At 71.5% G+C, this 111,154-nt stretch carries 110 protein-coding genes and 1 pseudogene (1 of these 111 cut by a window edge); 59 read left to right on the top strand and 52 right to left on the bottom strand.

Going from position 1 to position 111,154, the window contains the following annotated elements:
* Positions 1–361: the 3' portion of a GbsR/MarR family transcriptional regulator gene (locus ACFWTE_RS03195; RefSeq protein WP_378777469.1), read on the top strand. 116 nt of this gene lie to the left of the window's left edge; only the last 361 of its 477 coding nucleotides appear in the window; its start codon lies beyond the left edge, outside the window; it ends in the stop codon at positions 359–361.
* Positions 358–1,227, top strand: coding sequence for an alpha/beta fold hydrolase (locus ACFWTE_RS03190; protein ID WP_378777467.1), 870 nt, complete (start codon positions 358–360; stop codon positions 1,225–1,227). Before ACFWTE_RS03195 ends, ACFWTE_RS03190 begins: the two co-directional genes overlap by 4 nt.
* 105 nt (positions 1,228–1,332) lie before the next feature.
* On the opposite strand, the gene ACFWTE_RS03185 is transcribed toward ACFWTE_RS03190, so the two are convergent.
* Positions 1,333–1,977, bottom strand: coding sequence for a response regulator (locus ACFWTE_RS03185; RefSeq protein WP_378777466.1), 645 nt, complete (start codon positions 1,975–1,977; stop codon positions 1,333–1,335).
* A complete protein-coding gene (locus ACFWTE_RS03180) occupies positions 1,958–3,226 on the bottom strand; it encodes a sensor histidine kinase (RefSeq protein WP_378777464.1) in 1,269 nt (422 codons plus the stop codon). Before ACFWTE_RS03180 ends, ACFWTE_RS03185 begins: the two co-directional genes overlap by 20 nt.
* 304 nt (positions 3,227–3,530) lie before the next feature.
* Here ACFWTE_RS03180 and ACFWTE_RS03175 point away from each other — a divergent pair, with 304 nt between their 5' ends.
* From ACFWTE_RS03175 to ACFWTE_RS03165, 3 genes are read left to right on the top strand one after another with little or no spacing between them, the layout of a single operon-like run.
* Positions 3,531–3,956, top strand: coding sequence for a hypothetical protein (locus ACFWTE_RS03175; protein WP_378777462.1), 426 nt, complete (start codon positions 3,531–3,533; stop codon positions 3,954–3,956).
* Complete coding sequence (locus ACFWTE_RS03170; RefSeq protein WP_378777460.1) at positions 3,953–4,291, top strand: transcriptional regulator; 339 nt, start codon at positions 3,953–3,955, stop codon at positions 4,289–4,291. Before ACFWTE_RS03175 ends, ACFWTE_RS03170 begins: the two co-directional genes overlap by 4 nt.
* Positions 4,288–4,887, top strand: coding sequence for a GNAT family N-acetyltransferase (locus ACFWTE_RS03165; protein WP_378777458.1), 600 nt, complete (start codon positions 4,288–4,290; stop codon positions 4,885–4,887). Before ACFWTE_RS03170 ends, ACFWTE_RS03165 begins: the two co-directional genes overlap by 4 nt.
* Positions 4,888–5,139: 252 nt before the next feature.
* Here ACFWTE_RS03165 and ACFWTE_RS03160 read toward each other — a convergent pair whose 3' ends face one another.
* The gene (locus ACFWTE_RS03160) at positions 5,140–5,526 is read right to left on the bottom strand and encodes a VOC family protein (RefSeq protein WP_378777456.1); all 387 of its coding nucleotides are present in this window, start codon (positions 5,524–5,526) and stop codon (positions 5,140–5,142) included.
* Positions 5,527–5,780: 254 nt separating this feature from the next.
* Between ACFWTE_RS03160 and ACFWTE_RS03155 the strand changes: the two genes are divergently transcribed.
* From ACFWTE_RS03155 to ACFWTE_RS03130, 6 genes are all read left to right on the top strand, one after another.
* Positions 5,781–6,200 (top strand): MarR family winged helix-turn-helix transcriptional regulator, encoded by a 420-nt coding sequence (locus ACFWTE_RS03155; protein WP_378777454.1) that lies wholly within the window; start codon positions 5,781–5,783, stop codon positions 6,198–6,200.
* A gap of 21 nt (positions 6,201–6,221) precedes the next feature.
* Complete coding sequence (locus tag ACFWTE_RS03150; protein WP_378777452.1) at positions 6,222–6,677, top strand: hypothetical protein; 456 nt, start codon at positions 6,222–6,224, stop codon at positions 6,675–6,677.
* Entirely contained in the window at positions 6,674–6,940 is a 267-nt protein-coding gene (locus tag ACFWTE_RS03145) for a hypothetical protein (RefSeq protein ID WP_378777450.1), read from the top strand. Before ACFWTE_RS03150 ends, ACFWTE_RS03145 begins: the two co-directional genes overlap by 4 nt.
* On the top strand, positions 6,937–7,269 hold the full coding sequence (locus tag ACFWTE_RS03140; protein WP_378777448.1) for a rhodanese-like domain-containing protein: 333 nt from the start codon (positions 6,937–6,939) through the stop codon (positions 7,267–7,269). The genes ACFWTE_RS03145 and ACFWTE_RS03140 overlap by 4 nt, the downstream gene beginning before the upstream one ends.
* A gap of 220 nt (positions 7,270–7,489) precedes the next feature.
* Positions 7,490–8,818, top strand: a complete 1,329-nt coding sequence (thrS, locus tag ACFWTE_RS03135) for a threonine--tRNA ligase (protein ID WP_378777563.1) — start codon at positions 7,490–7,492, stop codon at positions 8,816–8,818.
* Positions 8,819–8,968: 150 nt separating this feature from the next.
* Positions 8,969–9,979, top strand: coding sequence for an exonuclease domain-containing protein (locus tag ACFWTE_RS03130; RefSeq protein WP_378777446.1), 1,011 nt, complete (start codon positions 8,969–8,971; stop codon positions 9,977–9,979).
* Between the two features lie 91 nt (positions 9,980–10,070).
* On the opposite strand, the gene ACFWTE_RS03125 is transcribed toward ACFWTE_RS03130, so the two are convergent.
* Positions 10,071–11,207, bottom strand: a complete 1,137-nt coding sequence (locus ACFWTE_RS03125) for a hypothetical protein (protein WP_378777561.1) — start codon at positions 11,205–11,207, stop codon at positions 10,071–10,073.
* 259 nt (positions 11,208–11,466) lie between these two features.
* Here ACFWTE_RS03125 and ACFWTE_RS03120 point away from each other — a divergent pair, with 259 nt between their 5' ends.
* On the top strand, positions 11,467–12,342 hold the full coding sequence (locus ACFWTE_RS03120; RefSeq protein WP_378777444.1) for a GyrI-like domain-containing protein: 876 nt from the start codon (positions 11,467–11,469) through the stop codon (positions 12,340–12,342).
* Between the two features lie 108 nt (positions 12,343–12,450).
* Here ACFWTE_RS03120 and ACFWTE_RS03115 read toward each other — a convergent pair whose 3' ends face one another.
* Positions 12,451–12,819 (bottom strand): MerR family transcriptional regulator, encoded by a 369-nt coding sequence (locus ACFWTE_RS03115; RefSeq protein WP_378777442.1) that lies wholly within the window; start codon positions 12,817–12,819, stop codon positions 12,451–12,453.
* Positions 12,820–12,880: 61 nt separating this feature from the next.
* Here ACFWTE_RS03115 and ACFWTE_RS03110 point away from each other — a divergent pair, with 61 nt between their 5' ends.
* On the top strand, positions 12,881–13,984 hold the full coding sequence (locus tag ACFWTE_RS03110) for an alkene reductase (RefSeq protein ID WP_378777440.1): 1,104 nt from the start codon (positions 12,881–12,883) through the stop codon (positions 13,982–13,984).
* A 95-nt stretch (positions 13,985–14,079) separates the two neighbouring features.
* Here the strand turns inward: ACFWTE_RS03110 and ACFWTE_RS03105 are convergent, their stop codons facing one another.
* From ACFWTE_RS03105 to ACFWTE_RS03095, 3 genes are all read right to left on the bottom strand, one after another.
* Positions 14,080–14,925, bottom strand: a complete 846-nt coding sequence (locus tag ACFWTE_RS03105) for an alpha/beta fold hydrolase (protein WP_378777438.1) — start codon at positions 14,923–14,925, stop codon at positions 14,080–14,082.
* A 347-nt stretch (positions 14,926–15,272) separates the two neighbouring features.
* Positions 15,273–16,562: an MFS transporter gene (locus tag ACFWTE_RS03100; RefSeq protein ID WP_378777437.1), complete on the bottom strand. Its 1,290-nt coding sequence runs from the start codon at positions 16,560–16,562 to the stop codon at positions 15,273–15,275.
* A 428-nt stretch (positions 16,563–16,990) separates the two neighbouring features.
* On the bottom strand, positions 16,991–19,018 hold the full coding sequence (locus ACFWTE_RS03095) for a GTP-binding protein (RefSeq protein ID WP_378777435.1): 2,028 nt from the start codon (positions 19,016–19,018) through the stop codon (positions 16,991–16,993).
* Between the two features lie 591 nt (positions 19,019–19,609).
* Here ACFWTE_RS03095 and ACFWTE_RS03090 point away from each other — a divergent pair.
* Positions 19,610–21,268: an alkaline phosphatase D family protein gene (locus ACFWTE_RS03090; RefSeq protein WP_378777433.1), complete on the top strand. Its 1,659-nt coding sequence runs from the start codon at positions 19,610–19,612 to the stop codon at positions 21,266–21,268.
* Positions 21,269–21,535: 267 nt separating this feature from the next.
* Here ACFWTE_RS03090 and ACFWTE_RS03085 read toward each other — a convergent pair whose 3' ends face one another.
* The 3 genes from ACFWTE_RS03085 to ACFWTE_RS03075 all read right to left on the bottom strand — a co-directional run bounded on the left by ACFWTE_RS03085 (position 21,536) and on the right by ACFWTE_RS03075 (position 26,390).
* Positions 21,536–23,308 carry an ABC transporter ATP-binding protein gene (locus ACFWTE_RS03085; RefSeq protein WP_378777431.1) on the bottom strand — a complete coding sequence of 591 codons (1,773 nt, stop codon included), beginning with the start codon at positions 23,306–23,308 and terminating at the stop codon, positions 21,536–21,538.
* Positions 23,305–25,140 (bottom strand): ABC transporter ATP-binding protein, encoded by a 1,836-nt coding sequence (locus tag ACFWTE_RS03080; RefSeq protein WP_378777429.1) that lies wholly within the window; start codon positions 25,138–25,140, stop codon positions 23,305–23,307. Before ACFWTE_RS03080 ends, ACFWTE_RS03085 begins: the two co-directional genes overlap by 4 nt.
* A 473-nt stretch (positions 25,141–25,613) precedes the next feature.
* A complete protein-coding gene (locus ACFWTE_RS03075; RefSeq protein WP_378777427.1) occupies positions 25,614–26,390 on the bottom strand; it encodes a tyrosine-protein phosphatase in 777 nt (258 codons plus the stop codon).
* 384 nt (positions 26,391–26,774) lie between these two features.
* Between ACFWTE_RS03075 and ACFWTE_RS03070 the strand changes: the two genes are divergently transcribed.
* A complete protein-coding gene (locus tag ACFWTE_RS03070; RefSeq protein ID WP_378777425.1) occupies positions 26,775–27,365 on the top strand; it encodes a hypothetical protein in 591 nt (196 codons plus the stop codon).
* Between the two features lie 247 nt (positions 27,366–27,612).
* Here ACFWTE_RS03070 and ACFWTE_RS03065 read toward each other — a convergent pair whose 3' ends face one another.
* Complete coding sequence (locus ACFWTE_RS03065) at positions 27,613–27,771, bottom strand: hypothetical protein (protein ID WP_378777423.1); 159 nt, start codon at positions 27,769–27,771, stop codon at positions 27,613–27,615.
* Between the two features lie 271 nt (positions 27,772–28,042).
* On the opposite strand from ACFWTE_RS03065, the gene ACFWTE_RS03060 reads away from it, so the two are divergent.
* The 3 genes from ACFWTE_RS03060 (at position 28,043) to ACFWTE_RS03050 (ending at position 30,358) form a co-directional block, all read left to right on the top strand.
* Positions 28,043–28,378 (top strand): PadR family transcriptional regulator, encoded by a 336-nt coding sequence (locus ACFWTE_RS03060; protein ID WP_378777421.1) that lies wholly within the window; start codon positions 28,043–28,045, stop codon positions 28,376–28,378.
* Positions 28,379–28,381: 3 nt separating this feature from the next.
* Positions 28,382–28,936, top strand: coding sequence for a hypothetical protein (locus ACFWTE_RS03055; RefSeq protein WP_378777419.1), 555 nt, complete (start codon positions 28,382–28,384; stop codon positions 28,934–28,936).
* A gap of 432 nt (positions 28,937–29,368) precedes the next feature.
* The gene (locus ACFWTE_RS03050) at positions 29,369–30,358 is read left to right on the top strand and encodes an aminoglycoside phosphotransferase family protein (protein ID WP_378777417.1); all 990 of its coding nucleotides are present in this window, start codon (positions 29,369–29,371) and stop codon (positions 30,356–30,358) included.
* 113 nt (positions 30,359–30,471) lie between these two features.
* Here the strand turns inward: ACFWTE_RS03050 and ACFWTE_RS03045 are convergent, their stop codons facing one another.
* From ACFWTE_RS03045 to ACFWTE_RS03035, 3 genes are all read right to left on the bottom strand, one after another.
* A complete protein-coding gene (locus ACFWTE_RS03045) occupies positions 30,472–32,370 on the bottom strand; it encodes a S9 family peptidase (RefSeq protein WP_378777415.1) in 1,899 nt (632 codons plus the stop codon).
* Between the two features lie 94 nt (positions 32,371–32,464).
* Entirely contained in the window at positions 32,465–33,166 is a 702-nt protein-coding gene (locus ACFWTE_RS03040; RefSeq protein WP_378777413.1) for a metal-dependent transcriptional regulator, read from the bottom strand.
* A 213-nt stretch (positions 33,167–33,379) separates the two neighbouring features.
* Positions 33,380–33,982: a TetR family transcriptional regulator C-terminal domain-containing protein gene (locus ACFWTE_RS03035; RefSeq protein ID WP_378777411.1), complete on the bottom strand. Its 603-nt coding sequence runs from the start codon at positions 33,980–33,982 to the stop codon at positions 33,380–33,382.
* A 92-nt stretch (positions 33,983–34,074) separates the two neighbouring features.
* Between ACFWTE_RS03035 and ACFWTE_RS03030 the strand changes: the two genes are divergently transcribed.
* Positions 34,075–34,857, top strand: coding sequence for an MBL fold metallo-hydrolase (locus ACFWTE_RS03030; RefSeq protein WP_378777409.1), 783 nt, complete (start codon positions 34,075–34,077; stop codon positions 34,855–34,857).
* Between the two features lie 134 nt (positions 34,858–34,991).
* On the opposite strand, the gene ACFWTE_RS03025 is transcribed toward ACFWTE_RS03030, so the two are convergent.
* Entirely contained in the window at positions 34,992–36,065 is a 1,074-nt protein-coding gene (locus tag ACFWTE_RS03025; protein ID WP_378777407.1) for an alkene reductase, read from the bottom strand.
* Between the two features lie 211 nt (positions 36,066–36,276).
* On the opposite strand from ACFWTE_RS03025, the gene ACFWTE_RS03020 reads away from it, so the two are divergent.
* On the top strand, positions 36,277–36,789 hold the full coding sequence (locus ACFWTE_RS03020; protein WP_378777405.1) for a MarR family winged helix-turn-helix transcriptional regulator: 513 nt from the start codon (positions 36,277–36,279) through the stop codon (positions 36,787–36,789).
* Between the two features lie 423 nt (positions 36,790–37,212).
* On the opposite strand, the gene helR is transcribed toward ACFWTE_RS03020, so the two are convergent.
* From helR to ACFWTE_RS03005, 3 genes are all read right to left on the bottom strand, one after another.
* Positions 37,213–39,363: an RNA polymerase recycling motor ATPase HelR gene (helR, locus tag ACFWTE_RS03015; protein WP_378777559.1), complete on the bottom strand. Its 2,151-nt coding sequence runs from the start codon at positions 39,361–39,363 to the stop codon at positions 37,213–37,215.
* Between the two features lie 162 nt (positions 39,364–39,525).
* On the bottom strand, positions 39,526–40,140 hold the full coding sequence (locus ACFWTE_RS03010) for a DUF4291 domain-containing protein (RefSeq protein ID WP_378777403.1): 615 nt from the start codon (positions 40,138–40,140) through the stop codon (positions 39,526–39,528).
* Between the two features lie 85 nt (positions 40,141–40,225).
* Positions 40,226–41,614, bottom strand: a complete 1,389-nt coding sequence (locus ACFWTE_RS03005; RefSeq protein WP_378777401.1) for a serine hydrolase domain-containing protein — start codon at positions 41,612–41,614, stop codon at positions 40,226–40,228.
* A gap of 126 nt (positions 41,615–41,740) precedes the next feature.
* Between ACFWTE_RS03005 and ACFWTE_RS03000 the strand changes: the two genes are divergently transcribed.
* The gene (locus tag ACFWTE_RS03000) at positions 41,741–42,484 is read left to right on the top strand and encodes a TetR/AcrR family transcriptional regulator (RefSeq protein ID WP_378777399.1); all 744 of its coding nucleotides are present in this window, start codon (positions 41,741–41,743) and stop codon (positions 42,482–42,484) included.
* Between the two features lie 55 nt (positions 42,485–42,539).
* Here the strand turns inward: ACFWTE_RS03000 and ACFWTE_RS02995 are convergent, their stop codons facing one another.
* The gene (locus ACFWTE_RS02995) at positions 42,540–43,514 is read right to left on the bottom strand and encodes a GntR family transcriptional regulator (RefSeq protein WP_378777397.1); all 975 of its coding nucleotides are present in this window, start codon (positions 43,512–43,514) and stop codon (positions 42,540–42,542) included.
* Between the two features lie 267 nt (positions 43,515–43,781).
* Between ACFWTE_RS02995 and ACFWTE_RS02990 the strand changes: the two genes are divergently transcribed.
* Positions 43,782–44,954, top strand: coding sequence for a DUF418 domain-containing protein (locus ACFWTE_RS02990; protein ID WP_378777395.1), 1,173 nt, complete (start codon positions 43,782–43,784; stop codon positions 44,952–44,954).
* A 27-nt stretch (positions 44,955–44,981) separates the two neighbouring features.
* Here ACFWTE_RS02990 and pabB read toward each other — a convergent pair whose 3' ends face one another.
* The gene (pabB, locus tag ACFWTE_RS02985; RefSeq protein ID WP_378777393.1) at positions 44,982–47,057 is read right to left on the bottom strand and encodes an aminodeoxychorismate synthase component I; all 2,076 of its coding nucleotides are present in this window, start codon (positions 47,055–47,057) and stop codon (positions 44,982–44,984) included.
* A 287-nt stretch (positions 47,058–47,344) separates the two neighbouring features.
* On the opposite strand from pabB, the gene ACFWTE_RS02980 reads away from it, so the two are divergent.
* Positions 47,345–47,593 (top strand): SHOCT domain-containing protein, encoded by a 249-nt coding sequence (locus tag ACFWTE_RS02980; protein ID WP_378777392.1) that lies wholly within the window; start codon positions 47,345–47,347, stop codon positions 47,591–47,593.
* A 33-nt stretch (positions 47,594–47,626) separates the two neighbouring features.
* Here the strand turns inward: ACFWTE_RS02980 and ACFWTE_RS02975 are convergent, their stop codons facing one another.
* Positions 47,627–49,054: a sugar porter family MFS transporter gene (locus ACFWTE_RS02975; RefSeq protein WP_378777390.1), complete on the bottom strand. Its 1,428-nt coding sequence runs from the start codon at positions 49,052–49,054 to the stop codon at positions 47,627–47,629.
* Positions 49,055–49,338: 284 nt separating this feature from the next.
* On the opposite strand from ACFWTE_RS02975, the gene bioB reads away from it, so the two are divergent.
* On the top strand, positions 49,339–50,400 hold the full coding sequence (bioB, locus tag ACFWTE_RS02970; RefSeq protein WP_378777388.1) for a biotin synthase BioB: 1,062 nt from the start codon (positions 49,339–49,341) through the stop codon (positions 50,398–50,400).
* 102 nt (positions 50,401–50,502) lie between these two features.
* Here the strand turns inward: bioB and ACFWTE_RS02965 are convergent, their stop codons facing one another.
* Positions 50,503–50,784: a YiaA/YiaB family inner membrane protein gene (locus tag ACFWTE_RS02965; RefSeq protein WP_378777386.1), complete on the bottom strand. Its 282-nt coding sequence runs from the start codon at positions 50,782–50,784 to the stop codon at positions 50,503–50,505.
* A 123-nt stretch (positions 50,785–50,907) separates the two neighbouring features.
* A complete protein-coding gene (locus ACFWTE_RS02960) occupies positions 50,908–52,026 on the bottom strand; it encodes an NAD(P)/FAD-dependent oxidoreductase (protein WP_378777384.1) in 1,119 nt (372 codons plus the stop codon).
* Between the two features lie 135 nt (positions 52,027–52,161).
* On the opposite strand from ACFWTE_RS02960, the gene ddaH reads away from it, so the two are divergent.
* Both ddaH and ACFWTE_RS02950 read left to right on the top strand, forming a co-directional pair.
* Complete coding sequence (gene ddaH / locus ACFWTE_RS02955; protein WP_378777382.1) at positions 52,162–52,953, top strand: dimethylargininase; 792 nt, start codon at positions 52,162–52,164, stop codon at positions 52,951–52,953.
* A gap of 202 nt (positions 52,954–53,155) precedes the next feature.
* Positions 53,156–53,560 (top strand): RidA family protein, encoded by a 405-nt coding sequence (locus ACFWTE_RS02950; RefSeq protein ID WP_378777380.1) that lies wholly within the window; start codon positions 53,156–53,158, stop codon positions 53,558–53,560.
* 134 nt (positions 53,561–53,694) lie between these two features.
* Here the strand turns inward: ACFWTE_RS02950 and ACFWTE_RS02945 are convergent, their stop codons facing one another.
* A complete protein-coding gene (locus ACFWTE_RS02945) occupies positions 53,695–55,257 on the bottom strand; it encodes an alpha/beta fold hydrolase (RefSeq protein ID WP_378777378.1) in 1,563 nt (520 codons plus the stop codon).
* A 171-nt stretch (positions 55,258–55,428) separates the two neighbouring features.
* On the opposite strand from ACFWTE_RS02945, the gene ACFWTE_RS02940 reads away from it, so the two are divergent.
* Together ACFWTE_RS02940 and ACFWTE_RS02935 are read left to right on the top strand one after the other, a co-directional pair.
* Entirely contained in the window at positions 55,429–56,385 is a 957-nt protein-coding gene (locus ACFWTE_RS02940) for a helix-turn-helix transcriptional regulator (RefSeq protein ID WP_378777376.1), read from the top strand.
* Between the two features lie 144 nt (positions 56,386–56,529).
* Entirely contained in the window at positions 56,530–57,450 is a 921-nt protein-coding gene (locus ACFWTE_RS02935; RefSeq protein WP_378777374.1) for a GNAT family N-acetyltransferase, read from the top strand.
* Here the strand turns inward: ACFWTE_RS02935 and ACFWTE_RS02930 are convergent.
* Positions 57,428–58,444 carry a Gfo/Idh/MocA family protein gene (locus ACFWTE_RS02930; protein ID WP_378777372.1) on the bottom strand — a complete coding sequence of 339 codons (1,017 nt, stop codon included), beginning with the start codon at positions 58,442–58,444 and terminating at the stop codon, positions 57,428–57,430. The two genes, ACFWTE_RS02935 and ACFWTE_RS02930, sit on opposite strands and share 23 nt — an antisense overlap.
* Positions 58,445–58,576: 132 nt before the next feature.
* Between ACFWTE_RS02930 and ACFWTE_RS02925 the strand changes: the two genes are divergently transcribed.
* Complete coding sequence (locus ACFWTE_RS02925) at positions 58,577–58,960, top strand: hypothetical protein (protein ID WP_378777370.1); 384 nt, start codon at positions 58,577–58,579, stop codon at positions 58,958–58,960.
* 19 nt (positions 58,961–58,979) lie between these two features.
* Here ACFWTE_RS02925 and ACFWTE_RS02920 read toward each other — a convergent pair whose 3' ends face one another.
* Genes ACFWTE_RS02920 through ACFWTE_RS02910 form a run of 3 tightly spaced genes read right to left on the bottom strand, consistent with a single transcriptional unit; the run spans position 58,980 to position 61,970 of the window.
* Positions 58,980–59,954, bottom strand: a complete 975-nt coding sequence (locus ACFWTE_RS02920; protein WP_378777368.1) for a DUF4097 domain-containing protein — start codon at positions 59,952–59,954, stop codon at positions 58,980–58,982.
* Positions 59,955–60,000: 46 nt separating this feature from the next.
* Complete coding sequence (locus tag ACFWTE_RS02915) at positions 60,001–60,711, bottom strand: response regulator (protein WP_378777366.1); 711 nt, start codon at positions 60,709–60,711, stop codon at positions 60,001–60,003.
* Positions 60,708–61,970 (bottom strand): histidine kinase, encoded by a 1,263-nt coding sequence (locus ACFWTE_RS02910; RefSeq protein ID WP_378777557.1) that lies wholly within the window; start codon positions 61,968–61,970, stop codon positions 60,708–60,710. The genes ACFWTE_RS02915 and ACFWTE_RS02910 overlap by 4 nt, the downstream gene beginning before the upstream one ends.
* A gap of 230 nt (positions 61,971–62,200) precedes the next feature.
* On the opposite strand from ACFWTE_RS02910, the gene ACFWTE_RS02905 reads away from it, so the two are divergent.
* The 3 genes from ACFWTE_RS02905 (at position 62,201) to ACFWTE_RS02895 (ending at position 64,437) form a co-directional block, all read left to right on the top strand.
* Positions 62,201–62,953 (top strand): (2Fe-2S)-binding protein, encoded by a 753-nt coding sequence (locus ACFWTE_RS02905; protein ID WP_378777364.1) that lies wholly within the window; start codon positions 62,201–62,203, stop codon positions 62,951–62,953.
* 98 nt (positions 62,954–63,051) lie between these two features.
* Positions 63,052–63,807 (top strand): SAM-dependent methyltransferase, encoded by a 756-nt coding sequence (locus tag ACFWTE_RS02900; protein ID WP_378777362.1) that lies wholly within the window; start codon positions 63,052–63,054, stop codon positions 63,805–63,807.
* Positions 63,808–64,128: 321 nt separating this feature from the next.
* The gene (locus ACFWTE_RS02895; protein WP_378777360.1) at positions 64,129–64,437 is read left to right on the top strand and encodes a hypothetical protein; all 309 of its coding nucleotides are present in this window, start codon (positions 64,129–64,131) and stop codon (positions 64,435–64,437) included.
* A 66-nt stretch (positions 64,438–64,503) separates the two neighbouring features.
* Here ACFWTE_RS02895 and ACFWTE_RS02890 read toward each other — a convergent pair whose 3' ends face one another.
* Positions 64,504–65,094 carry a helix-turn-helix domain-containing protein gene (locus tag ACFWTE_RS02890; protein WP_378777358.1) on the bottom strand — a complete coding sequence of 197 codons (591 nt, stop codon included), beginning with the start codon at positions 65,092–65,094 and terminating at the stop codon, positions 64,504–64,506.
* A gap of 87 nt (positions 65,095–65,181) precedes the next feature.
* On the opposite strand from ACFWTE_RS02890, the gene ACFWTE_RS02885 reads away from it, so the two are divergent.
* Both ACFWTE_RS02885 and ACFWTE_RS02880 read left to right on the top strand, forming a co-directional pair.
* Positions 65,182–65,808: an SAM-dependent methyltransferase gene (locus ACFWTE_RS02885; RefSeq protein ID WP_378777356.1), complete on the top strand. Its 627-nt coding sequence runs from the start codon at positions 65,182–65,184 to the stop codon at positions 65,806–65,808.
* Positions 65,809–65,847: 39 nt separating this feature from the next.
* Positions 65,848–66,339: a DinB family protein gene (locus ACFWTE_RS02880; protein WP_378777355.1), complete on the top strand. Its 492-nt coding sequence runs from the start codon at positions 65,848–65,850 to the stop codon at positions 66,337–66,339.
* 55 nt (positions 66,340–66,394) lie between these two features.
* On the opposite strand, the gene ACFWTE_RS02875 is transcribed toward ACFWTE_RS02880, so the two are convergent.
* A complete protein-coding gene (locus ACFWTE_RS02875) occupies positions 66,395–66,877 on the bottom strand; it encodes a VOC family protein (protein WP_378777354.1) in 483 nt (160 codons plus the stop codon).
* A 198-nt stretch (positions 66,878–67,075) separates the two neighbouring features.
* On the opposite strand from ACFWTE_RS02875, the gene ACFWTE_RS02870 reads away from it, so the two are divergent.
* From ACFWTE_RS02870 to ACFWTE_RS02855, 4 genes are all read left to right on the top strand, one after another.
* Complete coding sequence (locus ACFWTE_RS02870) at positions 67,076–67,519, top strand: helix-turn-helix domain-containing protein (protein ID WP_378777353.1); 444 nt, start codon at positions 67,076–67,078, stop codon at positions 67,517–67,519.
* Between the two features lie 8 nt (positions 67,520–67,527).
* Positions 67,528–67,926, top strand: coding sequence for a DUF4180 domain-containing protein (locus ACFWTE_RS02865; RefSeq protein ID WP_378777352.1), 399 nt, complete (start codon positions 67,528–67,530; stop codon positions 67,924–67,926).
* A gap of 75 nt (positions 67,927–68,001) precedes the next feature.
* Positions 68,002–68,799 (top strand): methyltransferase domain-containing protein, encoded by a 798-nt coding sequence (locus tag ACFWTE_RS02860; RefSeq protein ID WP_378777350.1) that lies wholly within the window; start codon positions 68,002–68,004, stop codon positions 68,797–68,799.
* 212 nt (positions 68,800–69,011) lie between these two features.
* Positions 69,012–69,419, top strand: coding sequence for a MarR family winged helix-turn-helix transcriptional regulator (locus ACFWTE_RS02855; protein WP_378777348.1), 408 nt, complete (start codon positions 69,012–69,014; stop codon positions 69,417–69,419).
* Between the two features lie 33 nt (positions 69,420–69,452).
* Here ACFWTE_RS02855 and ACFWTE_RS02850 read toward each other — a convergent pair whose 3' ends face one another.
* The gene (locus ACFWTE_RS02850; RefSeq protein WP_378777346.1) at positions 69,453–70,025 is read right to left on the bottom strand and encodes a GNAT family N-acetyltransferase; all 573 of its coding nucleotides are present in this window, start codon (positions 70,023–70,025) and stop codon (positions 69,453–69,455) included.
* 110 nt (positions 70,026–70,135) lie between these two features.
* Positions 70,136–70,765: a TetR/AcrR family transcriptional regulator gene (locus ACFWTE_RS02845; RefSeq protein WP_378777345.1), complete on the bottom strand. Its 630-nt coding sequence runs from the start codon at positions 70,763–70,765 to the stop codon at positions 70,136–70,138.
* Positions 70,766–70,836: 71 nt separating this feature from the next.
* Here ACFWTE_RS02845 and ACFWTE_RS02840 point away from each other — a divergent pair, with 71 nt between their 5' ends.
* On the top strand, positions 70,837–71,547 hold the full coding sequence (locus ACFWTE_RS02840) for a GAP family protein (protein ID WP_378777342.1): 711 nt from the start codon (positions 70,837–70,839) through the stop codon (positions 71,545–71,547).
* Between the two features lie 128 nt (positions 71,548–71,675).
* On the opposite strand, the gene ACFWTE_RS02835 is transcribed toward ACFWTE_RS02840, so the two are convergent.
* Entirely contained in the window at positions 71,676–72,632 is a 957-nt protein-coding gene (locus ACFWTE_RS02835; RefSeq protein ID WP_378777340.1) for a LysR family transcriptional regulator, read from the bottom strand.
* A 140-nt stretch (positions 72,633–72,772) separates the two neighbouring features.
* On the opposite strand from ACFWTE_RS02835, the gene ACFWTE_RS02830 reads away from it, so the two are divergent.
* A complete protein-coding gene (locus tag ACFWTE_RS02830) occupies positions 72,773–73,237 on the top strand; it encodes an ester cyclase (protein ID WP_378777338.1) in 465 nt (154 codons plus the stop codon).
* Between the two features lie 731 nt (positions 73,238–73,968).
* On the opposite strand, the gene ACFWTE_RS02825 is transcribed toward ACFWTE_RS02830, so the two are convergent.
* On the bottom strand, positions 73,969–74,454 hold the full coding sequence (locus ACFWTE_RS02825) for a GNAT family N-acetyltransferase (protein WP_378777336.1): 486 nt from the start codon (positions 74,452–74,454) through the stop codon (positions 73,969–73,971).
* Positions 74,455–74,860: 406 nt separating this feature from the next.
* Between ACFWTE_RS02825 and ACFWTE_RS02820 the strand changes: the two genes are divergently transcribed.
* Positions 74,861–75,514, top strand: a complete 654-nt coding sequence (locus tag ACFWTE_RS02820; protein WP_378777334.1) for a TetR/AcrR family transcriptional regulator — start codon at positions 74,861–74,863, stop codon at positions 75,512–75,514.
* Here the strand turns inward: ACFWTE_RS02820 and ACFWTE_RS02815 are convergent.
* A complete protein-coding gene (locus tag ACFWTE_RS02815) occupies positions 75,475–75,882 on the bottom strand; it encodes a RidA family protein (protein ID WP_378777333.1) in 408 nt (135 codons plus the stop codon). The two genes, ACFWTE_RS02820 and ACFWTE_RS02815, sit on opposite strands and share 40 nt — an antisense overlap.
* A gap of 257 nt (positions 75,883–76,139) precedes the next feature.
* On the opposite strand from ACFWTE_RS02815, the gene ACFWTE_RS02810 reads away from it, so the two are divergent.
* On the top strand, positions 76,140–78,029 hold the full coding sequence (locus ACFWTE_RS02810) for an ABC transporter ATP-binding protein (RefSeq protein WP_378777331.1): 1,890 nt from the start codon (positions 76,140–76,142) through the stop codon (positions 78,027–78,029).
* Between the two features lie 195 nt (positions 78,030–78,224).
* Here the strand turns inward: ACFWTE_RS02810 and ACFWTE_RS02805 are convergent, their stop codons facing one another.
* The 3 genes from ACFWTE_RS02805 to ACFWTE_RS02795 form a co-directional block, all read right to left on the bottom strand.
* Positions 78,225–78,767, bottom strand: coding sequence for a sugar O-acetyltransferase (locus ACFWTE_RS02805; protein ID WP_378777555.1), 543 nt, complete (start codon positions 78,765–78,767; stop codon positions 78,225–78,227).
* Between the two features lie 158 nt (positions 78,768–78,925).
* Positions 78,926–80,104, bottom strand: coding sequence for an acyltransferase (locus ACFWTE_RS02800; protein ID WP_378777328.1), 1,179 nt, complete (start codon positions 80,102–80,104; stop codon positions 78,926–78,928).
* A 29-nt stretch (positions 80,105–80,133) separates the two neighbouring features.
* The gene (locus tag ACFWTE_RS02795) at positions 80,134–80,754 is read right to left on the bottom strand and encodes a TetR/AcrR family transcriptional regulator (protein WP_378777327.1); all 621 of its coding nucleotides are present in this window, start codon (positions 80,752–80,754) and stop codon (positions 80,134–80,136) included.
* Positions 80,755–80,911: 157 nt separating this feature from the next.
* Here ACFWTE_RS02795 and ACFWTE_RS02790 point away from each other — a divergent pair, with 157 nt between their 5' ends.
* Together ACFWTE_RS02790 and ACFWTE_RS02785 are read left to right on the top strand one after the other, a co-directional pair.
* Positions 80,912–81,340 carry a fluoride efflux transporter FluC gene (locus ACFWTE_RS02790; RefSeq protein ID WP_378777325.1) on the top strand — a complete coding sequence of 143 codons (429 nt, stop codon included), beginning with the start codon at positions 80,912–80,914 and terminating at the stop codon, positions 81,338–81,340.
* Entirely contained in the window at positions 81,337–81,699 is a 363-nt protein-coding gene (locus ACFWTE_RS02785) for a fluoride efflux transporter FluC (RefSeq protein WP_378777323.1), read from the top strand. The genes ACFWTE_RS02790 and ACFWTE_RS02785 overlap by 4 nt, the downstream gene beginning before the upstream one ends.
* A 74-nt stretch (positions 81,700–81,773) precedes the next feature.
* Here the strand turns inward: ACFWTE_RS02785 and ACFWTE_RS02780 are convergent, their stop codons facing one another.
* Positions 81,774–84,047: an ATP-binding cassette domain-containing protein gene (locus ACFWTE_RS02780; protein ID WP_378777321.1), complete on the bottom strand. Its 2,274-nt coding sequence runs from the start codon at positions 84,045–84,047 to the stop codon at positions 81,774–81,776.
* A 73-nt stretch (positions 84,048–84,120) separates the two neighbouring features.
* On the opposite strand from ACFWTE_RS02780, the gene ACFWTE_RS02775 reads away from it, so the two are divergent.
* A complete protein-coding gene (locus ACFWTE_RS02775; RefSeq protein WP_378777553.1) occupies positions 84,121–84,939 on the top strand; it encodes a TetR/AcrR family transcriptional regulator in 819 nt (272 codons plus the stop codon).
* 98 nt (positions 84,940–85,037) lie between these two features.
* Entirely contained in the window at positions 85,038–86,015 is a 978-nt protein-coding gene (locus tag ACFWTE_RS02770; RefSeq protein WP_378777319.1) for an aldo/keto reductase, read from the top strand.
* A gap of 58 nt (positions 86,016–86,073) precedes the next feature.
* Here ACFWTE_RS02770 and ACFWTE_RS02765 read toward each other — a convergent pair whose 3' ends face one another.
* A complete protein-coding gene (locus tag ACFWTE_RS02765) occupies positions 86,074–87,075 on the bottom strand; it encodes a helix-turn-helix transcriptional regulator (protein ID WP_378777317.1) in 1,002 nt (333 codons plus the stop codon).
* Between the two features lie 261 nt (positions 87,076–87,336).
* On the opposite strand from ACFWTE_RS02765, the gene ACFWTE_RS02760 reads away from it, so the two are divergent.
* Positions 87,337–87,759 carry a VOC family protein gene (locus ACFWTE_RS02760; RefSeq protein ID WP_378777315.1) on the top strand — a complete coding sequence of 141 codons (423 nt, stop codon included), beginning with the start codon at positions 87,337–87,339 and terminating at the stop codon, positions 87,757–87,759.
* Between the two features lie 171 nt (positions 87,760–87,930).
* On the opposite strand, the gene gdhA is transcribed toward ACFWTE_RS02760, so the two are convergent.
* From gdhA to ACFWTE_RS02740, 4 genes are all read right to left on the bottom strand, one after another.
* Positions 87,931–89,295: an NADP-specific glutamate dehydrogenase gene (gene gdhA, locus ACFWTE_RS02755; RefSeq protein WP_378777313.1), complete on the bottom strand. Its 1,365-nt coding sequence runs from the start codon at positions 89,293–89,295 to the stop codon at positions 87,931–87,933.
* A 251-nt stretch (positions 89,296–89,546) separates the two neighbouring features.
* The gene (locus ACFWTE_RS02750; protein WP_378777311.1) at positions 89,547–90,728 is read right to left on the bottom strand and encodes a PP2C family protein-serine/threonine phosphatase; all 1,182 of its coding nucleotides are present in this window, start codon (positions 90,726–90,728) and stop codon (positions 89,547–89,549) included.
* 286 nt (positions 90,729–91,014) lie between these two features.
* On the bottom strand, positions 91,015–92,457 hold the full coding sequence (locus ACFWTE_RS02745; protein ID WP_378777309.1) for a hypothetical protein: 1,443 nt from the start codon (positions 92,455–92,457) through the stop codon (positions 91,015–91,017).
* A gap of 230 nt (positions 92,458–92,687) precedes the next feature.
* Positions 92,688–93,194 (bottom strand): hypothetical protein, encoded by a 507-nt coding sequence (locus tag ACFWTE_RS02740; protein ID WP_378777307.1) that lies wholly within the window; start codon positions 93,192–93,194, stop codon positions 92,688–92,690.
* Between the two features lie 81 nt (positions 93,195–93,275).
* Here ACFWTE_RS02740 and ACFWTE_RS02735 point away from each other — a divergent pair, with 81 nt between their 5' ends.
* Genes ACFWTE_RS02735 through ACFWTE_RS02725 form a run of 3 tightly spaced genes read left to right on the top strand, consistent with a single transcriptional unit; the run spans position 93,276 to position 95,250 of the window.
* Positions 93,276–93,542 (top strand): hypothetical protein, encoded by a 267-nt coding sequence (locus ACFWTE_RS02735; RefSeq protein ID WP_378777304.1) that lies wholly within the window; start codon positions 93,276–93,278, stop codon positions 93,540–93,542.
* Positions 93,535–94,368: an alpha/beta fold hydrolase gene (locus ACFWTE_RS02730; protein WP_378777303.1), complete on the top strand. Its 834-nt coding sequence runs from the start codon at positions 93,535–93,537 to the stop codon at positions 94,366–94,368. The genes ACFWTE_RS02735 and ACFWTE_RS02730 overlap by 8 nt, the downstream gene beginning before the upstream one ends.
* A 9-nt stretch (positions 94,369–94,377) precedes the next feature.
* A complete protein-coding gene (locus tag ACFWTE_RS02725) occupies positions 94,378–95,250 on the top strand; it encodes a helix-turn-helix domain-containing protein (protein ID WP_378777301.1) in 873 nt (290 codons plus the stop codon).
* A gap of 9 nt (positions 95,251–95,259) precedes the next feature.
* Here the strand turns inward: ACFWTE_RS02725 and ACFWTE_RS02720 are convergent, their stop codons facing one another.
* The gene (locus ACFWTE_RS02720) at positions 95,260–96,162 is read right to left on the bottom strand and encodes an NADP-dependent oxidoreductase (protein ID WP_378777299.1); all 903 of its coding nucleotides are present in this window, start codon (positions 96,160–96,162) and stop codon (positions 95,260–95,262) included.
* A gap of 184 nt (positions 96,163–96,346) precedes the next feature.
* Here ACFWTE_RS02720 and ACFWTE_RS02715 point away from each other — a divergent pair, with 184 nt between their 5' ends.
* On the top strand, positions 96,347–97,528 hold the full coding sequence (locus ACFWTE_RS02715; protein ID WP_378777298.1) for a LuxR C-terminal-related transcriptional regulator: 1,182 nt from the start codon (positions 96,347–96,349) through the stop codon (positions 97,526–97,528).
* Positions 97,529–97,727: 199 nt separating this feature from the next.
* On the opposite strand, the gene ACFWTE_RS02710 is transcribed toward ACFWTE_RS02715, so the two are convergent.
* A complete protein-coding gene (locus ACFWTE_RS02710) occupies positions 97,728–98,291 on the bottom strand; it encodes a helix-turn-helix domain-containing protein (protein ID WP_378777296.1) in 564 nt (187 codons plus the stop codon).
* A 40-nt stretch (positions 98,292–98,331) separates the two neighbouring features.
* Here ACFWTE_RS02710 and ACFWTE_RS02705 point away from each other — a divergent pair, with 40 nt between their 5' ends.
* Together ACFWTE_RS02705 and ACFWTE_RS02700 are read left to right on the top strand one after the other, a co-directional pair.
* A complete protein-coding gene (locus ACFWTE_RS02705) occupies positions 98,332–98,856 on the top strand; it encodes a GNAT family N-acetyltransferase (protein WP_378777294.1) in 525 nt (174 codons plus the stop codon).
* Between the two features lie 81 nt (positions 98,857–98,937).
* Positions 98,938–99,909, top strand: coding sequence for a DMT family transporter (locus tag ACFWTE_RS02700; RefSeq protein ID WP_378777292.1), 972 nt, complete (start codon positions 98,938–98,940; stop codon positions 99,907–99,909).
* A gap of 126 nt (positions 99,910–100,035) precedes the next feature.
* Here ACFWTE_RS02700 and ACFWTE_RS02695 read toward each other — a convergent pair whose 3' ends face one another.
* Genes ACFWTE_RS02695 through ACFWTE_RS02685 form a run of 3 tightly spaced genes read right to left on the bottom strand, consistent with a single transcriptional unit; the run spans position 100,036 to position 103,213 of the window.
* The gene (locus ACFWTE_RS02695) at positions 100,036–101,364 is read right to left on the bottom strand and encodes an ABC transporter substrate-binding protein (RefSeq protein ID WP_378777290.1); all 1,329 of its coding nucleotides are present in this window, start codon (positions 101,362–101,364) and stop codon (positions 100,036–100,038) included.
* Positions 101,365–101,382: 18 nt separating this feature from the next.
* On the bottom strand, positions 101,383–102,258 hold the full coding sequence (locus ACFWTE_RS02690) for a carbohydrate ABC transporter permease (RefSeq protein WP_378777288.1): 876 nt from the start codon (positions 102,256–102,258) through the stop codon (positions 101,383–101,385).
* Positions 102,248–103,213, bottom strand: a complete 966-nt coding sequence (locus ACFWTE_RS02685; protein ID WP_378777286.1) for a carbohydrate ABC transporter permease — start codon at positions 103,211–103,213, stop codon at positions 102,248–102,250. The genes ACFWTE_RS02690 and ACFWTE_RS02685 overlap by 11 nt, the downstream gene beginning before the upstream one ends.
* Before the next feature lie 426 nt (positions 103,214–103,639).
* Between ACFWTE_RS02685 and ACFWTE_RS02680 the strand changes: the two genes are divergently transcribed.
* The 5 genes from ACFWTE_RS02680 (at position 103,640) to ACFWTE_RS02660 (ending at position 109,473) form a co-directional block, all read left to right on the top strand.
* Entirely contained in the window at positions 103,640–104,959 is a 1,320-nt protein-coding gene (locus ACFWTE_RS02680; protein ID WP_378777284.1) for a Gfo/Idh/MocA family oxidoreductase, read from the top strand.
* Positions 104,956–106,152 (top strand): Gfo/Idh/MocA family protein, encoded by a 1,197-nt coding sequence (locus ACFWTE_RS02675; protein ID WP_378777282.1) that lies wholly within the window; start codon positions 104,956–104,958, stop codon positions 106,150–106,152. The genes ACFWTE_RS02680 and ACFWTE_RS02675 overlap by 4 nt, the downstream gene beginning before the upstream one ends.
* Positions 106,149–106,994: a PmoA family protein gene (locus ACFWTE_RS02670; protein WP_378777280.1), complete on the top strand. Its 846-nt coding sequence runs from the start codon at positions 106,149–106,151 to the stop codon at positions 106,992–106,994. Before ACFWTE_RS02675 ends, ACFWTE_RS02670 begins: the two co-directional genes overlap by 4 nt.
* A 438-nt stretch (positions 106,995–107,432) precedes the next feature.
* The gene (locus ACFWTE_RS02665) at positions 107,433–108,323 is read left to right on the top strand and encodes an NAD-dependent epimerase/dehydratase family protein (protein ID WP_378777278.1); all 891 of its coding nucleotides are present in this window, start codon (positions 107,433–107,435) and stop codon (positions 108,321–108,323) included.
* Between the two features lie 85 nt (positions 108,324–108,408).
* The gene (locus ACFWTE_RS02660) at positions 108,409–109,473 is read left to right on the top strand and encodes a LacI family DNA-binding transcriptional regulator (RefSeq protein ID WP_378777276.1); all 1,065 of its coding nucleotides are present in this window, start codon (positions 108,409–108,411) and stop codon (positions 109,471–109,473) included.
* Positions 109,474–109,662: 189 nt separating this feature from the next.
* Here ACFWTE_RS02660 and ACFWTE_RS02655 read toward each other — a convergent pair whose 3' ends face one another.
* The gene (locus ACFWTE_RS02655; protein WP_378777274.1) at positions 109,663–109,995 is read right to left on the bottom strand and encodes a MerR family transcriptional regulator; all 333 of its coding nucleotides are present in this window, start codon (positions 109,993–109,995) and stop codon (positions 109,663–109,665) included.
* A 166-nt stretch (positions 109,996–110,161) separates the two neighbouring features.
* Between ACFWTE_RS02655 and ACFWTE_RS02650 the strand changes: the two genes are divergently transcribed.
* Complete coding sequence (locus ACFWTE_RS02650; protein WP_378777272.1) at positions 110,162–110,872, top strand: nitroreductase; 711 nt, start codon at positions 110,162–110,164, stop codon at positions 110,870–110,872.
* Positions 110,873–110,925: 53 nt separating this feature from the next.
* On the opposite strand, the pseudogene ACFWTE_RS02645 reads toward ACFWTE_RS02650, so the two are convergent.
* Positions 110,926–111,154: pseudogene (locus ACFWTE_RS02645) on the bottom strand (NADP oxidoreductase); the annotation flags it as partial.

Genomic DNA, 111,154 nt, shown 5'->3' with positions numbered 1-111,154 from the left:
CCCGCCCGAGCAGAGCGCCGCCCAGATCGCCGAGGTCCTGCAGGTCAGCCGCAGCTCCATCAGCACCGCCACCCGCCTCCTCACCCCCAGCGGACTGGTCGAGGGGGTGCGCCGCCGCGGTGAGCGCCAGGAGTACTTCCGCATCGCGGCCGACGGCTGGAGCCGGATGCTGGAGCGCCGCTACGCCCAGGCAGCGGAATTTCGCGAGGTCACCGAGCGCGGGCTGAGGGGCCTGGAGGACGCCACCCCCCAGCGGCGCGAACGCCTGGTCGGTGTCAACCGGCTCTACGGTTTCTTGGAGACCGAACTCCCCGCCGTGCTCCAGCGCTGGCGGCACGGGCAGGAGGACCACGTCCGATGACCCACTCCGCGACCCCCTTCGAACGCACCGTCATCGACCGCCCCGAAGGGCGGCTGAGCGTGGTGACGGCGGGAGGGCAGGGCAGCCCCGTCGTCCTGCTGAGCGGCGGCGGGCAGGACAACGTCCTGCTCAGCTGGCGCCACCTCCTCCCCGTCCTGGCCGCCGAGCACCGCGTCTATGCGCCCGACTGGCCCAAACAGGGGCACAGCAGGCCGTGGAACGGCACCGCCGACCACGACGCCCTGACGGCCGTCATCACCCATGTGCTGGACCGCTTCGGCCTGGACCGGGTGGCGCTCGTGGGCCTGTCCCAGGGCGGGGCCATGGCCCTGTCCTACGCCATCGACCACCCCGAACGGGTGGAGCGGCTCGTGGCCCTGGCCCCCGCCGGCATGCTCGCCTTCCCGCCCGGGGTGCACCAGCTGCTGTGGCTGATCGCGCGGAGCAGGTTCCTCAACAGCACCCTGCCCGAGCGAATGTTCCGCACCCGCGAGGGGGTGGAGCGCTTCGTGCGGCGCGGCCTGTTCGCCGGTCCGGTCCCGGACCTGGACGCCGTGGTGGAGGAGGTCATGGAGGAGGTGCGCGGGAGCGGGGCCGGCTCCTCCGACTGGCAGAACGCCTCCATCGGCCCCTGGCGGATGAAGGTGGACCTGCGTCCGCGCCTGGGCGAGATCTCGTGTCCCACCCTGTTCATCCAGGGCGACAAGGACCTCGCTGTCCGTCCGGGAAGGACCGTCGAGGCGGCCCGTCGGGTGCCCGGGGCCCGCCTGGAACTCCTGGAGGACAACGGCCACTGGGTCAACCGGCAGTCCCCCGAGCGGGTCAACGCCCTGATCCGGGAGTTCCTGGCCGCACCCCCGGCCTGATCCCGGGGCGGGGGCGGCCTGCCCTCCCCCGCCGAACGGGGCGGCGGCGGGCGCCGCCCGTGGAGGCCAGGGCCCCGCGTGGGCAGGGCGGCCCGGCCCCCTCCCTCAGGAGCCCAGGTAGCGCAGCACCGCCAGCACCCGGCGACTGTACCCGGCGGTGTGACCCAGGTCCAGTTTGTCGAAGATCGCGTTCACGTGCTTCTCCACCGCGCTCAGCGACACGAACAGGCGCTCGGCGATGAGCGTGTTGCTCAACCCCTGGGCCATGAGCTCCAGGACGGCGCGCTCACGCGGGGTCAGCCGTGCCAGCGGATCGGCGTGGATCGTGCGGGCCAGCAGCTGGCGCACCACCTCGGGGTCGAACGCGGCCCCGCCGCCGCGCACCCGTTCCAGGGCGTCCAGGAACTCCCCCACGTCCGAGACCCGGTCCTTGAGCAGGTAGCCGACCCTGCCCGAGGCTCCGGCGAGCAGTTCGGCGGCGTAGCGCTGTTCCACGTACTGCGACAGCACCAGCACCGCCACCCCCTCGTGCTCGGCCCGGATGCGCAGGGCGGCGCGCAACCCCTCGTCGGTGTGGGTCGGCGGCATCCGCACGTCCACCACGGCCGCGTCCGGCGTGTGCTTGGCGACCTCCTCCAGCAACGCCTCGCCATCGCCCACGGCGGCCACCACCTGGTGGCCCTCCTCCTCCAGCAGCCGCACCAGGCCCTCCCGCAGGAGGACCGAGTCGTCAGCGATCACCAGGCGCATGGGGGCTCCGTATCCGTTGTTCGCCGGGGAGGGGCAGGGTGGCGCGCACCGTGGTCGGCCCGCCCTCGGGACTGTGTACCGACAGTGTCCCGTCCAGCGCCTGCACCCGTCGCGCCAGGCCGGTCAGCCCGCTCCCGGCCGGGTCCGCACCGCCCCGGCCGTCGTCGAGGACCCGCAGTTCCAACACCCCGCCGTGGCCGCCCAGGTGCACGATCACCTCCCCGGCACCGGCGTGCTTGACTGCGTTGGTGATGGACTCGCGCGCCACGAAGTACACGGCCGTGGCCAGCTCGCCCGGGGGCGGCGCGGGCAGGTCCGAGCGCACCGTCACCGGGAGCGGGCTACGACTGGCCACCTCGGTCAGAGCGGCCTCCAGCCCCAGGGTGTCCAGGGCGGTCGGGTAGACCCGCCAGGCCACGTCGCGCAGCTCGTCCAACAGCACCCGGGACTCGGTGTGCGCCTCGCGGACCAGCCGCGCCGTCCGTTCGGGGTCGGTGCCGCGCTGGGCCCGGCCCAGCAGCATCGCCAGTGCCACGACGCGCTGCTGCGCCCCGTCGTGCAGGTCGCGTTCGATCCGTCGGCGCTCCTCGTCCACGGCGCGGACGATCCCGGACCTGGTCTGGGTGAGCTCGTCGATCCGGCGGTTCAGCAGGTCCTCGCGACTGGGGCCCAGGAGGCTGCGGGCCAGTGCCCGGTCGACGGCGCCGGACAGGGCCACGACCAGCCACACCGCGGCGACAACGACCAGCCCCATGGTCAGGCCCAGGTTGATACTGGAGACGAACAGCCGGGCTCCGGGCAGGACCACCGGGACGGTGGTCCCCGTGCCCGTGGCGGCCTCCAGCACCGCCCCTCCCAGGAACACCGCCACCAGTACCGCCGTCGACGGCGCCAGGTAGCCGCACACCAGGGCCAGCGGCAGCCGCAGGAGCAGGTAGGCCACGCGGGAGGCGGTGCCGGGCCGCGGTTCGACCGCGCAGCCCGTCCAGCGCTCCAGTCGGATCAGGTCCAGATCGCACAGGCGTACCGCCCACCGGGAGAGGGCGGCCCGCGCCCGCCGGTGGGCGGAGGGCCTGACCAGCGTCGGCACCAGGAGCAGGACGGCCGCCGCGGCCCACACGAGGGTGAGGGCCGCGGTGAGCAGCCCCAGGGCCGTGCCCGTGAACTCCTCCGCCGCCCGCCTGAACGGCACGGCCACCGCCCGGGCACGCGGGCCTGCCGCCTCCCGTGCGTCGTCGGACTCGCCCATTCGTACTCCCCGCCCCCGTTCTCCGGGTCTCACACGTCCCTGCGCGTGAACACCAGCGCGCCTGCCGTCAAGGATGCAGCCGCCCAGAACAGGAGTACCACCGCCCCGGCCCGCACGGACCGCCGGAGAGTCCCGGCCACGGCCCCGTGCGGTCAGCGGTCCCGACCGGAACTTCCGTAGGTGAGGTGGCGCAGCAGCCTCCCGGCGGGCCCCCGGTGCCCCTTCCGCCGCTGACAGTCGGTCAGGGCGACAGATACGGGCCGTCCGCCCACCATCATAACTTTATGAGTGATAAAGTTATTTCATGGCAGAAAAGCACTTCACCTACGATGATGCGGCTTCCCGTGTGTCCACCAGCCAGGAGGTCGGTGCCCGCGCGCTGCGCGCAGTGCGCTGGTTCCGGTGGTTCGTGGCACTGCAGACCGTGTTCGCCCTGGCCTTCACACTCTCCATCGACGTGTTCGGGGCTCCGTACTGGATCGCGTTCGCCCTCCTACTGCTGGCCTCGGCCCCGGTCTGGGCGACTGCGTACCGCCACAGCCTGTCGGCACCGCGCCACGGCTTGCGCAACACGGGCATCGCCGTGGCAACGTGGTTCGCGCTCTACACCCTGATGCTCGACCCCGCCCTCCAGCTCGTGGGGGTCTCCTCGCCGTGGTGGTGGGTGCTGGCCGGCACCGTCGCGGCCAGCCCGATCGCGGCGTGCCTGTGGGCGAGTTCGCGTCGATGAGCCATCCGCGCAAGGACCTGGACACGCTCATCCACTCACCGGTGAGGTTCTCGCTCCTAGCCGCGCTGCGGAACCTGGAAGAGACCGACTTCCGTTTTCTCGCTGACCTCCTGGAGGTCAGCGACTCCACCCTGTCCCAGACCCTTACCGTGCTCCTGGAAGCAGGCCTGGTCGACGTCCGCAAGGAGGCCGCGGGCAGACGCACCCGTACATGGGTCAGCATCACCGACGCGGGCCGCGACGCGTTCAACCGGCACCTGACCACCCTGCGGGCAATCATCGACTCCGGCCCCGACCACCCATCCACCCACACTCCAGAAGAGGACCCTTCGTGACTTCGTTCCTGCGCCTCGGCGCACCCCAGGACCTGGACACGGTCGTCGACACCTTGGTCGCGGCCTTCGACGACTACCCGTGGACGCGCTATGTCATCCCCGAGGACGACTACACATCCCGGCTGCACGGGCTCCAGCACCTCTACCTGAACCACGCCTTGAACCACGGGATCGTTGCGGTCAGCGAGGACGGTGAGGGGGTGGTCGCGCTCCTGCCTCCGGACGCATCGGAGCCCGGCGAGGAGACCCTCGAGCGGATCATCACCCTGTACGGCGACCGGATCGACCGCCTGGCAGGCGCCGACCAGCGGTCCGTGGACCCCGACGACTGGAGTTTGGAAACCCTGGGAGTGCACCCAGACCACCAGGGCAAAGGGCTCGGGGGAGCCCTGATCGAGTTCGGCCTTGACGCAGCGGGACGGCAGGGCGCCCGAGCCGTGCGACTGGAGACCTCCGAGGAGCGCAACGTCAGCCTCTACCAGCGGTACGGCTTCCGCATCACCGATCGTTCCCAGCCTCCCGGTGGGCCGCCGGTATGGACGATGCGCACAGTGTTGGACACAACCGGTGCCGGCAACGAAACACGGTCCGCCTGAGGCGGGCAGGGACACGGGGGCTCCCAACCCGGAGTCCGGGGCCCGCCGCACTCAGGGTGCCGTTAACGAACGAGGCACCAGCCGCAAACGGCGGTGACGCCCCTGTTCAACCCGGCCAGGCGGGGTGAGAGCCACGTTCTCGACGCTCGTCAGTGTCGAGAAACGAACGTTTGTTGGACAGGTGGCTCTTGCGTGGAGGAGTTCCGGCGCACCGGCCCCCACCACTCGCGGGGAACCGGTGCGCGGTTCCGGTCAGGGGCGGCGGCCCGCCAGGACGCAGAACTCGTTCCCCTCCGGGTCGGTGAGTACGACCCAGCTCTCCTCGCCCTGGCCGACGTCGGCGCGTCGAGCGCCCAGGGCGAGCAGGCGGCGGACCTCCTGTTCCTGCTCCCTGTCGGTGGGGCTGACGTCGATGTGGAGCCTGTTCTTGACGGTCTTGCCCTCGGGCACGCGCGCGAACGTCAGCGTCGGTGGCACCGGGCCGGGACGGTTGCCGCCCTCGGACGCCGCAGGGGAGCCGATCGTGACGAGGTCCTCGTCCTCGTCATGCACCTCGTAGTCCAGGACCGAGCACCAGAACCGGGCGAGCCCGCCGGGGTCGGCGCAGTCGATCGCGAGCTCGGTGAACCTGCTGGCCATGTCAGGACCTCCCGGTCGGGTGGCGGGACCGCCGTGGGCCACACGGTGATCGCGGAGTTCGAGGGGGAAGCCTTCGCGGGTGCCTCGTCGAGGGCCTTGCGGGGCACGGACGGAACGGACCCTAACAAACGGGTCCTTCCCGCGAAACGGGTTTTCTGCACGGCGAGCCCGCCCTCTGGATGACCCGGAACCGCGCAGCGATGGCGGCCGCCGTCCCCCGCGAACCCCGGTCCTCGGGCGGGTAGCCTGACCCCATGTCCGAGCTTCCTCCCTTCAGCCCCACCGTCACGCTGCTCACGGTGGGCCGCGTGTGGGAGTCCGCTTTCAACGCGGCCCTGAAGCCCCTCGGGTTGACCATCCGCAAGTACGGCCTGCTGGGGCACGTGCGCGGTACCCCGGGCATCTCGTTCAGTGAGCTCGCCCGGCGCTCACGCATCACCGTGCAGAGCGCGCACACCGCGGTGGCGGCGTTCGTGGGGGCGGGTCTGGTCGACGACGGGACCGCGCACGCGGGGGCCGCGTCGAGCCTGAGGGTCACGGCCGAGGGCGAGGCGCTGCTGGCCCGGGCGGCCGAGGTGGTGGCCCGCCTCGACGCGGAGTTCGCCGCGCAGCACCCCGAGCTGACCGAGGCGCTGCGCGCCCACATGGCACGGGTGGTGTCGGGCACCGACTGACCTTCAGTTAGGCTGAAGGTCATGGAAGCCCTACTGCTGTCCGTCCATGTCGTGGCGGGCATCCTCTTCGTCGGCCCCGTCGCCGTGAGCACCAGCCTCTTTCCCCGGTACGCGCCGGTGACCGCCGCGCCCGCGGGCCCACAGCGGGTCGAGCGGAGCCCCGACACCGCCCGCCTGCTGCACCGCATCACCCGCGTCTACGGCCTCCTGGCGATCGTGGTCCCCGCCGTCGGCCTCATGCTCGCCCTCGTGCAGGGCCGCACGACCGAGGTCTGGGTCGTCGTCGCGATGGTGCTCACCGCCGTCGCGGGCGCCCTGCTCGCCCTGCAGATCACGCCGCGCCAGCGGGAGGCTCTCGCCGTCCCCGACGACGGTGCCCAGCTGCGACGCCTGGCCATGGTGGTCGGCGTCTTCAACCTGCTGTGGGCGGCCGTCGTCGTGCTCATGATCGTGCGCCCCGGATCGAGCTACTCATGAACGCACTGCTGCGCACGCTGTCCGTGCTCTCGGCCCTCGAACTCCTCAGCGTCCTCGTACTGCTGGTGAACCTCGCCACCGTGCACCACGACACGCTCACGGGACTCCTCGGCCCGACCCATGGCGCGCTCTACCTGGCCGTCGCCGTCACCGCACTCCTGGGCCGCGGCCTGACGGTGCGGACCCGCGTCGGCGCGCTCCTGCCCCTGCTGAGCGGTCCCCTCACGATGGTCAACGTGCGACGGGAGGCGCGGAGCGCATGAGCCTGCGGCACTACCTGCGACGACCACCGGCCGTCACCGCAGCCGAGGCGGTCCGCCTCATCGAAGAAGGCGCGCTGGTCGTCGACGTGCGCCGCGAGTTCGAATGGAAGCGGGCGCACATCCCGGGCGCCGTGCACGTGCCCCTGGAGGAACTGCCCGAACGCTGCCTGGAGTTTCCCGAGGACCGTCTGCTCATCACCTTCTGCACCGGCGGTCTCCGGTCCGCCGGTGCGGCGAACCTACTGGTGGAGTACGGCTTCGACGCGGTCAACATGAGCCGCGGCCTCGTGGACTGGCGCGCCGTCGGCGGGCCTCTCACCACCGGGTGACCGGTCACCGCCGCGGAAGTCCGGAAGCCGACGGGACCTGGGGAACGCCGCCCCGGCGGGGCTCTCCCGGCATCAGGGGGACACCGCACGGCGTGCCCTGACCCGCCTCCCACCGCCCTCCCCAAAGCCCCGGCCCGCCCGTGAGGAGTCTGCTAACCTCGGCCCCATGAAGCGCGCTGCCATGACGACGACGCCGGAGAGTGTCCCGGCGCGCTGACATCTGTCTTGTTCGAAGCCCCGGGGCGAGTGCCCCGGGGCTTCGCCGTACGGTCACTCGCTCCACCCACGCGAGGAGACCGCCATGTACGACCACCGCAGGCTCGGCCGTGAGCTGGAGCTGTTCGGCACCGACCCGCTGATCGGCGCGGGCCTCCCCTACTGGCTCCCGGACGGCGCGGTCGTCCGGCACGCGCTGGAGGAGTACATCCGCACCGCCGAGAGGCGGGCGGGCTACCAGCACGTTTACTCCCCCGTACTGGCCAAACGGGAGCTGTACGAGATCTCCGGGCACTGGTCCCACTACCGCGGCGACATGTTCCCGCCCATGGACCCGGGGGCGGAGGGGCCCGGCCGGGACGGCTCTGGGCAGATGGTCCTGCGGCCGAGTCTGTGCCCTCACCACGCGCTGATCTTCAGGTCCCGCTCCCGCAGCCACCGGGAGCTCCCCCTGCGCATGGCCGAGCTGGGCGGCATGTACAGGTCCGAGCCCTCGGGCGTGCTCGGCGGACTCACCCGTGTCCGCGCCATCCAGCTCAACGACGCGCACGTCTTCTGCACCCTGGACCAGGTCGCCGAGGAGGCCGGCGCGGCATTGGAGCTGATCAGCGGGGCCTACCGGGCGCTGGGGATCGTCCCGGCCCGGTACCGGCTCTCCCTGCCCGGTCCGGGCGGCAAGTACGTCGACTCCCCCGACCTGTGGCGGCGCTCCACCGCCCTGCTCACCGACGTCCTGGACCGTGCGGGACTGCCCTACGAGGCGGCCGAGGGGGAGGCCGCCTTCTACGGGCCCAAGATCGACGTCCAGGTCACCGACGGGGCGGGACGGGAGTCCACCCTGTCCACCGTCCAGGTCGACTTCCACCAGCCCGAGCGGTTCGACCTGCGCTACGTGGGCGCGGACGGCGCCGGGCACCGTCCGGTCATGGTCCACCGCAGCATCGTCGGCAGCGTGGAGCGGGCGGTGGCCCACCTGATCGAACAGCACGGAGGCGCGTTCCCCGCCTGGCTCGCCCCGACCCAGCTGGAGGTCCTGCCGATCAGCGGGGACCAGGTGTCCCACGCCGAGGAGTTCGCCCGCAGGTGCGCCGGACTGGACCTGAGGGCGCGGGTCAGCGGCCCCGGCAGGGGCAGCCTGGGGGCACGGATCCGCGCGGCCCGGCTCGTGCCCTACCAAGCGGTCATCGGGGCGAAGGAGGCCGTCGACGGTCGTGTGGCCCTGCGCCTGCGCGACGGTCGGCGCCTGGACCCGCTACCGGCGGGAGAGGTCCTGGAACGCGTGGGCGCGCTGGTCGGGGCGCACAGCACCGACCTGTGGGACGGGGCCGCCTGAGTGCGCCCACCGCCTCCCACCGCCCGGCCCCGCCGGGGCCGGGCGGGCCCACAGGCCCGGCGGTACCGGCCGGGGTGGGCGTTCGGTCCCCGGCGGGGCCTCGGCGCGGGTAACCTCGACCCGTTCCCCGTACGTTGCAGGAGGCACGTGGTGTCCCACACCTGGACCGCGATCGACTTCGAGACCGCCAACCACGACCGCGGCAGCGCGTGCGCGGTCGGCCTGGTGCGCGTCCGTGACGGCGCGGTCGTGGACCGGTTCACCACCCTCATCCGGCCACCCCGGCAGGTGGACTTCTTCTCCCGGCACAACATCGCCGTGCACGGCATCACCCCCGCCGACGTCGCCGACGCCCCCGCCTGGCCCGAGGCGCACGCCCGCATCGTGGAGTTCGCCGACGGGGACCCGCTGGTGGCGCACAACGCCGCCTTCGACATGGGCGTACTGCGCCAGGCCTGCGAGCACACCGGGCTGGCCCACCCGGCGTGGGAGTACACGTGCACCCTGGCGCTGTCTCGGCGCACCTGGACGGACCTGCCAGACCACAAGCTGCCCACCGTGTGCGCCCACATCGGCCACCTGGTGACCCATCACCACCGGGCCGACGCCGACGCGGAGGCCGCCGCGAGCATCATGATCGCGGCCATGACCCGCTACGGCACGTCCTCCCTCGCCGACCTGGCCCGTGCCGCCCGTCTGGACCTGCGACGGATGGAGGCGGCCCGCGCCCTCCCGGTCCAGGAGGCCCTGCCCGTGGCGGTGGGCCCGTCCGCCCCGGCCCGCACCACGGCCGCACCCTTCCCCGCTTCGGGGGAGGACCGTTTCAGCAGGTGGCAGCGGGTCGCCCAGACCCCGCTCCCCGAGCCCTCCCCCAACGCCGACCCCGCAGGGCCCCTGTACGGGCGTACCGTGTGCGTCTCCGGAGACCTGGCCTCCATGGACAAGCCCGAGGTGTGGCGGCGCGTGGCCGAGGCGGGCGCGCGTCCCGCCAAGAACGTCACCCGCAAGACCGACGTGCTCGTCCTCGGCGGCCACGACGGCACCGGCAAGACCTCCAAGCACCGCCAGGCCGAGACCTACCGCGAGCGCGGCCAGCGCATCGACCTGGTCACCGAAGCCGAACTCCTGGCCCTGCTGGGGATGACCACCCCCGGCCCCTGACCGGCGGTCGTGCTCCCAGGTACGGGTCCCCGGCAACGACGGAGCCGCCCGCACCCCCCGAGGGACGCGGACGGCTCTGCGCGGAGGCCGCCTACTGCTTCGGGAAGCGCAGGGTGGCCCCGCTCTCGGCACTGGTGCGGCCGTGGTCGAGGAGTTCGGTGAACGCCGCGTCCGCCATCACCGCCGAACGCAGCATGAGCGCACTGGCCGGGGCCCGAAACGCCGCGTTCGGGTCGTCCAGGCCCTTGGGGCCGCTGCCCACGAGCAGCGGCTCGTTGAACGACCCCCACAGTTCGGGCTCACCGTCGCGCTCCGCGCCCAAGAGCAGGGTCTCCACCCTGGCCTCCGACAGCATCGGGAGGATGGGCGCGGTCCCGCGCACCGCCTGGTCGTGGGCGAGCTTGCGCTGGTAGTCGTCCAGGAACGCGTCGTGCCTTTCCACCACGAACTCGCGCAGGGCGTCCTCGGCGGCCTTGTGCAGCCGCTCCTCGGCGTCGGTGCCCCCGCGCCCGCCCGGGACCACCCGGATCGGGGTGGTGAGCTGGCGAGGCCCCAGGTTGTCGCGCAGGTAGGCGATGGCCTCCTCGTCACCGCCGACGATGATCAGTTCGGCGCCGACCTTGCGCGCGGCCGACCGCACGTACTCGGCGACCTTCGCGGTGTTCTCCCGCCACAGCTCCTGGGCGGCGTGCGAGTCGGCGCCCGGGCCACCGGGGTTGTTGCGCTGGCCGCGACCGCCGCGTCCGCCCAGGCCGTCGATGTTGCGCAGGGACTCGCCGGTGGAGTCGGCCTCCAGCACAGGCTCCTCGGTGGGGTGGGAGGCGTAGGCCGTGACCTTGGCGTTGACCCGGTCCAGGGCCACCAGCACATAGGGCAGGCGTCGGCCCCGGTCCACGGCCAGGGGGAGCACGTCCGGGACGGGAAGGTACGACGCCCGGTCCTGGACGGGGGCCTCGCTCAGGGTGTGCGCTCCCAGGAGGCTCCCCTCGGAGGCGAAGAGGGCCTGGCCGTGGTCGCCGTAGGAACGGGACGACCCCTCTCCGACGGCCTCTTCCAGGACGTCCAGGGTGGCCTCGTCGGTGCCCAGCGCGGCGAGCTCCTCACGCAGGTGCCGCCAGCGCAGTTCGATCTTCTTGTCGGCGTCGGTGGTGTCGCGGCTGGTGTCCATGTGAACCGAAGCCACCGGAGCGCCGCTCTCGTACAGAGGTCGCAGAAAACCCATGTCCATGTATCCGCGGGGCGTGGTCACCCCCGCCCCGCCCACCTCCTTCTCGGGGTCGGTCTGCGGGCCATCCTGGGGCCAGTGGTGCTAACCGTACGTACGCCACGTCGAGGGCGACACGCTCCTTGCCGAAGGATTCCCTTGCATTGCCCCGGAACGGAACGGCGGCCACCCGACAGGAGAGGCGCGTGAAGTGTCGGGCGCGGGAGGGGGCAGCGTCCCTAACGTCGGAGGTGTCAGAAGAAGGCGCGAGGGAGGAGGGGCCGTGCTGGACAGGTTGAACCGGGCCCTGGAACGGGTCGAGGAGGACCCCGGGTCGCCGGTGGACGTGGCGGGGATGGCGCGGGACGCGCTGACCTCCGAACACCACCTGCGCCGGCTGTTCTCGGCGCTGGCGGGGATGTCCCTGTCGGAGTACGCGCGGCGGCGCAGGCTGACGCTGGCGGGCGCCGAGGTGATCCACGGCGACGCCGCCCTGCTCGACATCGCGGTCCGCCACGGTTACGGGTCGGCCGAGGCGTTCGCACGGGCGTTCCGCGCCATGCACGGCGTGGGCCCGGGCCAGGCCCGCAGGAGCGGCGCGGTCCTCGCCTCCCAACCGCGGATGACGTTCCGCCTGACCGTCGAAGGGAGCACCACCATGCGTTACCGGATCGTGGAGAAGGAGGCGTTCCGCCTCGTGGGGCACAGGGCCAGGGTCCCTCTCGTACACGAGGGGCCCAACCCGGCCATCGCCGCGTTCACGAGGGGGCTGGGCCGAGCCGCGCTGGAGGAGATGGGACGGCTGTCCGACCAGGAGCCGCGCGGGGTCCTGTCGGTGACCGCGAACATCGACCCCTCAAGGCAGGAGGGCAGCGAGCTGGACTACTACCGGGCGGCGGCCACGTCCGCCGCCGTGCCGGAGGGAATGGAGGTCCTGGAGGTGCCCGCCGGGACCTGGGTGGTCTTCCCGTTCTCGGGCTCCTCGGGAAGTTTCCCGGAGTCGTTGCAGCGGATGTGGGCGGACGCGTTCGCGCACTGGTTCCCGTCCCACCCGTCCTACCGGATCGCGGAGGGGCCGGAGATCCTGCGGGTGGAGTACGGGCAGGACCCCGCGGATGCCGAGGGGGAGCTGTGGCTGCCCGTCGAACGGGCGGACTGACGCCCTTTCGAGCCGGCCGCGGCCCCCGGGCCGCGGCCGGGCTCTTTTCGGCCCGGGGCCGCCGGTCCGGCCGGGAGCGCCGGTCCGGGGCCACGCACGGGGCCCGCCCTACGTCGCCACCGGTTCGGCGGAGGCGGCCTTGATGACGTCGTCGAGCAGCCCGCGTGAGCGTTGCAGGTCCCCGATCATCCGGTCGATGCGGTCGCGCTCCACCATCAGGTCCACCACCAGGGAGCTGCCGGGTTCGGCCGGGCCGCCGTCGGCGTCGCGCATGCACGGCAGCAGTGTCGCGATCTTGGCACTGCACAACCCCGCCGCGTACAGCTCCTGGATGCGCACCACCCGGTCCTGCGCGGTCTCGCCGTACTCCCGCTGGCCGCCGGGCGTGCGCTCCGACGACAACAGGCCCTGCTGCTCGTAGTAGCGCAGGGATCTCGTGCTCACCCCGCTGCGCCGGGCCAGCTCACCGATCCGCATGGGCTACCTCACACTCTCCGCACTTGAAGTTGACATTGGTGTCAACTTCTACGGTATCCCCATGGACACCGCATTCGGAACCTCGCCGCTGCTCGCGCCCGCACGCCTTGCCGGCATCGACCTGCCCAACCGCCTCGTGATCGCCCCGATGACCCGCAACCGGGCGGAGCCGTCGGGGACCGCGGGCGCGCTGATGGCGGAGTACTACGCCCAGCGCGCCTCGGCCGGCCTCATCATCGCCGAGGCCTCCACCCCGAGCGCCGTCGGCCAGACCTATCCGAACATCGCCGCCCTGTACCGCCCCGAGCACGTCGAGGGCTGGCGCACGGTCACCCGCCGCGTGGAGGAGGCGGGCGGCCGCATGTTCCTCCAGATCCAGCACGGAGGCCGCGTCGGCCACCCCGACACCAGCGGGCTGACGCCGGTGGCGCCCTCACCCGTGGCCCTGCCCGACTCCATCCACACCTCCGGCGGGCGCCGGCCGGCCGTGACCCCCCGTGAGATGGACCAGGACGAGATCGACCGCACCGTCGCGGACTTCGCCGCCACCGCCCGCCGCGCCGTGGACGCCGGGTTCCTCGGCGTGGAGGTCCACGCCGCCAACGGCTACCTCCTCCACCAGTTCCTGGCACCCAACACCAACGTGCGCCAGGACGCCTACGGACGCACCCCCCAGGGGCGTATGCGCTTCGTCCTGGAGGTCGTCGGGGCCGTCGTCGCCGAGATCGGCCCGGACCGGGTCGGGGTGCGCGTCTCCCCCGGCCGCGCCACCAACGGCATCACCGAGACCGCCGACGACGTCGCCTCCCTGTACCCCGAGCTGACCGGGCGCCTGGACGCACTTGGCCCGGCCTACCTGCACGTGGCCTTCGCCGACCCCGACAGCCGGATCTGGAAGGAGATCCGCGACCGCTGGTCGCGCACCCTCATCGGCAACCCGGTCCTTCCCGCCGACCGCATCCCCGCCGACGGCGGGCGGGCCCTCGGCGAGCGGATGCTGGAGGCCGGAGCCGACCTGGTCTCCCTGGGACGGCCCTTCCTGGCCAACCCCGACCTGACCGAACGCATCCGCACGGGGGCGCCGGTCAACGCCGTGCGCGACGCGTTCCTGATGTACGTGGGAGGCGCCACCGGCTACACCGACTACCCCTTTCTGGCCGGCTGAGCCCCGTCCGCGACGTGAACACTCCCGGCGCAGCGTCGTCCTCCCTGCGCCCTTTCCGGGAGGCGGAGCCCTCGGCCCCTCCTCCCGGGCACCGCTCAGACGCGGGTGCGGCAGCGGTCCAGGAACCTGCGCAGCACCTCGTTGAAGCGGTCGGGACGTTCCAGGTTGGGCAGGTGCCCGGCGCCCTCGATGATCTCCACCACGGAGTCGGGGACCAGCACGTGCATGGACTCGGTGAAGTCCGGCGGGGTGAACCCGTCCTGGCGGCCCCCCACGAGCAGGGTCGGCGCCGAGACGCGCCGGAGCAGGGGGACGTAGTCGGGGCGCTGCGCGCGTCCGCGCTGCGCGGCCGCAGCCCCCTCGGGCGGGGCGGCGTACATCATGGCGCGCACGTGGTCGGCCACGTCGGGCAGGTCGCGCACGTTGTCGGCGGTCATCATGCCGACCAGCATCTCGTCGGTGTACCCCCGCATCCCCTCCTTGCGCAGCCGCTCCGCCATCGCGACGCGGCACGCCCGGCCCTCGTCGGTCTCGGCGCGCGGGTTGGTGGCGGCCAGGGTCAGTGAGTCGACCCGGTCCGGGAAGAGCCGGTACAGCTCCAGGGCGACCTGCCCCCCCATCGACAGCCCCACCACGCCCACCACATCCAGGCCCAGGTGGTCCAGGAGGGCGGCCAGGTCGCGGGCGAACACGCCCAGGGAGGTGGTCCCGGGGACGACACTGCTGCGGCCGTAGCCGCGCAGGTCCGGGACGATCACCCTGTACCCGCGCCCGGCGAAAGCTCTGACCTGCGGCTCCCACATCGTGCGGTCGAAGGGGTGGCCGTGGATGAAGAGGATCGGGTATCCGGCTCCGCGATCGGTGTAACTCACGTCGATCCCGCGCACGGAGGCGGTGTCCGGGGCGTCACTGTTGGCGGTGTTCGTCGTCTCGTGTGCCACAAGAACCGATGCTATTCATCGGCGCAAGGCGCCGTTTCACCGGGAGGGTCCGGAGGAGGCGCGTGCGGCCTGCCGACGGTGCCGACGAGGCGGGCGTTCGCGCCGGTCCGGGCCCGGAGGCCGCCCCGGGTCGCGGTCGCCGGGACGGGGCCCGCCCTGCTTCGGCCGGAGCGGGCCGCAGGTGGCCCCTCGGCACCTGCGGCCCGCCGTGCGCCGTGCCCGCCGTCCTCGGGCACGGGGCGCCGTGGGGGGCGGCTCCGCCCGCCACGGGCCGGGCCGCGGAGCGCCCGGCTACAGGAGGAGACGCACCGGGGCCCCGCTGGGTTCGGCCTTGTCCGCCACCCCTCTCACCGGGTCCCCTCCTGATCGGGGAGGTGGCCCGCGGGTCGGGTCTTCGAGGTGCGCCGGTCCGTGTTCTCTGGGCCGGTGGGCGGCACGCTCCTGCCCCGGCTTTGACCCAGGACGAGGGCGACCACCAGGTAGGGGGCGGCGAAGAGGACGAAGGCGAGGGCATGGCCCGTCAGGGCGAAGACCGCCGCGTACAGCAGGTAGGAGATGCCGGTGAACGCGTCGGTGCCGAGCCCGGCCAGCGAGGTGACCGTGGCGCGGCTGCGGCCGCTGATGCGTTCCTGGAGCCGGGCGTCGGCGACCACGCTCGCGCTCTGGCAGACGCCGAAGCCGGCTCCGATCAGCACCCAGCCGGGCAGGCCGTCGAGCAGGGCACCGGCCGCGACGGCGAACGCCGCCAGGCCCAGCAGGGCGGCGAAGACGCGTACCGGAAGCCGGGAGGCGGGCCCGGCGAGCAGACCGCCGAGGGTGATGAAGATCCACACCACCAGCACCACGAAGGGGATGGTGGCGGTGGGGACCCCGGCCTCGTCCGCGAGCAGGGGGACGTACTCCTCCAACATCCCCCAGAACGCGGTGACCACGACGACGAGCACGATCGCGCCGCGCACCCTGCGGCTCGCGCGCGCCTCGGACAATCCCTCGCGCAGGGTGGCGAGGTAGCCGACGGGCTCGTCGCCGGGTTCGTCGCCGCCGGGGGCGCCCCGGTGTTCGGGCAGAGCCAGTGCGGCCAGGGCGCACAGCACGCACGCCGCCACGCTCGCCGCCCCGACCGCCGCGTAGCCGCCGTGGGCCATGACGGGGATCGCCAGCAGCGTGGAGGCGCCGACGGCGGCGACCCCCAGGGCGCGGGCCACGCCCATGACCCGGGCGTAGCGGTCGGTCGCGCCCCGGTGGCCGAGTTCGGTGTAGACCAGGGCCTCGAAGGCCCCGGAGGACAGGGCGCCGCCGGCGCCCCACAGGACGAAGCCGAGCGCGAACGCCCAGTATCCGGGAAGGAGCAGCCACAGGGAGAAGCCCGCGGCGGCGAACAGCGGTGCGGCGGCCAGCAGGTAGCGGCGGGGCACCACGTCGGCCCAGGCCCCGGCGGGTACGGACGCGACCATGGAGGTCAGGGACCAGATCACGAACAGTGAGCTGATCTGGGCGACCGTCAGCCCGGTCTGGTCGAAGAGGATCGCGTACAGCGGGTAGAGGAGGACGAACTCCTCGAACACCGCGTAGGCGTACAGGGGCCGGGTCAGGCGGGACGGGCGCGCGCCGTGGGCGCGTGTTGGCAGGGTGCTCATGGAAGTCTTTCGGTCGAGCGGAAGAGGACACCGGGGACGTGGTCGCCCGGTGGTCCGCGTGCTCGGACCGAAGACCTGTCTGGGACTTAATGTCGCTTGCGCATGGCCCCAGGATAGGCGCTCGGTGCCGGTACGGGCCAGTGCTTGTGCGTCCTCCGCACGTTGCTCCGTGCTCCCCTCCGCCGGATCCGGTGGAGGGGAGCACAGGACACGGGGCACGGCGGCGTGCCCCTCCCGCGCGGCGGGCCAGAGCCGCGCGAACGCCCCCGGCAGGGGCTGTGCGCCTCGGCTCGCGAACGCGCACACGAGTTCCTGGTACGTCTCGGACGGCGACACCAGGACGCGCCGCCGGTTGGCGGGGTCCTGCCGTCGCGCCACGAGGTCCACCCGGACAGGTCCCCGACCGTGTCCTGGCTCAGGGGGCGGTGCTACCGACCCGGCGGGGTCCGACCTCCCGGACCGGACCGCCCCAGGTGGATCAGGTACTCCTGCCTGTTCAGAGGGTTGCCGTCGGTACGGGCCCGGCGCGGAGGCCTGCCGGCCACGGGCCGCACCCGGGCATGGCGGCTCACCAGGAGGCCCTCGCCCCGCGTCAGGCCGGGCAGCGCCGACCGGAACCCGTGGACCGCGCGCGCGGGCAGCTCCCCCGTCAGCGACCACACGTCGCGTCCCGGCCGGGACGCGTGCACGTGGCCGCCCGCAGCTCCCAGGGCAGCCAGGACCGCGCTCAACGCGTCGGCGGGGACCTCCAGTTCGAAAGCGTGCACGGGCTCCATCACCCGGGTGCCCGCACGGTGCAGCGCCCGCATGAGCACCATCGGGGTCAGACAGCGAAAGTCCCGCGCCGTGCTGACCGGAGCCACGAACCCGCTGCGGACCAGGGTCACCACGCAGTCGGTGACCTGCCACCCGTACAGGCCCTGGGCCAGGGTCTCGTGGACGGTCTCCGCCACGGCGCGGTCGAACGACGGCAGTAGGGCGCCCAGCTCCACCTCCCGGCGGAAGGTCACGCCGCTGCCCTCCTCCCCCGGCTCCACCCGCAGGCCCACCGTGGCGGCGAACCCGTCCGGGGGCTGGGAGCCGACTGTTTCGACCGCCTCGCCGACACCGTTCGGGCGCTCGACGTGCACGATGGTGCTGCGGTCGAACACCGCCCGCACACCGAAGTCGTCGGCCAGGGTCGCGGCCACGACCTCCTTCTGCACCTCCCCGTACAGCAGGACCGAGACCCCCTCCCCCGGTACGGTGCGCACGCTGATCAGAGGGTCCTGCTCGGCGAGCGCCACCAGGGCGGTGTGCAGGCGGGGCCCGTCGCGACCGTCCTGCGGTCGAGCGAGCGCCTCCAGGGAGGGGCGGGCGAAACGCGGACCGGGACCTCCGGCCGGGGGCGGTCCGAACCGGTCGCCCACGCGCAGGCCGGGCAGCCCCCGGACGCGGCCGATGTGGCCCGCCGTCAGGACGCGCCCCCGGTCGGACTCGGCGCCCACCACCTCCAGCCGGGTGAGGCGGCCCCGGTGGGCGGTGGCACGGTCGTCGGATTCACCGCAGGAGTCGCGGTGGAGTACGACGTGGTCGCGGTCGGCGAGGCGGCCGGACCGCAGCCGCACGTACCCGGTCTTCTCACCGGAGGCCGAGCGCTCGATCGCGAACACCGTGCCCCGAGGCTCCTGGTCGGTGTCTGCCGGCCCCGGGGTGTTGAGGGGGAACAGGGCGGTGAGTGCGCGCACCAGTTCGGGTGCGCCCTCACCGGTGATGGCCGAGCCGAACAGCACGGGGTACACCAGCCCTTCCGACACCCGTGCCGCCAGCAGCCCGTCCAGTTCGGCCCCGGTCGGTGCCGGAAGGCCGTCGACCAGGCGTGCCAGCAGCGCTTCGTCGTGTGCCGCCAGTGCCTCGGCGATCCCCGTGGCGACGGCCGGGTCGTCCCGGTCCAGGGGCAGGGTGCGCGCGCCGGGCGTGCCCGCGCCGCAGACCCGGTTGAGCGCGACCGCGTCCGGGGAGAGCAGCCGCCGGACGTCCGCGAGCACCCCGTCGGGGCGCGCGCCCCGACGGTCGGTCTTGTTGACGAACAGCGCCACGGGCAGCCCCGCCTCGCGCAGGACGCGCATCAGGACGCGGGTGTGGGCCTGGACGCCCTCGACCGCCGACAGGACCAGGACCGCGCCGTCGAGCACGGACAGGGCGCGTTCGACCTCGGCCACGAAGTCGGTGTGGCCGGGGGTGTCGATGAGGTTGACCTGGACGGGTCCGGCCCGCAAGGACGCGACCGCCGTGCGCACGGTGATGCCGCGCTCGCGTTCGATGCGCCCGCAGTCGGTGCGGGTGTCCCCGGCGTCGACGCTGCCGAGTCGGCCGACGGCGCCCGCGTCGAAGAGCAGGCGCTCGGTGAGGCTGGTCTTACCGGCGTCGACATGCGCGACGATACCGATGTTCAGTGTGGCTGGAATGGATGACAAGAGCGGAAATGTCCTCGGGAATTCGTGTCCGGATGATGGGCTCGAAAACTCCGTAGGACCGGCGCATACCGTTTTTCCTCTCTGCGACTTTCGGTTGACGGTCCGATCCTGGCCCCGTCACGGATTCCGCGCAACCTGTTTTCCGTTCTGCCCCGTTCCGGCGTGGTGCGGCCCCGCCTCTCGGCCGGTGGTGTCGTCGCGTGCCGAGCTGCCGGGCGCGTGGGGCGGAGGCGCGGGAAGCACCGCGCGGTAGAACCGGGTCAGGCGCAACGGGACGGAGAAGTGCACGAAATTGCACTTTGGGGTTTTTGGCTTTTTGCGTGGGAAATGCGGGAATTGCTCTCGGAAAAGCGTCTGCTTTACAGTTCGATGACGCGAACCATACGCAAGCCGGGGGATCCGGGCCGTGGCAGCGGTGTTCGCCCCGGGCACGTAGATCTCGGAGCTGTGCGTCACCTTCCGGTCACCCATGTGGGCTCAACGTTCACCGTGCGGTGGTTGGCAGGTTCCGCTTTCCGTGGCCGGATAGAGCACGGTCCCCGCTCGCCCCCGGCCGGGGGCGAGCGCTCCACGAACCCCAGGAGACCGCGCATGCCGGGAATCCCCCGCACCACCGCCCCCGCCCCATCCCCCGTCCTCGTCACCCCGGTGTCCCCGCCCAAGGCTCAGGCGCTCACCGCGCCCGCCGCCTCCCTCGCCGGCGAAGCCGCGCGCACCACCCGCCGCCAGCTCCTGGTGGGTGGCGCGGCCACTCTGGGGGCCGTCGCCCTCACCTCGTCCTGGGCGCCCGCCGCCCGCGCCGACACCGCCGCCCGACCGGGGCGGGTGGTGGACCCCTTCACTCTCGGCGTCGCCTCCGGAGAACCCCGCCACAACGGCGTCGTTCTGTGGACCCGGCTGGCCCCCGACCCCCTGGCCGAGAACGGCCTCGGCGGTATGCCCGACCGTCGCGTGGAGGTCGAGTGGCAGGTCTCCAGGGACGAGGACTTCGGGCGGATCACCAGCTCCGGCATCGTCGAGACCGGCCCCCGCGGAGCCCACGCCGTGCACGTGGAGGTCCAGGGTCTGCGGCCCGCGACCCCCTACTACTACAGGTTCCGGCACGGCACCGAGATCAGCCCCGTCGGCCGGACGAAGACCACCCCCGCGCCCGGGGCGCGGGTGGACCGGTTCGCGTTCGCCTTCGCCAGCTGCCAGAGCTACACCAACGGCCACTACACCGCCCAGGCGCACCTGGCGCAGGAGGACCTGGACCTGGTCGCGTTCCTGGGCGACTACATCTACGAGACCGGGGAGGCGGGCAGCGTCGGCCGCCCCCACGTTCCCGCCCGCGAGGTCCAGTCCCTGGCCGAGTACCGCGTCCGGCACGCCCAGTACAAGACCGACGAGGGTCTCCAGGCGGCCCACGCCGCGTTCCCGTGGGCGGTGGTCTTCGACGACCACGAGCTGGAGAACAACTGGGCCGACGAAACCCCGTACGAGGGCGAGCCCTCGGAGGAGTTCCTCCAGCGCCGGGCCGACGCGCTCAAGGCCTACTACGAGCACATGCCGCTGCGCCGTTCCCAGCTCCCCGCCGGACCGGACATGCACCTGTACCGGCGGCTGGCCTTCGGCAACCTCGTGGACATGCACCTGCTCGACACCCGCCAGTACCGGGACGTGCAGGTGGAGGACTCCGAGCGGGGCGACCCCTCGCGCACCCTCCTGGGCGCGGAGCAGAAGCGGTGGCTGCTCGACGGGCTCTCCTCCTCACGGGCGCGCTGGAACGTGCTGGCGCAGCAGGTGTTCTTCTCCCAACGCGACTTCGAGGACGGTGCGGCCACCAGGTTCAGCGACGATGCCTGGGACAACTACCAGGTCGAGCGGGACACCGTTCGGGACGCGCTCGCCCGGGTGCGCAACCCGGTGGTGCTCACCGGCGACGTGCACGCCAATTACGTGTGCGACGTGAAGGCGGACTTCGACGACCCGGGGTCGGCGACGGTCGCCACGGAGCTGGTGGGCACCTCGTTCACCAGCGGCGGCGACGGGGCCGAGCAGAACCCGGGCGACGCGGTGCAGCTGCGGGAGAACCCGCACATCAAGTTCATCAACCGCAGGCGCGGCTACGTCCGCAACGTCGTGACCCCCACCGAGTGGACGGTCGACTACCGGACCGTCGACTACGTGTCCGAGCCGGGCGCGCCCGTCACCGACCGGGCCCGGTTCGTCATCGACGACGGCGTTGCGGGCGTGCGCCCCCAGGCCTGAGCTCCCTGACCCCGGAGCCGTGTCCCCACGGGGCCCTTCGCGGGGACACGGCTCCGTCTGCCCCTGGCTTTCGCTGCCCGGGACAGGCGGAGACTGTCGAACTCGGCGAAGACGGCAATGCGCTGCACAGCGGGGAGGCCAGCGGCCGGACGCATCAGCAGAGGCGTCCGGGCCCTCCTGCTCACCGTTTCCCTCGGCAGCCGGCTGCCATTGCCCGGGCAACATGGACAGCCGCCTCCTTTGTCACCACAGGTCCAGCGCATCCGGTCAGACGAAGTACCGGGCCTGGAGGCGGAACAGCTCGGCGTAGAGCCCGTCGGCCTGGCTCAGCGTGTCGTGGGTGCCGGTTTCGACGAGACGGCCGCCGTCCAGAACCACGATGAGATCAGCCGCCCGGGCGGTCGTGAAGCGGTGCGTGACGAGGACGGTCACGCCGCCCTCCTGGCGGCTCAGGTCGGCGTACTGCTGGAACAGCCACTCCTCGGCCCGTGCGTCGAGGCTGGCGGTGGGCTCGTCCAGGATCCGCAGCAGCGGCGCCTGCCGCATGGCCGCCCGGGCGTTGGCGACCGTCTGCCACTGGCCGCCGGACAGTCCCTTGCCGTCCCACGATTTCCGCCCGAGCCGGGTGTGCAGGCCCTCTGGCAGCGAAGCGAGGAGCTTGTCGCCGCCGGCCGTGCGCAGCGCCTTGAGGATCCGCTCCGGGTCGTCGCGATGCTTGAGCCGGCCCAGCCCGATCGTGTCCTGCAGGGACATCTCGATGTGTACCGGGTCCTGGAAGGCCGCCGTGATCCGGGCGCGCCACGCCTCCGGGGCGAACTGCGCGAGATCGGTTCCGTCCACCAGGATGCGCCCCTTGTCGGGCCGGTAGAGACCGCTGAGCATCTTGACGAACGTCGACTTCCCCGCGCCGTTCTCGCCGACCAGGGCCACCACGGCGCCGGCCGGGAGCTCGATGTCGATGTCGCTCAGAGCGGGCTGATCGCGATTCCAGTACTGGAAGCCGAGACCTTCCACCTTGATACTGCCGTCCAGCCGGGCGGGCACTGCCACCGGCGTGGCCGGCACGACGGCCGTCCGCTCCGCGGTGCCGTCCTCCACCACGTCCAGGAACGCCCGGGTTGCCCGAAGCGACTCCAGCGTCCAGAAGGACAAGTTCAGCAGGCTCTGCACCTGGCCGGTGATCTGGCTGCTGACGGCGACGGCTGCGACGATGAGGCCGAGCGAGGCATCACCGGCCAGGCCGGCCCGCACCATCAGCACGACGGCGGTCGCGTACGCCAGCACGAAGAGCAGCCAGGCCAGCGCGACCGGTACCCGGGTCAGTTGATCGGTCCGGGCGATGTCCTGGCCTGCGGAGTCCCACTCCTCGCGGTGCCTGCGACGCAGCTCGCCCGCCAGCCCGAAGAGGCGGGTCTCGCGGCCGGGTGCGGCCGTCGTGGCGAGCGTGAACAGATGACCGGCCAGCCGGGTCCGGGGCGTGGCACGCTCCACGGCCCGACCGCGCTTCTTGTCCGCCACTTGGGTGGCCAGCACCGCGGGGATGGCGAAAAGCGGCAGTACTGCCAGGACGGGAACCACCGAGGCCATCAGGACGGCCGAGGTGATCAGGGCCAGCGCGGCTCCGGCCAGCCACATCAGCCGGTCGAAGCCCGGCCCGATCTCACCCCGCGCACCGCGGACCACCGCCGCCTTGTCGGAGCGGCTCGAACGCTCGTGGACCTCCAACGTCGGCGTCGTGCCGACCAGGTCGACGAACTGGCGCTCGACCTCGTTCTGGATCTCCTCCTGCAGGCGCAGGCGGGTGAAGTAGCCGGCGATGAAGGTGCCCTGGGTGAGCATGACGAAGACCGCCGCACACAGCGCGAGTACCACCAGGCCGCTGGTCGAGTGCCCACTCGCCACCTCGCTGAACAGTCCGATCGCCACTGCGAGGCCGATCCCGGTGGCCTGTTCGAGAATCGCCACCGCCACCACGATCAGGGAACGGAACCGGTCGATGCGGGGTCCGGTCGTGAGGACGAAGCGCAGGGCGCTGATCACGACGGTGCCTCCTCGAAGCGCTTCGCCTGCAGGCGGAACAGCTCGGCGTACCGGCCGTTCGCGCTGATCAGATCCTCGTGCGTGCCGTCCTCGACGATCCGGCCCTGATCGAGCACGACCACCCGCTCCGCCTTGCGCACGGTCGCGAACCGATGGGAGATCGCGACGGTCGTGGCCCCTGCGGTGAGCTCGTGGAAGGTGTCGTAGAGCTGGGCCTCGGCGCGAGCGTCAAGGCTCGCGGCCGGCTCGTCCATGATCAGGAGCCGTGCGCCGTGCCGCAGGCCGAACAGCGCCCGGGCGATGGCGATGCGTTGCCACTCGCCACCCGACGCGTCGACCCCGCCCGTGTACCCACTGGACATCACCGTGTCCCAGCCTTTCGGAAGTCCCTCGATGAACTTCAGCAGTCCGGCCTGCCGTGCCACGGCCCGCAGACCCTCCTCGTCGTCCGTATGAGCCAGGGAACCGAAGGCGATGTTGTCCCGCACGGTCAGCTCATAGCGGCCGAAGTCCTGGAAGACGGCAACGACCTGACGCTGCCAGTTCCGGCGGTTGGCGTCCTCGACCGGGATCTCACCGACGCGCACGCAACCCCCGCTCGGAGCGTCCAGGCCGGCGAGGAGCCGGGCCAGCGTCGTCTTGCCGGCCCCGTTGAGACCGACGACGGCGAGCGACTGACCCGCGGGAATCTCGAGGTCGATGCCGTGCAGCACCTCGTCCGCGGCGCCGCCGTATCGGAAGCGCAGATCCTCACAGGAGACGTTCGCGACCGGTGCCGCCCAGGGAGCGGTGCCCGGCCCGCCCGGCGACGCCACGACCGGAAAGGCGAACGCCTCGGCGGCCGCCTTCGAGCCGAAGCTGGTGCGCAGGTCGTCCTCGTCAGCCCGGAGCACCTGGAGAAGAGCCCGGAGGGCAAGGCCACCGAGCGCCAGGTCGCCCACCGTCGTGCCTCCGGTGGCGGCCCGGTAGGCCAGGTAGTAGAGAACCGAGGCGACCGTGACGCCGGTGACGAGGACGACCACGACGACGAACAAGCGATGCTCACGCCGCCGCCGCCAGACCTCCGTCATGTTCGCGCGCCACTCCGAGTGGTAGGCGTCGCGGAAGAAGGCCGTGAGACCGAAGAGGCGCACCTCCCGGGCCGCGCCCGGCGTGGTCGGCACATCCCGCAAGTAGGACGTACGGCGGAGCTTCTTCGTCTGGTTCACGGTCTCGATGACAGCGATCCGGTAGTTGCGGACCAGCTGGAGGTGGAGCACAACGAAGATGGCGAAGACGATGAGCCCCAGCCCCCAGGTGACCTGGGCGAGCAAAGCCGCGGAGCCGACGCCGGTCACCCACAACGAGGCCTTGGTCGAGAAGCCGAAGACCGCTTCCCCGGGCGGCATGTCGATGGTCCCGTTGCCCCGCGCCCGCCCGAGCCGGTGCAGGTAGGCCGGATCCTCAAGGTGGCCGATGGTCGCCGGCTCCGAGGCGGCCATCATCACGCGCTCGCTCAGCCGGCCGGTGACCCGGCGGCCAAGGGCCCGTCCCAGAGCCGTCCGTGCCGACTCGGCGATATGAGTGAGGAAGAACAGCATGACGATGAGGGCGACCCAGCGGTAGCACTCCCGCGCCGCCGGGGTGTCCAGCCCCTGGCCGATGGCCGAGGTGAGCCCGTCCACCAACCCGCCGATCCCGATGGTGATGCCGACCGGGGCCGCGCCGGCGAGGACGGCCAGCACCGTGGTCAGGGCGGCCACGCCCGGTGCCACGGAGAAGGAGTATCGGACCAGGGCGGGAGTCACCCACCGCGTCGCCGGGGGCGGCAGCCGGCTCGTATCCGCGGTCACGCCTGCTCCTCGCCGTCGAGGTTACGGGCGCTCGTGCCCCGGACCTGGGCGCTTGACATCTTTCCTCCCGGTCGGCTGCGGGTGCTTCTTTCGTGGCCGCTCTCGAGAAACTCCCGGCCCGCGAGCGACAGAAATCCTGTCGTCGGCGCTGCGGGCTCTTCGTGTTTCTCGTCCGGATCCGGAAGAGCTGTGACAGTCCCCTCCGGGATCTCGATCCGGCCCGGCGAGCAGCACGTTACGGGGGGAACCGCGTGGAGAGCTACGGGTTTTCCAGCGCCTGTCCGGAGCGTGGTGTGTCGGAGGGTTCCGTCTCACCCGGAGGGGTGAGCACACGCCCTGGTCGCCCTCCACCCACACCGCCGCCGCACTGTGCACCGAGGCGGGCGCCCGCCTCCTGAACGAGTACCGCACCGCCCATGCCGCCACCCACCAGCCCTTCGACGGCCCCGTCGTGTACGGCCCCGCGCGTTCGGTCAGCTCAGGAGCCGGGCCCGGACCCGTTCGAGGTCGTCCGCCCCGACCCCCGCGTCCAGGAGGCAGGTCCGCGCGTCCAACTCCCGCAGGACGCCGAGCACGCTTTCGTGCGGGGTCAACCCGTGCCCGGCCATCAACGAGGCGATCATCGGCCCCTGGTCCTGCTCTCCCATCACGGCGAAGAGGGGGGCGAGTTCGACGGTCGAGAGCGCGTAGTCCTCGGCGATCGCGTCCTCCTCGACCCCGGCCAGGGCCAGGAGCAGCAGGGAGATCAGCCCGGTACGGTCCCGTCCCGCCCCGCAGTGGAACAGGATCCCACCGGGCCCGGCCTGGGCCAGAGCGGTGAACACGGCGGCGCACCGCTCGGCCTTGCGTTCGAGGAAGGGCTGGAAGTACAGGGGGGTTCCGTCCAGCCCGCGGCGGGCGACCTGCTCCCAGAACTCCACGTCCTCGACACCGTCCAGGGGCACTTCCAGGCGGGCCGTCCCCGGTGGTGGGGACACCCCGGCCACGGTGGCGGGGAGCACAGCCGATCCCCCAGGACCGGCCAGGCCCCTCCCGGGGGCGGGCCTGATCTCGTCCTCGTTGCGCAGGTCCAGGACGGTGCGCACCCCGGCCGCGTAGGCGGGGTCCCAACCCTGGGCGGTGACGAAGCGCAGGTCGGCGGAGCGGATGAAGGCGCCGGTCCTGGTGGTCCGGCCGTGGCGGGTGGGGAGCCCGCCGAGGTCCCGCGTGTTGTGGAACCCGTCCCAGGAGATCTTTCTGCCGTTGCTCATGAACCCCAGGGATACGTCCCCGCGTGGACGAAGGAAAGTACCTCGGTCCCGTTTGCGCCGGGGCCCGTGACCGCATCCGGCCGGGGCCATCGAGGAACCGCTGCCGTATCCCTCCTGCCGGTGGTCCTCGCACCAGCGCCCCGGGTGCGGTCGAGGAAACCGGCGATGAGCGGGGCAATCTCCGGTAGGTACCCTCCCAGGTCGAGGTGCCCGGTGGCGAAGGGGTGGCGTCCGGCGTCGGGGACCTTGCCCGGTGGTCCGGCCGTGGCGGGTGGGGAGGCCTTCACCCCGTCAAAACCGACGGCACGGCCAGGGCGCGGCGGCGGGCACAACTCGGTCGGCGGCGACCCTCCGATGTCGTCGGCCGCCGATAGCGTTTTCGCCATGAGTTACGCCCTGATGACATATGTGGTCGACCTCGACACACTGCACAGCTCCATCGGGTCGAAGGACGACAAGCTGCGCCGGATGATCGGCGGCCGGTTCAAACAGCACCTGGCGCACTTCGACTCCCAGTTCGACCACACCGACGGTCCCTCCATCCGCGACGCGATCCGCGCGGTCATCGAGGGTGGCCCCTTCGACGAGCGGCACGGAGCCGTGTACGGCTACGCCTACAAGTGGATCTGCGAGTTCCACGGCCGTGCCCTGCACAACGGCGACTTCTCCCCGATGAGGGCCGGATGGCTGGAGACGGTGGACGAGGGACTGTCCGAGTTGGGCGTGACCGCTGTCGGCGTCGCGGAGTTCGGCTACGGCCGGGCGCCCTCACCGGTTCCGGCACCCGACTTTTTGCCGTGCTACGGCGAGTGGAGCCTCGCCGAGTGCCAGAAGGCCCTCGAACAGTGGGAGGCCGTCACCGGCGAGCGCAGGGCCGCCCTGGATTCCTCTGTCCTTGAGGCAGCCGAGTCGTGCATGGACTGGTGCAGGTCCGCTGTCGCGGTCGGACGGGGCGTCGCCGGGTTCTTCCACTGACCAGTGGTCGGGCCGCTTTCCAAACCCTGACGGAGGCCGGCGCCGACCTCGACGGGCCGAGCCTGCGCGACGCGGGGAACGGCCGGGCGGCGCCAGCCGGGGCGGCGTGAGTTTCCCGGCCGGACGGGAGAGGGCCCGCAGACGACGACGGGCCCCGGGCAACGAGACCGAGTTCCAGTGGTCGTTGCCCGGGGCCCTTTCCGTGCCCGGACCGGGCTGCGCGGTGGAAGGATCCACCGCGGGCCGGTCAGCCCTCGCTGGGCCCGATCCACGGGGGGAGGTCCCGGTACGGCCACCGCCGCCGAACAGCGTCCTCGGGGGCGAGGTCGCTGTCATTGGTGTGCGCACTCGCGCTCTCGGTGCGCGCGGCCTCCGCCAGGGGGTCGTTCTCGGATTCGTTGTTCACGCAGGTCCTTGCGGTTGTTTCCGGTATGGCACTGCGCAGGGTGCCACGGCCGCGGGCCCGCTGTCCGAGGAATTCCGAAACTGTCCCACTCCTCGGTTTCCCACTTCCGACAATCGGGATTCCGGGGGTGTGAGCGGGCAGGGCCAGCTTGGGTGCCAGGTGTTGTCGACCTCGTTCGTCCTGTTGGCGGGGGCTCGCGTCGAGAGATGGACGGCGCCCACCAAGATATGGCCCTGGACTGGATATGTCGTCTAGTGATATATATCCGTGTATGAAGTTGAGAGAGCAGAGCTATCTCGTCCTGCTGGCGTTGGCCGAGGGGCCGTTGCACGGATACGGCATCATCACCTCGGTGCGCGGACTGTCGGAGAACAGGGTCAGCCTCGGTGCGGGCACCCTGTACGGGGCCCTGGACCGCCTGGCCGGCCAGGGGTTGGTCGAGGCCTCGGGCGAGGAGGTGGTCAACGGGCGCAACCGCCGCTACTACAGGCTCACCGGTGAGGGGCATGCGACCCTGGTCGCCGAGACCGAGCGCATGGCCAGGCTCGCCGAGATCGCTCACCGCCTGCTCAACCCGGGCCTCCGTCCCCAGCCGGGAGGAATGTGACCGATGGACGCTTACGAACAGCAGTTGAGGCGGGCGCTGCGCTGGTACCCGCGCCACTACCGCGAGAGCCGCGGCGAGGAGATCGTGGCCACCGCACTGGAACTGCGCAGGCCCGGCGCGGTCGAGGTGGACCCCGCCGAACTGCGGGGGCTCGCCCTGGCGGGTGTGCGCACCCGTGTGGGAGAGAGGCCGCCGCTGTGGGTGTGGGCCGGGTACCGGCTGTTCGGCGCGCGTGTCCCCTACCGCTACCGGATGTGGGCCCGTGACGACGCAACCGGGCGCTGGTTCACGGTGCGCAGGTTCGCCTGGGGCCTGGTGGCGCTCGCGGCCGTGGTGGGAGCGTGTACTCCACTGGCGGTGGCGGGCGCACTGGTCGCGGGTGTGGACCCGTGGGGCATGGAGTACACGATGGGGTTGGTGCCCAAGGCGGTGGAGACGCTGCTGATGGCGGGAGCCCTGTGGTCGGGCCTGTGGGTCGCGGCGCAGTTCGTGGTCCGGCTCGACCGGGGATCGGTCCTGGCCCGGCACGGTTTCGGTGCGGACACCGAGGGGTCCTAGGCCGTGTTCCGCGGATCATTCCGGGCTCGCAACCGCCAGGCTGCCTCTCGCTGCGCCGACCACGCTTGGACAGCCAGACCCGGGCTGACCTGCGCTACTCGTCTTGCGAGAGATTGCCTGGAGGCCGCTCGCGGCGATCGGCGCAAGCGCCGAATCAACCGAAAGCATCCACGGAACACGCCCTAGAACCCCCGGTCGCCGCACGGAACAGCCTGACCGAGGAGAACATGGGACCGGGCCCCGCCAATTCGCCTGGCGGGGTCCGGTGGGACTGGGAGGGTGCGGGCGGAGGACCCCTGACCGTGCGGGCGATGTTCGAGTGCCCATGAGCCACCGGCACCCGCCCACGACCAGCAGGCGGAGTCCCTGGACCGCACCTGCGCACCGCGTGACGACGGCCGTCCCCGCCCCGGAAGCTGGAATGATCGAGCCGTGAACGATTTCATGACTCCCCAACAGACCGCCCGCCGCGCTTCCGCCGCCGTCGACGCGGCTGTCGGGGCGGGCCGCGACCTCGGACTCACCGTGACCGACGCGACGGTGCTCCACGACCTGTTCTCCGTCGTCGTCCACCTCGCCCCCTCCCCGGTCGTGGCCCGGATTCCCGTCGTCCTGCCGCACGCGTCGGGCCTCGACTCCGTCGCCCACCGCCAGCGCGCGGAACTGGACGTGGCACGGTGGCTGGCGGACCGGGGAACCCCCGTGATCCCTCCCAGCCCTCTCGTGCCACGGGAACCCGTCCAGCGCGACGGGCACTCGATGACGTTCTGGGAGTTCGTCGAGGAGGACCGGGGCAAGGAGCCCGACTACGCGGCGAACGCCGAGATCGTCGCCGACCTGCACGCCGCGATGCGCGGCTACCCGGGCCGGCTGTCGTTCCTGTCCGCGGCCGAGCCGCAGTCCCTCGCCGCTGACCTCGCCCTGCTCGGAGAACGCCCCGACCTCATCGATCCGACCGACCTGGATCGCGCACGCCGCGAGTGGGCGGTCCTCGAACCCCTCGTACGCTCACGAACGGCGTTCGAGCAGGCGTTCCCGGGCATCGACCTCCAGCCCGTCCACGGCGACTCCCCGCCCGCGAACATCTTCTCCGGGGTGGCCGGGGACCTCTACTCCGACTTCGAGCTGGTCACGTTGGGCCCTGTCGAGTGGGACCTGGCCGCTCTCGGACCAGAGCTCGAATCCGCCTACGATCGCGGCGCACGGCGCAATGGTATGAGGGCGTTGGACAAGGACGTCCTGGCCTTCGTGAACGCCGTGGGGATGCTGCGGGCCGTCACCACCCTCACGCTCGCACCACAACTGCCCGTGTTGGTGGACTACCTGACACCGGCCGTCGACCAGTGGCGGACGATGCCCTTCGCCGGGGGCCTGGACCTCCCGGACGAGGCAGCCCGGGGGCGCCGTGGGGCGGCGTCCTGAACCCGGCGATGCCGCGACGACGCGGCGAAGCCCCGAACCCGGTGTCGGGCCGCTGACCGGATGTGGTCGCGGCCCGGGTCCGGGGCCGATCGGCGAGTAGCGCCCCCGCGGGATCAGGCGCCGCCGGCGCGCCCGCCGAGGTGCCGGGAGAGGAAGCGCTCGGCCGCGCGGTACAGGTCGATCTGGTTCTCCGGGTTGAGGAAGCCGTGCCCCTCGTCCTCCTTGAGCATGTACTCGACGTCGACACCGCGCTCGCGCAGCGCCGCGACGATGTTGTCGGACTCGGCCTGCACGACACGGGTGTCGTTGGCGCCCTGGGCGACCATCAGCGGGGTGGTGATGTCGTCCACGCGGGAGATCGGCGAGCGGGCCAGCATGTCGGCCTCCTGCTCCGGGACGTCGGGGTCGCCGACGTAGCGGAACCAGTTGTTCTTCAGGCTGGACCTGGCGAACTCGGGTACGGTGCGCATGAAGTTCGCCAGGTTGGAGATACCGACGACGTCCACGGCCGCGGCGAACCGGTCCGGCGTGAAGGTGACCCCCACGAGCGCCGAGTAGCCGCCGTAGGAGCCCCCGAAGATCCCGACCCGGTCGGGGTCGGCGTAGCCCCGGGCCACCGCCCAGTCGGCGGCGTCGACGAGGTCGTCGTGCATCTTCCCCGAGAACTCACCGATGGCGGCCTTCATGTGGGCCCTGCCGTAGCCGGTGGATCCCCGGAAGTTGACCTGCAGCACCGCGTACCCCCGGTTGGCCAGCAGTTGCACGGCCGGGTCGAAACCCCACGCGTCGCGGAACCACGGTCCGCCGTGCACCAGCAGGACCAGCGGCAGCCCCGTCGGCTCGACACCGACGGGGAGCGTCAGGTAGGAGGGCAGCTCCAGCCCGTCCCGGGCGGGGATCGTGACCGGCCGCATCGGGGCCAGCGACTCCGGGTCCAGGCGGGGGTAGGGACGGAACAGCAGCCGCGACTCCCCGGTGGCGTGGTCGTAGAACCAGGTCGCACCCGGATCGCGGTCGTGCGTGAACGAGACGACCCACCGCTGTCCGCTGTCGTCCGAGGACAGGTGGCCGGGGGTGCCGTCCGAGAGTGCCTCCACCTCCTTCAACACCGCGGCGAAGTCCGCGTCCAGCGGGCGGATCACCTGCTTCTCACCCATGTAGCGGGCACCGAGCAGTTTCCCGGTCCGTCGGCTGCGGATCAGCGGCGACCCGGCCTGGGCGACCGAGCGGCGTGTGCCGTCGAGGTCGAAGACCGGGTGGCTGTCGACCTCGGTCTCCTCGCCGGTGGCCAGGTCGATCCGGGCCAGCCGCATCCGGTCGCCCCCGGTGAAGGAACCGACCCAGATCCCGGTCCCGTCGGTGGTGAGTTCGATCGGGAAGAGGCCCAGCGGGTGGTCATCTCCGTCGAACACCGCGATCGGGTCCGGGTCGCCGCCGTTCCAGCGGGACAGCACGATGGCGCCGTCGTCGGCCATGGTGAGGGAGAGGGGTTCGCGTTCGGGGGTGAGCAGCCAGTCCAGGACCCGGCCCGGGTTCTCCGCGAGCACGGTGAGCGCGCCGGAGGCGATGTCGAGCTCGACCAGGTCCATCTCGTCGGCCTTGCGGTGGTTGATCTGCATCAGCACTGTTCCGGGCCGTCCGTGCGGCTGCTTGTGGGACAGTACCCGCGCTCCCGGGAACGGCGTCAGGTCGACGGCGGACGCTTCCGGATCGTCCAGGTCGACCCGGAAGAGGTGGTGGTTCTCGTCGCCGCCGCTGTCCTGGGCGTAGATCAGCCAGCGCGCGTCGTGGGCCCACTCGTAGCGCAGCACGCTGCGGGTCTGGTCGGCGGTCACGCAGCGCGGCTCGCCGTCGGGGCCTCCGGAGGGGGCGAGGTCCTGCACCCAGACGTTGAGTCGGTTCCTCCACGGCGCCAGGTAGGCGATCCGGTTGCCGTCCGGCGAGATGGACGCGCCGGAGCGCTCGGGTGAGCCGATCAGGTCCTCGACCGGGATGAGGCCGGGCTGTGCCATCGGGTGTCCTTCCGTCGTCCTTGTGCGGCAGTAGGACCAGGAAAAACGATGCCGTCGCGGCACACTCAACAGCGAGTGGTAGTGGCCTGCGTCACTAGCCCTTGCTGTCGGGGCTGATCCACAGCGCCTCGGCGGCCACCAGCCCGAGGGCCTGGGCGCGCTCGGGAGCTCCCTCACCGGGGCGCACGGCGATCTGGAGGGACCCGGCGAAGGGCTGGCGCTCGACCACCTCCACGTTCATCCCGATGCCGATCTCGATGTCGGCCAGGTAGCGGAGCAGGTCGGGGTCGGTGTCGTTGACCCGCACGATGACGCCGCTGACACCCTCGTCGGCGTTGGCCAGCAGCACCGACTCGCGCTCGACGATGTGTCCTTCGCGGGTGGGGATGGGGTCGCCGTGCGGGTCGACCACGGGATTGCCCAGATGCGCGGCGATGCGGTCGACGAACTTGTCCGACACGACGTGTTCGAGGATCTCCGCCTCGTCGTGGACCTCGTCCCACGAGTAGCCCAGTTCCGCGACCAGGTACGTCTCCAGCAACCGGTGCCGGCGCAGTACCGACAGGGCGGCCTTGGTCCCGGCCTCGGTGAGGCCGACCGCGCCGTAGCGCTGGTGCTCCACGAGGCCGAGTTCGGTGAGCTTGCGCAGCATCCCCGAGACCGAGGAGTTGGACACCGACAGGCGTTCGGCCATCCCGGAGATCGTCACCGGGCCGGTGCCGCGCTCCTGTAGGTCGTAGATGACCTTCACGTAGTCCTCAGCCGACGTGGACGGTCGTGTCGGTGTGTTCCCCATGGCCGCAACCGTATCGCGGACCGCCCGCGGGCAACGATTTCCGCACCTGCCCCGTGGAGGGTGCCGGTACGGCACGCGACCCGCCTCAGCCGGGGCAGTACTGACCGGTCGCCCCCAGTGCCGGACGTCCGCGCGAGACGATCCGCGTGCCGTTGGTCAAGGGTCAGGCCGACAACGCCCTCGCGCGGGCGCGGGTTGGGGCGGGGTGGGCGGTCAGGACTGGTCCAGGGCCCGTTCGATCGCGCGGCGGGCCCGGCCCGCGGCCGTCCGATCGTGCTGGAGCTGCATGGCCGCGTTCAGCGCGAGCCCGGCGGCGACGATCTCGAACAGTGCCTGGTCGATCTCGAACCCGGCGGGCAGCTCGCCGTTCTCCACCGCTGTGGCCAGGTCCGCCCGTAGCTGTTCCCGCCAGCGCGACCACACCTCTGCCACCGCGTCGCGGACCCGGCCAGGGCGGCCGTCGTACTCGGTGATCGCCGCGGTCATCAGGCAGCCGCCGGGCAGTAGCGGCGCTTCCAGGTAGCCCACGGAGTTGGCGCACACCGCGCGCAGCCGCCGCAGACCCGGCGGTTCGGCCAGTGCGGGCTCGACCACCCGGTGCCAGAAGTCCACGAACGCCTTGTCCAGCGTGGAGATCTGCAGTGTCTCCTTGCTGCCGAAGTGCTTGTGCACCCCGGACTTGCTCATCGCCAGCTCCTCGGCGAGCCGGCCGATGGTGATGCCCTCCAGCCCTTCCTCGGAGGCGATCTCGGCGGCACGGCCGAGGATCCGGCCCCTGGTGGCCTGCGCTTCGGCCGCTGAGCGTCGTGGTGACATGCGACGAGGATAGCGTACGCGCGTTCGCTATTGATTTAACGAACGACCGTACGCTAAGTTCTGTGGCGACCACCGGGACGAAGGAGTGCGAGATGCGGGTACGACGACTGGGCTGGGCCGGACTGGAGATCGAGGCAGGCGGCGAACGACTGGTGATCGACCACGTGCGAGACCTCTCGCCGCTGTTCACGGGGTGGAAGCCCGGCGAGGGGTTGGCGGTACCGGACGGGAAGGCCACCGCCGCACTGGTCACCCACCTGCACCGGGACCACACCGACGCGTCCGCGCTCGCGGAGGCGCTGGCACCGGGGGCTCCGGTGCTGCGACCGGCGCCCGGTCACGGCGACGACGTGGACAACGTGACGACACTGCCGGCCGAGCACGAGCTGGTCCTGCACCGGCTGGCCACCGAGGTCGTGGATGCCTGGTCCACCCGCGAGGTCGGGCCGTTCCGCGTCACCGCGGTCCCCTCCGTCGACGGGCTGGGCGACCCGCAGCTGAACTGGGTGGTGCAGGCCGACGGGCAGCGGGTCTTCCACGGCGGCGACACGATGTTCCACGGCTACTGGTGGCTCATCGCGCGCCGGTTCAGCCCGTTCGACGCGGTGTTCCTGCCCGCCAACGGCGCGGTGGTCGACGCACCGCACCTGCAGCCGCCGAGCCCGCTGCCCGCCGCGATGGACCCGAGGCAGGCCGCCGCAGCCGCGGAGATCCTCGACGCCCGGTTCGCAGTGCCGATGCACTACGAGGCGGAGCAGCCGGACAAGATCGCGGGCTACGTCGAGGTCTGCGACCCGGAGAGGGAGTTCCGCACGCACGCCGGACGGCGCGCACGCGTGCTGGCCGTCGGGGAGTGGCTGGACCTGGCCACATGATCGGAACGCCGTGCCAACGGCCCAGACAGGGGTGTTGGCGAAGAGCGTGTCACCAGGCGCCACGGTGTGCCGCCGGGCCCCGGCCGGACCTACGGACACGGTGAGGGGGCCGGGGCCTTGCGCTCCTGCGATGGTCAGCCCAGCGCCGGGTAGTCGGTGTACCCGCGCGCGTCACCGCCGTAGAAGGTGGCCCGATCCGGCTGGTTGAGCGGCTCTCCCGCGGCCAGGCGTGCCGGAAGGTCGGGGTTGGCCAGGAAGAGCGCACCGTAGGAGACCAGGTCCGCGGTGCCGTCCCGCACCAGGTCGAGCCCGTTCGCGCCGGTCGGGACGTCGGAGCCGGTGCCGGGGTTGAGGAGGAACGTGTTCGGCCACGCCGTGCGCAACCGCGTGGTGAGTTCCCGGTCGGCCTTCTCCACCAGGTGCAGGTAGCCCAGGTCCAGCCCGGCCAGCGCGGTCACCAGCGGCACGTAGGTGCCGGCCAGGTCCGCGTCATCGGTGACGTCGTTGAACCTTCCGCCGGGCGAGAGGCGGACGCCGGTGCGGTGGGAGCCGACGGCCGAGGCCACCGCCCGGGCGACCTCCACGGTGAGCCTGATCCGGTTCTCCACGGAGCCGCCCCACCGGTCCGAGCGGCGGTTGGCGTTCACCGCCAGGAACTGGTGGAGCAGGTAGCCGTTGGCACCGTGGACCTCGACCCCGTCGAAACCCGCGGCGATCGCGTTGCGCGCCGCGTCGGCGAAGTCCTGGATCGTCCGGAGGATGTCCGCTTCGGTCAGTTCCCGCGGGGTGACGAACTCCAACATCCCCTCGTGGGTGAACACCCGCCCCTCGGCCCTGACCGCCGACGGTCCGACCGGCACCAGCCCGTCGGGCAGCAGGGCCGGGTGGCCGATCCTGCCGGTGTGCATCAGCTGGGCGAAGATCACCCCGCCCTCGGCGTGGACGGCGTCGGTGACCGCTCTCCACGCCTGGACCTGTTCGGCCGAGTGCAGCCCCGGAGTGTTCGGGTAACCCTGTCCGACGGCCGAGGGCTGGGTGCCCTCGGTGATGATCAGGCCCGCGCTCGCGCGCTGGGCGTAGTACTCGGCGGTCAGCGCCGTCGGAATCCGCTCCGGTTCCTGCGCGCGGCTACGCGTCATGGGCGCCATCACGATCCGGTTCCCCAGTTTCGTTCCGGCCAGATCGTAGGCATCGAACGCCGTGGTCATGTCCTTCTCGCCTCTCCTGCCGCAGAGCCGGGGGCATCCCGTTCCGCAGCGCTTGTTGTCCGGCCCAGTAGAACACTGCTAAAGGCAGGTTATTCCCACGTATGCCCTGCTGAGACGGGGAATCTGTGGTGGTACGGCAGAGTTGCATCACTACATGGCCGAGCAAGTAAATTCCGCTGTGGAGGCCGCACGTCCGAGTGAGAGGGGCATCATGTGCACCACACCCGCAGGGCGTTCCGACGAGCGTGCTCCCTCCCCCCTGCCCTCGACCGCTGAGCGGCTGGGCCCGGTCGGCCACGGGATCGTGCGTGTGGCCCGGCTGCACCGCATGCTCGCAGGTCAGCTGCTGCGCCGTCTCGGACTGCATCCCGCGCAGGAGCTGGTCATGATGCAGCTGTGGGAGCTCGGGCCGCAGAGGCTGAGCGACCTCGCGCGGCTCCTCGGCACGGACGCCGCGACCATGACCCGTACCGTCCAGCGGCTCGAACAGGGCGGGTTCGCCAAACGCACGCCCAGCCCGACCGACAAGCGCGTCACCATCGTCGAGGCCACCACCGCCAGCCAGGGCCTGCGGGCCGAGGTGGAGCGGGTGTGGGAGGAGCTCGAACAGGGTCTCACCCACGACCTCCACGGGGCCGAGCGCGACGGGGTCCTGGCCGTCCTGGACCGTATGGAGCAGAACCTGGAGGAGACCATCGACCGGGTCCGCTCCCCACAGGTGTGAACCGCAGAAGCACCGGCCCCGGCGCGCGGGTGGCTGCGCCCAGGGGAAAGGGTGGTGTCCACGGTTCTCCACCCTGTCCTGGTCTGTCACGACACCGATGCCGACACCTGTCCCGGGGCCGGGTCGGACCGTCGGCGGTCGAAGCAGGTGGTGGACGACCACGGCGGGTCCGCCCCCTGCCGCCCGACTGCCGATCCGGGCCCACCCGCCGATCAGGAGGGCTGAGCGGCCCCGCCCTCCCGCGGCTTCCGGCCTTGGAGACGGTCGGATACGGCTTCCGCCGTGTGCGGCTCCGCTAGCATCGCGCAGATGACGGCCCCCTCCCGCGCTTGGGTTCTAGTGGTGGTCGCAACACCCTGACTTCGGGGAGGTTGCGGCCACCGTGGAGCGCCTGTCGGGAACGGCCGACGCGGTCGTCCTGTGTCAGGAGCTCGTGAGGATCACCAACTGCTGGGTCGCCCGTGTCATCGCGACGTAGCGGTCGACCGCCCCCTCGACCCCGTCGCCGAACCCCTCCGGGTCGACGAGGACGACCAGGTCGAACTCCAGCCCCTTGGCCAGCTCCGGGGTCAGCGACCTGACGCGCGACGTCGCCCGGAACGCGGGGGCGCCGATGACGCAGGCGATCCCCTCCGCGTTCTCGTCGAGCCAGGCGTCGAGCACCGGGTCCAGGTCCGCAGCGGGTCCGTGGACGACGGGGACACCGCCGCGGCGGATGGAGGTCGGCACGTTGGCGTCCGGGAGCACGGACCGGATGACCGGCTCGGCCTCCGCCATGACCTCTTCCGGTGTCCGGTAGTTGATGCTCAGGGAGGCCAGGTCGACCCGGTCGAGCCCGACCCGTTCGAGCCGCTCCCGCCACGGTTCCGTGAATCCGTGCCTGGCCTGGGCCCGGTCCCCGACGATGGTGAAGCTGCGGGACGGGCAGCGGAGCAGCAGCATGTGCCACTCCGCGTCGGTGAGTTCCTGGGCCTCGTCCACGACGATGTGCGCGAACGGCCCCGCGAGCAGGTCCGGGGTGGCGTCGGGCAGTGCGGCCTCGTCGACCAGGCTGTCCTGGAGGTCCCGTCCGTGCAGCATCGTCACGATGCCCTCGCCGTCGTCGTCGGCCGCGAGCAGGTTGTCGATGACACCGGACATGCGCTCGCGTTCGGCGGCCGCGGAGGCGTCGTGCCTGCGCCTGCGCCGGGACGCCTCCGGGTCGCCGAGCCGCTGACGTGCCGTGTCCAGGAGCGGCAGGTCGGACACCGTCCAGGCCTGGGCGTCCTCCCGCTGGAGCTTGCGGACGTCCTGGGGGGCGAGCCAGGGTGCGCACAGGCGCAGGTAGGCGGGGACCGACCACAGGTCCCCGACGAGGTCGGTCGCCTCGATCAGCGGCCACGCGCGGTGCAGGGTCGTGATCAGCTCCGTGTCCCGCAGCAGCGACCTGCGGACGAGCTCGGGCGGGACGTCGTCGTCACCGTGCTTGTCGACCAGGATCGTGAGCAGTTCGTCCAGGATCAACTCGCGTGCCTCGTTGTGCGGGGTGCCCGGACCGGGAGCCGAGAACGCCTCGGCCCAGTCGTCGGCGCCCAGCCAGACGTCGGACCAGTCCGTGGAGACCGTCATCCCCCCGGTGGGCGGCTTCTCGTAGAACCTGGCCGCCGCGTCGATCGCCTTCACCAGGTTCGCGGACGATTTGAGGCGGGCCACCTCCGGGTCCTCCTCGACCGGCGCCGAGGCTCCCTCGGGGACGAGGTCCCGCAGGGTGCAGATCTGCACACCCTCCTCTCCGAGGCTGGGCAGGACGTCGGCGACGTAGGCCAGGTAGGGCTGGTGCGGGCCGACGAACAGCACACCGCCCCGACGGTGGCCCAGACGCGGGTCGGAGTACAGCAGGTGGGCGGTGCGGTGCAGCGCGACGACGGTCTTCCCCGTGCCCGGTCCACCGTCGACGACGAGGGCACCGCGGGATCCCGCCCGGATGATGGCGTCCTGGTCGGCCTGAATGGTGCCGAGCACGTCCCGCATCCGGGCCGACCGGTTGCTGCCCAGGCTGGCGATGAAGGCGGACTGGTCGTCGAGGGCTGCGTGTCCCTCGAACCCGTCGGCGGTGAACACCTCGTCCCAGTAGTCGCTGATCCGGCCGCGGGTCCAGCGGTACCTGCGGCGGCTCGTCAGCCCCATCGGGGTGGCGTGGGTGGCCGCGAAGAACGGTTCGGCCGCGGGGGATCGCCAGTCGAGCAGCAGCCGGCGCCCCGCGTCGTCGGTGAGGCCGAGCCGTCCTATGTAGACGGGTTCGGCTGCGTCCTCGCCGACGATGTGTCCGAGACACAGGTCGAGTCCGAAGCGGCGCAGGGCGCGCAGGCGGGCCTCCGTCCGGTGGATTTCCAGGTCCCGGTCCAGGACCTCGCGGCCCTTGCCCACGGGCGCGCTGCGCCTGGCGTCGAGGCGGGCGGACAGGTCGGAGATCGACTGTTCGAGGCTCTGCGCGATGGACGCGAAGTGTCGTTCGTCGTCGGCGATCAGTGCCGGGTCGGTCTTGGCGGCGAGGTGCTCGGGGAGGTCGAAAGCGCTGGTGGTGAGGCTGTTCACGCCGTCTCCCCTGTCGTTGGTACTGGTCACGGACGACGATTCTGCAGCACGACCGGGGTCTTGCCGCAAGCCCCCCGGTGCGCTATAAGTTGAGAGTGGAGAGGAGTTCCCAGAACCCTCTCCTTTTTCGTGCTCCAAGGGCGGAGACCCCGCCGGACCCCCTCAGGCCTCGGCCGGCGCACGCAGGTGGTCCAGCGCATCCGGCGGGAGCGGGTAGGGGCGCTCGTCGGGGAGCAGGCGGCAGGCAGCCGCCGCGTCACCGTCCCGGACCAGGGCGTGCACCCGGTGGGCCAGTGGTGTGACGTCCGTGATGGACACGGTCCACTCGTCGGCGTAGCGTCGTGAGGCCTCCCCGGACAGCCCAAGCTGGAGGGAGCGGTGTCCCAGCGGGGCCAGGTGCAGGTCGCGTTCGGGGTCCCACTGCACGCGGGCGGACGACTCCCCCAGCCGCTGCCGCCAGGCCCGCCGGTCGGTGTGCACGTCCGGATCGAAGTGCGACAGGCACGCGTCCGCCAGTGCCCGCTCGAAGCCCTCGCGGCTGATCTCCACCGCCAGGACGGTCTCCTGGTCCTTCTTGAGCCCCCACCCGCAGCGGTACATCATCCACAGGAACGACGGCTTGATCCAGGTCATGCGCTCCCTCTTCCATGAAGAGGGGAAGCGGCCCTCACGGGAGGCGGGCAGCCCGATGGAGGGTGTGTAGGCCTGGTAGACGGTGACGGTGGTGTCGGTGTGCAGTGCGCGGATCTGGTGTCGCGGCACGTCGGGGACGTTCATGACCGACCAGGGTGGTGCCCCGGCCACAGCCGGGGCAACGGGTTTTCGGCCGGGGCGTGCTCCCGTGGCCCGGTGCCCCGGGTTCTCAGGCGACCTTGGGCGTGGCCCGCATGCCGACGTAGGCGCACGGGGTGCCGTCGGCCAGCGTCGCGAAGACCACCGGCATCCATTCCCCACCGAACGGGGAGCCGCCGCTCGACGCCGCGTACACGGTCTCCGTCGCCGTCACCGCGACCGGCACCAGGTCCGCCACCAACGGTGGGGAGAAGTGGCTCATGCCGTCCACGAACTCGTAGACCATGTGCAGTCCGCGCCCGCTCGCGGTGACGGTGACGACGACGCCCGGGCGGCGGTAGGTGCCGGTGAAGGGAGCCGGGTCCACGGTGGGCGGCTGCTCCGGAGGGGCGAACCGGTCGGGCATGCGCACGTCGGCCAGCGCGGCCAGCAGTTCGCGGAACAGGTCGGCGTAGAGGGCCCGCGCCCCGCCCCCGTTGGTCACCAGGGCGATGGCCACCCCGGCGCCGGGCACCACGCGCAGGTAGGAGTACTGGCCCGTGGCGGCGCCGTCGTGCCCGAAGCCCGGTACGCCGTCCCAGTCGTACAGGGTCCAGCCCAGACCCCACCCGTCGGAGTCCGCGGACCACTTGTCGGGGGTGTCCGCCTGCTTCTCGCGCATGGCCTCCACCGTGCGCGGGGTCAGGACGCGGGTCCCGTCCGCTGCCGTGCCACCCGCCAGGTGTGCGCGTGCCAGGCCCACCACGTCGGCGGCGGTGGCCATGACCATGGCCCCGGGACTGGAGGAGCGCGTCATGAGGTCCCAGGCCGGTGCCGGTTCGGGGTCCGGCCCGGCCCCTTCCACGTGTCCCATCGCGGTGCGAAAGCGCAGGGCCTCCTCCGGCAGGGTCATGGTGTGCTCCAGGCCGAGCGGGGTCAGCACCCGGTCCCTGAGCGCCTGGTCCCAGGTCCGGCCGGTCAGGACCTCGATGGCGCGTCCGAGCACGCTGAACCCGCTGGTGCTGTAGGAGTGGGTGCTTCCGGGCGGGCAGTCCAGCTCCTCCTCGGCGCACGCCTCGACGAAGCGGGCCAGGCAGTCGTCGCCCCGACCGGTGTCGACCACGAGGTCACAGCTGAGGCCGCTGGTGTGGGAGAGCAGGTGGCGCGGGGTGATGACCTGGGCCGCGCGCTCGTCGGGGAGGGCGAAGCCGGGCAGGACGTCCCTCACCGGGGCGTCCAGGTCCAGGAGGCCCTCCTCGGCGAGGGTCATCGCCAGGGTGGCGGTGTAGACCTTGGCGACCGAGCCGAGCTGGAACACCGCGTCGGTGGTGGCCTCCACACCGGTCCCCCGGTGCAGGATCCCGGTGGCCAGCTCGTGGACGGTGTCGTCGGCGAGTACGGCCAGGACCGCCCCGGGGACGCGGTGGGCCGCACTGAGCGTGTCGAGTCGGCCCTGCCAGTGGGAGGCGTCGAAGTCCATGGTGTGATCCTCTTTGCGTACGGTGTTCTCTAGTTGCGAACACTGTACGCAAGAGGTGGTTCATGCGCACGGCGAACGCTGTCCGCTAGTCTGCGGCCCCGAGAGACGGCGATCGGAGGAGGCTTCGTGGCAGGTCAGGACAGCGCGGTTCCGTCGGTGTGGACCAGGCGGCACAAAGCCAGGGAGCAGCCCGCACTCAGCCGGGACCGGATCGTGGCCGAGGCACTCCGGCTGCTGGACGAGGAGGGCAACGACGCCCTGAGCATGCGGGCCCTGGGAACCCGGCTCGACGCCGGAGCCACATCGCTCTACCGGCACGTGGCCAACAAGGACGAGCTGATCGAGCTGGTCGTGGACGAGGTCTACGGTGAGCTGCCGGTCCCCGCGGCCGACGGCCCCGCGGGGTGGAGGGCCGCGGTCGAGGGCAGCGCACGGGACCTGAGGGCAGCGGCCCTGCGGCACCCGTGGATGGTCTCGGTATTCGGCCAGGTCGGACTCTCGCGCCTCGGGCCGAACCTTGCGGGGGTGTCGGAGGGCATGCTCGGGGTGTTCGAGGCGGCGGGCTTCGGGGTGGAGGAGGCCGACCAGGCCATGAGCACCGTGACCGCCTACGTCATCGGCATGGTGACCAGCGAGGTCGCCTACCTGTCGGTGTTCGCCCGCAGCGGCCGCGGCGAGCGGGAGTGGAGGGAGGGCCTGGCCCCCGCCATGGAGGAGGCGCTACGGGACCACCCGCGGTTGCGCGCCGGACACCTCGCGCAGGAGGACAGGAGCCTGGAGGAGATCCGCGACACCGGCTTCGACTACGGACTCCAGCGCGTCCTGGACGGACTGGAGGCACGGCTCGGCCACCTCAGCGGCACCGGCTGAGGCCCCGGGCCGTGCCGGACGCCGACCAGCCCCACGCGGTGCTGCCCCTCCCGCCCTATCCGCTCCGCCCCTCGACCAGGGGGGCGAGTCCGTCCAGCAGGTGTTTCATGCCGAGCTCGAAGACGCCGTGCACGTCGGGCGGCCCCGAGATGCTGAACGTGAGCGGGTGCCGGCCCTGTTCGGCGATCCGGAGGAACTCCGGCCCCCTGGACCTCCACCAGTGTTCGGCGTCCATCCCGAACTCGTACTCCTCCACCACCACCTGTGTCGCCTGAAGGGCCATGCCGGAGGTGTAGGCGGACACGAAGGTGAGGATCGCCATGGCCTCGTCCGGTGAGCGCCCCTGGGCGGTGACCACCCTCATCATCCACTCGGCGTTCTCCACGAGCCGGGGGGACCGGACCGCCCCGGCGAGCATGGTCAGCCGAACGGCCCAGGGGTGCCTTCGGTAGATGCCCCACTCCGTCCGAAGGGCCAGTTCGAGGGCTTTCCTCCAGCCCCCGGGCGGCGGATCGGGCAGTGCGTGCTCGGTGTAGACCTGGTCGACCATCGCCGTCACCAGCGCGTCCTTGCTCGCGACGTGGCGGTACAGGGCCATGGTGCTCACCCCCAGCTGGGTGGCGACCCTGCGCATGGACAGACCGTCGATGCCCTCGGCGTCGGCGATGGTGATCGCGGCCCGGACGACGGCCTCCTGGGTCAGAGCTGGCTCGGAGGCAGCGCGGTGCTCTCTGCGCTCCGACGGCCGCGGGTGCTCCCGCCGCCCCCGTGACCCGCGCGGCTCCGGAGCCGGGTCGGGCGTGCCCCGCACGACGGTTCCCACCCCGCGCACCGCTTCGACCAGACCCTCCTGGCGCAGGGCCGCGAGTGCCTTGGTCGCGGTGGCCATGGCCACCCCCCACTCCCGGATGATCTCCCTGGTCGAGGGAACCCGGTCTCCCGGGCGCAGCTCCCCTGCGGCGATACGCGCGCGGATGTCGGCGACCACCCGCGCGTAGGGCGGCAGCTCCCGTTCCGCAGCCGTGGACATCCCCGACCCCCTTCGATTCTTCTCCGTTTTCCCAGAGTGTACTAGTGCACATTCGAGCGTGGAATGCCTCATGGGGGACGACGGTCCGGACCGACAAGCCCTCCGACACCTAGTGCACTAGTGCTTAAGGCGGAAGAAGCTCTTGAAAATAGGGGTTAATGTGGTCTCGAATCGATGCGTACTCTGTACGCATCGCGCGCCACCTAGAGGTGCACACCTCGGCGCGTACACCGTCTCCCAAAGCCCACGGCCCTTCTGGAGGCCACCATGTCCCACACATCCGCCCCCGGGCCCCGCACCGCGCCCGCACCGGACCGCCCGTTCCCGGTGGACCGCCGTTCCCTGGCCCCGGACCTGGCCCGCGGCGTCATGCTCCTGTTCATCGCGCTCGCCCACACACACCTGTTCACGGTGTTCATCGGCGGCCCCGAGAACATCGCCACCGCTGCGGACCAGATCACCGTCGCGGGCACGGTCATGCTCGTCGACCTGCGCAGCTACCCCATGTTCGCGGCCCTGTTCGGCTACGGCCTGGCCCAGATCCACCGCCGCCGCAGTGAGCAGGGACAAGCCTGGCCCCGAAGCCGCAACCTGCTCCGCCGGCGCGGCCTGTGGCTGATCGTCTTCGGGCTGGGGCACACGGTGCTGCTCTTCCCCGCGGACATCCTGGCCGTCTACGGCCTGGTGTCGCTGCTCATGGTGGGCGTGCTGCGACTGCGCGACCGGACCCTGGTGATCCTGGCTGCGGCCTGGCTCCCCCTGGCCGCCGTCGTCCACGCCCTGGTCACCACCGACAACGCCCTCACAGGCGGGGGCATGCCTTCGATGCCCGACGGGTTCGTCAACGAACTGCTCTTCCGCCTGACCCTGTTCTCGGTCCTGGTGGTGATCATGTTCGTCAGTACCCTCGTGCCGTTCCTGATCGGCGTCCTGGCGGCCCGGCACCGGATCCTGGAGCGGCCCCACGAGCACCTGCGGCTGTTGCGCGCCACAGCGTTCGTGGGCATCCCCCTGGCCGTGTCGGGCGGTCTCCCGCTGGCACTGGACAAGGCGGGGGTGTGGACCGACGCCACCCCCGGGGACGTCCTGGTCACCAGTGCCCTGCACCAGGTGAGCGGCTACGCGGGCGCTCTGGGTTACGCGGCGCTCATCGCCCTGGTCGCGGTCCGCTTCACCGGCCGGCAGGGACCGGTGACCAACGCCCTGGCCGCGCTCGGACAGCGCTCCATGACCTTCTACCTGGCCCAGTCGGTGGCATGGGCGGTGCTGTTCTCCTCCTACACGCTCGACGTGCACCTGACGTCACCCGCCATCGGGGTGGGGATCGCGGTGGCCGTGTGGCTGACCACGTTGCTGCTCGCCGACCTCATGCGCCGAAAGGGCATGCGCGGTCCGGCCGAGGTGGCCCTGCGCCGTCTCACCTACGGGCCGTCGAGCTGAAACGTCCGGGTGCGGTGGGGGCGGGGATCAGCGGCCGTGGGCGGGGACCGCGGCCTTGAGCAGCATCTCCTCGTACTCGGCCTCGGGGTCGGAGTCCAGCACGATCGCGCCTCCGGCCCCGATGGTCAGCTCACCGCCGGCGCTCACGGCGGTGCGGATGACGATGTTCAGGTCGGCCGTGCCGGTGTGCGAGAGGTAGCCCAGCGCACCGGAGTAGACACCGCGCGCCGAGGACTCCAACCGGTCGATGATCTCCATGGTGCGCACCTTGGGCGCGCCGGTCATCGACCCTCCGGGGAAGCAGGCGCGCACCGCGTCGACGGTGGACACGTCCGGGCGGAGCCGGCCCCGCACCGTGGACACCAGCTGGTGCACGGTCGCGTAGGACTCCGTGTACATGAACGCGGGCACCTCCACGCTGCCGACCTCGCACACCTTCCCCAGGTCGTTGCGGATCAGGTCGACGATCATCAGGTTCTCGGCCCGGGTCTTGGCCCCCGTGCGCAGCTCCTCGGCCACGCGGGTGTCGGTGGCCGGGTCGGGGTGGCGCGGAGCGGTGCCCTTGATCGGGCGGCTCTCCGCCGTGCGGTCCGCGTCCACCCGCAGGAAGCGCTCGGGTGAGGCGCTGAGGACGCTCACCCCGTCCAGACGCAGCAGGGCGGCGTAGGGGGCGGGGCTGGCGGCGCGCATCCGCCGGTAGAAGTCCAGCTCGTCGCCGGCGCTGGGCAGTCGGACCCGGTTGGTCAGGCAGATCTCGTAGCTCTCCCCCGCCGTGAGCTGTCCCAGGCACTCCTTCACGTCGGTGACGTAGCCCTCCTTCGGGCGGTCCAGCAGCGGGGCCAGGTCGGCCGTCGGCGCGGGGGAGGCGGGCGGGGAAAGCGGCGCGAGACCGTCCAGGGAGGCCAGGGTGTCGTCCAGCCAGGCGTCGCCGTCCGGAAGGTCGTCGGCGCAGACGGCGTAGGTGCGGTCGCGGAGGTGGTCGACGGCGACGAAGCGGTCGCAGCGCAGCCACACGGCGTCGGGGGTGGACGCCGTGTGCGCGGCGGTGCCCCCGGTGTCGGCCTTGCACTCGTAGCCCAGGTAGCCGACGTACCCTCCGGTGAAGTCGAAGGGCAGGCCGGCAGCGGCCTGCCCGGCGGGCGGAACGCTCTCTGCGCCGGGGCGGCCGATCCGGCGGTCGAGTGCGTCGAAGACGCTTCCGGGCTCGTTGTACTCGGTACCGTCGGCGTCGCGCACGCGGACGGGCCCGCCGACCCTGTAGCTGATGACCTCGCCGGTGGCGGCACCGAGGAAGGAGAAGCGGGCGGGCCCCTGGGGGCGGGAGCTGTCCAGCCAGAACGCGTGCCCGGCGTCCCCGTACAGGTGGGCGTAGGCGGCCTCGGTGTCGACCGCGCGGGGGAGTTCGCGGGTCCGCGGCGCCGTGTGCGTCCGGGGTCCCCGTCCTCCGGGTGCGGTCGGCGCGGCCTCCGGGGCGGTGTGCGGGGGTGCCGCCGTCGGCGTGTACCCCGGACGGGTCGCCCTCCCCCGCGCACGGGCCAGGTCCAGGAAGTTGGCGACCAGGGTCGAACCGGAGTCGCTGGCCACCGACTCCGGGTGGAACTGCACGCCCCAGCGGGGCAGACCGCGGTGTTCCAGGGCCATGACCACGTGGTCCTCCGCCCAGGCGGTCGCGACCAGGGGTGCGGGCAGGGGCGAGGGGACGGCCAGGGAGTGGTAGCGCACGGCGGTGAAGTCCTGCGGTAGGCCCGCGAAGAGGCCGCCGCCCGTGTGCCGGACCCGCGTCAGGTGGCCGTGGCGGGGCTGGGGGGCGGATACCACGTCGGCTCCGGCCAGGTGGGCGATGGCCTGGTGGCCCAGGCACACGCCCAGGACCGGCAGGCTCTCGTCCTCCAGGAGGCGGGGGACACGGCCCAGGTCGCGCGGGTTCTGGGGGCGCCCGGGTCCGGGTGAGATGACGACGGCGTCCATCGCCGACGCGTCGAAACCCTCCCAGCGGGGGTCGTCGTTGGTGAGGACCAGGGGAGACTCCCCGAGGACGCCGGCCAGCAGTTGGGCGAGGTTGTACGTGTAGGAGTCATGGTTGTCCACGAGGAGAACGCGCATTTCGCCCTTTCTGCCCGATTTTTAACACCTCAGGTTACGGCTCCTCCCCCGCGCTCCGCCCGGTCGGGGCAGTGGCCCTGAGGGCGGTGGGCCGCGGCCCGTGCCTTCCGGGCGGGCCGTCCGGCCTCCGGGCCGGGCTTGTGCCCCGGCGGGGAGGCGGGCTTCCTGAGCGGAGGGGCGAGGGCGTCCGTCCACAGCTGCGGAAGGGCTCTGGTGGCGGGGTACCGGGCCGGGTAGACAGGTAGTAGAGGTGGAAGGCGGCTCCTCCACCGGACAGGGAGTGGACGATGTCCTACGTGATGGCCATGGCCGTGATCCTCATCATGGCGGCGCTGGGCGTCCTCATCGCCGGGGCGGTGACCTCGGTGTCGGGCTCCGGGCGCCTGGACCACCCGCGTCCGGGACGGTGGCAGCAGTCCGCCGCGCCCGGACCCGGGGTCCTGGACGCGGCGGAGGAGGAACTCAGACTCAGATACGCGCGCGGTGAGATCGGTCGCGAGGAGTTCCTTCAGCGCAAGATCGACCTGGAGCGCTGACGGCCCACTGGGCCGGCGGGTGGGAGCGGCCGGTCAGCCGGTCATCTCCTCCAGGGTCTTGCCCCGGGTCTCCTTGACGTACTTCCACACGAGGAAGAACGACACCGCGGCGAAGAACGCGTACATCATGTACGCCCCGCTCAGGTTCCAGTCGCGCAGGCTCGGGAAAGTGACGGTGATCAGCCAGTTGGCCAGCCACTGGGTCGCGGTGGCCACACCCATCGCGGCCGCCCTGATGCGCAGCGGGAACATCTCCCCCAGCAGCACCCACACCACCACACCCCACGACAGGGCGAAGAACAGCACGAACAGGCTGGCCGCGATCAGCGCCACCACGCCCCACACGAACGGGAGGGAGACCTCCTCGCCGTCCACGACCGCGTTCGAGAAGGCGTAGGCGGCCAGGGCCAGCGCCACGGTCATACCCGCGGAACCCACCAGCAGCAGGGGTTTGCGGCCGATCCGGTCCACCAACAGGATCGCCACGAAGGTGCCCACGATGTTCACGACGGAGGTGAACAGGCTCAACAGCAGCGAATCGGACTCGGCCACGCCGACCGACTGCCACAGCGAGCTGGAGTAGTAGAAGATCACGTTGATGCCGACGAGCTGCTGGAACGCCGAGACCGCCATACCGATCCACACGATCGGCAGCAGGCCGTAGCGTCCGGTCAGGTCACGGAGCCGGGGCCGCGTCTCCGAGCCCAGTGCCTCGTGGATCTCCCCGACCCTCCGGTCCACCTGCTCGGTACCGCCGCCCTCGACCTCGGCCAGGATTCTGCGGGCACGGTCGACCCGTCCCACCCGTACCAGGTAGCGCGGGGACTCCGGGATGAGCAGGCTCAGCCCCAGGTACACCAGGGCCGGAACGATCTCGATGCCCAGCATCCACTGCCAGGCCTGGATCGGCCCCAGCATGTTCTGCGCGCTGCCGCCGGCCATCTGCGCGATCCCGAAGTTGACCAGTTGGGAGGCGGCGATGCCCAGGACGATCGCCAGTTGCTGCAGCGAGGCCAAACGGCCGCGGTAGGCGGCCGGAGAGACCTCCGCGATGTAGGTCGGGGCGATCACCGACGCCAGCCCGATGGCCGTGCCTCCCACGACGCGCCACACTGTCAGGTCCCACACCGTGAAGGGGAGCGCCGAGCCGACGGCGCTCATCGCGAACAGCACGCCCGCGACCTGCATGGCCCTGATGCGCCCGAACCGGTCGGCCAGACCGCCCGCCAGCGCGGCACCCAGCACACACCCCAGGAGCGCGGAGGCGACCGTGAAGCCGAGTGTGGCCGGTCCGACCTGGAACCGCTGCTGGATGGCTTCCACGGCCCCGTTGATGACCGAGCTGTCATAGCCGAACAGAAAACCGCCCATAGCCGCCGCCGCGGCGATCATCGTCACGTGGACGATGTTGCTTTCCTCCGAGGGCGACTGCCCCGCCCCGGACTGACTGGCTCCGCTCACGTCCACTTCCCCCAGCGCCATGTTGGTCGATAGCCCTCCAGGGTGAGCACACCACGGAGCCGAGGTCACGGACAAAACGCCCGCAGGCCAAAAAATGTCCGGAATTTGACACCCTCGGTATCCGGCTCCCCGGACGATCGGCGGAACGGACCCCCTGCGCCCGTCGGGACCGGCCGCCCTGCCGGAGCCGTGGCGGAAACGGCGGTCCCGCACAAGACTTCCGCCCCGTTTTTGGCGCGTCCGGTGGCTGCGCCGCCCCGGCCCGGCCCCCCAGGATCATGACCGTGACCACTTACCCCGCCCTGGCCGCGAAGGCCCTCCGCCGTCAGAAGCCCACCCGGGACGAACTCCTCGGGGTTCTGTCCGGTTCCGACGACGACCTGCTGGACCTGGTCGCCGCGGCGTTCCGGGTCCGGCTGCGCTACTTCGGGCGCCGCGTCAAACTCAACTACCTCGTGAACATGAAGAGCGGCCTGTGTCCCGAGGACTGCTCCTACTGCTCTCAGCGGCTGGGCTCGCAGGCAGAGGTCGTCAAGTACACCTGGCTCAAACCCGACGAGACCCGTGAGGCCGTCGCCGCCGGGGTCAGGGCCGGCGCCGCCCGCGTCTGCCTGGTGGCCAGCGGTCGTGGACCCACAGACCGCGACGTGGCCCGGCTCGCGCCCGCCATCGAGGGCATCAAGGCCGAGCATCCCGGCGTCGAGGTCTGCGCCTGCCTCGGGCTGCTCTCCGAGGGCCAGGCCGACCGCCTGCGCGAGGCGGGGGCCGACGCCTACAACCACAATCTCAACACCTCGGAGGAGCGCTACGCCGACATCTGCACCACCCACGAGTTCGCCGACCGGGTGGGCACCGTCGAGAAGGCCAAGCACGCCGGGCTCTCCCCCTGCTCCGGCCTGATCGCGGGCATGAAGGAGAGCGACGACGACCTGGTCGACGCCCTGTTCGCGCTGCGGGAGCTGGAACCGGACTCGGTGCCGGTCAACTTCCTCATGCCCTTCGACGGCACTCCCCTGGAGGGGACCTGGGAACTGACACCGCAGAGGTGCCTGCGCATCCTGGCAGCGGCCCGGTTCGTCTTCCCCGACGTGGAGGTCCGCCTCGCGGGCGGCCGGGAGATCCACCTGCGCTCCCTCCAGCCGCTGGCGCTGCACATCGCCAACTCGGTGTTCCTGGGCGACTACCTCACCAGTGAGGGGCAGGCGGGCAGGGCCGACCGGGAGATGATCGAGGACGCCGGGTTCGTGGTGCAGGGCGCGGGCGAGCCCACCCTGCCCAGCGCACGTCGCGACCTGCTCAAACCGCGACTGCGGGGCGCGGGGACCGCCCTTCCGCCCAACACCTGACGTGGGCGCCGGCCACGCGTCGAAGCGGCCGTGAAGGAGCAGGACCGCCGGAGGCCGCCCGGCGGTTCCGTGTCCGTCGCCGGGGGCGGCGCTCCGGGCTCCTCAGCGCTGGACGGGCTGCTCGGCTCCGTTCCAGAGGGGGGCCTGCTGGTAGTTCTGGGCGAGCTCGGCGGCCATCACGTCCTCCTGTCGGTCGCGCACGCACTTGGCGAGCGTGAACGTGGACGTGATGGCGTAGAGCAGGCCGATCCCGAGGAACGCGCGGATCCAGAGGTCGACGGGCAGGTAGATGATGCCCGCGCCGACGCCGACCGAGGAGGCGCCGAAGGAGATGGCGGACTGGAGGTAGAACGCGGGGGTGGACCGGGGGGTGAAGGTGCTCATGTACCCATGGTGGTCCGCCCCCCGCGCTCACGCCTGAGTACCGCTACTCAACGGCCGGGGCCGCCAGGGCACAGGCGGTCCTTCCTCCCCGCCGAGCCACACCGCACCCCCGTCCGGGATTGGTCAGGCCGGGCTCGTCGGCCGGTCGGGGCGGAAGGAGGCCAGGTCGGGCCCCGGGTCCTCCCCCATCGCCAACCGGGCCGCCACCACGCCCTGGTAGGGCCCGAAGGTCAGTCCCTCGCCGCCCAGGCCCGTGGCCACGAGCACCCCCGGAAGCCGCTCCACCGGGCCGAGCAACTGCTGCCCGTCGTGCGTGCCCGGTCGGAACCCCACCCGGGTCTCCACGACCGTCGCGTCCGCGAGACCGGGCAGCACCTCCAGCGCCGCCGTGAGGTTGTGCAGCAGTCCCGAAGCCGTCACCCGCCGGTCGAACCCGGCCTCGGGTTCCCGGGTGCCGCCGGTGACCACCCGGTCCGGGCCGAACGCCGACACGAAGTAGTCGCGTTCCCCGAACCGCACCACCGGCCACGCCCGGGTGTCCTGGCCGGGCAGCGCGAAGTGGGTCATCTGGCCGCGCACAGGGTGCACCGGCAGGTCCACCCCGGTGGCGGCGAGCAGGCCCGCCGACCACGCGCCCGCCGCGACGATCACCACGGGAGCCTCCAGGTCGTCGGCTCCCACCCGCACGCCGGTGACCCGGTGGCCGTTCCAGAGCAGGTGCGAGTCACCCTTGAAGTAACGCAGGCCCCGTTCCTCGGCCGCGTTGAACAGCGCCGCACGCGCGGCCCGGCCGTTGAGCCTGGCCATGCCCTCGATATACACACCGCCGTAGGGCTCGGGCACCAGAGGAAAGCGCGCGGTCGGCTCCCCCGGAGCCAATCGCTCCACGCGCCCCATCGTCGCGAACTCGGGGCGCCCGGACAGGGTGCGCATCAGATCGAACCCCGAGTCGTCCCCCTCCAGGTCCACCGACATGCCGCCGACGACCTCGTAGCCGGGGGCGTGGCCGTCCTCGGACAGTTCGGCCATCAGCAGGGGGTAGTGCTCCGCGGCGCGGGCCTTGAAGTCCTGTACCGGCGCGGTGTCCCACGGGAACGGCCAGGGGAAGATGACGCCCGTACCGGCCGCGGTGGCCTGCCCCAGGTGCGAGCCGTCCACCAGCGCGGTGGACACACCCTTCTTGGCCAGGTGGAACGCCGCGCTCGTCCCCACGATCCCGCCACCGACAACGATCACGTCCATGCCCCCACCCTGCCCCGCCCGGTCCCGCGGAACAAGCCGACGTACCCGCGTGCCGTACCCGGGACAGGGGTGGGGGTGCGCGATAAATTGTGCTCTTCCGAAAGCCCGACCCCCCATCCCCTGGAGGACGTGTACGTGGACGGATACACCTACTACGGGGTCGCCCTGATGCGCCGGCCCGGCCCCGGCCTGGCACAGGGCATCGTCACCCATAGGCCGCGTGCTGCCGTGGACCCGATCCTGGCCGCACGCCAGTACACGATCTACCAGGAGACCGTCGCCTCGGCCGGGTGGCGGATACACGAGGTCGAAACAGCTCCTGACCTGCCCGACTCGGTGTTCGTGGAGGATCCCGTGGTGGTGTGCGGGAACCTGGCGGTCCTGACCCGCTCCGGGGCCGACACCCGAAGGGGCGAGGTCGACGGGGTCGAGGCGTCGGTGCGCCTGCTGGGGCTGGAGGTCGCCCGGATCGAGGCTCCGGGGACCCTGGACGGGGGCGACGTGCTCCAGGTGGGGCCGACCGTCTACGTGGGAGTGGGCGGGCGCACCAACGCCGACGGCGCAGCCCAGCTCGAACAGCTGGTCAAACCCCTGGGCCGCGAGGTCGTCAGGGTCGAACTGGGCCGCGCACTGCACCTGAAGTCGGCGGTGACCGCCCTGCCGGACGGCTCCCTGATCGGCCTGCCCGACCTGGTCGACACCGGTGCCCTGCCGCCGATCCGCCGCGCCACCGAGGAACCGGGCGCGCATGTGCTGCCGCTGGGCGGACGCGACGTGCTGGTCAGCGCCGCCGCGCACGAGACCATCCACGAACTGGCCGCCGAGGGGTGGAAGGTCCTGCCCGTGGACATCTCGGAGTTCGAGAAGCTGGAGGCGTGCGTGACCTGCCTGAGCGTCCTGATCCCGGACCAGGGCGAGGAAGGCTGAGGCCGCTGTTCCGCCCGGGCCGGGCGGAACCGACAGCGCTGTCTCCCGCTGCTCTCCGTGCTCCCTGGGCACCACCGGTCCGGTCCGGCCGTGGGTGCGCAAGGCGGCCCCGGGGCCCTTCCGCCGTGAGCAGATCCGGAAACCTCCGCGCGGTGCCGGGCGTTGTCCCCCGTACACCCACGAACGACCGGACCGGAGCATCATGAGCGCAGTGAGGCTGATCCGCAGCCAGACCCTGACCGAGCACGTGGACTACGCATACGCGGCCACAGCCGGCGCACCGGCCCGTGTGGTCTGGACGGCGGGTGCGTGCCCCCTGGACGAGGACGGCAGGACCGTCGCCGTGGGCGACCACGCGGGTCAGGCCCACCAGGTCATGCGCAACCTGCGCACCGCCCTGAACGACGCCGGGGCCGATCTCACCGACGTCGTCCGCACGACGGTGTACGTGGCCTCCGCACGGCAGGAGGACCTGGTCGCGGCCTGGAACGTGGTGCGCGGGCACATGGGCGAGCACGACGCGCCCAGCACCCTGCTCGGGGTGGCCGCGCTCGGCTACGACGACCAGCTCGTCGAGGTGGAGGCGATCGCGGTCACCGCCGGCTGAGCCGCAGGTCCGCGGGGCACGGCCCCCTCACCGGGGGCGAACAGGAGGAGCCGGAAAGGGGCGGCGGTCAGGTCCCGACCGTGGCGGGGCAGGCGGGTCCGCCGGCGAAGGCCGACGAACCCGCCTGCCCCGGCCTACAGTGCGCAGCCGGCGTTCTCCGGCGGGCTTTCCAGGTCCACGAGGTAGGCGGCGACGGCGTCGTTGACGCATTCGCTTGCGCCCGACATGGCGATGGTGTGCTGCTCGCCCTCGACGGTCAGGAGAGCGCCGCCGAGCGTCTCGGCCAGTGCCGCTCCGCCCTCGTAGGGCGTGGACGGGTCGTCCGTGATCGAGATCGTCAGCGTCTCGGGCAGGCCCTCGACGTCCTCGGCGTAGGGGTAGCCCAGGTCGGGCTCCGTCGGCCACGCCTCGCATCCGTCGCGCGCGCCCTTCGCGCCTTCGCCCGGATCCATGAAGGGCGCGGCCTCGAAGATCTCCGCGCGAAGACTCTCCTCCTCCTCGGGCGTGCGCCGCTCTTCGTCCATGCAGTTGACGGCGAAGTTGGCTTCGAGGTAGTTGGCCCAGACGCCGTCGGCTCCGCGCTGGCTGAACACGTCGCTCAGCTCAAGCAGGGTGTCGCCCCGCCCCTGTTCCAACTCGGTGATGCCGGCGAGCACCTGCGGCCAGTCGCTCGGGGTGTACAGGCCTGCTATGACTGCTCCCACGGCAAGGTTGAAGTCGACGTCGCGGCCCACCCCGGTCGTGGCCGGCGTGTCGATCAGGGGCCGCACGATCTCCTGGAACCGCTGCGAGGCCTGGTCGGGATCGTCACCGAGCACGCAGTCCGCCTCGGCCGCGCATGAGGTTGCCATGGCGTCGAACGCCCGCTGGAAGCCGGCGTACTGCGTGAGGCGTCGTTCTGCCGTGCCGAGCGTGGGGTCGACAGCGCCGTCGAGCACCATCGCGCGAACGTTCTCGGGGAACATCTCGGCATAGACGGCGCCGAGCCGGGTGCCGTAGCTCTGGCCCATGTAGGAGAGCTGCTCGTCGCCGAGTGCGGAGCGCAGGATGTCCATGTCGCGTGCAGCGTCGCGGGTGCCGACGTTGGCGAGCAGGCTTTCGCTCCCGGTGCCCTCGATGCACGCGTCGGTGACCCGCTCGATGTCCTCGGCGCCGTAGGTGCCCTGGATCGCGGCCTGGGGGAAGATGTTGCCGCCCTCGTCGGCCTGCTCGTCCGAGACGCAGTCGACCGCAGGAGTCGATGCTCCGACACCGCGGGGATCGAATCCGATGATGTCGAACTGCTCCGGTATCGCCGTCCCGTCGAGGCCCACCGCCGCGTTGACGGTCTGCATCAGCCCTGATCCCCCGGGGCCGCCGGGGTTGACGACAAGCGATCCGATCGCCTCGCCACCCGCTCCAAGCCGCATCACGGCGAGCTGCGCCGTCTCTCCCCCGGGTTGTTCGTAGTCGATCGGGACCTCAAGCCTTGCGCACTCGGCCGGGGTGAGGACCTCGTACGTCTCGGCTTCGAGCTGGGTCGTCGCGTAGTCGGAGCACGAACCGAAGTCCAGCTCCTGCTGGTAGAACCGGTCGAGCCCGGCGCTGTCTGCCTCTGCCCCGTCCGGGGTCGGCGCCGCGCACGCGGAGAGCACCAGGACGGCGGGTAGCACCGCGATCGCGAGCCCGCGTGAGCGGGGATGTCTGTTGACGGTCATGGGGCTCCTCGTTCGTCATCGCCCCCGTGGAGGGGGGCGGACGGCCATGCAACACCCGGCCGTAACGGCACAGTCAAGGCCGAACGCAGTGTGCTCGGCGCCGTGGAGAGAACACGGGCCCCCGCCCAGTCCAGGACCGGAACTGTCCTGTACTCCTGGCAGACTGCGGGCATGAAAGCGACCTCTGCGCGCCTGCTGCGCCTGTTGTCCCTCCTCCAGACCCGTAAGGACTGGCCGGGGGCCGACCTGGCCGACCGTCTGGACGTGAGCCCGCGCACCGTGCGCCGCGACGTGGACCGGCTGCGCGAACTCGGCTACCCGATCCAGGCGACCATGGGCACCGGCGGCGGCTACCAGCTGGGAGCGGGTGCCGCCCTGCCACCGCTGCTGCTGGACGACGACGAGGCCGTGGCCGTCGCCGTGGGGCTGCGTACCGCCGCGCAGGGCGGGGTGTCGGGGATCGAGGAGACCTCCGTGCGCGCCCTGGCCAAGCTCCTGCAGGTACTGCCCTCACGGCTGCGCCGCAGGGTGGACGCCCTGGGAACCTTCACCGTGCCCATGCCCGGCTCGGGGCCCACGGTCGACTCCGACGTGCTGACCCTGGTCGCCTCCGCCTGCCGGGACAGCGAGCGGCTGCGCTTCGACTACGAGAGCCACGACGGGACGGTCTCACGGAGGGTCGTCGAACCCCACCGGCTGGTCTCCCAGGGGCGGCGCTGGTACCTGGTGGCCTGGGACACCGTCCGCGGGGACTGGCGGACCTTCCGTGCGGACCGGATGCGCCCGCTCACGCCGACGGGCCCCCGCGTACCGCCGCGCGAGCCGCCCGAGGAGGGGGTGGCCGCCTACCTGGCGGAGCGGATGAGCGTGCACATGTGGCCCCACCAGGCCCGGGTCAGGCTGGCGGTCTCCGCCGAGGAGGCCAGCCGCCGGGGAATCGGGAGCTACGGTCGGATCGAGTCGGCGGACGCGTACTCCTGCGTGCTGGTGTGCGCCGGTGACTCGTTCCGGCTCATGGCCTGCTACCTGGCCATGCTCGACGTCGACATGGAGGTGGAGGAACCCGGCGAGCTGCGCGCGGAGATGGCCGGTCTGGCCGTCCGGCTCAACCGCGCGGCCTCGGGCTGAGGCTCGTCGGGGCGCTGCGGTCCGGTGGGGCCGTCCCACGTCACGACCAGACACCCCGACTGAGTGAAGTGCGCCCGTACGCACCCCAAACCCACTACTTTAAGGAGTCGCTTATCTCCGAAGAGTAATGAAAGTAGGGTGTACGTGCCCGCTCCAACCCGACTCCACTGCCCCGACCTGCGCGACCTCAGCGCACCACCCACCATCCGCCCACTGGGAACCGACTACCGGATCGCCCGCTGGGACTCCCCCGCCTCGCTCTCGCCCGACTGCCGCGAACGGCTCCACCTGACCCTGCGCGCACTGGCGGCCCGCGCCTTCGGCGCCGACCACTCCGGCTACTGGCGATCCCGCGTCGACGCCGGGTTCTTCGACCAGATCTCCACGCTGGCGCTCATCCTCGGCCCCGACGGCGTTCCCGTCGGCTGGGGCGGCTACCACCGGTGCAGGTTCGCCTCGCGCCGCGCCCTGTACCTGGACGCCGCCGGAGTGGTCCCCGCCCACCGCCGGTTCGGCCTCTCCACCACGCTGATGACCCACTTCCTGATGCGGGAGGTCCTCGCCCACCCGCTGCGCCGCACCTACGTCGTCCTGCGCACCCGCCACCCGGCCGTCTACGCCGGGTGGCGCAAGTGCCTGGGTGCCCGGCGCGTCTACCCCCACGAGCACCGGCCCCTCCCCGCCCTGGTCCGGCGCATCGCGGGGGACGCCGCGGAGTGGCTGGGAGACGGCCCCGGGTTCGACCCCGACACCCTGCGGGTCCGCGACGCCTACCGCATGTTCGACGGCGACATCTACGGGGTCCGTCCACGCAGCGGCCACACGCAGCTCGACGACTACTTCGACCACGAGGTCGGGCCCAAGGACGCCGTCCTCGTCGTCGGGCGCGTGAGCGCACCCGGCCTGGCCAGAATCGCCGCGGGCCAGGTGCTCAGGGAGCGGGCCCGGCGCCTGCCCGCGATCGGAGGCCGACCCGTGCGCGGCGCCGCCCCCTGCGAACCCCCGGGCCGGGCCGCGCCCACCGCAGCGGGCGCGGCCGGACTCATCCCAGGGGGACGGCCTTGACGTTGGCCGGGCTGTACACCAGCCCTCCCACGTCACGGATCTGGTCGGTGAGCCGTGCCAGGCTCAGGCTCTCCGCCCATGTCATGTCCGGGCTCTCCCGCTCTCCCGCGGCCACGCACCTGGCGACCTCCTCGGCCTCGTACTCGTAGCCGTTGGCGCGGAAGGGGCGGTGGAACTCCTCCGGTTCGCGGCCGTCGCGGTGCAGCACCGCGGTGGTCGCAGCCCAGAAGTACGGGATCTCCACCCAGCCCTTCGACCCGGCCAGTACCGCCCGGTTGGGAAGCGTGGTGCGCGAGGAACAGGACAGGGAGCCGGTGGCCCCGGACTCACCGCGCACGAGCACGGTCGTGTGGGTGTCCACCATGCGGTCGGGGGACAGCTGCCGGGTGGCTCCCACGACCGTCAGCTCACCCAGGTACGAGGAGGCGAAGGAGAGCGGGTAGACGCCCAGGTCGAGCAGAGCGCCGCCGCCCAGGGCCGCGTTGAAGATCCGGTGGTCGGGGTCGTAGGGGACGTTGCTGCCGAACTCCGCCGACAGCCAGCACAGCTCGCCGATCGCCCCCTCGTCCACCAGCTCGCGGACCAGGCGGGAGACGGGGAGGTAGCGCGTCCACATCGCCTCCATCAGGAAGCGGTCGTTGGCGCGCGCCGCCGCGACCATCTCCGCCACCTGGAGGGCGTTCATCGCCATGGGTTTCTCGACCAGCACGTGCTTGCCCGCGTTCAGACAGGTCAGGGTGTTGGGGTGGTGCCAGGGGTGGGGGGTGGCCACGTACACCGCGTCCACGTTCGGGCTGTGGGCCAACGCCTCGTAGCTGCCGTGGCGCTCCGGGACGCCCCACACGTCCGCGAACTCGTCCGCCCGTTCCCGTGTGCGGGAACCGACCGCGGTGACCGTGGCCGAGGGGGTGGCCCGCAGCCCTTCGAGGAAGGAGTGTGCGATACCGCCGGTTCCGACCACGCCCCAGCGCAGTCCACCGTTCTCATCTGTCATGGGTTCATCCTAAAAACAGGGTCATCTCGAAGGCGAGGCGGGGAAGGTCCTCGGATTCCGCGCCCGGGAACCGTACGGTGGTGGCCTGGAAGACGGGCGAGCGCGCCCGTCGGACCACGAACGGAGGAGGACATGTCGGAGACGCTCGCCCGGAGGCTGGGGGTGCAGCCCGGCGACCGGCTGCTCGTCCTCAACGCCCCCGAACGCTACCTTCGGCTCCTGGAGCCGCCCCTCGACATCCACATCGACCTGGGCCCCATCGAGGGCGCCGACTACGACGACGTCCACCTGTTCGCCCTGGACAAGGGGACCGTGGACCGCGAGACCCCCCGCGTGCTCGCCGAGGTGGGTCCGGGGACCCGGTTGTGGGTGTGCTTCCCCCAGCGCGGCGGCACCATCATCACCGACCTGACCGCCGACAAGGGCTGGGACGCCCTCGTGGACGCGGGGTGGCACCGCACCGCCCAGGAGCCGATCGACTCGGACTGGGCGGCGCTGCGCTTCGAGCGGCGCTGAGGGTGCGCCACTCGACGGGTCAGCTCGGCTCGACGCTGAGGGAACCGCTGACGGTGTTGGCGTCGATGCGGGCCCCGGCACCGCCCTCGACGTCCACGTTCACGTCCCGCGCCCCCGACGTGGAGTCACCGGTGACGTCGTAGGCTCCCCGGGGAACACGCACGTCGATGCTGCCGCTGGTGCTCTCCAGTGTCAGCGTCTCGAACGTGTCCTGGGTGGTGACCTCGATCCGGCCGGAGACCGACGAGGCCTGCGCCGTCGTGAACCCGCCGCCCACCGCCACGTCGCCGCTGGTGGACTCGGCCGTGACCGTCTCGGCCTCGAACCCGGACACGTCCACCCGACCGGACGTGGAGGACACCTCCAGCTGTTCGCCGGAACCCGACGCGCTGACCTCCCCGCTGGTGGTCTCGACCTCCACCGAGCCCTCCACCCCGGCCAGGGAGACCCGCCCGCTGACGGTGTCCACGACCACGCCGCCGACGTTGTCGGTCACCTCCACCTCGCCGCTGGTGGTGGACAGCTCCAGCTCACCGTTGAGGTTCTCGGCTCTGATCCGACCGCTGATGGTCTCTACGTTCACCTCGGTCCCCTCGGGGACGGTGATCTCGTAGTCGACGGCGCATCCTCCGAAGAACGGGACGCCCTGGCAGAGAGCCTCCACCTCAAGGGTGTCACCGTCGGCCTCGGCCCCGTCCCGGGGTTCGGTGAGGGGTGTGCCGCGCAGGGTGCGCTCCACCAGGACCTCGTCGCCGCCGACGGCGAGGGTGACGCCGCCGCCCGTGCGGTTCTCGACGTCCAGGGCCTGGATCCCGGCGTAGGAGTCGCTGCGGTTCCCCCTGTCCATGCCCACGTTGCCCAGGACGGAGAACGAGGTCGCCGCCACGATGACCACCACCAGCACACCGCCGATGACGAGCCACGGGCCCACACGGAACCTGCGGCGGGGCTCCTTGCTCGACGAGGCGTACAGCCCCCGTGCCTTGAATGTCACTGTCTTCCCTTCCGGGTGGGCTCGCGCCCCCTGGGTATCGGTGCGGTCAGGTGCGGTCGGTACCGCGCAGGTAGCGCAGGACGGCCTGGACCCTGCGGTGGTCGTGGTCGTCCTGGCCGAGGTCGAGCTTGGTGAAGATGGAGCGGATGTGTTTTTCCACGGCGCGTTCGGTGACGGTCAGCCGCGAGGCGATCCCCGCGTTGTTCAGCCCCTGGGCCATCACCTCCAGCACCTCGCTCTCCCGGGGGGTGAGCCGGTCCATCGCGCTGTCCCTGTGCCGGCTGAGCAGCTGGGAGACCACCTCGGGGTCGATGGCGGCGCCGCCGCCGGCGACCCGGCGCAGCACCACCAGGAACTCGTCGATGTCGGCGACCCGGTCCTTGAGCAGGTAGCCGACCTTGCTCGACCCGCTGCCCAGCAGGTCGGCGGCGTAGCGGCTCACCACGTGCTGGGAGAGCAGCAGCACCGCCACCTCCGGGTGGGTCCGCCGGATGGTGACACCCGCCTGGATGCCCTCCTCGGAGAAGGTGGGCGGCATCCGGATGTCGACCAGGCACAGGTCCACCTCGGGGTGGTCCTGCACCGCGCGCAGGAGCGCGTCGGCATCGCCGACCTGGTCGACGATCTCCACGCCCCCGTCCTCCAGCAGCCGGGCCATGCCGCTGCGCAGGAGGACCGAGTCCTCGGCGATGATCACCCGCGGCCCCCTCTCCGGCGCCGGGGCCGGCTCCGCGCTCGAACCGCTGTACACGGTCATGCCTCCCAGGGGATGTCGGCGGTCAGAACGGTGCCCTCACCTGCGGGACTGTGGACGGTCAGGACGCCGTCGACGGCGTCCACGCGGTCCCACAGGCCGTACAGGCCCGTGCCCGCCTCGGGGTCGGCCCCGCCGACCCCGTCGTCGGTGACGGTGAGCCGCAGCAGGTCCGCGGCCCGGCGGGTGGGTACCGCCACCCGCTCGGCGGACACGGTGACCCGTGCGGCCCCGGCGTGCTTGGCGACGTTGTTCAGCGCCTCGCACGCCACGTAGTAGGCGACCCCCTCGGCGCGCGGCGAGGGCCGTTCCTCCAGTTCCACGTCCACCCGGACGGGAACGGGCGCGCGTCCCGCGGCCACCGGGAGAGCGGCGCCCAACCCGTGGTCGGTGAGGACCCTGGGGTGCAGGCCCCGCGCGACCTGGCGCAGCTCGTCCATCACCTCACGGGACTCCCTCTGGGCCTCCGTGATCAGATCCAGGGCCTTCTGCGGGTCCGCGGTGACGCGGGAACGGGCGCGGGTCAGGGTCATGGTCAGGGCGAGCAGGCGCTGCTGGGCGCCGTCGTGCAGGTCGCGTTCGATGCGGCGCCGCTCGGCCTCGGCCGCGTCGACCATGCGCAGCCGGCTGTCCTGGACGTGGAGGAGACGGCGGCGGATGCGTACCTCGGGGGCCTCGAAGAGGAGCATCCGGTGCAGCAGGACCTCGGTGGCGACCAGGGAGGTGGTCAGCCGCAACCCGACGAGGGCCGCGAGCGGACCGACCACGACCAGTGTGAGCGGTCCGGCGATGTCCCCGGGGGTGCCCTGGGCCAGGACGAACGCGATCCCGAACAGGGCCCCGACGGCCGCCGCGCCACCGCACACCACCAGGACCATCACGACGCCTCCGGCGAGGAGGCCGTGGAGTCCCGCGGCGGTGCTGTAGACGACCATCGACCAGGCGTCGCGTCCGAACACGAACCGCCAGGCGCGGATCGCCGGCCCGTCGCCGGAGAGGGGGTCGGGCGGGCTGGTCTCCACGATCCCGAACACCGCGTCCAGTCGCTCGCGCTGGATCCGGCAGGCCAGCCGGGCCAGGAGTGAGGCGACGAGCGGGAAGACGACCAGGAACACGAGCACGTCCGTGACGAGTCCGCCGACGCTGCGGTCGGGTGCCTCGGGCCGCCATGGCAGGGTGACCGCGAATCCGACCCAGGTGGCGGAGAGGACGAGCACGCACGCGGGCACCAGGTAGAACAGTGCCAGGGCAAGAGAGGTCATCAGGTGCAGTACTTCCACCAGGCGCGCCCGCCAGGTGGGCCCGTGGGCTTCTGCGACACGGGGCAGCCCGGCGAGGACGGGCAGCAGGTCCCGCCCGCCCCGTCCGCCGCCATGAGTGCTCTGTCCGGTCACTCCACCAATCTAGGGATCGGAGCCGCCGCGGTACGAGGCCGTCAGTACGTGGAACGCGGGTGGTGCTGGCACTACCCGCACGCAGGAGAGGGGTGGGTGTGGAAGGCGACCGTGTCCCGGTACGGCCGGTCCTGGAGGACGTCGGCCGGGTCAACACGCTGTTCGCGCTGGAGGTGGAGCCCCCGGGACCGGGCTGGGTCTGCGTGGACGAAGCAGCGGGCGGCGAGGTGGCCGGGGCCCGGCAGGTGCTGCCGGCGGAGGTGGAGCGGGTGCGCGCACAACTGGCCGCCCTGTCCGCGAGCCCCGGCCGGGCGGTGGAGTGGAGGGTGGCGGCATCGCTCCTGCACCAGGGGATGGCGACGCGGATCCTGTCCCCGGTGCTGGCGGCGGCGCTGTGCCACGGTGTGCTGCTCGACGCGGCGCGGTTCCGGTGGGACCCGCACAGGGAGGGCCCGCTGGTACTGCGCACCTCCCAGGAGACGGCCGCAGCGGTGACCGGAGGGGGCGTCCGGGCCGCCGACCTGGTCGAGGAGGCGGTGGTCCTCGGCGTGCTGCGGACTCTCGAACGGGTCCTGTCCGGGCCGGGCCGGGTGGCGCCGGGGCTGTTGCGGGGCAACACGGCCTCGGCTCTGGCGGGAGCCGTGCGCTCCCTGGGCGCGGACCGGCCCGAGCGGCGCACGGAGGCCGAGGCTCTGGTCGGGAACCTGCTGGAGCGCCCGTCGCTGGCCGGGACCGGCGGGTACACGGGGGTGGACGCCACGGGGGCGGGGGTGTTCCGCCGCACCACCTGCTGCCTGTACTACCGGTTGCCGGGTGGCGGCTACTGCGGTGACTGCGCGCTGCGGTCCTGACCTTCGCGCGGCGGGCCGTGTACGGGCCGGGCCGTGGCCGCGCTCGCAGCCGCGAGAATTGCCTGGACTCCCCCGTGCCGCTGGGGGATCCTGCCCTGATGGTCACTCCCGAGCTTCCCCCCGTGTACCGTGACTGCGATTTCAACGGTCCCCTCTCCGACGCACACGCGGCGCGGCTGATCCGTACACTCGGCCCCCTTCAGGGCCGCCGGATCGTCGACATCGGCTGCGGCTGGGCGGAGTTCCTCCTGCGCACCCTGGAGTCGGAGCCGGCCTCGACCGGGTTCGGTATCGACCTGGGCGAGGACTCCGTACGCCACGGCCTGGAACTCGCCGGGGCCCGAGGCCTGCGCGACCGCGTCGAACTGGTGGTCGGCGACGTCGGCGAGTGGTCCGGCACCCGGGCGGACGTCGTGGTCAACAACGGGGCGTCCCACGTATGGGGCGGAGATCCGGTGGTGCACACCGCGAACGCCCTGGAGGCGACCGGCGACCTGCTCCGGCCAGGAGGCCGGCTCCTGTTCGGCGAGGGTTTCTGGCTGCGCGAGCCGACCGCGGAGGAGCTGGAGGTCATGCGGGACATCCCGCTCGCCCAGTACCGGTCGATCCGCGACCTGGTCGACTTCGCCCTCTCCTACGGATTCCGGCTCCGGGCGCTGTCCCAGGCGACCCTGGAGGAATGGGACGACTTCGAGTCCCGACACGCGCAGGGGTGGGAGGACTGGCTGCTGGAGAACCCGGACTCCCCCGACGCCGGCGAGATCCGCACCAGGGCCGACCGGCACCGGGATTTCCGGATCCGCGGTACCAGGGAGACGCTCGGGTTCGCCTACCTCACCCTCATCCGCGTGTAGGTCGCGTTCTTCGAATTCTTCTGGGCCATCACATCGCCTCGTCCCCTGGTGCGCGGTGCCCCTCGGGGGAGACCGCGCAACATTCGTGTCGTCCAGGGGCGGTGCTCGCGGGGCCGAAGTGCGATACTGGGGGAGAAGACCCCGTGCCCGCCACCCTCGGTCGCCCGTTTCCGGGCGCCTTCTCAGGTGGAACCACCGATCCTGGAGCACCCCACGCAGCGACCAACAGCACCAGCCCACCGGTCGAACGGTGGCGACGCGCCCTTTCGAGGCGGCCCGCGGCAACATCACCGAATCCGCTCTCACACCACTGGAGAACTCATGAACCCCGCGCTCCTCAGGCTCCTGAACTCGGCCGACGCCACCGGCAGGGTCATCACCGGAGAGCACCTCTGGCAGACCTGGAGCGTAGCCGAGCAGCGCCACTGGGTGACCCCGGACAGCCCCGAGGGTCGGTTCGTGACAGCTGAGGGTATGAACGCCCGGCGCTTCGCCACCGGTGAGGGCGAGGCCGACCACGCCCGCCGCGCGGTCTACACCCACGCGGCGGACTCCGAGGACCTGGCCCAGTTGCTGGCCGTGCTGGGTCTGGACCACGACGCCGAGGAGGGCAGCGTGGTCACGCGCTGACCCGCTCCCTGCCGAGCACCGTACCGTGCCGTGGTCTCCCGCCCGGGGGCCACGGCACGGGGCCGTTCAACGGGTCGAGGACGCGGGGCCGGCGCGCACGTGCGCACGCTCCCCCTGCAGGCCGAACAGGATGAGGAGCTCGACCACTCCGCCGTCGGCGCTGCCCAGCCAGTGCGGCAAGGACGTGTCGAACTCGGCTGCCTCACCGGGCGGCACCGTCAGGTCTCGCTCGCCGAGCACAAGCCGCAGGTGGCCGTTGAGCACGTACAGCCATTCGAAGCCTTCGTGGGTCTGCGGGGTCGGTTCGAGCGGTCTCTGCTGAGCGGGGATGATCATCTTGAACGCCTGCATCCCGCCCGGCCGCCTGGACAGGGGAACGAAGACCATCCCGAACCGCCGGATCGGCTTCAGGTGGATGCGGGGGTCGCCTGTACGCGGGGCACCGACGAGGTCGTCCAACGGGACGTCGTAGGTACGGGCCAGCGGTAGCAGCAGCTCCAGGGTCGCCCGGCGCTGACCGCTCTCCAACCGGGACAGGGTGCTCTCCGACACCCCGGTCGTCACAGCGAGGTCGGCGAGGGTGATGCCCCGGGCGCGGCGCAGCGCACGCAGCCGGGGCCCCACCACGCCGAGCACGTCTTCCGTTTCGCGGTCCACGGGGCCATCTTGCCAGAACCGCAAGATTTCGTGCCAGCGGGTGGTGTTTCCGGCGAGACTGGGCGCCTTCCGACAGAAGGAGCCCCGATGAGCACCACCGATGCGGTCACGTTCTGGGACGGCGTCTACGCGGTCCGCCCGGCAGCCACCGATCCGCAGCCGAACGCCCGTCTCACCGAGACGGTCACGGGCCTGTCGCCCGGTCGCGCGCTGGACCTCGGATGCGGCGCCGGCGGCGACGCGCTGTGGCTCGCCCGCCAAGGGTGGCACGTCACCGCCGTCGACATCTCGGCCGTGGCGGCCGAGCGACTCGCCGGCCTCGCCCGCTCGGGAGGTCTGGACGGACTGGTCGTCGCCGAGCAGTGCGACCTGCACACGTCCTTCCCGCGGGGCCGGTTCGACCTGGTCTGCGCCCACTACCTCCACACCTCCTTCGACCTGGACCGCCCAGCCGTCCTGCGCGAGGCCGCGCACGCGCTGCGCCCGGACGGACGACTGCTGGTCGTCGACCACGGCTCGACCGCGCCGTGGTCCTGGAACCAGGACCCGGACGCCCGGCACCCGACTCCGCAGGAGGTCGCCGCGGAGATCGGTCTGGACCCGGCGGTGTGGACGGTCGAGCGGGCCGACGCGCCCCGCCGGATCGCGACCGGCCCGGACGGGCGCACCGCCGAGGTCACCGACCACGTCCTGCTCGTCCGCCGCACGGCCTGACCCGTGCACACCGGCCGTGTGCCCGCGAAGGAGACCAGCATGCCCACCGCCTCCCGGCGCAGCGACACCCCGCCGCCCAGGACCGGAAGCAGCGAGGCAGAGGTCCTGCGCGCGTTCCTCGACTACCTCCGCACCTCGATCGCCGCGAAGGTCGAAGGTGCCCCTGAACCGCAGGTCCGAACGGCCGGAGTGCCGTCGGGAACGAACCTGCTCGGCCTGCTCAACCACCTGACCTTCGTCGAGCGCTCCGCGTTCCTCGGGGACAGGACCACGGACTGGCAGGCGACGTTCCAGGCCGCGTCGGCGGACAGCGCGGCCGATGTCGTCGCCCGCTACCGGGAGACGGTCGAGCGTGCGAACGAGGTTCTCGACGGGTGCACCGACCTTGGAGCGCCGGTCCCCCGGCGGCGGGGGGAGCACCCCGGCCCCAGCACACGCTGGGCCCTCGTCCACATGATCGAGGAGACCGGCCGCCACGCCGGTCACGCCGACATCCTCCGCGAACTGGTCGACGGCGCGACCGGGCGCTGACCCCGGCCCCGGCCGCCACCGGCCGGGGCCGGGGGGCGTGCCCCTCAGGTCCGTCTCAGGCCTGGTCCATGGCCCGCCGGATCTCTGGCAGGTCGATCCGGACCATCGAGAGCATCGACCGCATGGCGCGTTCGGCGCGGGCGGGGTCGGGGTCGGCGATGAGGTCGTCGAGTTCTGCGGGGAAGACCTGCCATGAGAAGCCGTACCGGTCCTTGAGCCAGCCGCACTGGATTTCCTCGCCGCCCTCGCCGAGCTTGTTCCAGAAGTGGTCGGACTCCTCCTGGCTGTCGCAGGCGACCTGGAGCGAGACGGCCTCGGAGAACGTGAACTCGGGGCCGCCGTTCAGGGCGGTGATCTGCTGGCCCTCAATCTCGAAGTCGACGGTGAGCACCATGTCGGCGGGCCGGGGACCACCGGGGCCGAAGCGGCGCGTCCTGAGGATGCGGGAGTTCTCGAACAGTCCGACGTAGAAGTTCGCGGCCTCCTCCGCCTGGGTGTCGAACCACAGGCAGGGGGTGATCTTGTTCAGCGTGCTCATCGGTCGTCCTCTCCACGCGGGCACGGTTCTCCGCGTCCTTCCTACATGTACGGACCCGATCGGGCGGGGCGACTCATCGGGCGGTCCGCGAATTTTTGCTCCACACCAAAATCCCTTTTTGTTCTTTAAGGTTCTCTTTTGTCAGGTAAGGTAAGGGATGTATTGAGTAGTTTTCAGAGTCACGGTGGGGAGTGGGCGTTGGATCAGCAGTACTACTCGGTGGACCAGGTGGCCGAGCTCCTGGACCTGCACGTCAAGACGGTGCGCGCCTACATCCGCGACGGCCGCCTCAGGGCGACCCGGATCGGCAAGCAGTACCGCGTCCGGCGCCAGGACCTGGAGGAGTTCACCGGTGGACCGCTCCCGGGACCGGAAACGCCCGCAGCCGGAAGCGGCGAGCGCACCGCCGAGGCGTCCACTGTGGTGCGGGTGGACGGGATCGGCCCCGACGACGCCTCGCGTCTGACCACCCTGATCACGTCCTCCCTCTTCGGGGTGCCGGGCGGCGCGGCGCGGGTCCACGTCCAGACCGTCCACGATCCGGAGCGCGCGAGCCTGAAGGTCGTCGTTCTGGGCGATCTCTCCGCGACCGCGGCGGTCCTGGAACTCATCGCAGTCATGGTCGACGAGGAAAGAGGGTGAGCGGTCCGATGGCCGATGTCCTGCAGGAACTGGGCGGCGTCCAGGTCATGATGTGCGCGGCCGACGGGCCGCCACTGCGCGGCGAGGCCGACGCGATCGACCTCATCGGCGAGGCGTCCTTCCGTGGCGCCTCATGGGTGGTCATGCCCGTGCGGCGGCTCGACAAGGACTTCTTCTCCCTGCGTACCGGCCTCGCGGGGGCGGTGGTCCAGAAGTTCGCCACCTACGGGATGGGCCTGGCCGTCGTCGGGGACGTCTCCGCGTACGTGGCGGCGAGCACCGCACTGGGGGGCCTGGTCCGGGAGGGCAACCGCGGCCGGAACCTGTGGTTCGCCCCCGACACCGACGCCCTCCGGGAACGGCTGGCGTCGCCCCGCACCCATGGCATCTCAAATACTGAGAATTAAATCTCACTGTAAGAGACGCCAGGTGTAGGGTCGGACGCGTCGACAGGTCTCGGCGCCCCAGCGAGAGGGAGAACCATGACGCGCTACACCCACGGCCAGCACCCGACGGTCACCGATTCCTACCGGTGGCGCAACGCGGAGAACTCCTCCGCCTACGCGCTCGACCGGATGACCCCGGGCAGTTCCCTGCTGGACGTGGGCTGCGGCCCGGGCAGCATCACCGTCGACCTGGCCCGACGCGTCGCCCCGGGCCAGGTCACCGCGGTGGACTCCTCTCCCGAGGCGGTCGAACTCGCCCGCGCGACCGCCGGAGAGTCGGGGGCCGACAACATCGAGTTCCGGGTCGCCGACGTCCACCGTCTGGACCTGCCCGACGACTCCTTCGACGTCGTCCACGCCCATCAGGTCCTCCAGCACGTCGCCGACCCGGTCCGGGCGCTGTCCGAGATGCGCAGGGTGGCCCGGCCGGGCGGGACCGTGGCCGCCTGCGACAGCGACTACTCAGGCATGTACTGGCACCCGCGCCTGCCCGAGCTGGACGCCTGGATGAACCTGTACCAGCGGGTCGCCCGGGGGAACGGCGGCGAACCCGACGCGGGCCGCCACATGGTGGCCTGGGCCCACGAGGCCGGATTCACCGACGTCACCTACGTGGCCGAGGCGTGGAGCCACTCCGACCCCGACCGCCGCGCCTGGTGGGGCGGCATGTGGGCCCGGCGCATCCTGGAGTCCGACATGGGACGCCAGGCCGTCGCCGAGGGACACGCCACCCGAGAGGACCTGGAGAGCATCTCGGAGGGGTGGGCCGCGTGGAGCCAGGACCCCGACGGGGTGTTCGTGGTCCCGCGCGGGGCGATCCTGTGCCGGGCCTGACCGGAGGTGCCACTCCCCGGGACCGACGACGGCACCGGGCCGGGCACGCGGACCGCGCAGTACCAGGACCCGGCCGGAGAGCGGGTGGCCGCCCCGCGCCGAAAGCCTGCTCGCGCAACACCGTCGACACCCCCTGACAAGCTCCGTTCGGGCGATATAGCGTCGACATGCCGCGCAAGCGCGGCAGTGGTACGCAGCCCGCTGGAGGAAGCATGTCCGACCTGCCCATCGGCTACTGGCTCAAGCACCTGGACCGGCTCATCGAGAACGACTTCGACCGGGCCCTGGCCTCGGAGTCCGTGGGGCGGCGCCACTGGCAGGTGCTCAACTCACTGCACAACGAGCCCGGGACCATCGCCGATCTGGACCGCAGACTGACCCCGTTCCTGGACGAGAACGAGGACACGGTCGCCCCGGTGGTCGAGCGGCTGCGCGAGCTGGGGTGGGTCGAGGGCCTGGTCGCCCTCGCGCTCACACCCCGGGGGGAGGCCGAGCACGAGAAGCTCTTCGCCAGGGTCGGTGAGGCCCGCGCCCGGCTCACCCGGGGGATCGCGGACGAGGAGTACCGCGCGGCCGTCGACGTACTGGAGCGGATGTCGGCCAACCTCGAACAGGGCTGAGGGGACGGTCCCCGCCCGGGGCGCCCGCCGGGGTCACGGCGCGGGCAGTTCCCGGGTGAGCTCGACGAACGCCAGGTCGGCGCGCCTGGGGACACCGAAGGTCTCGTCCCCGTAGGGGAACGGCTCGATCTTGCCGGTACTGGTGTAACCGCGCCGTTCGTACCAGGCGATCAGCTCAGGGCGCTGCTTGAGCACCTTCATGCGCATCAGGCGGCAGCCCCACTCGGCCACGGCTATGCGCTCGGCCTCGGCCAGCACCCGCCGTCCGAGTCCGCCGCCCTGGATGGTGGGCCGGACCGAGAACATCCCGAAGTAGGCGCCGTTGACACCCCGACGGAGTTCGCAGCAGGCCACGAGTAGGCCTTCGGCCTCCGCGACGAGGACGATCGCGTTGGTGCGTCCGAGCAGTTCGGCCATACCCTCGGCGTCCACGCGCAGGCCGTCGAGCAGATGGGCCTCCGTGGTCCAGCCCTGCTGCGAGGAGTCGCCCCGGTAGCAGGCGTTGACCAGCTCGACGAGGGCTGGGACGTCGGTGTGGACCGCGTGCCGGTAGGTCAGGCTGAGCGGTTTGCCGGATGCCGTCTCACTGGTCTGGCTGGTGGTCACGCGCGTCTCCCCCGTCACTTTCGGTCACTGGCACCCCCAGTATCGACCATCGGGAAACCCGGTAAATACGGACCCCCGACACCAAAACCGACACCTCGCGCACCCCCAGGTCAGGGGTTCGCCCGGTACCGCCACGCCTCCCCGATCCGTACCAGGAAGCTCCGCAGCCGGTGCCGCGCGTCGTCCGCGTCGAGCATCCCGGGGGTGACCATCAGCTCAAGTGCGAGTCCGTCCACATGGGTGTGGAGATAGCCGGACCACTCCTCCACCCAGGGGTCGGCGTGGGGTTCGAAGGGGTCTCCGACCGCAGCCCCGACGAGTGAGGCGACCAGCTGCCGGTAGAGCCTGCGTTGGAGGTTCCAGCGCTGGGCCCGGTCCTTGTCGTACTCGCCCAGGATTCCGGCGGACTCCCAGGCCCGGTACTCGGCCCGACGCGTCTCGTCCAGCGGCAGGAGCTGTTCGGCGTACTGGGCCACGCGGTCGGTCAGCGGCATGTCGGCGGGTTGCGCGGCCGGCAGGGAGGTGATCCGCGCGGTGACGCGGTCCTCGGACAGGTTCATGGCGAAGACCAGGAGTTCCTCGCGCGTTTGGAAGTAGTGGCGTAGGGCCCCCGGGGACCAGCCCGCCTCGGCCGCCACGGAGCGGATGGACACGGCGGTGGGGCCGGACCCGGCGATGACCCGCCACAGGGCCTCGGCCAGCTCCCTGCGGCGCTGTTCGTGGTCGACGATCTTTGGCACCCCACCTTTCTAACACATATGTGTTATTTTATTTGACACAGACGTGCGATAAAAACCGCGAGGAGACCGCCATGCCCCCCTGGGAAGTACTGCTGCCCGTCTCCGGACTGGCCCTGCTGGACACGCTCAGCCCGGCCACCCTCGGTATCTCCCTGTACGTGCTGTTGAGCGGCGCGCGCTCGGTGGCCCGCCCCCTGTTCGCCTTCCTGGGTACGGTCGCCCTCTTCTACTTCGCGCTGGGCTGCGCGCTCATGCTCGGCTTCGGCCTCCTGCTGGACGCCCTCGGCGGCGTTGCCGACAGCGCCCCGGCCGGCTGGGCGATGGCCCTCCTCGGCGGCGGTCTGCTGGTCTACAGCTTCCTCCTGCCGAACAAGCCGCGTGAGCAGCGCAGACCCACCTCCTTCCGCACGGCCGCGATGATCGGACTGGGCCTGGCCACCGGGCTCCTGGAGGGCGGCACCGCCTTCCCCTACTTCGGCGCGATCGGCATCATGACCACCGCCGAACTGCCCGCAGTCGCCTGGCTGCCACTCCTTGCCGCCTACAACGCGGTGATGGTGCTCCCCCCGGTCCTGCTCTACCTGGGCCACCGGGCCCTGGGGGCGCGGATACGCCCCCGGCTGGAGCACTGGCGCTCCAGGATCGAGGCCGGCTCCAGGGAGGCGATGGGGTGGATCGTCGGCCTGGTCGGGTTCCTCCTTCTCGTCAGCGGACTCGCCAGGACGGGTGCCGTCGCCGCCTTCGAGGGGTCCGGGTTCGTCACCTTCCTCAACGGGTTGTGAGCCGGGAGGAGGGCGGCGCCATCGGCCTCGCTGGCATGTCTCTCATCCTTCCCAGGTTTGAGAGCCTCCATCACACCCTGCACGAAACAATGAAACAGCCATGCCCCTGACCGCGTTGATAAGAGCGGTTAGACCACCCCTGGGTTTCGCTGGAAAACCCCGTTGCCCCTTTCCGGCGTACTTGGTTCGCCCCCCTCAAAGGGTTCCCGCAGGGCCCGGACAATGATTTCATGCGTTTCCACCCCGTCATTCCTGGTGACCGCAATAATACTCCGTCCGAGCCAGTTCGGGTCGTCCACGCGTACCAGGGCAATGTTCTCCGGGACGACCGGGGCGAGGATGTCTGGAATGACGCAGATTCCGAGACCGGCGACGACGAGTCCGAAGCGGCTGTGCCAGGTCCGCGTGCGGAAGGCGATGAGCGGATCGGTCAGCGTGGGCCAGGCGCCGAACTGTGGTTCGTCACGGGCACCCTTGCCCACGATCCATGACGCGTGGGCGAGTTCACGCACCGGGACGGGGCCTTCCATCGCGGCGAGAGGGTGCCCGCTTGGCACGCCCACCGTCAGCTCGCCACCCGGCAGCGGGGCGATCCGCAACCCCTCCAGGGCCAGCTGCGTCAGGCCGGGCCCGGAGGCCACGACGGCGACGTCCAGCCGCTTGCTGATGATCTGGTGCACGAGCTGCGGCGAGGACGCCTCGGTGAGCGCGAATGTCAGCCTGGGCTGCTGCTCCAGTGCCCTGGCCAGAGCAAAGGGGAGCAGAGCGGCGTTCGCGGCGGGGAAGGCCCCCACCCGGACCCGCACCTCGGGCCCGTAGGTCAGCTCGTCGAGCCGTTCGTCCAGTCGGTCAAGGCCGGCGAGGGTCTCGGTGGCGAACCGGGCGACGAGCTCCCCCGCGCGCGTCGTCCTGACGCCGCGCGCGCCGCGTACGAAAAGGGGCTGCCCCGCGGCTTTCTCGGCGGCCGAGACCTGGCGGGAGATGGCGGGCTGGGAGTAGCCGAGGGCGCGCGCCGCGCGGCTCAGGGAGCCGTGCGCGGCCACCGCGCGCACGACGCGGAGAGCGTTGATGCTGAGTTCGGGCACGGCACCATCGTAGCCGCCCGAGCCATGCACAGTTGTTATGGGAACGGGCCGGTAATTGCATGTCACGCAGGGCCAAAGAGGAGTTTTCAGGGTCTAGTGTCGAAAGCGGCGGCAATGCCACTACCTGAAAGGATTTTCTAGTGAGCGAGTTCATTTCCCCTGACGACATCCGTTACGACGAGCGGTCGCGCGCCCTGGTGCGGATCGGCCGCGAGGCGATCGCCGTGGCTGACGACGAGAAGCTGGACGCCTACTTCGCGGATGACTTCGTTTTCCACGGCCCCGACGGCGACATGACGTACGCGCAGATCCGTTCCTTCTTCGCGGCCATGCGTGCCGCATTCGAGGGATTCGCATGCGAGCGGCGCACCATTGTCAGCGAGGGTGAGTACATCGGTTCGCGTACCTGTATGTCGGGGCGTTTCACCGCGCCCTTCGAGGCGTCCCCGTTCGGCGCGATCGCGCCGAACGGGCAGCCGATGCGACTCGAACTGATCAACATCTTCCGCTACCACGAGAACGGCCAGTTGGCCGAGGAGTGGGTCCAGTACGACAACGTCGGCTTCCTGCGTCAGCTCGGCGTCGACCTCACTGAGGGGCACTGACCGACACTTCGGCGGCCGTCCCGCCGTCCGGGTCCACCATCCCGCCGGGCAAGCCCCACTGGTGAATGTCGTCGCGCTGGATGAGCAGCACCCGCAGGTCGTGGCCGGGGCCGGCCACCACGGTCGGGTCCGCGGCCTGCGACTTGCCCCACTTGGCAAGGTTGCGACCCGTGCGGCCAGTGCGGCCAGAGCGGGGACGAACAAGGTGAGCCCGGGAGGGGCAACAGGCCTTCATCAGATGAAGGATCCCTTCGTCCGATGAAGTCGGGTGCTCTGAGGGGTGCCTCTGACCGCACTGGTAAGAGCAGTTGCCGGCGGTCAGAGCCGTGCGATACCGGGACGAACTACACCAGATCGCTAGGTCGTGTTTTTTGGATCCTTCCGGGCTCGCGTCCACCAGGCTTCCTCTCGCCGCGCCTCTGCGCTCGTGAAGCACAACCAGGCTGAACTTCGCACATCGTCTTGCGAGAGATCGCCTGGACGGCCGCTCGCCGACCCGAAAACCTCCAAAAAACACTCCCTAGACCACTCGAAAGCGCCGGATTGGCCTACCTCCTGACCTGCGGGAACGTCAGGCCATTGCCCCTTTCCGGCGTACTTGGTTCGCCCCCAGGTAGGCCCAACTGGGTCTCCTTCCACGGGCACCTCCCCACACCCCAGATGATGAACCTGATCGGCCGCGGCCTCGTCGCCGTCGAGGACCTGCCGGAGCCATACCACCATCGCGTCGCTCACCCCGCACCCCCCACGTCGAGAGCCACCACCATGTCCACCAGCGGGGCCGCCAACCCGCCCTCGTTCGGTTCCCCCTCCACCAGCTCATGCAGCCCGCACCGGGCGAAGAACGCCAACTGGGCGGCTTCGTCCTCGTCCCCCGTCTTCGGAAGCAACGCGAGCCACGTGCACCCGGCAGCCTGGGCGACCGTCACGAACTCGCGCATCAAAGCCAACCCCGCGCCCTGGCCGCGCGCCCGCGGGGACACGAGCATCTGCGCAACGTAGGCATAAGGCGCCGGGTGTGAGGGGCGAGTGAGTTCTTCGTACAGGTCCGCGTCGGAGTTGCCTTCCAACCACCCCACCACATGGCCCGTCACGTCCTCCACGACGAACACCTCGTAGACATCGCCGATCCTCCCCGTGAGGTAGTCGCGGTACGAATCGAAGACCCCGCCGATCTCCTGGTCAACCGCGATGATCGCTTCGCAGTCGTCGTCCACGGCCGGGCGAACACGACAGCTTGAAGTCAAGGGGGTCTCCTCAGGGCTCATGCGGCGCGCGCCACGCCAGCCATCTGCGCGGTCAGCTCACGGTACTCGGGGCGTCAGTTTCGCCGGCGTCACCCATGGCAACCACTCCAGTGTCGCCCTGTTGTGCCGACTCGAATTCACCCCGGTCGCGGAGTTTTCCAACGACACCCGGTTCCATTTGGCGCTGACACCCCGAGCCGACAGGGATCGCAAGTCCGATACCCCTGACAACGTGCCTCCACTCCGGCGATCGTGACGCACGGTGACTAAAACAGTAGGAGCCACGGAGAATGCAGATCACTCGATCAACGGCTCCTGCCAGTCTGGACCCCCAGGTCATAGAAGCGTTCCAAAGCGGTGCCCTAGAATGTTTCGGATGGCGAGGCAGAAGGATCCGGCGGTGCGCACGCAGCTCCTGGAGCGTGCAGCGCGGATGCTCCGTGAGCGCGAGCCGATCACGTTGCGGTCGCTCGTCGACGGGACCGGGGTCTCGACGATGGCGGTCTACACCTACTTCGGCGGGATGGACGGGGTGTGGCGTGCGCTGCGCCAGGAGGGCTTCACGCGGCTGGCGGCCCGTTTCGAGGCCCTCGTCGTGCCGGCCGACCCCGTCGAGGACCTCGTGGCGGGGGTGGCCGCCTACGCCGCCAACGCCCTAGAGCATCCTGACCTCTACCGGGTCATGTTCGATGCGACCGTCGAACTGGAGGACGTCGAGGCCGCCGAGGCGACCCTCGGGTACCTCGTGCGCGCCGCGCGACGCTGTCGCGACGGGGGTCGGATCGCCGAGGACACCGACCCCGGCCAGCTCGGCACCGAGGTCTGGACGGTCTGCCACGGGATCGTGTCGCTGGTCGTGAGCCGGGTCGCCTCACGACGCACCCTCGCCTCGGGTATTCCCCTCCTCACCGCGGTGATCGTCGCCGCCGGTGACGACCCCGCGGTGTGCCGACGCTCGGTCGAGGCCGGCTGGGTCGCGCTGAGCCCGCCTCAGGCCAGCACGGCCACGGCATCGACCTCGACGAGGTAGCCCGGCGCGGCCAGCGAGGTGACCCCGATCCAGGTGCTCGGCTGCTGGAACTCGACGCCCAGCGTCGCGGCCGCCCGATCGCGTCCGATGACGAACTGCTCGGACTTCGCCTCGTCGAGGTCGACGATGTAGACGGTGACCTTGGCCAGGTCAGCCGCCGTCGCCCCGACCGCGTCGAGCGCGGCGGCGATGTTGAGGTAGCACTTCTCGGCCTGTGCGGCGACGTCGTCGCGGCCCACGAGGTTGCCCTCGGTGTCCCAGGACACCTGCCCGGCCAGGTACACGGTGCGCGAGCCCTGCGCGACGGCGACCTGATGGTGGACGTCGACCCGGTTGACCCGTTCGGGATGCACCAGCTTGATAGTCATCGTCTTGCTCCTCATCTCCATGGACATCGAAAACATAGCAAAGCAATGCCATGTTATCGACGTTTCGATGGGCGGGGTGGCGATGATCACGGCGGTGGCGGCCCCGGTGGGGCCGGGGGTGCTGGGGCAGTCGCTGGGGGAGGATCGGGGCCGGTGCAGCCTGAATGCCCGCGCCGGTTTGACCTAAATATTTGTTGAGGTTTTACGGTTCGTGTCAACAGCCCCAACACCCCCGGTGGTCGAAGATGAGCATGGAAATGGCAGCGTGGAACTCCGTCTACCACGCGATGCACGCGAGCGAGGACCGGCGCCCCTTCTCCCTGCCGGTCCTGCGCCGGATCTCCTCCTTCGCCGGCCCCCATGCCCGCCGCCTCTGCTGGTTCCTCGTCCTGAGCGTGGCCACCGCCGCCCTCGCCGTGGCCTCCCCCCTCCTGGCAGGGCGGGTGGTCAACGCGATCATCGACGCCGGAGCCCTGCGCCCGGTGCTGCTCCTGGCCGGACTCATCGCGGCCGTCGCCGTCACCGAGGCGCTCCTGGGGCTGATCGTGCGCCAGTTGTCGGCCCAGGTCGGCGAAGACCTCATCCTCGACCTGCGCACCACCGTCTACGACCACGTCCAACGCATGCCGGTCGCCTTCTTCACCCGTACCCGCACCGGGGCCCTGGTCAGCCGGCTCAACAACGACGTCATCGGAGCCCAGCGCGCCTTCAGCGATGTCCTCTCCGGGGTGGTGAGCAACCTGGTCACCCTCGTCCTGGCCCTGGCCGTGATGCTCACCCTGTCCTGGCAGATCACCCTGCTCTCCCTGCTCCTGCTGCCCCTGTTCGTCGTGCCCGCCCGCCGCATGGGCGCCCGCCTGGCCAGGATCGAGCGCGAGCGCGCCGTCCACAACGCGGCGATGGGGACCCAGATGACCGAGCGGTTCTCCGCCCCCGGCGCCACCCTGATCAAGCTCTTCGGCCGCCCGAGGGAGGAGTCGGCCGAGTTCGCCCGCCGCGCCGGCCGGGTCCGCGACATCGGCGTGCGCACCGCCATGGTCCAGGAGGTCTTCTTCACGGCCCTCACCCTGGTGTCGGCGCTCGCCCTGGCGCTGGTCTACGGCCTCGGCGGCTTCTACGCCCTGCGCGGCCAGCTCGACGCGGGCACCGTCGTGTCCATGGGCATGCTGCTCACCCGCCTGTACGCGCCGCTCACCTCCCTGGCGGGCGCCCGGGTGGAGGTCATGAGCGCGCTGGTCAGCTTCAGCCGGGTCTTCGAGATCCTCGACCTCGAACCGATCGTGGACGAAAAGCCCCGGGCCCGGACGGTCCCCGACGGAGCGGTGTCGCTGGAGTTCGACGATGTCACCTTCGCCTACCCCAGCGCCGACAAGGTGTCACTGGCCTCCCTGGAGGAGGTCGCCACACTGGACTCCGCGGACAACGGGGACGTCCTTCACGGGGTGTCGTTCCGGGTCGAACCCGGACAGATGGTCGCCTTGGTCGGCTCCTCCGGTGCCGGCAAGTCCACCATCGCCCAACTCGTCCCGCGCCTGTACGACGTGGACTCCGGCGCCGTGCGCCTGGGCGGGACGGACGTGCGCGACCTGACCTTCGACTCCATCCGCGCCACCCTGGGCATGGTCACCCAGGACGGACACCTCTTCCACGAGTCGATCCGCGCCAACCTGACCCTGGCCTCCCCCGGGGCCACCGACGAACAGCTCTGGGACGTGCTGCGCCGTGCCCGGCTGGACACCCTCGTGGCCGCACTGCCCGAGGGGTTGGACACCGTCGTGGGCGAGCGCGGCTACCGGTTCTCCGGAGGTGAGCGCCAGCGCCTGACCATCGCCCGCCTGCTGCTCGCCGGACCCGAGGTGGTCATCCTCGACGAGGCGACCTCCGCGCTGGACTCCACCTCCGAGGCCGCGGTACAAGCCGCCCTCACCGAGGCGCTGAAGGGGCGGACCGCCCTGGTCATCGCGCACCGGCTGTCCACGATCCGCGCCGCCGACGCCATCCTCGTCGTCGAGGAGGGGCGGATCGTGGAGCGCGGTACCCACACCGAACTGCTGGCCAGGGACGGCCGCTACGCGGAGCTGTACCGGACCCAGTTCGCCACCGGCGGCCCCGCAACGGTCGCCGCCGAGCCCGCCGCGGCCGGGTAGCGGCCCCGCTGACCCCGCCCCCCGGTGGCGCCACACCGGGGGACGGTCCTCCCCCCGTGGAGGGTGCCCAGGGTGGAGAGGGGGCGGTGTCGTCGCCGCGGTCGATCCCGTCCGTGAAGTGCGGCAGGACGGACGCGATCACCTCCAGCCGCATGGACGGGGTAGCGCACCGTCGAGACCGCGCCGGGCCGGAGGCTAGGGGTTGCCGATCTCGCGGACGACTCGGGCCGGGTTGCCGACCGCCACCACGTTCGCGGGCAGGTCCCTGACGACCACAGAGCCGGCGCCCACGACGGTGTTCTCACCGATCGTGACGCCGGGGCAGACGATGACCCCACCACCCAGCCACACGTTGTCCTCAATGGTGATCGGCTCTCCGGCCTCCCACTTGGCGCGCCGCAGTTCGGGGTCGACGGGATGGGTGGGGGTGAGCAGTTGGACGTTCGGGCCGATCTGCACGTCCGCCCCGATCCGGATCGGGGCCACGTCCAGCATGACCGCGCCGCAGTTGACGAACGTGCGCGGCCCGACGGTGATGTGGTACCCGTAGTCGACCCGCAGCGGGGGGCGGACCATACTGTCCTCACCCAGCTCTCCCACCAGTTCGGCCAGCGCCGCTTGCCGCGCCTGCAGGTCGTCGATCGTGGAGGAGTTGAACGCCTCCGTCCGTTTTTCGGCGAGGACGAGGTCGGCCTGGAGTTCGGGGTCGTCGGCGAGGTAGAGCTCACCGGCGAGCATGCGGTCCTTCTGAGTGGTCACACGGGGTCCCTTCGGTCGCGAATCCGCCCCCGACCCTAGACCCGGGGGTGCCGCGCCGGAAACGGGAGGCTCGGGCGGGCGGGGACAGGGCCGCCCCCGGCTCTTCACGGAGGCGGCCCCGCGGTGTTGAGGGGACGTCAGAGGATCCGTCGCGCCCCGGGGACCGCGCGGACCGCTGCGGCCGAAGCCCAGCAGAGCGGGATCGCGAGGGCGGCCACGACGAGGAACTTCACGACCGCGGCGGCCTCCCAGCCGCCCAGCGCCATCCCCAGGCCGACCAGCACCAGCGGGTGCAGGAAGTACACGGCGAAGGCGTTGTCGACCAGGAACCCGGAGAAACGGGTCCGCCGGTCGAGGAAGCGGCGGAAGAACACCATCAGGGCGAGCGTCACGCCGACCGAGAAGAACGACTCCGCCACCCTCTGGAACAGCGCTGCGGCCACACCGGACTCACCCGCCGCCGGTCCGAGGAGCACCGACAGGGCCAGGAACGCCAACAGCCCGAGGACGGCCGTGGCGAGCCCGTACCAGCCCGCCCGGTCCGGCAGACGGGTGAACCAGTTGCCGCGGTAGGCGAACACACCCACGGTGAAGAGGGCAACGTACTGGGGCAGGTAGTCGGGGCTGGGCAGGCCCACGAACGGCCAGTAGGGCGCCGGGTTGACCCAGTGCCAGAGCAACGACACCGCGGCCAGGCCGACGGTGAAGGCGAGGACCGGACCCGACCAGCGCAGCGGAGCCGTGTCCTCGGGGCGGGCGAGGGGCCCGGCCACCGCGCCGCGGCGCTCCCGGAAGCCGCGCACCATCACGTAGGTGAGGCTCAAAACCAGCAGGACCTCGACGAACCACATGGGGCCGGGGTCGAAGGACACCAGGTAGAAGAGCCAGTAGGGCATCTCCGCGCCCTGGGCGGCGGCCCCCTCCACGTACAGCTGGTAGGCGCCGGTCGTGACCAGGGGCCGTACGAGCAGGACGAACAGCAGCAGGGGGACGCCCAGTCGCACCAGGCGCTCGCGGACGAACCCCCCTCGGCCCCTCCGGTCCGCCGCGCCGGGCACGAAGTAGCCCGCGAGCAGGAAGAACAGGCCCATGAAGTAGGTCTGGTTGATGATGACGAGGAGGTCGAGCAGACCACCCGTGGGGTCCTGGGCGGGTTCGGTGTAGAACCAGACCGGGATGTTGCCGTAGGTGAGGGCGACGTGGTGCAGCACGACCAGGACGGTCAGCGCCACGCGCAGGTTGTCCACATGGTGCAGGCGCCTCGGTGGCGGTTGAGCCGGTTCCGGGCTCAGGGCGGGTGCGGGTTGCTGTGTCATGGTGTCCTCGTCTTGGGGGTGGGCGCCGGTCAGTCGGCACGGGTGGCGCGGACGAGCTGTTCACCGAGTTCGGCGGCGTGCGCCATGAGGTCGTGGTCGGGGTGGACACGCCAGTACTCGAACATGCCGTCGGTGGCGGACTGCTGGGTCACGGCCATCGCCCGCACGTCGAAGTCGCGGAACTCGCCGCTTGCCTGCCCCTCCCGGTAGAGCCCTTCCAAGGACTCGAAGAGGGGCTCGGACTCCCCGGCCCCGTACCGGGGGGAACCGTCCGGCCTGCGGGCGTGCAGGAAGATCTGCGCCAGGGTCGCCATGCGGCTCCGGTGCTCCAGGGCGTAGGCGGCCACGCCCCGCACATGGGCCCGGAGCATGTCGGCGGCGTTGTCCTGGGCGAGGATTTCCGGGATGACGGACTCGGCGATCTCCGTGTAGACGCCCGTCACCAGCTGGTCCATCAGCTCGTCCTTTCCTGCGAAGTGGTAGGAGATCACGCCCTTGCTCACCCCCGCCTCCCGTGCGATCCGTGCCAGGGAGGCGTTGGGGTAGCCCACGTCGGCGATGGTCTCGATCGCCGCCGCGATGATCTGCGCCCTGCGGGCCTCCTCGATGAAGGACCGCTTCTGACCGGTTGGCTTATTTTCTGACCGCATGGCCAGAATCTATCACTGCGGGTCAGAAATCCATGGGGGATGCCCCTGAGCCGCCCCTGGCCCGCCCCCTTCGGCCGGGGGGTGGGAACCCCGGGGGCAGCGCGGCCACAGGCGGTTGCGGATGACCCCTCGACGCTCACGGGTGCAGGATGGAGCCATGAACAGACCCGTGCCCCCGCTCCGAGAGCTCTGGCCGGTCCTGGCCGTGATCTCCCTGGGAGGGGCGCTCGGCGCCCTGGCCAGGCACGGCCTGGACACGGCCTGGCCGCCCGCCGCCTCAGGGGTGTCCTGGACCATCCTCGCCGTCAACGTCAGCGGCAGCGCGCTCATCGGCGTACTCATGGAACTGCTCAACCACCGGTGGCCGGACAGCCGGTTCGTCCGCGTGTTCTGGGGCGTGGGGGTCCTCGGCGGGTACACCACCTTCTCCGCGTACGCCCTGGACACCGTCACGGCGCTCGAACGCGGCGCCCCGCAGACCGCACTCGCCTACCTGGCGCTCACCCTGGCCGGAGCGCTCGCGGGCGTGTGGGCGGCCTCGGTGGTCTCGCACCGGATCCTGGCGTCCGGAAGGCGGAGCACATGACGGCCCTGCTCGTGGCCCTGGGAGCGGCCGTCGGAGCCCCCGCCAGGTTCCTCGTCGACCTGGCCGTGCAGAGCCGGCACGAGACGGCCTTTCCGTGGGGCACCCTGTGCGTCAACCTCGCCGGCTCCCTGGTCCTGGGCGCCCTCAGCGCACTCCCCCTGCCCGAGGAGGCGATGGCGCTGTTGGGCGCCGGGCTCTGCGGAGCGCTCACCACCTACTCCACCTTCGCCTACGAGGCCTACCGGCTGGCCGCCACCGGTGAACGCCTGCACGCGGGCCTGTACGTGGCGGTCAGCCTCACCGCGGGGCTGGGCGCTGCCTGGGTGGGGATCGCCCTCACCCAGGCGCTCCTCGGCTGAGGCCGGTGGGAGGTGTGGCCCGGCGTCACCGCCCGACGGGTCGACCTCCGCGCCCGTGCGATGCGGCCCACTGCCTAGCGATCCAGGTAGGCGCGCAGGTGGCGGGCGGTGAGGGTGTCGCCCCCGGCCACCAGCTCGGCGGGGCTGCCCTCGAAGACCACACGGCCGCCGTCGTGCCCGGCGCCCGGCCCCAGGTCGATGATGTGGTCGGCGTGCGCCATCACCGCCTGGTGGTGCTCGATGACCACCACCGTGTTGCCGTCCTCGACCAGGCGGTCCAGCAGGGCGAGGAGCCGGTCCACGTCGGCCAGGTGCAGGCCGGTGGTGGGCTCGTCCATCACGTACACCGCCCCCTCCTTGGCCATGCTGATCGCCAGCTTCAGGCGCTGGCGCTCCCCGCCCGACAGGGTGGTCAGCGGCTGGCCCAGCCCCAGGTATCCCAGGCCGACGTCGTAGAGCCGGTCCAGGATGGTGCGGGCGTTGCCGGTGCTGAAGAACTCCCGTGCCTCCACCACGGACATGGCGAGCACCTCACTGATGTTCTTGCCGCGCAGCTCGTGGGTGAGTACCTCGGGCCGGAACCGCTTGCCCTCGCACTGCTCGCAGGTGGACGCGACCCCGGCCATCATGGCCAGGTCGGTGTAGATGACCCCCGCGCCCTTGCACTCGGGGCAGGCGCCCTCGGAGTTCGCGCTGAACAAGGACGACTTGACCTTGTTGGCGCGGGCGAAGGCGGTGCGGATCGGGTCCAGCAGGCCGGTGTAGGTGGCCGGGTTGGACCGGCGCGACCCCCGGATCGGGGACTGGTCTACCACCACCACACCCTCCCTGCCCGGAAGGGCACCGTGGATGAGGGAGCTCTTGCCCGACCCCGCGACCCCGGTGACCACGGTGAGTACCCCCAGCGGGACGTCCACGCTGACGTCCTTGAGGTTGTGGCTGTCGGCCCCGGTGATGGAGATGGCGCCGGTGGGCCGGCGGACCTGGCCGCGCAGGGTGGCGCGGTGGTCCAGGTGGTCACCGGTGAGGGTGCCCGAGGCGCGCAGCCCGGCCACGTCTCCGGAGTAGGTGATCCGCCCGCCCGTCGGCCCGGCGCCCGGCCCCAGGTCCACCACGTGGTCGGCGATCGCGATGGTCTCGGGCTTGTGCTCGACCACCAGCACGGTGTTGCCCTTGTCGCGCAGGCTCACCAGCAGGTTGTTCATCCGCTCGATGTCGTGCGGGTGCAGGCCCACGGTGGGCTCGTCGAAGACGTACGTGACGTCGCTGAGGCTGGATCCCAGGTGGCGGACCATCTTGACGCGCTGGGCCTCGCCGCCGGAGAGCGTGCCCGACTCCCGGTCCAGGCTCAGGTAGCCCAGCCCGACCTCCACCAGGGAGTCGAGGGTGTGGCCGAGGTTGTCCAGCAACGGCTTCACCGAGGGCTCGTCCAGGGCTCTGACGAACTCGGCGAGCTCGTTGATCTGCATCGACGAGCACTCGGTGATGGTGCGCCCGGCGACCTTCACGGAGCGGGCCCCGGCGTTGAGCCGCGTGCCCTCGCACTCGGGGCAGGTGGAGTAGGTGACGGCGCGGTCCACGAAGGCGCGGATCCCGGGCTGCATGGAATCCCGGTCCTTGGCCAGGTAGGTGCGTTTGAGCTTGACCATCAACCCCTCGTAGGAGAAGGAGTTGCCGCCCACCTTGATGCGGGTCGCGGGCCCGTACAGGAAGGTCTCCCATTCCTCGGGTGTGTAGTCGCGCAGTCTGCGGTCCGCGTCCAGGAGCCCGGAGTTGGCCATGACCTGCCAGTACCAGGAGTCCACCGCGAATCCTGGGACGGTGATGGCGCCCTCGTTCAGGGACAGGTCCCGGTCGTAGAGCTCCTCCAGGTCGACCTGGTTGGTGCGGCCCAGCCCCTCGCACTCGGGGCACATGCCCTCGGAGTTGTTGAAGCTGAACAGGCTCGACGGCTCCAGGCGCGGGGTGCCGACCCGGCTGAAGACGATCCGCAGCATGGCGGCGGCGTCGGTGGCGGTGCCGACGGTGGAGCGGGAGTTGGCGCCCATCCGTTCCTGGTCGACGATGATGGCGGCGCTCAGGTTGCGCAGGGAGTCCACGTCCGGTCGGCCCTGGCTGGGCATGAACGACTGGACGAAGGCGGTGTAGGTCTCGTTGATGAGTCGCTGCGACTCGGCGGCGATCGTGCCGAACACGAGGGAGGACTTGCCGGATCCGGACAGGCCGGTGAAGACGCTCAGCCGCCGTTTGGGGATGTCCACGGACACGTCGGCGAGGTTGTTCTCCCTGGCGCCCCTGACCTGGATGGTGTCGTGGCTGTCGGCCATGGAGGTGGGTTCGGAAGGCACGCTGCTCCTCAGAAATCCTTATGCGGTAAACTGATGGCCTGCGAACGTTAGTTTATGGCATAAGGAGATGCAAGTGGTCGTATACGCCGGGCAGGGTGACGCTCGCCGCTCCATGGGTCTGCTGTGGCGCGCCCCCGCGGATCCGTCCACACGCACCGCCCCCGGCCCCAAACCCGAGCTGAGCGTGGACCTGGTCGTGGAGACCGCCATCGAGGTCGCCGATGCCGAGGGCATGGACGCCCTGTCGATGCGCGCGGTGGCACAGCGGCTCGGACGCACCGCCATGTCGCTCTACACCTATGTGGCCAGCAAGAACGAGCTGATCGAGCTCATGTACGACCACGCGTTCGGGGAGCTGGCCCAAACCGCCGAGAGCGACGACGAATCAGAGTGGCGGAAGGCTACGACAATCTGGGCGACCCGGCTGTGGGAGTTCTACCTCCGCCACCCCTGGACACTGGAGGTGTCCCAGGCCAGGCCGGTCCTGGGCCCCAACGAGTACCGGCTGTTCGAGGCACTGGCCCTCGTGCTGCACCGCGCGGGGCTGGACGCCGCCCAGATCCGCAGCACCTACGGCAACCTCTTCTCCCTGGTGCGCGGTTCGGTCCAGACCGCCGCCGAGGCCCGCCGAGCCGAGGCCGTCATGGGCGTGCCCGAGGACGAGTGGTGGTTCGCGCGGTCCGCGCAGCTGGAGGAGTTCGTCCCCGACTTCGCCGAGCGCTTCCCGACCCTGACCCTGCTGTCCGAGGCGGGCGCGTTCTCCAACGAGAACGAGAACGAGCCCTACCTGGAGCAGGAGGCGTGGGAGACCTTCCGGTTCGGACTGAACGCCCTTCTCGACGGGGTGCGGGGCAAGCTCAGCGCGACACCCGGCCCGGACCCGCGAACGTGATGATCTCCTCGCCGGTGTCCGCACCCGGTTTTCCCAGGGCGGCCCCCGACCCCGCCCCGGCGCGGTGGGAACGCTCCCGGGTGCCTAGGATCGCCTGTATGGAAAAACGCGTACTGGGTCGCACCAGCAAGAACGTCGGCGTCGTCGGTTTCGGCGCCTGGCAGATCGGAGCCTCCTGGGGTGAGGTCAGCGAGGCCGACGCCACGGCCGCACTGCACACGGCGGCCGAGGCGGGCGTCACCTTCTTCGACACCGCCGACGTCTACGGCGGCGGCCGCAGCGAACGGCTCGTGGGCCGCCTGCTGAAGGAACTCCCCCACATCACCGTGGCCACGAAGATGGGCCGGCGCCAGGACCAGCTCACCGAGAACTACAACCCCGTCAACTTCCGCGCCTGGAACGACGAATCCCGCCGCAACCTGGGCGTTGACACCATCGACCTCGTCCAGCTGCACTGCCCGCCCGCCGCCGTCATCGCCACCGACGCCGTCTTCGACGACCTGGACACCATGGTCGAAGAGGGGCGGATGCGCGCCTACGGCGTCTCCGTCGAGACCGTGGACGAGGCCCTGGCCGCCATCGCCCGCCCCCATGTGGCCACCGTCCAGATCATCCTCAACGCCTTCCGCCACAAGCCCCTGGAGCGGGTCCTGCCCGCCGCGCGCGAGGCCGGGGTCGGCATCATCGCCCGCGTCCCGCTGGCCAGCGGACTGCTGTCGGGCAGGTTCACCGCCGACACCGCCTTCGGGGACGACGACCACCGCGCCTTCAACCGGGAGGGGCAGGCCTTCGACAAGGGCGAGACCTTCTCCGGGGTCCCCTACGCCACCGGGTTGGAGGCGGTGGAGAAGATCCGCCCGCTGGTCCCCGAGGGGATGACCATGGCCCAGTTCGCCCTGCGCTGGATCCTGGACCAGGACGGCGTCAGCGTCGTCATCCCCGGCGCCCGCAACGCCGACCAGGCGCGCGGCAACGCCGCCGCCGCGCACCTGGCGCCGCTCACCCCCGGCGTCCACGCACGGGTCGGCGAGGTCTATGACGAACTCGTCCGCCCCCACGTCCACCACCTGTGGTGAACGGCGAGAACACCGGGTGATCCCGGGGCGGCGCCCCGCCGGTTGGGTGGCCGCTCCTTCACCCGGGGAGGCGGTCCTGACCGCCGCCACCCGCGAAGCGGCGCGCGAGGCGCCCGAAGGCGTCCTTGAGCTCGGGCGGCCCGACGACCTCGAAGTCGGCGTCCAACCGCCCGATGGCCGAGGCCAGACCCACCCACGACCAGGAGCCGAGCGTCAGTCGGCAGCGGCCGGCGTCCACCTCCTCGACCAGCCCGTCGTGGGCGAAGGGAACGACGGAGGCGGCGGGCAGGTCGAGGATGACCTCGCCGCGGCAGGGCCACTGGGCCGGTCCGTCGGAGCCCCGAAACCTGCTGGTGATGAAGGAGGCCACATCACCGCCGGGCACCTCCCGCGGGGTGAAGCGGGGGCCGTTGGGGTTGCGGGGCGAGATGCGGTCCACGCGCAGGGTCTGCCAGTCCTCGCGCTCGGCGTCCCAGGCCAGCAGGTACCAGCGCCCTTTCCAGGTGACCAGGTGATGGGGGTGTACCCGGCGCCGGTCCACCCCTGTGTCGTCCCGGTCCGAGGCGGACCGGAAGGCGGGGGCGTAGTCCAGGCGCAGCTCCTGGCGGGCGTGGACGGCCGCGCTGATCGCCAGGAGCAGGCCGCCCTCGGCCCGGGGCGGGCGGTCGTGGGGCGGTGTGACCGCGGTGACCCGGACCGGGTTGATCCGCTGGCGCAGGCGGGCGGGCATGACCTGGCGCACGGTGGTGAGGGCGCGCGCCGCGGCCTCACCGATACCGGCGCCGCTGGTGGTGGCCGCCTGGAGCGCCACCGCCAGCGCCACGGCCTGGTCGTCGTCGAACAGCAGCGGGGGCATCTGCGACCCCGCATCGAGCCGGTATCCGCCGTCGCGCCCCTTGAAGGCGGTGATCGGGTAGCCGAGTTCGCGGAGCCGGTCCACGTCACGTCGGATCGTGCGGGCGCTGATGTCCAGCCGTGCGGCCAGCTCCTCGCCCGACCAGTCCCGACGGGTCTGGAGCATGGAGAGCAGCGCGAGCAGACGAGCGGACGTTTTCACCATGAGCCCCATTCTGCTGCCAATAGAGGACACACCCTGTCCTGTAAGGCTGCCAGTGTGAGATCACGGCGACGGGGTGAGCGGATACGCGTTCATCGCAGATCACAGCCCCGTCGGCAGCGGGCACCGGGTGTGCGCTGCCGCGCTCGCGGCGGGTGACCTTCCGCAGCCGATGCCGGGCCCCGCCGCCCCAGCGGCGCATGGCCGACGTCCGACACGAGCCCGTTCGGCGCTCATCCGAGTACACGAAGACTGGAAACCCTCATGCCCATCACCACCACGACCCACCTGAACTTCCGCGGCGAGGCCCGCGCGGCGCTCGACTTCTACCACTCCGTCTTCGGCGGGGACGTCGTCGCCGTCACCTACAAGGACGCGGGCAACACGCAGAACCCGGACGAGGCGGACCAGGTGATGTGGGGCCAGGTGGCCGCGGACAACGGCTTCCGCGTCATGGCCTACGACGTGCCCTCCCAGATGCCGTGGAACGCGGGCGAGAACGCCGTCTTCGTCTCCGTGCGCGGTGACGACGCCGACGAGATCGCGGCCTTCTGGGAGAAGCTGGCTGTCGGTGCGACCGTCGTGCAGCCGCTGGAGCCCGCACAGTGGGCACCGCTCTACGGGATGCTCAAGGACCGCTTCGGCATTGTCTGGGTCCTGGACGTGGCGGCCCCGTACAACGGCTGACCTGCCCAGGCAGGGGGCGAAGGGGCGGATGTCCCGCTCCTTCGCCCCCGCTCCCCTGCGGGTGGGAGCGTTCGTCGCTGCAGGCGTGTGCCCCGCGGCCCCCGAGAGGAAAGAGGAACTCCCGGGTCGACTCCGCCCGGGGCCGTCAGCGGCCCCGGGCGGTCGAGGCGTTTAGATCAGGCCCTGGGCGAGCATCGCGCCCGCCACGCGCTCGAACCCGGCCACGTTCGCGCCCAGCACGTAGTCGCCCGGGGAGCCGTACCGCTCGGCGGCCTCCTCGCACCGGTCGTGGATCCCCGTCATCACCTCGGCCAGTTCGGACTCGGCGTGCTCGAACGACCACGACGTGCGCCGCGCGTTCTGCCGCATCTCCAGGACGCTGGTCGCCACCCCTCCGGCGTTGGCGGCCTTGCCCGGCGCGAACAGGACACCGGCCTCGCGCAGCACCTTGACCGCTTCGGGGGTGGTGGGCATGTTCGCCCCCTCCGACACCGCCAGGACGCCGTTGCGGACCAGGGTGCGCGCGGAGTCCGCGTCGAGCTCGTTCTGGGTCGCCGAGGGCAGGGCCACGTCGCAGGGCACGTCCCACACGTTGCCGCCCTTGACGTAGCGGGCGTCCCCGCGACGTTCGACGTACTCCCCGATCCGGGCGCGCTCCACCTCCTTGAGCTGCTTGAGCAGGTCGAGGTCCAGGCCCTTCTCGTCCACGACGTAGCCCCCGGAGTCGGAGCAGGCGACCACGGTGGCGCCCAGCTGCTGGGCCTTCTCCACCGAGTAGATCGCCACGTTCCCCGAACCGGACACCACCACGCGCCTGCCCTCCAGGCCCTGGCCCGTGCGCTCCAGCATCCGCTGGGCGAACAGCACGTTCCCGTACCCCGTGGCCTCGGTACGGACCCGTGAACCGCCCCAGGACAGCCCCTTGCCGGTGATGACCCCGGCCTCCCAGCGGTTGGCGAGCCGCCGGTACTGGCCGAACAGGTAGCCGATCTCGCGCCCGCCCACCCCGATGTCCCCGGCCGGCACGTCGGTGTGCTCGCCCAGATGGCGGTGGAGCTCGGTCATGAAGGACTGGCAGAACCGCTCGACCTCCGTGTCCGAGCGCCCCTTGGGGTCGAAGTCGCTTCCGCCCTTGCCGCCGCCGATGCTCATACCGGTGAGGGCGTTCTTGAAGATCTGCTCGAACCCCAGGAACTTGATCACCCCGAGGTTCACACTCGGGTGGAAGCGCAGACCGCCCTTGTAGGGGCCGAGCGCGCTGTTGAACTCCACGCGGAAGCCACGGTTGACGTGCACGCGCCCCTGGTCGTCGCGCCAGGGCACCCGGAAGACGATCTGGCGCTCGGGCTCGCACAGACGCTCCAGGATGCGCTCCTTGGCGTACTCGGGGTGCCGGGAGAGGGCGGGCGAGAGGCTGTCGAGCACCTCCAGGACGGCCTGTTGGAACTCCGGCTCGTCCGGGTTGCGCCGCACCACGTGTGCGAAGGCCGAGCGCACGCCCGGGTGGTGGTTCTCAAGGTCGGACGTGTTGGCCATGGGTGAAGGAGGTCCTTTCGGATCCGGACCACGAGGGTGCCCGGACCGCGGTCGTGTTTCCGCCGTATTCTGGTGCTGTTGCTTCGACGTTACACGTCGGCCCGGAGGCAGCCTCGACCCCCGGGGCACCCAACGGCCCCACCCGGGCCGGGCGCCGTGCCGCAGAACCCGACACCGCGTGGGCCCTGGCTGAGACCGATGGCCCGCCCCTGCCACCGCCACCCGCCCAGCGCTCATCTGCGGGCTCCGGCTCAGGCGCGGCGGCCTTGGAAGGGGTGGCCGTGCCAGTCCAGGCACACAACGGTGGCGTCGTCCTCCAGGTGTCCGGCGCACGCGTCGGTGACCGCGGTGATCAGGGACTGCACGACCTCACGGGGGTGTTCGCGGGCGGTGTCACGGATCAGGTGGGGCAGGTCGACGGTTTCGGCCTGGCGTTCCTGCGCGCCGTCGGTGTAGAGGACGAGGCGGTCGCCGGGGCGCAGGTCGAGGTCCTGTACGTGGTAGGCGCCGGATCCGGGGATACCGAAGGGCAGGTCGACGTCCAGGCGCACCTCGTTCACCATGCCGTCGCGCAGGAGCAGCGGCCAGGGGTGTCCGGCGTTGACGAGCCGGGCGCCGCTTCCGTCCAGGGCGATGCGCACCATCTGGCCGGTGGCGAGCGTGTGGTCGCCGTAGTCGAGGAGGGCTTGGTGGGTCTGCTGTGCCTGCTCGACCAGGCCGGCGCCGACGCGGCGGGCGCCGCGGGAGGCGTTGACCAGGAGCGTGGCCGTGAGGGCGGCGTTGACGTCGTGGCCCATGGCGTCGGTGATGGACAGGTGCAGGGTGTCGTGGTCGAGGGTGTAGTCGTAGGTGTCGCCGGCGTTGGAATCGGCTGGCGCCAGAGCCGCGGCCAGGGCGAACTGTGCGGCTTCGCAGGAGGCCGCGCTGGGCAGGAGCTGGTTCTGGATCTCCGCGGCCAGGCTGATCGTCCTGGTGCGCTGGCCCCAGTGGTAGAGGTCGGTGAAACGGCGGTCGGTGGCGATGACGTAGGCCAGCGCGTACGCGGCCTCGCGGATCTCCTCCAGGATCTCCGCGGTGACGTACAGCAGGGTCAGATCCAGCACGCCGAGGGTGTCGCCGTGGTTGGTCACCGGGGCGAGCACCCGCTGTCCGTCCCTACCGCCGGAGTCCTGTATCAGTTCCTGGGTGCGCAGTACCCGCTGGTAGATGCTGCCGGCCAGGGGGAACCGATCGCCGCGGTCGCCGGTCTCCGTGGTGCTCTCGTCGTTGATCCGCACCACCTGCTGACCGCTGATGTCAAGGAACAGGAATGACACCGAGCGCGCTTCGAACCGGTCGTGCAGATTGCGCGCCATCACGTTGAGGGACTCCATGGGGGCGGCGTCCACCGCTGAGGTGAGCATCTGCGCCAACCCGATCCGGTCACCTGTCATCGTCGCCCCCAGCGTTTTCCCGCGCACGCCCCAACCTGCCCGCGGGTACCATTCTTCCCCGCCCGCACGGGTTGCCTCCTGAGCGACAGGCACGCTTCTTCGTTCGTATCCGTGTGAAGGCCCGCTCGTGAGGGTCGGGCCAAAGGCCCCGGGTGTGCTTGGTTTCCACGGGCCGCCGCTCGCAGAAGCCCTTGCGGGACCCGCATGGTGCGCGGGGGCCCGAGAGGACTCGGCAGCGGCCGGAAGATCCCGACCGGTCCCGGCGGCCACGGTCGGCCGATGCCCCTCACCCGGTAGCCCGGCTGCGGAGCCGGCTCAGGTGGCGGCGCACGGAGTCGGCCGACTCCCGCGCCGAGGGCGTGGGCGCGCGACCGGTCGGCACGGGCGGACGCAAGCTTGGGGGGTGGGCCCGGGTGAGAGAGGCGCGCATGAGCGCCAGGAGCGCGGGATCGGTCTCCTCGGCGGTGCCAGCGGAGCCGGGGTCCTCCCGCGGGGACGCGACCAAAGGACCTCCCGCCCGACCCGGCCCACCACCCCCGCCGAGCCCTGCCGCGCCCTGCGAAGGCGCCCACGGGGCAGGGGCGGGTGCCCCGGGGCCGCTGGGCGGGTGGAGGATCTCGCCGGGCACGCTCCGGCAGGGCGCGCCGCACACCCGGCACGTCCCGCCGGGCACGTTGCGCACACCCGGGTGGTCGGGACAGGTGCGCGGCGCAGCCCCGTCGGGACCGACGGCGAACGCGGGCGGGCGGGCGAAGGCGTCGCCCTCGTCGGGGCGCCGGGGCGCGGGGACCCCGACGCCGGTGGGCGGCGCCGCAGCGCCCCCTCCGCCACGGCGCACGCCCGCCCCGAGGCGGCCGTCCAGGAACCCGCGCGCGTCCTGCACGCTGCCCAGGCGGCGCATGAGCGCCGGGAACGGGCTGCGCAGGGCCTCGGCGCCCTCCAGGAGCGCGGTCAGATCGGCCGTTGGCAGCCCTTGCCCGGCGAGCCGGTCCACGGCTCGGGCCAGGGCTTGGCGGTCGGGCCCCGGGCGGCGCAGCGCCGCGTCCGGTATCCGTTCCAGGAGCCGCCGGGCGAACCCGCCCGAGGCCGGCGCCGGCACGGAGCGCGGTGGTGGCGCGGGGTCCGGCACCGGTGCCGGACCAGTGACCGGCAACGGCAGGGGGCGGACGCCCCGCGCGTAGGCCCGAGCGGCCACGCGCCCTGTGGTGTCGCTCCCCCGGACGGAACCATGAATCGGGGAGGGGTCTACAGGGGAAAGGTCTGTAGGTCGCTCTGACCTGTCGTTCCGGTCAGTGTGAACTGTCGTTCCTACCGACGGGTAGGGTCGCGACGCCGCAGTCAGCGGTTCCTCCCCCAGCTCGCGACGCACCTGGTTGACCTCCTCCAGCGCCTGGGCCGTGTACGCCGACGCGGGGATCAACAGCTCCAGCACCGGGGGCAGCCGGTCGGGCCACCGGCGCCCGGCGGCGATGTCGTCATAGAAGAACAGGCGTGCCCGCAGCGGATCGAGCCTGCGCACCAGGCCCGCGCCGACGAGGTCGTCGATCGCCCGTTTGACGGTAGAGACGCCCACGGTCCCACCGGAGCGCTCCGCGATCGTGTCGAGGTACAAAAAGCACCAGCGCCCGTCGGCGTCGACGGCGTCGGCGATGATCGCCGCGACGGCGTGCGCGCGGGTGCTGGGCAGCAACCCGGCCTTGAGCGCGTCGGTGATCCAGAGCGAGGGCATGAAGCCGACACCGCGCATGGCACCCGGGGGGCGCCGGCGCTCCCTACCGGGGTCGGCCGGGGGCCTGGCCGCCTCCTCCGGAATACGCGAAGGACACGACATGCGGGATATGGCCGTGACATCGGGGCCGGGTTGGATACACTCCACCACTAGCCGCCTCCCTGTTTGTGCCAGGTTGGGGGTCAGAGCCCGGCGCCGGTGTTGGTAGCACCTGCCGGGCTCTACTGCTTTCACAACCCACAGTAGTGGAGCGAACACGGGTTCGGGTGCGGCTGTGGAAAACCCTGCCGGCGCCTTCCCACCCCCGGCCCGCCAGCGGGCGCACCACACACGGGGTCGCCCCTCCCAGGCCGCAAACGCCGGGTCAGCGCCCCGGGCGGCGCGACCGCGCGGCGGACCCTCGCCAGGCGCTCGGCGCTGCGGCCCTTGCCGCCCTCGGCCCTGCTCCGGCGCGCCAGGGTCAACTCGACGTACTGCGCCAGCGGCGCGTCCGGCCACTTCTGCCACCTCTTGGGCCGACGGCGCTCGAACCGCTCCTGCGCCGCGGCCCCGGCCCCCGCGTCCGCTACACCGCGTGCGGACGCCAGCGCGATCGTCCGCGCCCGGCGGTTGGCCCGGACCACCCTCCGCTTGGCCCCGGAGATGCTCCGACGCGAACTCTTGTCGTTCTCGCCGTAGACGTTGCGCCGGTCCCTGGCATAGCTCAGGGCCTTCTTCTCCTGCGGTGACCGCCTCACGCACCCTCCCTCTCCACCGGCCAGGACTGTAGTTTTGACGCATCCCAGCCGCCACAGGTTTTCCGCAATCCCCGGAGAACGATGACCCCTGCGACCGGCCCCGACGACGACGCCCGCGAAGACGTGCGCCGGCTCGACGGCGGGACGATGAACACGGTCTTCCGGCACGGCCGGGTCGTGCGCACCGCCACCCCCGCCTCCCCCGCCCTCCACACCCACCTGCGGGCCCTGGCCGACACCGGCTACCGGGGCGCCCCCTTCCCTCCCGAGGAGAGATGGTCGGCTCCACGGCGACATTCGTACAAGACCGGTGCCTGTCGGCCCATGCACCATCGGTCGCATGACTGAGTACGACGCCGAGCCCGCGCACGGGATGCATGTGGTCCACGACGGCCTTCGACAGGGGGCGCCGCTGTTGCTCATCCACGGATCGGGCGCCTCGGGCGGTTCCTGGGGCACGATGGTCCCGGCCCTCGCCGAACATCACCACGTCCTTCGGATCGACCTCCCGGGCTGCGGCCAATCACCGCCTGCGGCGTCCTATGACGTGTCCGTGCAGGCAGACCGGGTAGCGGCGCTCCTCGACGGCCTCGGCCTTCGTTCCGTCACCGTGGCCGGACACTCCAGCGGTGGCTATGTCGCCACCGCGCTCGCCGAACAGCGTCCCGACCTGGTCGGCTCGATCGCCCTGATCAGCTGCGGTCCGAGCGTCGACGCGCTCCTTCCGCAGCCGCTCCTCCTCCGGGCCCTGCTGGGCCCGCCTCTCGGTCCGATCCTGTGGTCGGGGCGCTCGGACGCGATGATCCGCAAGGGGATCAGGGCGACCGCTGTTCGTCCGGTAAATGTCCCGGACGACATGGTCGCCGAGGCGCGGGGGACCACGTACGGCACGTTCAGGACGGTGCTGCGTCGGAACACGGAGTACATCGCCGAGCGGAGCGTGCCCGAGCGCCTGGCTGCCCTCGGCGTTCCCGTGCTGGTGGTCTTCGGTACCGCCGATCCCCGTTGGGAGCCGTTGTCGGCGCACCAGTACGACGTGGTGCCGAACGCGAGGGTCGAGCGATTGTCCGGCGTCGGACACATGCCCGTACTCGAAGCGCCCGAGGCGACCGGCGAGCTGCTCCTCGAGTTCACCGCGACAGAGCGCCGGCACGCCGTCCCCGACGAGGCCTAGGATCTTCCTATGCCACCGACAGGGGCGCCACCCGACTGGGGGCTCATGGACATCGCCGTCCCGCTCCCGTCGGCTCGGCTGCCGGGCAGCAGCATGGCCGGGTTCCGCTACAGTGCCTCCGCGTTCATGGACATCGCCATGGTCGCGCACCCCTCCGTCAGCCTGTTCATCGACCTGAGCGAGGGAGAAGGCCCCGTCTACCGCACCCGTGGACGATCCAGGCGCGGCAGTGTCGTGGTCGGGCTCCTCCCCGGCGACCTCCGGACCGGTGGCCTGACGGGCGAGTGCCTCCAGATCCGGCTGGATCCGGCCGCAGCGGCTGCCGTGCTCGGCACGGCGACCGGGCTCACCGGGACCGTGGTGTCCCTAGCGGACGTCTGGGGCCGCGACGCCGGACGAGCGGAGGACAGGCTGCGCGCCGCCGCGTCGTGGGACGAACGGTTCACGATCGCGGGGGAGATCCTCGGCCGACGGCTGTACGCCCGCCCAGCGGTCGCCCCGGAGGTCGCCTTCGCCTGGCAGCAGGTGTGCTCCAGCCGGGGGCGAGCGCGGGTCGACGGCCTCGCGGACGAGGTCGGCTGGAGCCGCAAGCGCCTGTCGGCCCGCTTCCGTGCCCAGCTCGGTATCACGCCCAAACGCGCCGCCCGACTGGTGCGGTTCGACCACGCCGCCCGCCTTCTCGCCGCGGGCCACGCCGCCGCCGGTGTTGCCGCCGAGAGCGGCTACGTCGACCAGTCCCACCTGCACCGCGAGGTCAAGTCCTTCACCGGGTGCACTCCCACGGCCGTGGCTGTCGCTCCATGGCTCGCGATCGACGACGCCGCGTGGCCCGGCGCGTCACCGAGTCGGAGCCCTGTCGCAGGTGGGCGGACACGTCCCTGAGCGGAGGTGTCAGGGAACCAGGACGATCTTGCCGAAGGACTTCCGCTCCCACTCCCGGTGGGCCTGTGCGGCCTCCTCCAGCCCCATCGCCCGGGACGCGGGCTGGGTGATCCGCCCCTCGGCCGCGGCCCCCAGCAGCGTTTCCAGGGTCTGCGTGGTCTGGTCATCCGTCTTGGAGAGGAAGGGGACGCCCAGGTCGAAGGCGGCCGGGTCGGCGAGGGTGACGATCCGGTCCGTACCGCCGCGCAGGGCGATCGCGTCGGGGAGCGCCCCGTGCCCGGCCGCGTCCAGGACGGCGTCCACGCCCTGGGGCGCCAGCGCGCGCACGCGCCGGGCGAGTCCCTCCCCGTAGGGGGTCGCGAGCGCCCCGTGCGCGCACACCCGGTCCAGGTTCGCACTCCCGGCCGTACCGACCACGGTGACGCCGTTCTCGACGGCGAGCTGGACGGCGATCGTGCCCACGCTGCCCGACGCGCCGTTGACCAGCAGCGTCTCTCCGCACCGGGGGTCCAGGACGCGCAGCGCGCGGACCGCGGCCTCCCCCGCCACCGGGAGACCCGCCGCCTCCTGCCAGGTCAGCGCGTCCGGCTTGGCCGCGTACGTGGACAGCACGGCGTACTCGGCGTAGCCGCCGCCGACGGCCCATCCCGCGACAGCGTCGCCGACGGCCGCGTCGGTGACCTCCTCGCCCACGGCGTCCACGACACCGGCCACCTCCAGACCGAGCACGTGCGGCAGGGACAGCGGCATGTTCTGGGCCATCTGCCCCGAACGCAGCTTGACGTCGATCGGGTTGACCCCGGCCGCACGGACGGCCACCCGCACCTGCCCGGGGCCGGGCTCGGGGACCTCGGCCTCCACGACGGTCAGGACCGACGGGTCGCCGTACTCGGAGAAGCTGACAGCACGCATGGTTCTTCCTTCGGATCTCGGGTCTCGGTGACGGGGACCGGGCCGCGGTCCCAGGTGGGGACCGCCTCGCATCCCGCGCAGCCACCCTGCGCCCTCCGCGCCCGGCTGCGCGCTGATCCTTCGATCAGTGTCCACTAGCCATACGATTGGGGTCCAGGGGGTGCGGGTCCCCTAGTCTGGGGACGTGATCGACCACCGGCACACGGCCCGCGCCCTGGAACGGGTGCTGACGGCCCCCCGCGCGCACGTTCTCGACAGCCTTTCCGCCGAGATCGGGCGCTTGGTCCCGCACCTGGGCGCGGTCATGCTCACCGGCGCCTGCGCCCGCGCGCCGGTCAAGCGCAGCGGTCCGGCGGCGGCGGTCTCGGCGCTGACCGCCTCGCGGGCACATGCTCTCCTGGCCGACGCCCCGCCGGCGGGGTGGACCGGAGAGGTCGGCCTCGGCGGCGCCGACCGGCGCGTCCTCGCGCTCCCCTCCGCCGCCGAGAGCACCAGCGGCGCGGGGCTGGTACTGGTGGGCGTCCCGGCGTCGACCGCCGCGGGCTCCCCCGGGGTCCGGGCGGTCGTGTCGTTGTGGGAGATCATCGCGATCGCGCTCGCCGACCAGGCCGAGGTGCACGCGGCCGTCCTGACGTCGCTGCTCGGCACACTGCGCTCGGAGCGGCTGGACGACCGCGAGGCGCGGGACGAGGCCGTGCGCACCGCGTCCGAGGCGCTGGTGCGGGTACGCAGGGACACCGAGGTGGACCGCGCACTGAGCGCGCAACCGGCCGACGAGGCGTTCGCTGTGCTCGGCCGCGAACTGGGCGATGTCGCCCGCCACCATCCCCAGAGCGTGGACCTGCGCCCGCCGGACAGCACGTTGCTTCTGGCAAGGGACACGGCACAGGCAGCGCGCACCGTCTCGCGGGGCGCGCTGGTCACCCTGCTCCAGGACAGCGACGCCACACGGCTGCGCCTGTCCTGGTCGGTGGACGGGTCGTCCCTGCACATCGCGGTCCGCGACGACGGCCGACGCACGCACGACGCGGCCGATTCCGCCCTGGCGGTGCTCGCCGAGCGGGTTGCGCCCCTGGGCGGCGCCCTGGAGGTGGACAGCGATCCGCACTGGGGCACCACGGTCACCGCGCGGATCCCGCTGGTCCCAGCCGCGCCCGAACCCCCCGCGGTACTGGCCGACCTGACCGACCGGGAACGCCAGGTGCTATCGCTGGTGGCGCGGGGGCTGTCCAACCGGGCGATGGCCGACAGGCTCGTGCTCAGCGAGCACACGGTCAAGTACCACCTGCACAACATCCTCGACAAGCTCGCCGTCTCCTCCCGGGGCGAGGCGGCGGCCCTGGCGCGGGCGGTGGGCCAGGCCTGATGCGTACCGGGCTGATGCGAACGGGGCTGATCCGGGCCGCGTGCGCCGCGGGTCCCAGCCCCGTCGCTCGGCCCTCGCGGGCGGGTTCGCGACGGCCGGCGCACCGTGCCGGGCCCGGCTGAGGGGCCCCTCGCGGCGGTTCGGATCGGTGCCGGGAACCGGTGGTTCCGGTCGGTCGCGGGGCGGCGCCCCCACGTCCTCAGGCCCCCCGGCGGGCGATGACCACCAGGTAGCGGCAGGGGTCCGGGCCGGGGTTGTGGAACTCGCACGGCTGGGGAGGACCCAGCTGGAGGCAGTCCCCCGCGCCCAGGACGTGCTCGGCGGAGCCCTCACGGAAGGCGAGCGCACCCTCCAGGACCCAGATCTGGTGGTGGGTGAAGACGTAGGCCTCCACGGGGAAGGCCACACGCGCGCCGGCCGGGAGCTCCACCTCCACCAGTTCGATCGGGCCTCCCGCGGTCGGGGAGACCGCGCGGCGCACGTACCCGGTGCCGGGGTCGGTCCAGGTGGGCTGCTCGTGGGAACGGGCCAGGCGCCGGTCGCCCTGCTCGGCGCGGGCGATCAGTTCGGAGAGGGTGATGCCGAACGCGGCCGACAGGCGGCCGAGCAGGGACGCCGTGGGCTGCACGTCGCCGTTCTCGATCCGGCTGACCATGGTGCGGGAGACGCCGGAGAGCTCGGAGAGCGCCGCCGCGCTCAGACCGCGGGAGCGGCGGAGTTCCTTGAGGGCCAGGGCGAGGGCTGAACCCAGTTCGTCGCTCATGCGGTCACTATAGTGTCAGTTTCGGATTACTATCATGACCATGACTTCGTTGCCGACCCTCACCGTCCGCGACGCGACCCCGGCGGACGCCGAGGCCTGCGCCGCGATCTACACCCCCTACGTCACCGACACCGCGATCACGTTCGAGATCGACCCGCCCCGGGCCGAGGAGATGGCGGCACGGATCGCCGCCGCCCAGCGCGAGCACGCCTGGATCGTCATGGAGGACACCGACGGCGTCCTCGGCTACGCCTACGGCGGCACGTTCCGCACACGCGCCGCCTACCGCCGGACCTGCGAGGTCAGCGTCTACCTGGCGCAGGGGCGACGCCGCACCGGAGCGGGCCGGGCCCTGTACGAGGCCCTCCTGCCCCGTCTGGCCGAGCGCGGCATGCGGGTCGCGATCGCCTGCATGACCCTGCCCAACGACGCGAGCCTCGGACTGCACCGGGCCCTGGGCTTCGAGGACGTCGGCGTCATGTCGCGCGTGGGATGGAAACACGGCGCCTGGCACGACGTGGCCTGGGCACAGCTCGACCTGACCCCCCTCGCCGCCCGCGACTGAGGGCCGCCCTGCGGGCGCCACCGCGCCGACCGTATGCTCTGCCCAGGCCCCCTCCCCCCATGACTCCCCCGGAGCAGTCACGTGTCCGCCAACCCCGCACGCCACCGCCCCTCCGGACTGGCGTTCGCACTCGCCTCGGCACTCGCCTTCGGCGGCTCGGGCGTGTTCGCCCGCCCCCTGCTGGACGCGGGCATGGACTCCCTGCACGTCACCTGGCTACGGGTCGCCGGGGCCGCCCTCCTACTCCTTCCGGTCGCCCTGGCCCACTGGCGCGTCGCCCGGCGCCGCCCCCTGCTGGTCCTGGCCTACGGCGTCTTCCCGATGGCCGGCGTCCAGGCCCTGTACTTCGCCGCCATCGCCCGCATCCCCGTCGGTATCGCCCTGCTCATCGAGTTCCTCGGTCCCGTCCTGGTTCTGCTGTGGCTGCGGGTGGTACGCCGCACCAGGGTCTCCCCCGCCGCCGTCCTCGGCGTCGTCCTGGCCGTGGCCGGACTCGGACTGCTGCTGGAGGTCTGGGCGGGCATGCGCCTGGACGCGATCGGGGTGTCCCTGGCGCTCGGCTCCGCCGCCGCGCAGGCCGCGTTCTTCCTCCTGGGCGACAGCATGGGAGAGGACACCGACCCGCTCGCCGTCATCGCCTTCGGTTCCCTGGTCGCCACCGCCCTGCTGGGGGCCCTCGCCCGACCCTGGACGATCCCCTGGGGCCTGCTCGCCGACCCGGTCGCCCTGGGCGGATTCCACGTGCCCGGCTGGGCCCTGACCCTGTGGCTGGGGCTGGTGTGCACCGCGATCGCCTACTTCGCCGGGGTCTCGGCGATCAGGCGGCTGTCCCCGCAGGTCGCCGGGGGCGTCGCCTACCTGGAGGTCGTGACCGCGATCGTGCTGGCGTGGCTGCTCCTCGACGAGGCCCTGACCCCGGTCCAGATCCTGGGCGCCACGGTCATCGTCACCGGTGCGTTCATCGCCCAGACCGCCGTGCCCGGCCCTCCCGCACCTTCGAAGGGCACCCCCTCCGCCCGCACCGGGCCCACCGGTGTCACCGCCCCGCCCTGACTTTTGCGGACACGGGCCACGCGAAGGGCACGGCGGGACCCGCACCGTTCCCGCACACGCCGCCGGGCCCGGTGGGAGACGTGTCTCTCCCACCGGGCCCGGCCATCACTCACGTCAGGGTACTGGTCAGGCGTCCCCTGTGGCCGCCTCCACCTCGGTCATGAACTGCTCCGCGGCCTCTTCGGGGGTCAGGTTCCCGAACGCCATGTCGTCGGTGACCCGCTTGGTGATCTCCACGACCTGGCCCGCGCCGATCGGGGGCGGCGGGTTGCCGTCCACGATCGTGCCCTCGATGTCGGCCAGGAACACGGCGCTGCGCGCGTCCGCCTCCGGCAGCGAGTTGAGGATGTGCCCGCGCACGTCCACGTTGGCGGGCAGCCCGAGGTCGGCCAGGGTCAGCTCGGCCGCAGCGTTCGTGTTGAGCATGAAGTCCACGAACCGGGCCGCCTCCTCCGGGTGCTCGGAGGAGGCCGCGACGGAGTAGAACATCGCGGGCTTGAAGTACATCCCCGTGCGCTCGCCCTCGGTCTCCCCCGGGTAGCGCAGCAGTTCGATCTCGCGGTCGGACGACTCGCTGATACCGCCGAGCTGGTTGGTCCAGAAGTGCGCCATGGCGCCCTGGTTCGTGGACAGGACCGACTGGTCGGGACCGCCGCCCTCGATCTCCACGCTCTCGGCAGCGCCCGGCTGGCCGCCGTTCTCCAGCAGCTGCTCGGTGATGCTGAACCACTCCGTCATGGTCTCCTGGGAGAAGCCCAGCGAGCCGTCCTCGGCGTACAGGTTCTCGCCATGCTGCCGGGCGAAGATCTGGAACCCGGACTCGTTGTAGGACATGCTCTGCGTGCCCACGATCTCGCCGCCGCTGGCCTCGCTGATCTGCTCGGAGATCTCGACGTAGTCGTCCCACGTCCACGTCTCGTCGTCGGGCATGTCCACACCAGCGTCCTCGAACGCCTGCGGGTCGGCGAGGATCGCGTACGCGTTCACACCGCTGGCGACGCCGAAGGTCTGGCCGTCCAGGTCGCCGCTCTCGGCCACCAGCGGGTCGATCTTCGACAGGTCCAGCACGTCCTCGAACTCGGTGAGGTCGGCCAGCGCGCCCCGGTCACCGTACTCGCGCAGGTAGCGCTCCTCCTGCATGAGGATGTCCGGTGCGTCGTTGGCCGCGGTGCTCGTGGCCAACCGGTCCCAGTAGGAGCCCCAGTCGGTGTAGTCACCGACGATCTGGATGTCGGGGTTCTCCGCCTCGAAGACGTCGATGACCTGCTGCATCCTGGAGTGGCGGTCGTCTGCTCCCCACCAGGAGAAGCGGAGTTCGACGGTGCCGTCCTCGGAGCCCGAGTCCCCTCCGCAGGCGGTGACGGCCATCACGAGTGCGGTGGCCGTGGCCGCCAGGGGAAGGAGGGTGCTGCGACGGCGGGCCCGGGGGCGCCCGTCGCCAGGGTGTGCGTGCATGGGTCGGTTTCCTTTCGACTACTTGATTCCGGTGGTGGCGATGCCCTTGACCAGGTATCGCTGACCGGCCAGGAAGAACCCGAAGACCGGGCCGAGTGCCACGACGGACATCGCGAACAGCGGCCCCCAGGACGTCTGGGAGCTGGAGTCGACGAAGGTGCGCAGGGCGACCGGGACGGTGTACATGTCCGGGCTGGTGAGGAAGATCAGCTGGCTGAAGAAGTCGTTCCAGGTCCAGATGAACGTGAAGATCGCGGTGGTGGCCAGGGCCGGCAGCGACAGCGGCATGATGATCTGGAAGAAGATCCTCACGTGTCCGCAGCCGTCGATGCGCGCGGCCTCGTCCAGGTCCTTGGGCAGGCCCCGGATGAACTGGACCATCAAGAAGATGAAGAACCCGTCCGTGGCCAGGAGCTTGGGCACGATCAACGGCAGGAACGTGTTGATCCAGCCCAGTTCGGCGAACAGGATGTACTGCGGCACGATCACGACGTGGATCGGCAGCATGATCGTGGCGAGCATGACCGCGAAGAAGAGCCGCTTGCCGCGGAACTCCAGGCGGGCGAAGGCGTAGGCCGCCATCGAACATCCGACGAGGTTGCCGATGATCGATCCCGCCACCACGACCGCCGAGTTGAGCAGGTAGTGGTGGAACGGGAACTGGAGCGCCGTCCACCCCTCGGTGTAGTTGCCCGGGGTGAAGGTCTCGGGGATGAGCCCGGGTGCGCGGAAGATCTCCGCCGTCGGCTTGAAGGAGCTGGAGAGCATCCACAGCAGCGGGTAGAGCATGATCAGCCCGAACCCGATGAGCCCGATGTGGATGAGCAGCCGTCGTGTGCGTCGGGCCCCGAGGCGCCTGCTGGAGGTCGCGGGGGCCGTTGTCTCAGTCGCCATAGAAGACCCAGTACTTGGAGGCCAGGAAGTTCACCGCGGTGAACCCTCCGATGATCATCAGCAGCAGCCACGCCATCGCCGAGGCATAACCCATGTCGAAGGCGCCGAAGCCGCGCTGGTAGAGGTAGAGCGTGAAGAAGAGGGTGGAGTCCGATGGGCCTCCGGTACCGCCGCTGACGATGAACGCCTGGGTGAAGGTCTGGAAGGCGTTGATGATCTGGAGCACCAGGTTGAAGAAGATGATCGGGGTGAGCATGGGAACGGTGATGTTCCAGAACCGGTTCAGCGCACTGGCGCCGTCCACGGAGGCGGCCTCGTAGTACATGGCGGGGATCTGCCGCAGTCCGGCCAGGAAGATCACCATGGGTGCGCCGAACGTCCACACGTTGAGCACGATCAGCGTGCCCAGCGCGTAGTCGGGGTGGGACACCCATCCTTCGCCCTGGATCCCGAAGAACCCCAGGACCTGGTTGATCAGGCCCTCGGCGCCGAACACCTGGCGCCACAGGATGGCGATGGCGACACTGCCGCCGAGCAGGGAGGGCAGGTAGTAGACCGACCGGTACAGGGGCAGGCCCCGCACGCCGCGGTCCAGGACCATCGCCAGGGCGAGCGCGAGCGCCAGCTGGAGCGGTACCGACACGAACACGTAGACGAACGTGACCCTGAGCGCGCTGTGCAGCCGGGTGTCGTCGATCATCCGCTCGTAGTTCTCGGCGCCGACCCACTGGTGTTCACCGATGAGGTTGTAGTCGGTGAAGGAGAAGTACAGGGAGGCCAGCAGCGGGCCCGCGGTGATGAACGCCAGGCCGATGAACCACGGGGCCAGGAAGCCGTAGGCGGCGAGGTTCTCGCGTCTGGCGCGTGGGGCGGCGCTCTTTCCGCGGCGGGGACGCGACTCGGGCGCGGCCTGGTCCGGAGCCGCCGCCCTCCCCCGCTGGAGCAGGGCGCTCACGGCGCTCCGCCGTCCCGGAGGGCCGACGGAAGGCGGCGACCGGTGGCGTTCGGTCCTGGATTCATGGGGAGCCAATCTCACTCGGAAGGACACGGGCGCTGTGTGTGCGAGAACACGGGATGAACTGGGCTGAGCCGTTCTGGTAAGCGCTATCCAAGTATTAGGATGTTCAGTTTCTAGCACCGGGTTACATGGGTGTCAACGACTCGTTTCCCCACAAGTGTGATCCACACCCCAGATCGTTACCGTTCGCGCCCCCCTCACAGCGTGGGAACGAGCCGGTGAAGGCACTCCCGAGGGCTCCCCGCGCGACGGGCGTCACCCTGGGTGCCCGCCTGGTCCGGTATGCGTGTTCACGGTGCGGGTTCCGGATTTGGCCAGTTCCTCGCGGTGCACCCCTGTCGTTTTGTGTGGAAAGCGTTTACCATGCAGCATGTGAACGACACCACTCCACGCAGGTACGCGATCGTCGGCACCGGTTCCCGGGCCCGGATGTACACATGGGCGCTGACCGGCACCCACCGGGACCGCGGGCGACTGGTCGCCCTCTGCGACACCAACGCCACCCGGATGGCCGTGCACAACCGCATCGTGACCGAGGCCGGTCTCGACCCTGTGCCGACCTACTCCCCCTCCGACTTCACGCGCATGCTGAAGGAGGAGAGGGTCGACGAGGTCATCGTGTGCACCGTCGACCGCACCCACGCCGACTACGTCGTCGCCGCCCTGGACGCCGGCCTCGACGCCATCACAGAGAAGCCCATGACCGCCGACCTCGACGGGCTGCGGCGCATCAACGAGGCCCAGGCCCGCACCGGGGGCCGGGTGACCGTCGGCTTCAACTACCGCTACAACCCCGTCCACCGCCAGCTGCGCGACCTCATCGCCTCCGGGGCCATCGGAGAGGTGGGCTCCGTCCACTTCGAGTGGCTGCTGGACCTGCGACACGGCGCCGACTACTTCCGCCGCTGGCACCGCGACAAGACCCAGTCCGGCGGACTGCTCGTCCACAAGGCCAGCCACCACTTCGACCTCGTCAACTGGTGGATCGGTGCCCGGCCCACCGAGGTGTTCGCCTGGGGCCGCCTGTTCTTCTACGGCGACGAGAACGGACGCCGCCACGGGCTCGCCGGCGACTACGAGCGCGGGCACGACTCCCCCGCCGCCGAGACCGACCCCTTCGCCCTGCACATGGGCGACAGCGCCGACCTCACCGCGCTGTACCTGGACGCCGAACACGAGGACGGCTACCGCCGCGACCTCAACGTGTTCGGCCCCGGCATCACCATCGAGGACGACATGTCGGTCCTGGTCGGCTACGACACCGGCGCCAAGCTGAGCTACCACCTGGTCGCCTACGCTCCCTGGGAGGGCTACCGGATCTCCATCACCGGCAGCCGCGGCCGGCTGGAGCTGGACATGACCGAGTTCGACCACACCTCCCCCCACCAGGACGAGGCCACCCCCGTGCGCGGCATGCCCGCCCCCAAGGACCACACCTTCGCGCGCCTGGTCCTGCGCCGCCACTGGCAGCCGCCGGAGGAGATCCCCATCGCGGTCGGCGAGGGCCCGCACGGCGGAGGGGACCAGGTCATGCTCGACTCCCTGTTCGGCGGAGCCGACGACGGCATCCGCCCCGACCACGCCGACGGCGGCAACGCCCTGCTCACCGGGCTCGCCGCGAACGCCTCCATCGACTCCGGGGCCCCGGTCAGGATCGCCGACCTGCTCGGGACGGACCGGTGAGCGGGCCCTGGGACGGGGCACCGGACGGACCCGTTCCGGTACTCCTGGTCGGTCTGCACGGCCACGGCCGCTCGCACCTGCGGACCCTGCTCCCGCTGCGGGACAGCGGGCTGGTCCGGCTTGCGGGGGTCTGCGACAGCCGTCCCCCCGACCCCGGCGACGACCTGGAGGGCCACGGCCCCGTCCCCTACTTCGACGACCTCGGCAGGGCCATCGACCAGACCGGTGCCCGGATCACCATCCTGGTCACCCCCATCCACACCCACCTGCCGCTGGCCCGCGTCGCCCTGGACCACGGCTCCCACCTGCTGTTGGAGAAGCCCACCACGGCGGGTCTGGAGGAGTTCGAGCAGCTGCGCGCCGCCGTCGACGCCTCCGGCCTCGCCTGCCAGGTCGGGTTCCAGAGCCTGGGCTCGCAGGCGATCACGGCCGTACGCGACCTGATCACCGGCGGGGCGGTGGGCCGGGTACGCGGCATCGGCGGCGAAGGCGCCTGGAAACGCACCTCCGCCTACTACGACCGCGCCCCCTGGGCCGGGCGACGCCGCATGGACGGCCGCGACGTCGTGGACGGGGCGCTCACCAACCCGTTCGCGCACGCGGTGGCCACGGCCCTGGCCGTGGCCGGCGCCGCCACGCAGGCACCGCAGGATGTGGAACTGGAGCTGTTCCACGCCCACCCCATCGAGAGCGACGACACCTCCTGCCTGCGGTTGCGCACCGACGACGGGACCGTCATCACGCTCGCGGTGAGCCTGTGCGCCCCCGACAGCCAGCCTCCGCGCCTGGTCGTGCACGGCGAGCGCGGCCGGATCGACCTCGACTACACGCTGGACCGGGTCACCCTGCACCGCCCCGGCCGGGCGCCGGACACCACCGTCCACCCGCGCACGGGACTACTGGAGAACCTGGTCGACCACCTGCGCGAGGGTGCTCCGCTACTGGTGCCGCCCGACGCCACCCGGGGGTTCATGCACGTGCTGGAGGCGGTCCGGCACGCCCCGGCCCCCGCCCCGATCCCGCTCGACCACCAGAGGGTGTGGAGCGAGGACGGAGCCACCCACCGCACCGTCGACGGGATCACCACGCTCGTCCAGCGCAGCGCCCAGACCCTCGCACTGTTCTCCGAACTCGAACCCGCGTGGCTCCCCGGGGCCGCGGCGACGACACCGACCACGAAGGCCCGCTCATGACCGCGTCCCTGTCCCTCAACGGTGCCGTCCTGGCCCTCCAGCGGGACGGCACCGACATCGATCCCCGGCTGTCGCCCCGCCCCTACCTGCACCCCGTACGCACGCGAGGGGGCACGGAGGTCACCGAGCACCTTCCCGCCGACCACCTGCACCACCTGGGGGTCGGCGTGGCCGTCCCCGACGTGTCGGGGGTGAGCTTCTGGGGCGGGCGCACCTTCGTCCGCGACCAGGGGTCGGTGCTGCTGGACAACCACGGCCGCCAGGAGCACGTGGCCTGGCCGGTCGAGGAGGACGGCGAACGGGTGGAGGAGCTGTCCTGGACCGGGCCCGACGGCGGGGAGATGCTGCGCGAGCGGCGGACCACGCGGGCCCTGGAGGTGGACGCCCGCACCTGGGCGCTGGACCTGCGGGTGGAACTGGCCAACACCTCGGGGCGTGAGCTGAGCATCGGCAGCCCCGCCACGAACGGCCGCCCCGGGGCGGGGTACGGCGGACTGTTCTGGCGTGCCCCGCTGGGCACGGAGCCCCCCGCGGTCACCGGTGCGGGCGGCCTGCGGGGAGAGCAGGCCCTGCACGGCTCCCGCGCGGAGTGGCTGGCCCTGGCCGGGACGGACGGCTCCGGTGCCCCGTGGACGCTCGTCTTCGTCCAGCCCGGGGAGCACCGCGACCCGTGGTTCCTGCGCGCCTCGGACTACCCGGGGGTGGGCCCCGCCCTGGCCTGGGAGGAGCGGCTGCCCCTGCCCGAGGGCGGTCGGCTGGAGCGGAGACTGCGCGTGGCGGTGCACGACGGGCACCCCGCCGACGCAGGAGACCTGGCGAGGGCGATCGGGGCGCCGGCCTGAGAGGCCGCACGGGCCCCGGGCGCTCCGGACGCCGGTCCTGAGGACGAGATGTCCGGGGCGGGCGGGGCCCGGGGCCGCTACCGGACCTGCCGGGACGGGAACCAGCGCTCCGGTTGGGCGCTCGCAGATCGTGCGCCGAAGAACGCGGACGCCGCCCCGGCGGGCCGTGGGACCGTGGACCCGCAGGGCCGGAGAATCCCGGAGCCGCGGGGTCTCGGACCGGGGGTTCGCGACCACCGGCCGGGGTCCCCGGCCCCTCCCTTCCGGCGTCCCCGTGTACGCCGCGGCAGGGAACCGGGGCCGGGCAGCACGAAGCGGTCCGGACAACAACCCCCCATAACAAAAGGCTAAGCCCGCGGAGCGGGCGCCACCAGGCCCGTCAACGGCCTGTGGACGACCACGGCGCCCACGCGCCGTACGAGAAGGAAGGCAGCACCCATGCGCGTCCTCGTCACCGGAGGCTCGGGGCGGCTCGGCCGCAGCGTCGTGTCCACCCTGGTCGACCGCGGCCACGCGGTCACGTCGGTGGACACGGCGAAGGCCGACCACCCCTCCGGAGCCACCGGGATCGTCGCCGACCTGCTGGACGAGGCGGCCCGGGAGGACGCCTTCACCCGGGCGCGACCCGAGGCCGTCGTCCACCTGGCCGGGATCGCCGTACCCTTCGCCCGCCCCGACGTGGAAACCCTCCAGGTCAACACCGGGCTGGCCTGGGCGGTGCTCTCCGCCGCCGTCGCGCACGGGGCCCACTCCGCGGTGGCGGCCTCCAGCCCCACCGTCTACGGGTACAACACCCCCTCCTGGCGGCCCCGCGCGCTGCCGTTGGACGAGGAGCACCCGGTCGCGCCCTGGCACGCCTACGGGCTCAGCAAGGCCATCATCGAGGAGACCGTGCGCACCCTGGCCCGCACCGCCGACACCTGCGTGCTGTCCTGCGTACGCCCCGGATACGTGGTCGCCCCCGAGGAGTGGCAGGGTGCCGTCACCCAGCTGGGGCACACCATGGCCGAACGCCTGGCCGACCCCTCCCTGGCGGCGACCTCCCTGTTCAACTACGTGGACGCGCGGGACGCCGCCGAGCTGTTCGCGCTCGTGGTCGAGAACCCGGACCGGGTGCCGAACGGCCAGGTGTTCAACGCCGTCGCGCCCGACCCGCTGGCGGAGGGGCCCATCCACGACCTGCTGCCCCGGTTCCACCCCTCCACGGCGCAGACGGCCGCGTCCCTGGCCGACGGCCGTTCCGCGTTCTCCTCGGAGGCCGCCCGCACCGCCCTGGGCTGGAACCCCACCCGGACCTGGCGGGACCAGATGCCCACCACGACCCTGTGAGACCCGACCGGCCGTGAACAAGTCGATGGCTCCGCTACGCTAGGAAAGAGTTTTCCCAGTGGCCCGAAGCAGAAGAGGGAGCGGTGTGGAGTCCGGTTACGTGACGCTGGAACAGGTCGCCGAACACGCCGGGGTGTCCCTGGCCACGGCGTCCAGGGTGATCAACGGCAGTACCCGCCAGGTGAGCCAGCGTCTGCGCGACAAGGTCACCGCCAGCGCCCAGGAACTCGGCTACCTGGCCAACGCCTCCGCCCAGACGCTGGCCCGCAACAGCAGCTCGCTGGTCGGGCTGCTCGTCCACGACATCTCCGACCCCTACTTCTCCTCGATCGCGGCGGGGGTCACCCGCCACACCGAGGAGCGCGGACTGGTCCTGGTGCTGGGCACCACCAACCGCTCCGCCCAGAAGGAGGGGCGCATCCTGGCCGCCCTGCGCTCCCACAGGGCGCGCGCCGTGGTACTGGTCGGATCGCGTTCGACCGACGACGAGAGCAACCGCCGCCTGGCCGAGGAGATCCGCCTGTTCCGCCGCCAGGGCGGACGGGTGGCGTGCGTGTCCCAGGAGGGGTTGCCCGCCGACACGGTCACGCCCGACAACCACACCGGAGCGGCCGACCTGGCCCGCCACCTCATCGCCCAGGGGCACCGCGAGTTCGCCATCCTGGCCGGCCCCACCGACCTGTGGACGGCCCGCGAACGCCTGGACGGGTTCCACTCCGCCCTCTCGGGCGCGGGTCTGGAGCTGGCCCACCACAACGTGGTGCACGGCGCGTTCACCCGCGACGGCGGTTACGAGTCCACCCGCCGCCTGATGGCGGTCGGCACCAAGGCCACCTGCCTGTTCGCGGTCAACGACGTGATGGCGACCGGGGCGATGGCGGCCCTGCGCGACCTGGGGCTGCGGGTGCCCGAGGACCTGTCGGTGGCGGGGTTCGACGACATCCCGACCCTGCGCGACCTCACCCCCGCGCTGACGACCGTGCGCCTCCCCCTGGAGGAGATGGGCGAGCGGGCGGCCGTTCTCGCCCTGGACGACGACCCCGGTGACCAAGCCCGCGTGATCACCGTCCGGGGCGAGGTCGTCGAGCGCGAGAGCACCGCGCCCCCCGGCGTCGCGGCACGGACCCGGAGCGCCGCCGGTACCGCCTGAGCGCACCCGTCCGCGATCATCAGGACGGCCCCGCCCTCCTGCGCCACCGCCATGACCCGTTCCCGGGTGGCACCCCGGAACACCGGGTCGTTCGCCACGTCGACGCGGTCCTCGTCATCGTCATCGTCGACGGTGTCGCCGCTGAAGTCAGTGCGGCGCCGACCTGATCGGATGCCACCGAAGGGGTGCTCAGGAGGCGGCCCGGGCACCGCCCATGGCTTCCTGCGTGGCCTTGATCAGACCGCTCAGGGTCCGGCGCGCGTGGGCGAGCTCCTCCACCTGGGCGTCGATGCGTTCGGGCTCGGCGGTGACTTGGCGCAGCACGGCCGGTGAACAGCGTTCCCCGGGGTCCTTGATGTGGGGCAGCAGCGCGGCGATGGCCTTGCTGTTCATCCCGGCGGCGAAGAACTGCCTGATCAGAAGCACACGGTCCACGGCCCACCCGTCGTAGTGGCGCTGCCCGCTCGCGCTTCGCTCGCTGGTGAGCATGCCCTGCTGCTCGTAGTAGCGCAGGGACCGCACGCTGGTCCCGGTCCTTTGCGCGAGATCACCGATCCGCGCGGGCGGCCTTCCCCGATTTGCCCCTGACACCCATGTCAGGTCTTAGTGTAGCGGCGCGCCTGCCGTCAGCCACCGGACGTGGCCTCGCGGCACCCGCGCAAGCCGATTCCGTTCGAGAGGAACCCTTGTGTCGAACAGTCCCCGCTCCTTCACCGACATCGTGCGCTCACGGCGCTCGGTCCGGGGCTTCCTCCCCGACCCGGTGCCCGCGGCCGACATCCGTTCGGTGCTGGAGGACGCCCAGAGGGCGCCCTCCAACTGCAACACCCAGCCCTGGCAGGTGCACGTCGTCTCGGGCGCGCACCGCGACGCCCTGAGCGCCGCACTGCTGGAAGCGGACAGGGCGGGCCGGATCTCCTCCGACTTCAGCTTCGACTACGCCGACTTCGGCGAAGGCGTCTACCGTGAGCGCGCCCGCCGGCAGGGCGCGGCGTACCACCGGTCCCTGGGTGTGGAGCGCTCCGACACACAGGGGCGTCACGACGCCGCGCTGCGCAACCTGGAGTTCTTCGGCGCCCCCCACGTGGCGCTGCTGTTCATGCCCGAGTTCGGTGACGGGGTGCGTGTGGCCGGCGACATCGGCATGTACGCGCAGACCTTCCTGCTCGCACTGGAGGCACGAGGCCTGGCGGGGATCCCGCAGACGATGCTGGGCTTCTACGCCGACGTGGTACGTGAGTCCTTGGGCGTCAAACCGGAGATGAAGCTGCTGTTCGGCATCTCCTTCGGCCTGGCCGACCCCGAGGGCCCCGCCGGCGAGTACCGGATGGGACGGGAGCCGCTGGCCGAGAGCGTCGTGCTGCACGACACCCCCGGTGTTCTCGACGGGGCGCACTAGACAGACGAGCGGGGCCTTTGCCACAGAACCGGTGAAGGCCCCGTCGCGAGCCGTCAGAAGGTGCGCTCGGCCACCTTCACCCGTCGGCTCCCCTCCAGGGCGGCGCGCAGCCTGTGGGCCGACACGGGGGCGGCGGGGGCCTGCGTCATCTGCTCGAAGGGCACGTCGGGGTCGGCGAGGTAGATCCGGGTGTAGGCGCCGGACTCGGGTTCGAAGCGCCAGCTTTGGGCCGGGGTTCCGGCGTCGACGGTGTCGAAGCCCAGCCGGTCGATCAGGGCTGCG

Origin of the sequence: Nocardiopsis sp. NPDC058631 (assembly GCF_042716955.1) — a bacterium.
In the GTDB taxonomy this organism is placed as follows: domain Bacteria; phylum Actinomycetota; class Actinomycetes; order Streptosporangiales; family Streptosporangiaceae; genus Nocardiopsis.
Note: the sequence above shows the minus strand (reverse complement) of the source record. Positions and strands in the feature narration are given on the sequence as shown.

Coding starts and splice junctions, on each gene's coding strand:
- ACFWTE_RS03145 (WP_378777450.1), top strand. CDS start 6,674: ATGAACGCACTGCTGCGCACGCTGTCCGTGCTCTCGGCCCTCGAACTC.
- ACFWTE_RS02805 (WP_378777555.1), bottom strand. CDS start 78,767: ATGCTCGCCGGTGAGCTCTACCTCGCCGACGACCCCGAACTCCAGGCC.
- ACFWTE_RS02695 (WP_378777290.1), bottom strand. CDS start 101,364: ATGCACGCACACCCTGGCGACGGGCGCCCCCGGGCCCGCCGTCGCAGC.
- ACFWTE_RS03125 (WP_378777561.1), bottom strand. CDS start 11,207: ATGGACATGGGTTTTCTGCGACCTCTGTACGAGAGCGGCGCTCCGGTG.
- ACFWTE_RS03110 (WP_378777440.1), top strand. CDS start 12,881: ATGGACACCGCATTCGGAACCTCGCCGCTGCTCGCGCCCGCACGCCTT.
- ACFWTE_RS03100 (WP_378777437.1), bottom strand. CDS start 16,562: ATGAGCACCCTGCCAACACGCGCCCACGGCGCGCGCCCGTCCCGCCTG.
- ACFWTE_RS03180 (WP_378777464.1), bottom strand. CDS start 3,226: ATGGGCGAGTCCGACGACGCACGGGAGGCGGCAGGCCCGCGTGCCCGG.
- ACFWTE_RS02730 (WP_378777303.1), top strand. CDS start 93,535: ATGACTGAGTACGACGCCGAGCCCGCGCACGGGATGCATGTGGTCCAC.
- ACFWTE_RS02690 (WP_378777288.1), bottom strand. CDS start 102,258: ATGGCGACTGAGACAACGGCCCCCGCGACCTCCAGCAGGCGCCTCGGG.
- pabB (WP_378777393.1), bottom strand. CDS start 47,057: ATGCGCGTTCTCCTCGTGGACAACCATGACTCCTACACGTACAACCTC.
- ACFWTE_RS02735 (WP_378777304.1), top strand. CDS start 93,276: ATGACCCCTGCGACCGGCCCCGACGACGACGCCCGCGAAGACGTGCGC.
- ACFWTE_RS02880 (WP_378777355.1), top strand. CDS start 65,848: ATGCCCACCGCCTCCCGGCGCAGCGACACCCCGCCGCCCAGGACCGGA.
- ACFWTE_RS03010 (WP_378777403.1), bottom strand. CDS start 40,140: ATGAACGTCCCCGACGTGCCGCGACACCAGATCCGCGCACTGCACACC.
- ACFWTE_RS02860 (WP_378777350.1), top strand. CDS start 68,002: ATGACGCGCTACACCCACGGCCAGCACCCGACGGTCACCGATTCCTAC.
- ACFWTE_RS02720 (WP_378777299.1), bottom strand. CDS start 96,162: ATGCGTGCTGTCAGCTTCTCCGAGTACGGCGACCCGTCGGTCCTGACC.
- ACFWTE_RS02930 (WP_378777372.1), bottom strand. CDS start 58,444: ATGACAGATGAGAACGGTGGACTGCGCTGGGGCGTGGTCGGAACCGGC.
- ACFWTE_RS03190 (WP_378777467.1), top strand. CDS start 358: ATGACCCACTCCGCGACCCCCTTCGAACGCACCGTCATCGACCGCCCC.
- ACFWTE_RS02885 (WP_378777356.1), top strand. CDS start 65,182: ATGAGCACCACCGATGCGGTCACGTTCTGGGACGGCGTCTACGCGGTC.
- ACFWTE_RS03070 (WP_378777425.1), top strand. CDS start 26,775: ATGAGTTACGCCCTGATGACATATGTGGTCGACCTCGACACACTGCAC.
- ACFWTE_RS02990 (WP_378777395.1), top strand. CDS start 43,782: ATGTCCCACACATCCGCCCCCGGGCCCCGCACCGCGCCCGCACCGGAC.
- ACFWTE_RS03030 (WP_378777409.1), top strand. CDS start 34,075: ATGCGGGTACGACGACTGGGCTGGGCCGGACTGGAGATCGAGGCAGGC.
- ACFWTE_RS02770 (WP_378777319.1), top strand. CDS start 85,038: ATGGAAAAACGCGTACTGGGTCGCACCAGCAAGAACGTCGGCGTCGTC.
- ACFWTE_RS02945 (WP_378777378.1), bottom strand. CDS start 55,257: ATGACCGTCAACAGACATCCCCGCTCACGCGGGCTCGCGATCGCGGTG.
- ACFWTE_RS03150 (WP_378777452.1), top strand. CDS start 6,222: ATGGAAGCCCTACTGCTGTCCGTCCATGTCGTGGCGGGCATCCTCTTC.
- ACFWTE_RS02995 (WP_378777397.1), bottom strand. CDS start 43,514: ATGTCCACGGCTGCGGAACGGGAGCTGCCGCCCTACGCGCGGGTGGTC.
- ACFWTE_RS03005 (WP_378777401.1), bottom strand. CDS start 41,614: ATGGACTTCGACGCCTCCCACTGGCAGGGCCGACTCGACACGCTCAGT.
- ACFWTE_RS03075 (WP_378777427.1), bottom strand. CDS start 26,390: ATGAGCAACGGCAGAAAGATCTCCTGGGACGGGTTCCACAACACGCGG.
- ACFWTE_RS02900 (WP_378777362.1), top strand. CDS start 63,052: ATGGTCACTCCCGAGCTTCCCCCCGTGTACCGTGACTGCGATTTCAAC.
- ACFWTE_RS02895 (WP_378777360.1), top strand. CDS start 64,129: ATGAACCCCGCGCTCCTCAGGCTCCTGAACTCGGCCGACGCCACCGGC.
- ACFWTE_RS03090 (WP_378777433.1), top strand. CDS start 19,610: ATGCCGGGAATCCCCCGCACCACCGCCCCCGCCCCATCCCCCGTCCTC.
- ACFWTE_RS02915 (WP_378777366.1), bottom strand. CDS start 60,711: ATGACCGTGTACAGCGGTTCGAGCGCGGAGCCGGCCCCGGCGCCGGAG.
- ACFWTE_RS03060 (WP_378777421.1), top strand. CDS start 28,043: ATGAAGTTGAGAGAGCAGAGCTATCTCGTCCTGCTGGCGTTGGCCGAG.
- ACFWTE_RS02855 (WP_378777348.1), top strand. CDS start 69,012: ATGTCCGACCTGCCCATCGGCTACTGGCTCAAGCACCTGGACCGGCTC.
- ACFWTE_RS02840 (WP_378777342.1), top strand. CDS start 70,837: ATGCCCCCCTGGGAAGTACTGCTGCCCGTCTCCGGACTGGCCCTGCTG.
- ACFWTE_RS03115 (WP_378777442.1), bottom strand. CDS start 12,819: ATGCGGATCGGTGAGCTGGCCCGGCGCAGCGGGGTGAGCACGAGATCC.
- ACFWTE_RS03170 (WP_378777460.1), top strand. CDS start 3,953: ATGAGCCATCCGCGCAAGGACCTGGACACGCTCATCCACTCACCGGTG.
- ACFWTE_RS02795 (WP_378777327.1), bottom strand. CDS start 80,754: ATGCGGTCAGAAAATAAGCCAACCGGTCAGAAGCGGTCCTTCATCGAG.
- ACFWTE_RS02800 (WP_378777328.1), bottom strand. CDS start 80,104: ATGACACAGCAACCCGCACCCGCCCTGAGCCCGGAACCGGCTCAACCG.
- ACFWTE_RS03025 (WP_378777407.1), bottom strand. CDS start 36,065: ATGACCACGGCGTTCGATGCCTACGATCTGGCCGGAACGAAACTGGGG.
- ACFWTE_RS02670 (WP_378777280.1), top strand. CDS start 106,149: ATGACCGCGTCCCTGTCCCTCAACGGTGCCGTCCTGGCCCTCCAGCGG.
- ACFWTE_RS02865 (WP_378777352.1), top strand. CDS start 67,528: ATGGCCGATGTCCTGCAGGAACTGGGCGGCGTCCAGGTCATGATGTGC.
- ACFWTE_RS02790 (WP_378777325.1), top strand. CDS start 80,912: ATGAACAGACCCGTGCCCCCGCTCCGAGAGCTCTGGCCGGTCCTGGCC.
- ACFWTE_RS03185 (WP_378777466.1), bottom strand. CDS start 1,977: ATGCGCCTGGTGATCGCTGACGACTCGGTCCTCCTGCGGGAGGGCCTG.
- ACFWTE_RS02815 (WP_378777333.1), bottom strand. CDS start 75,882: ATGACTATCAAGCTGGTGCATCCCGAACGGGTCAACCGGGTCGACGTC.
- ACFWTE_RS02925 (WP_378777370.1), top strand. CDS start 58,577: ATGTCGGAGACGCTCGCCCGGAGGCTGGGGGTGCAGCCCGGCGACCGG.
- ACFWTE_RS02710 (WP_378777296.1), bottom strand. CDS start 98,291: ATGAGCGACGAACTGGGTTCAGCCCTCGCCCTGGCCCTCAAGGAACTC.
- ACFWTE_RS03035 (WP_378777411.1), bottom strand. CDS start 33,982: ATGTCACCACGACGCTCAGCGGCCGAAGCGCAGGCCACCAGGGGCCGG.
- ACFWTE_RS02785 (WP_378777323.1), top strand. CDS start 81,337: ATGACGGCCCTGCTCGTGGCCCTGGGAGCGGCCGTCGGAGCCCCCGCC.
- ACFWTE_RS02940 (WP_378777376.1), top strand. CDS start 55,429: ATGAAAGCGACCTCTGCGCGCCTGCTGCGCCTGTTGTCCCTCCTCCAG.
- ACFWTE_RS03045 (WP_378777415.1), bottom strand. CDS start 32,370: ATGGCACAGCCCGGCCTCATCCCGGTCGAGGACCTGATCGGCTCACCC.
- ACFWTE_RS02680 (WP_378777284.1), top strand. CDS start 103,640: ATGCAGCATGTGAACGACACCACTCCACGCAGGTACGCGATCGTCGGC.
- ACFWTE_RS02950 (WP_378777380.1), top strand. CDS start 53,156: ATGAGCGCAGTGAGGCTGATCCGCAGCCAGACCCTGACCGAGCACGTG.
- ACFWTE_RS03160 (WP_378777456.1), bottom strand. CDS start 5,526: ATGGCCAGCAGGTTCACCGAGCTCGCGATCGACTGCGCCGACCCCGGC.
- ACFWTE_RS02665 (WP_378777278.1), top strand. CDS start 107,433: ATGCGCGTCCTCGTCACCGGAGGCTCGGGGCGGCTCGGCCGCAGCGTC.
- ACFWTE_RS02965 (WP_378777386.1), bottom strand. CDS start 50,784: ATGAGCACCTTCACCCCCCGGTCCACCCCCGCGTTCTACCTCCAGTCC.
- ACFWTE_RS03020 (WP_378777405.1), top strand. CDS start 36,277: ATGTGCACCACACCCGCAGGGCGTTCCGACGAGCGTGCTCCCTCCCCC.
- ACFWTE_RS02820 (WP_378777334.1), top strand. CDS start 74,861: ATGGCGAGGCAGAAGGATCCGGCGGTGCGCACGCAGCTCCTGGAGCGT.
- ACFWTE_RS02910 (WP_378777557.1), bottom strand. CDS start 61,970: ATGACCTCTCTTGCCCTGGCACTGTTCTACCTGGTGCCCGCGTGCGTG.
- ACFWTE_RS03175 (WP_378777462.1), top strand. CDS start 3,531: ATGGCAGAAAAGCACTTCACCTACGATGATGCGGCTTCCCGTGTGTCC.
- ACFWTE_RS03040 (WP_378777413.1), bottom strand. CDS start 33,166: ATGGGGAACACACCGACACGACCGTCCACGTCGGCTGAGGACTACGTG.
- ACFWTE_RS02765 (WP_378777317.1), bottom strand. CDS start 87,075: ATGGTGAAAACGTCCGCTCGTCTGCTCGCGCTGCTCTCCATGCTCCAG.
- ACFWTE_RS02760 (WP_378777315.1), top strand. CDS start 87,337: ATGCCCATCACCACCACGACCCACCTGAACTTCCGCGGCGAGGCCCGC.
- ACFWTE_RS02745 (WP_378777309.1), bottom strand. CDS start 92,457: ATGCCCTCGCTCTGGATCACCGACGCGCTCAAGGCCGGGTTGCTGCCC.
- ACFWTE_RS02750 (WP_378777311.1), bottom strand. CDS start 90,728: ATGACAGGTGACCGGATCGGGTTGGCGCAGATGCTCACCTCAGCGGTG.
- ACFWTE_RS03140 (WP_378777448.1), top strand. CDS start 6,937: ATGAGCCTGCGGCACTACCTGCGACGACCACCGGCCGTCACCGCAGCC.
- ACFWTE_RS02705 (WP_378777294.1), top strand. CDS start 98,332: ATGACTTCGTTGCCGACCCTCACCGTCCGCGACGCGACCCCGGCGGAC.
- ACFWTE_RS02810 (WP_378777331.1), top strand. CDS start 76,140: ATGGCAGCGTGGAACTCCGTCTACCACGCGATGCACGCGAGCGAGGAC.
- ACFWTE_RS02875 (WP_378777354.1), bottom strand. CDS start 66,877: ATGAGCACGCTGAACAAGATCACCCCCTGCCTGTGGTTCGACACCCAG.
- ACFWTE_RS03055 (WP_378777419.1), top strand. CDS start 28,382: ATGGACGCTTACGAACAGCAGTTGAGGCGGGCGCTGCGCTGGTACCCG.
- ACFWTE_RS03155 (WP_378777454.1), top strand. CDS start 5,781: ATGTCCGAGCTTCCTCCCTTCAGCCCCACCGTCACGCTGCTCACGGTG.
- gdhA (WP_378777313.1), bottom strand. CDS start 89,295: ATGGCCAACACGTCCGACCTTGAGAACCACCACCCGGGCGTGCGCTCG.
- ACFWTE_RS02960 (WP_378777384.1), bottom strand. CDS start 52,026: ATGGACGTGATCGTTGTCGGTGGCGGGATCGTGGGGACGAGCGCGGCG.
- ACFWTE_RS02725 (WP_378777301.1), top strand. CDS start 94,378: ATGCCACCGACAGGGGCGCCACCCGACTGGGGGCTCATGGACATCGCC.
- ACFWTE_RS02980 (WP_378777392.1), top strand. CDS start 47,345: ATGTCCTACGTGATGGCCATGGCCGTGATCCTCATCATGGCGGCGCTG.